96 protein-coding genes and 1 pseudogene (1 of these 97 cut by a window edge) are annotated in these 115,343 nt (G+C 71.2%); 48 read left to right on the top strand and 49 right to left on the bottom strand.

Annotated elements, in window-relative coordinates; translation table 11 throughout:
• A protein-coding gene (locus tag SOM19_RS03155) for an HAD family hydrolase (protein WP_320485098.1) crosses the window boundary here: on the bottom strand, positions 1–700 show its 5' portion. Its footprint begins 209 nt before the window's first position; 700 of the gene's 909 nt are visible here — the first part of the coding sequence; it begins with the start codon at positions 698–700; the stop codon falls past the left edge of the window.
• On the bottom strand, positions 697–1,980 hold the full coding sequence (serS, locus tag SOM19_RS03150; protein ID WP_320485097.1) for a serine--tRNA ligase: 1,284 nt from the start codon (positions 1,978–1,980) through the stop codon (positions 697–699). The genes SOM19_RS03155 and serS overlap by 4 nt, the downstream gene beginning before the upstream one ends.
• Before the next feature lie 64 nt (positions 1,981–2,044).
• Here serS and SOM19_RS03145 point away from each other — a divergent pair, with 64 nt between their 5' ends.
• Entirely contained in the window at positions 2,045–3,388 is a 1,344-nt protein-coding gene (locus SOM19_RS03145; protein WP_320485096.1) for a diacylglycerol/lipid kinase family protein, read from the top strand.
• A gap of 158 nt (positions 3,389–3,546) precedes the next feature.
• Here SOM19_RS03145 and SOM19_RS03140 read toward each other — a convergent pair whose 3' ends face one another.
• From SOM19_RS03140 to SOM19_RS03120, 5 genes are all read right to left on the bottom strand, one after another.
• The gene (locus SOM19_RS03140; RefSeq protein ID WP_320485095.1) at positions 3,547–4,530 is read right to left on the bottom strand and encodes a carbohydrate ABC transporter permease; all 984 of its coding nucleotides are present in this window, start codon (positions 4,528–4,530) and stop codon (positions 3,547–3,549) included.
• Positions 4,527–5,495 carry a carbohydrate ABC transporter permease gene (locus SOM19_RS03135; RefSeq protein WP_320485094.1) on the bottom strand — a complete coding sequence of 323 codons (969 nt, stop codon included), beginning with the start codon at positions 5,493–5,495 and terminating at the stop codon, positions 4,527–4,529. Before SOM19_RS03135 ends, SOM19_RS03140 begins: the two co-directional genes overlap by 4 nt.
• Positions 5,496–5,609: 114 nt before the next feature.
• Positions 5,610–6,977 (bottom strand): ABC transporter substrate-binding protein, encoded by a 1,368-nt coding sequence (locus tag SOM19_RS03130; RefSeq protein ID WP_320485093.1) that lies wholly within the window; start codon positions 6,975–6,977, stop codon positions 5,610–5,612.
• A gap of 31 nt (positions 6,978–7,008) precedes the next feature.
• Positions 7,009–8,748, bottom strand: a complete 1,740-nt coding sequence (locus SOM19_RS03125; RefSeq protein ID WP_414683621.1) for a glycoside hydrolase family 13 protein — start codon at positions 8,746–8,748, stop codon at positions 7,009–7,011.
• Between the two features lie 314 nt (positions 8,749–9,062).
• Positions 9,063–10,067, bottom strand: coding sequence for a LacI family DNA-binding transcriptional regulator (locus SOM19_RS03120; RefSeq protein ID WP_320485092.1), 1,005 nt, complete (start codon positions 10,065–10,067; stop codon positions 9,063–9,065).
• Positions 10,068–10,458: 391 nt separating this feature from the next.
• Here SOM19_RS03120 and SOM19_RS03115 point away from each other — a divergent pair, with 391 nt between their 5' ends.
• Positions 10,459–11,814, top strand: a complete 1,356-nt coding sequence (locus SOM19_RS03115) for a cryptochrome/photolyase family protein (protein WP_320485091.1) — start codon at positions 10,459–10,461, stop codon at positions 11,812–11,814.
• A 385-nt stretch (positions 11,815–12,199) separates the two neighbouring features.
• On the opposite strand, the gene SOM19_RS03110 is transcribed toward SOM19_RS03115, so the two are convergent.
• The 5 genes from SOM19_RS03110 to SOM19_RS03090 all read right to left on the bottom strand — a co-directional run bounded on the left by SOM19_RS03110 (position 12,200) and on the right by SOM19_RS03090 (position 19,523).
• Positions 12,200–14,266, bottom strand: coding sequence for an alpha-galactosidase (locus tag SOM19_RS03110; protein WP_320485090.1), 2,067 nt, complete (start codon positions 14,264–14,266; stop codon positions 12,200–12,202).
• Positions 14,267–14,273: 7 nt separating this feature from the next.
• Positions 14,274–15,608, bottom strand: coding sequence for an ABC transporter substrate-binding protein (locus SOM19_RS03105; RefSeq protein WP_320485089.1), 1,335 nt, complete (start codon positions 15,606–15,608; stop codon positions 14,274–14,276).
• Between the two features lie 71 nt (positions 15,609–15,679).
• Positions 15,680–16,579, bottom strand: coding sequence for a carbohydrate ABC transporter permease (locus SOM19_RS03100; protein WP_320485088.1), 900 nt, complete (start codon positions 16,577–16,579; stop codon positions 15,680–15,682).
• A complete protein-coding gene (locus SOM19_RS03095; protein WP_320485087.1) occupies positions 16,576–17,511 on the bottom strand; it encodes a carbohydrate ABC transporter permease in 936 nt (311 codons plus the stop codon). The genes SOM19_RS03100 and SOM19_RS03095 overlap by 4 nt, the downstream gene beginning before the upstream one ends.
• Positions 17,508–19,523 carry a beta-galactosidase gene (locus SOM19_RS03090; protein WP_320485086.1) on the bottom strand — a complete coding sequence of 672 codons (2,016 nt, stop codon included), beginning with the start codon at positions 19,521–19,523 and terminating at the stop codon, positions 17,508–17,510. Before SOM19_RS03090 ends, SOM19_RS03095 begins: the two co-directional genes overlap by 4 nt.
• A gap of 144 nt (positions 19,524–19,667) precedes the next feature.
• Between SOM19_RS03090 and SOM19_RS03085 the strand changes: the two genes are divergently transcribed.
• The 3 genes from SOM19_RS03085 (at position 19,668) to SOM19_RS03075 (ending at position 23,979) form a co-directional block, all read left to right on the top strand.
• The gene (locus tag SOM19_RS03085) at positions 19,668–20,687 is read left to right on the top strand and encodes a LacI family DNA-binding transcriptional regulator (protein WP_320485085.1); all 1,020 of its coding nucleotides are present in this window, start codon (positions 19,668–19,670) and stop codon (positions 20,685–20,687) included.
• A 165-nt stretch (positions 20,688–20,852) separates the two neighbouring features.
• On the top strand, positions 20,853–22,790 hold the full coding sequence (locus SOM19_RS03080; RefSeq protein WP_320485084.1) for an alpha/beta hydrolase-fold protein: 1,938 nt from the start codon (positions 20,853–20,855) through the stop codon (positions 22,788–22,790).
• A 127-nt stretch (positions 22,791–22,917) separates the two neighbouring features.
• A complete protein-coding gene (locus tag SOM19_RS03075) occupies positions 22,918–23,979 on the top strand; it encodes an LLM class flavin-dependent oxidoreductase (RefSeq protein WP_320485083.1) in 1,062 nt (353 codons plus the stop codon).
• Between the two features lie 41 nt (positions 23,980–24,020).
• Here the strand turns inward: SOM19_RS03075 and SOM19_RS03070 are convergent, their stop codons facing one another.
• A complete protein-coding gene (locus SOM19_RS03070; RefSeq protein ID WP_320485082.1) occupies positions 24,021–24,470 on the bottom strand; it encodes a pyridoxamine 5'-phosphate oxidase family protein in 450 nt (149 codons plus the stop codon).
• Positions 24,467–25,444: a prephenate dehydratase gene (gene pheA / locus SOM19_RS03065; protein ID WP_320485081.1), complete on the bottom strand. Its 978-nt coding sequence runs from the start codon at positions 25,442–25,444 to the stop codon at positions 24,467–24,469. The genes SOM19_RS03070 and pheA overlap by 4 nt, the downstream gene beginning before the upstream one ends.
• A gap of 182 nt (positions 25,445–25,626) precedes the next feature.
• Between pheA and pgm the strand changes: the two genes are divergently transcribed.
• The gene (gene pgm / locus SOM19_RS03060; RefSeq protein ID WP_320485080.1) at positions 25,627–27,273 is read left to right on the top strand and encodes a phosphoglucomutase (alpha-D-glucose-1,6-bisphosphate-dependent); all 1,647 of its coding nucleotides are present in this window, start codon (positions 25,627–25,629) and stop codon (positions 27,271–27,273) included.
• A gap of 198 nt (positions 27,274–27,471) precedes the next feature.
• Here the strand turns inward: pgm and SOM19_RS03055 are convergent, their stop codons facing one another.
• Positions 27,472–29,529: a hypothetical protein gene (locus SOM19_RS03055; RefSeq protein WP_320485079.1), complete on the bottom strand. Its 2,058-nt coding sequence runs from the start codon at positions 29,527–29,529 to the stop codon at positions 27,472–27,474.
• A 234-nt stretch (positions 29,530–29,763) separates the two neighbouring features.
• Between SOM19_RS03055 and SOM19_RS03050 the strand changes: the two genes are divergently transcribed.
• The 20 genes and pseudogenes from SOM19_RS03050 to SOM19_RS02955 all read left to right on the top strand — a co-directional run.
• A complete protein-coding gene (locus SOM19_RS03050) occupies positions 29,764–30,777 on the top strand; it encodes a LacI family DNA-binding transcriptional regulator (protein ID WP_320485078.1) in 1,014 nt (337 codons plus the stop codon).
• A 614-nt stretch (positions 30,778–31,391) separates the two neighbouring features.
• Entirely contained in the window at positions 31,392–33,167 is a 1,776-nt protein-coding gene (locus SOM19_RS03045) for an ABC transporter ATP-binding protein (protein ID WP_320485077.1), read from the top strand.
• A 144-nt stretch (positions 33,168–33,311) separates the two neighbouring features.
• The gene (locus SOM19_RS03040; protein ID WP_320485076.1) at positions 33,312–34,424 is read left to right on the top strand and encodes a Gfo/Idh/MocA family protein; all 1,113 of its coding nucleotides are present in this window, start codon (positions 33,312–33,314) and stop codon (positions 34,422–34,424) included.
• Positions 34,421–35,395: a glycoside hydrolase family protein gene (locus SOM19_RS03035; protein ID WP_320485075.1), complete on the top strand. Its 975-nt coding sequence runs from the start codon at positions 34,421–34,423 to the stop codon at positions 35,393–35,395. The genes SOM19_RS03040 and SOM19_RS03035 overlap by 4 nt, the downstream gene beginning before the upstream one ends.
• A gap of 213 nt (positions 35,396–35,608) precedes the next feature.
• Positions 35,609–36,901: an ABC transporter substrate-binding protein gene (locus SOM19_RS03030; protein WP_320485074.1), complete on the top strand. Its 1,293-nt coding sequence runs from the start codon at positions 35,609–35,611 to the stop codon at positions 36,899–36,901.
• A 75-nt stretch (positions 36,902–36,976) separates the two neighbouring features.
• Positions 36,977–37,972, top strand: coding sequence for a carbohydrate ABC transporter permease (locus SOM19_RS03025; RefSeq protein ID WP_320485073.1), 996 nt, complete (start codon positions 36,977–36,979; stop codon positions 37,970–37,972).
• Positions 37,969–38,892, top strand: a complete 924-nt coding sequence (locus SOM19_RS03020; RefSeq protein ID WP_320485072.1) for a carbohydrate ABC transporter permease — start codon at positions 37,969–37,971, stop codon at positions 38,890–38,892. The genes SOM19_RS03025 and SOM19_RS03020 overlap by 4 nt, the downstream gene beginning before the upstream one ends.
• A 4-nt stretch (positions 38,893–38,896) precedes the next feature.
• On the top strand, positions 38,897–39,556 hold the full coding sequence (locus SOM19_RS03015; RefSeq protein ID WP_320485071.1) for a hypothetical protein: 660 nt from the start codon (positions 38,897–38,899) through the stop codon (positions 39,554–39,556).
• 38 nt (positions 39,557–39,594) lie between these two features.
• Positions 39,595–41,670, top strand: a complete 2,076-nt coding sequence (locus SOM19_RS03010; protein ID WP_320485070.1) for a beta-galactosidase — start codon at positions 39,595–39,597, stop codon at positions 41,668–41,670.
• Positions 41,671–41,678: 8 nt separating this feature from the next.
• Positions 41,679–43,199, top strand: a complete 1,521-nt coding sequence (gene arfA / locus SOM19_RS03005; RefSeq protein WP_320485069.1) for an arabinosylfuranosidase ArfA — start codon at positions 41,679–41,681, stop codon at positions 43,197–43,199.
• 237 nt (positions 43,200–43,436) lie between these two features.
• The gene (locus tag SOM19_RS03000) at positions 43,437–44,642 is read left to right on the top strand and encodes a Gfo/Idh/MocA family protein (RefSeq protein WP_320485068.1); all 1,206 of its coding nucleotides are present in this window, start codon (positions 43,437–43,439) and stop codon (positions 44,640–44,642) included.
• 5 nt (positions 44,643–44,647) lie between these two features.
• Entirely contained in the window at positions 44,648–45,850 is a 1,203-nt protein-coding gene (locus SOM19_RS02995; RefSeq protein ID WP_320485067.1) for a dihydrodipicolinate synthase family protein, read from the top strand.
• A complete protein-coding gene (locus tag SOM19_RS02990) occupies positions 45,847–46,743 on the top strand; it encodes a sugar phosphate isomerase/epimerase family protein (RefSeq protein WP_320485066.1) in 897 nt (298 codons plus the stop codon). The genes SOM19_RS02995 and SOM19_RS02990 overlap by 4 nt, the downstream gene beginning before the upstream one ends.
• Positions 46,744–46,922: 179 nt before the next feature.
• Positions 46,923–47,960: a LacI family DNA-binding transcriptional regulator gene (locus SOM19_RS02985; protein WP_320485065.1), complete on the top strand. Its 1,038-nt coding sequence runs from the start codon at positions 46,923–46,925 to the stop codon at positions 47,958–47,960.
• Between the two features lie 208 nt (positions 47,961–48,168).
• Positions 48,169–49,170 (top strand): LacI family DNA-binding transcriptional regulator, encoded by a 1,002-nt coding sequence (locus SOM19_RS02980; protein ID WP_320485064.1) that lies wholly within the window; start codon positions 48,169–48,171, stop codon positions 49,168–49,170.
• 89 nt (positions 49,171–49,259) lie between these two features.
• The gene (locus tag SOM19_RS02975) at positions 49,260–50,609 is read left to right on the top strand and encodes a Gfo/Idh/MocA family protein (protein ID WP_320485063.1); all 1,350 of its coding nucleotides are present in this window, start codon (positions 49,260–49,262) and stop codon (positions 50,607–50,609) included.
• Entirely contained in the window at positions 50,606–51,547 is a 942-nt protein-coding gene (locus tag SOM19_RS02970; protein ID WP_320485062.1) for an NAD-dependent epimerase/dehydratase family protein, read from the top strand. Before SOM19_RS02975 ends, SOM19_RS02970 begins: the two co-directional genes overlap by 4 nt.
• On the top strand, positions 51,544–52,443 hold the full coding sequence (locus SOM19_RS02965) for a 5-dehydro-4-deoxyglucarate dehydratase (RefSeq protein ID WP_320485061.1): 900 nt from the start codon (positions 51,544–51,546) through the stop codon (positions 52,441–52,443). Before SOM19_RS02970 ends, SOM19_RS02965 begins: the two co-directional genes overlap by 4 nt.
• Positions 52,440–53,516, top strand: a complete 1,077-nt coding sequence (locus SOM19_RS02960; RefSeq protein WP_320485060.1) for a mandelate racemase/muconate lactonizing enzyme family protein — start codon at positions 52,440–52,442, stop codon at positions 53,514–53,516. The genes SOM19_RS02965 and SOM19_RS02960 overlap by 4 nt, the downstream gene beginning before the upstream one ends.
• A 16-nt stretch (positions 53,517–53,532) precedes the next feature.
• Positions 53,533–54,987: pseudogene (locus SOM19_RS02955) on the top strand (aldehyde dehydrogenase (NADP(+))); the annotation flags it as partial.
• A 32-nt stretch (positions 54,988–55,019) separates the two neighbouring features.
• Here SOM19_RS02955 and SOM19_RS02950 read toward each other — a convergent pair.
• Both SOM19_RS02950 and SOM19_RS02945 read right to left on the bottom strand, forming a co-directional pair.
• A complete protein-coding gene (locus SOM19_RS02950) occupies positions 55,020–56,141 on the bottom strand; it encodes a glycerate kinase (protein WP_320485059.1) in 1,122 nt (373 codons plus the stop codon).
• Positions 56,142–56,429: 288 nt separating this feature from the next.
• The gene (locus tag SOM19_RS02945; protein ID WP_320485058.1) at positions 56,430–57,431 is read right to left on the bottom strand and encodes a LacI family DNA-binding transcriptional regulator; all 1,002 of its coding nucleotides are present in this window, start codon (positions 57,429–57,431) and stop codon (positions 56,430–56,432) included.
• Positions 57,432–57,493: 62 nt separating this feature from the next.
• Between SOM19_RS02945 and galT the strand changes: the two genes are divergently transcribed.
• The 4 genes from galT (at position 57,494) to SOM19_RS02925 (ending at position 61,196) form a co-directional block, all read left to right on the top strand.
• Entirely contained in the window at positions 57,494–58,669 is a 1,176-nt protein-coding gene (galT, locus tag SOM19_RS02940; RefSeq protein WP_320485057.1) for a galactose-1-phosphate uridylyltransferase, read from the top strand.
• Positions 58,666–59,859 (top strand): galactokinase, encoded by a 1,194-nt coding sequence (gene galK, locus SOM19_RS02935; RefSeq protein ID WP_320485056.1) that lies wholly within the window; start codon positions 58,666–58,668, stop codon positions 59,857–59,859. Before galT ends, galK begins: the two co-directional genes overlap by 4 nt.
• A gap of 114 nt (positions 59,860–59,973) precedes the next feature.
• Positions 59,974–60,810 carry an alpha/beta fold hydrolase gene (locus SOM19_RS02930; protein WP_320485055.1) on the top strand — a complete coding sequence of 279 codons (837 nt, stop codon included), beginning with the start codon at positions 59,974–59,976 and terminating at the stop codon, positions 60,808–60,810.
• A gap of 113 nt (positions 60,811–60,923) precedes the next feature.
• Complete coding sequence (locus SOM19_RS02925) at positions 60,924–61,196, top strand: DUF1905 domain-containing protein (protein ID WP_320485054.1); 273 nt, start codon at positions 60,924–60,926, stop codon at positions 61,194–61,196.
• A 12-nt stretch (positions 61,197–61,208) separates the two neighbouring features.
• Here SOM19_RS02925 and SOM19_RS02920 read toward each other — a convergent pair whose 3' ends face one another.
• Both SOM19_RS02920 and SOM19_RS02915 read right to left on the bottom strand, forming a co-directional pair.
• Positions 61,209–61,598, bottom strand: coding sequence for an MmcQ/YjbR family DNA-binding protein (locus SOM19_RS02920; protein ID WP_320485053.1), 390 nt, complete (start codon positions 61,596–61,598; stop codon positions 61,209–61,211).
• Between the two features lie 36 nt (positions 61,599–61,634).
• Positions 61,635–62,504 carry an AraC family transcriptional regulator gene (locus tag SOM19_RS02915; protein ID WP_320485052.1) on the bottom strand — a complete coding sequence of 290 codons (870 nt, stop codon included), beginning with the start codon at positions 62,502–62,504 and terminating at the stop codon, positions 61,635–61,637.
• Between the two features lie 140 nt (positions 62,505–62,644).
• Here SOM19_RS02915 and SOM19_RS02910 point away from each other — a divergent pair, with 140 nt between their 5' ends.
• Both SOM19_RS02910 and SOM19_RS02905 read left to right on the top strand, forming a co-directional pair.
• On the top strand, positions 62,645–62,998 hold the full coding sequence (locus SOM19_RS02910; protein WP_320485051.1) for a PadR family transcriptional regulator: 354 nt from the start codon (positions 62,645–62,647) through the stop codon (positions 62,996–62,998).
• The gene (locus tag SOM19_RS02905) at positions 62,995–64,362 is read left to right on the top strand and encodes a hypothetical protein (protein ID WP_320485050.1); all 1,368 of its coding nucleotides are present in this window, start codon (positions 62,995–62,997) and stop codon (positions 64,360–64,362) included. The genes SOM19_RS02910 and SOM19_RS02905 overlap by 4 nt, the downstream gene beginning before the upstream one ends.
• A gap of 66 nt (positions 64,363–64,428) precedes the next feature.
• Here SOM19_RS02905 and SOM19_RS02900 read toward each other — a convergent pair whose 3' ends face one another.
• From SOM19_RS02900 to SOM19_RS02890, 3 genes are all read right to left on the bottom strand, one after another.
• Positions 64,429–67,530, bottom strand: coding sequence for a lamin tail domain-containing protein (locus tag SOM19_RS02900; protein WP_320485049.1), 3,102 nt, complete (start codon positions 67,528–67,530; stop codon positions 64,429–64,431).
• Between the two features lie 186 nt (positions 67,531–67,716).
• Positions 67,717–70,011, bottom strand: a complete 2,295-nt coding sequence (locus tag SOM19_RS02895) for a glycoside hydrolase family 3 C-terminal domain-containing protein (protein WP_320485048.1) — start codon at positions 70,009–70,011, stop codon at positions 67,717–67,719.
• A gap of 63 nt (positions 70,012–70,074) precedes the next feature.
• A complete protein-coding gene (locus SOM19_RS02890; protein ID WP_320485047.1) occupies positions 70,075–71,397 on the bottom strand; it encodes an MFS transporter in 1,323 nt (440 codons plus the stop codon).
• A 101-nt stretch (positions 71,398–71,498) separates the two neighbouring features.
• On the opposite strand from SOM19_RS02890, the gene SOM19_RS02885 reads away from it, so the two are divergent.
• Together SOM19_RS02885 and SOM19_RS02880 are read left to right on the top strand one after the other, a co-directional pair.
• Positions 71,499–72,200, top strand: coding sequence for a TetR/AcrR family transcriptional regulator (locus tag SOM19_RS02885; protein ID WP_320485046.1), 702 nt, complete (start codon positions 71,499–71,501; stop codon positions 72,198–72,200).
• The gene (locus SOM19_RS02880; protein ID WP_320485045.1) at positions 72,184–73,695 is read left to right on the top strand and encodes a carboxylesterase/lipase family protein; all 1,512 of its coding nucleotides are present in this window, start codon (positions 72,184–72,186) and stop codon (positions 73,693–73,695) included. Before SOM19_RS02885 ends, SOM19_RS02880 begins: the two co-directional genes overlap by 17 nt.
• 88 nt (positions 73,696–73,783) lie before the next feature.
• Here SOM19_RS02880 and SOM19_RS02875 read toward each other — a convergent pair whose 3' ends face one another.
• The 7 genes from SOM19_RS02875 to SOM19_RS02845 form a co-directional block, all read right to left on the bottom strand.
• On the bottom strand, positions 73,784–74,671 hold the full coding sequence (locus SOM19_RS02875; protein ID WP_320485044.1) for a hypothetical protein: 888 nt from the start codon (positions 74,669–74,671) through the stop codon (positions 73,784–73,786).
• Positions 74,672–75,004: 333 nt separating this feature from the next.
• A complete protein-coding gene (locus SOM19_RS02870; RefSeq protein ID WP_320485043.1) occupies positions 75,005–75,991 on the bottom strand; it encodes an LLM class F420-dependent oxidoreductase in 987 nt (328 codons plus the stop codon).
• Between the two features lie 65 nt (positions 75,992–76,056).
• The gene (locus SOM19_RS02865; protein WP_320485042.1) at positions 76,057–76,914 is read right to left on the bottom strand and encodes a DNA-methyltransferase; all 858 of its coding nucleotides are present in this window, start codon (positions 76,912–76,914) and stop codon (positions 76,057–76,059) included.
• 3 nt (positions 76,915–76,917) lie between these two features.
• The gene (gene lplAB, locus SOM19_RS02860) at positions 76,918–77,967 is read right to left on the bottom strand and encodes a lipoate-protein ligase LplAB (protein WP_320485041.1); all 1,050 of its coding nucleotides are present in this window, start codon (positions 77,965–77,967) and stop codon (positions 76,918–76,920) included.
• Positions 77,968–78,069: 102 nt separating this feature from the next.
• A complete protein-coding gene (locus SOM19_RS02855) occupies positions 78,070–78,396 on the bottom strand; it encodes a hypothetical protein (RefSeq protein ID WP_320485040.1) in 327 nt (108 codons plus the stop codon).
• Positions 78,397–78,591: 195 nt separating this feature from the next.
• Entirely contained in the window at positions 78,592–80,199 is a 1,608-nt protein-coding gene (locus SOM19_RS02850; protein ID WP_320485039.1) for a glycoside hydrolase family 6 protein, read from the bottom strand.
• Positions 80,200–80,379: 180 nt separating this feature from the next.
• Positions 80,380–81,231 (bottom strand): alpha/beta hydrolase, encoded by an 852-nt coding sequence (locus tag SOM19_RS02845; RefSeq protein ID WP_320485038.1) that lies wholly within the window; start codon positions 81,229–81,231, stop codon positions 80,380–80,382.
• A gap of 86 nt (positions 81,232–81,317) precedes the next feature.
• Here SOM19_RS02845 and SOM19_RS02840 point away from each other — a divergent pair, with 86 nt between their 5' ends.
• Together SOM19_RS02840 and SOM19_RS02835 are read left to right on the top strand one after the other, a co-directional pair.
• Entirely contained in the window at positions 81,318–81,782 is a 465-nt protein-coding gene (locus SOM19_RS02840; protein ID WP_320485037.1) for a MarR family winged helix-turn-helix transcriptional regulator, read from the top strand.
• Positions 81,779–83,158: an MFS transporter gene (locus tag SOM19_RS02835; RefSeq protein ID WP_320485036.1), complete on the top strand. Its 1,380-nt coding sequence runs from the start codon at positions 81,779–81,781 to the stop codon at positions 83,156–83,158. The genes SOM19_RS02840 and SOM19_RS02835 overlap by 4 nt, the downstream gene beginning before the upstream one ends.
• Before the next feature lie 12 nt (positions 83,159–83,170).
• On the opposite strand, the gene SOM19_RS02830 is transcribed toward SOM19_RS02835, so the two are convergent.
• Together SOM19_RS02830 and SOM19_RS02825 are read right to left on the bottom strand one after the other, a co-directional pair.
• Entirely contained in the window at positions 83,171–84,412 is a 1,242-nt protein-coding gene (locus SOM19_RS02830; RefSeq protein WP_320485035.1) for a D-arabinono-1,4-lactone oxidase, read from the bottom strand.
• A complete protein-coding gene (locus SOM19_RS02825) occupies positions 84,409–85,416 on the bottom strand; it encodes a LacI family DNA-binding transcriptional regulator (RefSeq protein WP_320485034.1) in 1,008 nt (335 codons plus the stop codon). Before SOM19_RS02825 ends, SOM19_RS02830 begins: the two co-directional genes overlap by 4 nt.
• Positions 85,417–85,613: 197 nt before the next feature.
• Here SOM19_RS02825 and SOM19_RS02820 point away from each other — a divergent pair, with 197 nt between their 5' ends.
• The 7 genes from SOM19_RS02820 to SOM19_RS02790 all read left to right on the top strand — a co-directional run bounded on the left by SOM19_RS02820 (position 85,614) and on the right by SOM19_RS02790 (position 93,020).
• Complete coding sequence (locus tag SOM19_RS02820; RefSeq protein WP_320485033.1) at positions 85,614–85,982, top strand: L-rhamnose mutarotase; 369 nt, start codon at positions 85,614–85,616, stop codon at positions 85,980–85,982.
• The gene (gene rhaI / locus SOM19_RS02815; RefSeq protein WP_320485032.1) at positions 85,979–87,145 is read left to right on the top strand and encodes an L-rhamnose isomerase; all 1,167 of its coding nucleotides are present in this window, start codon (positions 85,979–85,981) and stop codon (positions 87,143–87,145) included. Before SOM19_RS02820 ends, rhaI begins: the two co-directional genes overlap by 4 nt.
• A gap of 82 nt (positions 87,146–87,227) precedes the next feature.
• Positions 87,228–88,064: an alpha/beta hydrolase fold domain-containing protein gene (locus SOM19_RS02810; RefSeq protein WP_320485031.1), complete on the top strand. Its 837-nt coding sequence runs from the start codon at positions 87,228–87,230 to the stop codon at positions 88,062–88,064.
• A 58-nt stretch (positions 88,065–88,122) separates the two neighbouring features.
• A complete protein-coding gene (locus SOM19_RS02805) occupies positions 88,123–90,159 on the top strand; it encodes a bifunctional aldolase/short-chain dehydrogenase (protein WP_320485030.1) in 2,037 nt (678 codons plus the stop codon).
• Positions 90,160–90,298: 139 nt separating this feature from the next.
• Positions 90,299–91,807, top strand: coding sequence for a rhamnulokinase (locus SOM19_RS02800; RefSeq protein ID WP_320485029.1), 1,509 nt, complete (start codon positions 90,299–90,301; stop codon positions 91,805–91,807).
• Positions 91,804–92,778, top strand: a complete 975-nt coding sequence (locus SOM19_RS02795) for a serine hydrolase domain-containing protein (RefSeq protein WP_320485028.1) — start codon at positions 91,804–91,806, stop codon at positions 92,776–92,778. Before SOM19_RS02800 ends, SOM19_RS02795 begins: the two co-directional genes overlap by 4 nt.
• A gap of 92 nt (positions 92,779–92,870) precedes the next feature.
• A complete protein-coding gene (locus SOM19_RS02790; protein ID WP_320485027.1) occupies positions 92,871–93,020 on the top strand; it encodes a hypothetical protein in 150 nt (49 codons plus the stop codon).
• Between the two features lie 156 nt (positions 93,021–93,176).
• Here the strand turns inward: SOM19_RS02790 and SOM19_RS02785 are convergent, their stop codons facing one another.
• The 5 genes from SOM19_RS02785 to SOM19_RS02765 all read right to left on the bottom strand — a co-directional run bounded on the left by SOM19_RS02785 (position 93,177) and on the right by SOM19_RS02765 (position 98,749).
• Positions 93,177–94,022 carry a transglutaminase family protein gene (locus tag SOM19_RS02785; protein WP_320485026.1) on the bottom strand — a complete coding sequence of 282 codons (846 nt, stop codon included), beginning with the start codon at positions 94,020–94,022 and terminating at the stop codon, positions 93,177–93,179.
• On the bottom strand, positions 94,019–94,951 hold the full coding sequence (locus SOM19_RS02780; protein WP_320485025.1) for an alpha-E domain-containing protein: 933 nt from the start codon (positions 94,949–94,951) through the stop codon (positions 94,019–94,021). The genes SOM19_RS02785 and SOM19_RS02780 overlap by 4 nt, the downstream gene beginning before the upstream one ends.
• The gene (locus tag SOM19_RS02775) at positions 94,945–96,726 is read right to left on the bottom strand and encodes a circularly permuted type 2 ATP-grasp protein (protein ID WP_320485024.1); all 1,782 of its coding nucleotides are present in this window, start codon (positions 96,724–96,726) and stop codon (positions 94,945–94,947) included. Before SOM19_RS02775 ends, SOM19_RS02780 begins: the two co-directional genes overlap by 7 nt.
• A 74-nt stretch (positions 96,727–96,800) precedes the next feature.
• Positions 96,801–97,712: a C2 domain-containing protein gene (locus SOM19_RS02770; protein ID WP_320485023.1), complete on the bottom strand. Its 912-nt coding sequence runs from the start codon at positions 97,710–97,712 to the stop codon at positions 96,801–96,803.
• A 182-nt stretch (positions 97,713–97,894) separates the two neighbouring features.
• Positions 97,895–98,749, bottom strand: a complete 855-nt coding sequence (locus SOM19_RS02765; RefSeq protein ID WP_320485022.1) for a hypothetical protein — start codon at positions 98,747–98,749, stop codon at positions 97,895–97,897.
• A gap of 167 nt (positions 98,750–98,916) precedes the next feature.
• On the opposite strand from SOM19_RS02765, the gene SOM19_RS02760 reads away from it, so the two are divergent.
• Complete coding sequence (locus SOM19_RS02760) at positions 98,917–100,512, top strand: molybdopterin-dependent oxidoreductase (RefSeq protein ID WP_320485021.1); 1,596 nt, start codon at positions 98,917–98,919, stop codon at positions 100,510–100,512.
• Between the two features lie 67 nt (positions 100,513–100,579).
• A complete protein-coding gene (locus SOM19_RS02755; RefSeq protein ID WP_320485020.1) occupies positions 100,580–101,278 on the top strand; it encodes a FadR/GntR family transcriptional regulator in 699 nt (232 codons plus the stop codon).
• A 43-nt stretch (positions 101,279–101,321) separates the two neighbouring features.
• On the opposite strand, the gene rocD is transcribed toward SOM19_RS02755, so the two are convergent.
• The 6 genes from rocD to SOM19_RS02725 form a co-directional block, all read right to left on the bottom strand.
• Positions 101,322–102,548, bottom strand: a complete 1,227-nt coding sequence (rocD, locus tag SOM19_RS02750; protein ID WP_320485019.1) for an ornithine--oxo-acid transaminase — start codon at positions 102,546–102,548, stop codon at positions 101,322–101,324.
• An 11-nt stretch (positions 102,549–102,559) separates the two neighbouring features.
• Positions 102,560–103,453: a dimethylargininase gene (gene ddaH / locus SOM19_RS02745; RefSeq protein ID WP_341850252.1), complete on the bottom strand. Its 894-nt coding sequence runs from the start codon at positions 103,451–103,453 to the stop codon at positions 102,560–102,562.
• Between the two features lie 167 nt (positions 103,454–103,620).
• Complete coding sequence (locus SOM19_RS02740; RefSeq protein ID WP_320485018.1) at positions 103,621–103,836, bottom strand: helix-turn-helix transcriptional regulator; 216 nt, start codon at positions 103,834–103,836, stop codon at positions 103,621–103,623.
• Positions 103,836–104,270: a hypothetical protein gene (locus tag SOM19_RS02735; RefSeq protein WP_320485017.1), complete on the bottom strand. Its 435-nt coding sequence runs from the start codon at positions 104,268–104,270 to the stop codon at positions 103,836–103,838. The genes SOM19_RS02740 and SOM19_RS02735 overlap by 1 nt, the downstream gene beginning before the upstream one ends.
• A 146-nt stretch (positions 104,271–104,416) precedes the next feature.
• Positions 104,417–105,091: a hypothetical protein gene (locus SOM19_RS02730; protein ID WP_320485016.1), complete on the bottom strand. Its 675-nt coding sequence runs from the start codon at positions 105,089–105,091 to the stop codon at positions 104,417–104,419.
• Between the two features lie 204 nt (positions 105,092–105,295).
• On the bottom strand, positions 105,296–105,856 hold the full coding sequence (locus SOM19_RS02725) for a thioesterase family protein (RefSeq protein WP_320485015.1): 561 nt from the start codon (positions 105,854–105,856) through the stop codon (positions 105,296–105,298).
• A gap of 121 nt (positions 105,857–105,977) precedes the next feature.
• Here SOM19_RS02725 and SOM19_RS02720 point away from each other — a divergent pair, with 121 nt between their 5' ends.
• Both SOM19_RS02720 and SOM19_RS02715 read left to right on the top strand, forming a co-directional pair.
• On the top strand, positions 105,978–106,484 hold the full coding sequence (locus SOM19_RS02720; protein WP_320485014.1) for a GNAT family N-acetyltransferase: 507 nt from the start codon (positions 105,978–105,980) through the stop codon (positions 106,482–106,484).
• 11 nt (positions 106,485–106,495) lie between these two features.
• Positions 106,496–107,263 (top strand): coenzyme F420-0:L-glutamate ligase, encoded by a 768-nt coding sequence (locus tag SOM19_RS02715; RefSeq protein WP_320485013.1) that lies wholly within the window; start codon positions 106,496–106,498, stop codon positions 107,261–107,263.
• A 7-nt stretch (positions 107,264–107,270) separates the two neighbouring features.
• On the opposite strand, the gene SOM19_RS02710 is transcribed toward SOM19_RS02715, so the two are convergent.
• The 6 genes from SOM19_RS02710 to SOM19_RS02685 all read right to left on the bottom strand — a co-directional run bounded on the left by SOM19_RS02710 (position 107,271) and on the right by SOM19_RS02685 (position 113,608).
• Complete coding sequence (locus SOM19_RS02710) at positions 107,271–108,125, bottom strand: hypothetical protein (RefSeq protein ID WP_320485012.1); 855 nt, start codon at positions 108,123–108,125, stop codon at positions 107,271–107,273.
• Positions 108,122–108,826, bottom strand: a complete 705-nt coding sequence (locus SOM19_RS02705; protein WP_320485011.1) for a response regulator transcription factor — start codon at positions 108,824–108,826, stop codon at positions 108,122–108,124. The genes SOM19_RS02710 and SOM19_RS02705 overlap by 4 nt, the downstream gene beginning before the upstream one ends.
• A complete protein-coding gene (locus SOM19_RS02700; protein WP_320485010.1) occupies positions 108,814–110,079 on the bottom strand; it encodes a sensor histidine kinase in 1,266 nt (421 codons plus the stop codon). The genes SOM19_RS02705 and SOM19_RS02700 overlap by 13 nt, the downstream gene beginning before the upstream one ends.
• Positions 110,080–110,171: 92 nt before the next feature.
• Positions 110,172–111,446 carry a cytochrome b/b6 domain-containing protein gene (locus SOM19_RS02695; protein WP_320485009.1) on the bottom strand — a complete coding sequence of 425 codons (1,275 nt, stop codon included), beginning with the start codon at positions 111,444–111,446 and terminating at the stop codon, positions 110,172–110,174.
• Positions 111,447–111,854: 408 nt separating this feature from the next.
• Positions 111,855–112,820 (bottom strand): electron transfer flavoprotein subunit alpha/FixB family protein, encoded by a 966-nt coding sequence (locus SOM19_RS02690; RefSeq protein WP_320485008.1) that lies wholly within the window; start codon positions 112,818–112,820, stop codon positions 111,855–111,857.
• An 11-nt stretch (positions 112,821–112,831) separates the two neighbouring features.
• Positions 112,832–113,608 (bottom strand): electron transfer flavoprotein subunit beta/FixA family protein, encoded by a 777-nt coding sequence (locus SOM19_RS02685; protein WP_320485007.1) that lies wholly within the window; start codon positions 113,606–113,608, stop codon positions 112,832–112,834.
• 148 nt (positions 113,609–113,756) lie between these two features.
• Here SOM19_RS02685 and SOM19_RS02680 point away from each other — a divergent pair, with 148 nt between their 5' ends.
• Entirely contained in the window at positions 113,757–114,293 is a 537-nt protein-coding gene (locus SOM19_RS02680; RefSeq protein WP_320485006.1) for a MarR family winged helix-turn-helix transcriptional regulator, read from the top strand.
• Positions 114,294–114,314: 21 nt separating this feature from the next.
• Here the strand turns inward: SOM19_RS02680 and SOM19_RS02675 are convergent, their stop codons facing one another.
• Positions 114,315–115,091, bottom strand: coding sequence for an enoyl-CoA hydratase (locus SOM19_RS02675; protein WP_320485005.1), 777 nt, complete (start codon positions 115,089–115,091; stop codon positions 114,315–114,317).
• Between the last annotated feature and the right edge of the window lie 252 nt (positions 115,092–115,343).

Genomic DNA, 115,343 nt, shown 5'->3' with positions numbered 1-115,343 from the left:
GCTCGAGGCCGGTGCTCTTGTCGACCCCTTCCGGCGCGATGTCGAGCCAGGCCGTCCAGCCGACCGCGTAGGAGACCTGGTTGAGCCCGATCCGGGCGACGAGATCGACGAAGTCCTGCTCCCCCTGCTCCGGCGCGACGACGACGATGCGGCACACCGGCTGCGCCCCGAGGTCTTCGAACGACACGCGGAGGGCCTGCGCGAGGTTCCAGTCGTCGAGGTACTCGGTGTAGAGGCGCTGACCGTCGGGCAGCTCGACGAGGTAGCGGGCGTCGGGCAGGTGCTCCCGCAGCAGGGTCAGAACCTCGGAGGGATCGAACGTCTCGACGTGCGCCCGCTCGTACTGCAGGTCGTCGGCCTCGATCCGCTTGAGCACGACGGCGCCGTTCGAGCACACGACGTACTCCGGGGCGATGCCGAGCACCCGCAGGATGCCGCGTGTGCCCTCCCAGCTGCGCCCGGTCGCGATCATGACCTCGTGGCCGGAGCGCTGGGCGTGCTCGACGGCGTCCACCACGCCGGGGCTGAGCGACTCGTCCTCGAGGATCACCGTGCCGTCGATGTCGAGCACGATGAGGAGTCGCTCGGTGACGACCGTGGCGTCTTCGGTGTCGCGGACGACCTGCTCGACCAGGTCGGTCGCCTGCTGCTCGCCGACGACCTCGATGCTGCCGGTGCGGGGCAGGTGGGCGTCGCTCATGCGACCGGCTCCATGACCTCGAGGCCGCCGAGGAAGGAGCGGAGGACCTCGGGCACGGTCACCGAGCCGTCCTCGCGCTGGTGGGTCTCGAGGATCGCCACGATCCAGCGGGTCGTCGCAAGGGTGCCGTTGAGGGTGGCGACGTGCTCGGTCTTGCCGCTGCTCTTGCCGGGCTCGGCGGGGAGCCGGTGCCGGATGTCGAGCCGTCGCGCCTGGTAGGTCGTGCAGTTGGACGTCGACGTGAGCTCGCGGTAGGCGTTCTGCGTCGGCACCCAGGCCTCGACGTCGTACTTGCGGGCGGCGCTGGACCCCAGGTCACCGGCCGCGACGTCGATCACGCGGTAGCTGAGTCCGAGGTCCTGGAGCATGGCCTCCTGCAGCTCCACCAGACGGAGGTGCTCGTCCTCGGCGTCCTCCGGGGTGGTGTGCACGAACATCTCGAGCTTGTTGAACTGGTGCACCCGGATGATGCCACGGGTGTCTTTGCCGTACGACCCCGCCTCGCGGCGGTAGCAGGTCGACCAGCCGGCATAGCGCTTGGGGCCCTTGCCGAGGTCGATGATCTCGTCCATGTGGAACCCGGCGAGAGGCACTTCGCTCGTGCCGACGAGATACATGTCGTCCTCTTCGAGGTGGTAGACCTCGGCGGCGTGCTGCCCCAGGAAGCCCGTGCCGCGCATGATCTCCGGCCGCACCAGCGTCGGTGGGATCAGGGGAGTGAACCCGGCCTGCAGCGCGCGGTCGAGGGCGAGGTTCATGAGGGCGATCTCGAGGCGGGCACCGATGCCCGTGAGGAAGTAGAAGCGGCTGCCCGAGACCTTTGTGCCGCGCTCCATGTCGATCGCGCCGAGCAGCTCGCCGAGTTCGAGGTGGTCGCGCGGCTCGAAGCCGAACGCCGGTGCCTCGCCGTGCGTGCGCAAGGTGATGAAGTCGTCTTCGCCACCGGCCGGCACACCGTCGATCACGATGTTCTCGATCCGGCCGAGGGCGATGGCGGATGCCTCCTCCGCCGCGGTGACCGCGTGCTGGGCCTCCTTGACCCGGGCGCTCAGCTCCTTCGCCTCGCCGACGAGAGCCGCCTTCTCCTCCTTGGGAGCCTGGGCGACCCGCTTGCCGTGCGCGTTCTGCGCGGCGCGGAGCTCCTCGAAAGCGGTGATCGCGGCGCGACGCTCGCGATCGGCGGCGAGCGCCTCATCGACGGTGTCGGGCGACACCCCGCGCGCCTCCTGCGAGCGCTTGACCAGCACGGGATTCTCGCGAAGAAGGACGGGATCGATCACCGTCCCAGCTTAGTCGGCGGCAAAGACGGGGCATCCTGCCCCCACCTGGCCATAATGTGTACCCATGGCCACCCCTTCGGACCCCGAGCGCGAAGGCGGCTCCCCGGACCCCGACGCGACCGACCCCGCGCACCCCGCCGACGCGATCTACGCCGACGGTCCCAGCACGGAGGAGCTGGCGGTCGCCGCCGAGACGGCGCCGCCGCCCACGGATGCCCCAGCCGCCGCCGCGCCGGATACGGAGGGTGACGGCACGGACGAGTCCGGTGGCACGGACGCACCGGACCCCGTCGAGGCCGCGCAGCCCGACGAGGTGATCCGCGAGCCCGAGGACGTGGCGCCCGACACCGCCGACGACGAAGGGGGCGAGGCGCGTCGCGTCAGCCCTGGGGGAGAGACTAAGCCGCTCGGTGGAGGAGAAGAGCGCCCGAGCCCCAAAGCCGCGCTCGTCTACAACCCCATCAAGGCGGACGGCGACGCGCTGCGGGCGACCGTCACACGGCTGTCGGCCCAGGCCGGCTGGTCCGAGCCGCTCTTCTACGAGACCACCGTGGACGACCTCGGAGACGACGTGACCCGGCAGGCGCTCGAGGCGGGCGCGGACGCCGTGCTCGTCGCCGGCGGCGACGGTACGGTGCGCGCGGTCTCCGAGGCCATGAGCGGCTCCGGCGTGCCGCTGTCCATCGTGCCGAGCGGCACCGGCAACCTCCTCGCACGCAACCTCAAGCTGCCGCTGACCGAGCCCGAGGCGATGGTGCGCGCGGTCTTCGACGGCGACTCCGTGCCGATGGATGTCGGATGGTCGAAACTGAAGCGTGCCGACGGCAAGACCGAGGAGCGGGCGTTCGTCGTGATGGGCGGTATGGGCCTGGACGCCGCGATGATCGCGAACACGAACGCGCAGCTGAAGAAGACCGTCGGCTGGGTGGCCTACGTCGACGGCGCCGCCCGGTCGCTGCCCAACGCCAAGCCGTTCCGCGTGATGTACCAGCTCGCGGGGGCGCGCCTGCACTCCTCACGGGTGCAGAGCATCCTCTTCGCCAACTGCGGATCCCTGCCGGCCGGACTCGAGCTCATTCCCGAGGCATCCGTGACCGACGGCGCGCTCGACATCGTGATCTTCCAGCCCAAGGGTCTCTTCGGCTGGATCTTCGTCTGGCGCCGGGTGGCCTGGGACAACAGCTTCCTCCGGAAGTTCCGCGCCGGTCGCCGCGTGCTTGCGCTGCGCACGAAGGACAACTCGGTCCGCTACTCGCGCGGCACGGCGATCGAGATCGCGGCGCAGAGCGCCCAGCCTGTGCAGCTCGACGGCGACGAGTTCGGCGAGGCCGTGTCGGTGAAGACCCGTGTCGACGCCGGGGCGCTGCTCGTGGTGGTCCCGAAGGACCACGCGACCGACGGACTCTGAGGTCACCCGCCCCTCGGGACTCCGGCCTCGGTCGCGCACCAGATTCAGGAGACACGCCGAGCCGACTCGGCCGTGGCGCGCCGGCTGCGGCGCGTCTCCTGAATCCGCGAAGCGCGCCTGCCGGAACCACCCGCTCCTGCAGAAAGTCGCCGGAAGGGTCAGCCCTTCACGGCGCCGCCGAGCCCTGCGGAGCGCAGGAACACGGACTGGAACAGCAGGAACATCGCGATCGGAATGAGAGTCGCGATCGCGAGCGCCGCGAGGAAGACGTCGAGCTCCGTCTGGGACTGCACGGCGGGGAGCCTGACCGAGAGCGGCTGCACGGCCGGGTCGGGGAGCACGAGCATCGGCCAGAGGTAGTCCTTCCATGCCGCGATGATCGCGAACACCGAGACCACGCCGAGGATGGGCTTCGACATCGGAAGCACGATCGACCAGAACAGCCGGAAGGGTCCTGCACCGTCGGTGCGCGCGGCCTCGAACACTTCGCGCGGCAGATTGTCGAAGAAGCGCTTGACGAGCAGGATGTTGAACGCGTTCGCCCCCATCGGCAGCCACACCGCGAGGTAGTTGTTGAGCAGGCTGACGTCGCCGAGGAGCGGCGGGTTGACGATGGTCAGGTACAGCGGCACCAGCAGCACGATCCCGGGGATGAACAGCGTCGCCAGCACGAGCGCACTGAGCACCGGCGCGTACTTCGGCCGCAGCACCGACAGCGCGTACCCCGCGGTGGTGGCGATGAACAGCTGGGTGAACCAGGCGCCGAGTGCGATGACGATCGTGTTCCAGAAGTACTGGTCGATGTGGATGTCGTTCCACGCCGTCGACAGGTTCGCCCAGTCGATCCCGTTGGGCCACAGCGCGAAGGGCTGCTGCAGCGTGTCCTGCGTCGGCGTCACAGCGGACTTCGCGAGCCACAGGATCGGGCCGAGACCCGCGATCACCAGGGTCACCGCGAGGAAGATGTGCGTGAGCGACATCCCGATCCGCGTACCGGGCCGACGCCGCTCGGAGTCCGAGACGATCGTGCGCTCGGCGAGATCGTCCAGCGATTCGCGCTTGCGGCCGCCGCCGGCGCCGCGCCGCGAGAGCCACCCGCGCAGTCCCTCGCGACCATCGGTCGCGCTGATCGAGGTCGTCATGAGGTGCTCCAGCGGTTCGTGAGCCGGAAGTAGACCCAGGACAGGAGGGCGAGCACGATCGCGAGCAGCACCGAGACCGCGGTGGCCTCGCCGTAGTCGCCGCCCAGGCTGTTGCGGAACGCCTTGTCGTAGATGTACAGCAGGATCGTCTTGGTCGCCCCGGCCGGTCCGCCGCCCGTGAAGAGGAACGGCTCGAGGAACACCTGCGCGGTGGCGAGCACTTGCAGGATCAGCATGATGAACAGGATGCCGCGCAGCTGCGGGATGGTGACGTGCCAGATCTTGCGCCAGATGCCGGCGCCGTCGACCTCGGCCGCGTCATAGAGCTCGGGCGGCACCGAGAGCAGGGCGGCCAGGTAGATGATGATCGACCCGCCGGCGGCGGCCCAGGTCGCCTCGATCACGAGCGAGGGCATCGCCTGCACTGCCGACTGGATCCAGGGCTGCGGCGGGATGCCGAACCAGCCGAGCACGGTGTTGAAGACGCCGGACGGGTCGGCGCTGTAGAAGAACTTCCACAGCAGCACCGCGACGACCGGCGGGATGACCACGGGCAGGTACGCGAGCGCGGAGTAGAGGCCCTTGCCGCGGCGCACCTCGCTCATGAGCACCGCCACGAAGAGCGGCAGCGGGAACCCGAGCACCAGCGCGAGCACGGCGAAGTAGACGGTGTTGATCACCGCGCGGCCGAGCGCGGGATCGGTCATCACCGCGACGTAGTTGTCGAAGCCCACCCAGTCCGAGACGATCATGTTCGTCTTCTGCAGGCTCATCACCACCGACTGGACGATGGGCGACCACGAGAAGAAGAAGAACACGAACACCATCGGCAGGACGAACAGGAGGTTCGCCAGTCCGCCGCCGCGGTACCAGGTGAGCGGTGAGCGGCGGGGCCGCCGACGGGCGGCCACCGCGGCGGGCGTGGCGGCGGCTGCTGCCGGGCGCTCCGGGAGGGTCGCTGTCATGGTCGGCCTCTGAGGTGTTCGGGTACGCCCTGTCTTCCGAGACGGGGCGGGCGGAGCGCGGGAAGAAGGGGACGGATGCCGCGTCCGGCGAGGGGCGCGGCATCCGTCACCGGCTTATGAGTCGAGCAGCGCCTGCGCGTCGGTCTGCGCCTGGGCGAGCAGCGCGTCGATGTCGGCGTTCTCATCGGTGAGCACCGTCTGGACGACGGAGTCGAGGAGAGCGTAGACCTCCTGCGTCTTGACCTTGGCCTCGCCCACGGGGGTCTGGTCCCAGATCGCGTCGGTGAACGGCGTCATCTGCTCGCGCGGCACGTTGATGTACGGCTCGATCCAGGTGAGCGACTCCTCGTAGAGCTCGCGGCTCAGAACCGGCAGCAGCGGGGTGCCGACGGCCTGACCCGACTCGTTGAGCGTCTTGGCGTCCAGCACGGCGGCGTCCTCGTCGAGGAGCTTCTGCATGTAGTACCAGTCGATCCACTCGACGCCGGCGGCCTTGGTCTCGTCGTCGATGGTCGGGCTCATGACGGCGATGTCGCCGCCGCCGAGCGGTCCGCCCTCTTCACCCTCGACGGGGATGACCGTGATGCCGTACACGTCGGAGTCGAGGCCGAAGTCGCGCACCAGTGCCGTGTAGATGTCGGAGCCGGTGGTGTACATGCCGATGTTGCCGGCGGCGAACTCCTGGTTGATGGTGCCCCAGTCGAGGTCGACCTTCGAGCCGAACGAGCCGTCCTCCCACTTCAGGGCGTGGAGGAACTCCAGCGCGCTCCTCGTGGCGTCGTTGTCGATCGTCGACTCGGCGGTTCCGTCCTGGTTGTCGACCTGCGTGCGGCCGCCGCGCGCCGCGGTGCCCACCGTCAGCTGCCAGCCGCCGGTGTTGTTGATCGCCATCTGGGAGTAGCCGGCCTTGCCGGTCTCGTCGGTGATCTTCTTCGCGTACTCGCGCACCTCGCCCCACGTGGTCGGCGGGCTGTCGGGGTCGAGCCCGGCCGCCTCGAACAGCTCGCGGTTGTAGGAGAGCGCGTTGGCGTACGCCTGGCGGGGGAAGCCGTAGATCTGGCCGTCGGCGCCGGTGACGGCATCCAGGATGATCGGGTTGAAGCTGTCGGTGTAGCCGAGCTCGTCCATCTCCTCGGTGACGTCCATGAGCTGGTCGTTCTCGAGCAGCGTCTTGGCGTCGGTGAACGGCACGGTGAACACGTCGGGCAGGCTGCCGCCGGCGAGCTGGACGGCGAAGGTCGGGCCCTCCCACTCGTACTCGACACCGATGATGTCGATATCGGGGTTCTCGTCCTCGAACTGCTTCTCCTGGGCGGCGAACGCCTCGTAGGCAGCGGCGTCGGCGCCCGGGGGGAACGTCGCGACGCGCAGCTCGGTCTTGCCGCTGGACTCCTCGCCTCCGCCGGCCGAGCAGCCGACGAGTGCGCCGACGGTCGCCAACGTGGCGACACCGGCGAGCAGGACCCTTGCTGGTGACTTCATCGTCATTTCCTTTCGTGGTGGTGCCGCCGCGTCAGCCTCTCGGCGCGCCGGCCTCCGTGGTGTGCGTGATGGTGGGGGTGGGATCCGTCGCTGCGTCGGTGCGCAGCCAGGCGGTGGCGTTGCCCGGAAGGGCGCCGCGCTCGAGCGGCGTGCTCGAGAGGAGAAGGGTCGTGCCGGCCGGGAGGGGCACGGGGTCGTCCCCGGCGTTGACGACGCACGCGAAGCCGGGTCCGCGGGTGAAGGCGAGCACGTCCGCGTCGCCGGCCACGGCATCGTCCCACCACTCCAGCGGGCCGTCGCCGAGCTCGGGCAGCTCGCGGCGCAGCCGGAGCGCTTCGCGGTACAGGTTCAGGGTCGAGCCCGGATCGCTGTGCTGCGCGGCCACGGTGAGCGCGCTCCAGTCCGCAGGCTGCGGCAGCCACGGGTCGGACTGCTCCGGGCCGAAGCCGAACGGGCTCGCATCGCCCGACCAGGGCAGCGGGACGCGGCATCCGTCACGTCCGGGGTCGGTGCCGCCGGACCGGAAGTGCATCGGATCCTCGATGAGCTCGAGCGGGAGGTCCTCGACCTCGGGCAGGCCGAGCTCGTCGCCCTGATAGATGTAGAGGCTCCCGGGCAGGGCGGCGACGAGCAGCGCCGCCGCGCGGGCGCGGTGCAGGCCGAGCTGCGGATCGGTCGGGACGCCGAAGCGCTTCTTGAGGAACGCGAACGCGGTGTCCTCGCGCCCGTAGCGCGTGACGGGGCGCGTGACGTCGTGGTTCGACAGCACCCAGGTGCTCGGCGCGCCGACCGGCGCGTGGGCCGCGAGGGTCGCCGAGATCGATTCGCGGAAGGCCGAGGCCCCCCACGGACGGGCGAGGAAGTCGAAGTTGAACGCGGTGTGCATCTCGTCCGGGCGCAGGTAGGCCGTGAACCGGTCGATGTCGGGCACCCAGATCTCGCCGACGAGCACGCGCGTGCCCGGGTACGAGTCGGCGATCGCGCGCCAGGAGCGGTAGACGTCGTGCAGCTCGTCGCGGTCCTCGGTGGGATGGTCGGGCTTCTCGCCGACCTCCGGCAGGTCGGCGTCCTTGATGAGGAGAGCCGCCGAGTCGATGCGCACGCCGGCGACGCCGCGGTCGAACCAGAACTTCAGGATCTCCTCGTGCTCGCGGCGCACGTCGGGGTGGTTCCAGTTGAGGTCGGGCTGCTCGGGCGTGAACATGTGGAGGTACCACTCGCCCGGTGTGCCGTCGGGGTCGGTCGTGCGCGTCCACGTCTCGCCCTGGAAGCTCGACACCCAGTGCGTCGGGATCTCCGACCCGTCGGCTCCCTTGCCGGGGTGGAACCAGAACCGCTCGCGCTCGGGGCTGCCGGGGCCTGCGGCCAGGGCCTCCTGGAACCAGGGGTGCTGATCCGAGATGTGGTTCGGCACGACGTCGATGATGGTCCGGATGCCGAGGGCCAGCGCCTCCTCGATGAGCGCCTCCGCCTCGGCCAGCGTGCCGAACTGCGGGTGGATGTCGCGGTAGTCCTGCACGTCGTAGCCGCCGTCCGCGAGCGGGCTCGGGTACCAGGGGTTGAACCAGATCGCGTCGACGCCCAGGTCTTTGAGGTAGCCGAGCCGGGCTCGGACCCCGGCGAGATCGCCCGTGCCGTCGCCGTTCCCGTCGGCGAAGCTGCGCACGTAGACCTGATAGATCACCGCGGAGCGCCACCACAGCGGGTCGGAGGCCGAAGGCGACGGAGCGGCATCCGCCTGGCCTGCTCGGGTGAGGACGTCACTGTCCACGGAACTCCTCGTCGATGGGAAGGATGCGATGCAGTGAATGTATGCCGGATCACGGTGTCACGCAAGTCTTTAACTTATTCACGCAATATCACGATTATGCAACGAGCCGTCGATCCATCGCCCGTGGATCTTCGCGGGATGCCTGTTCGCCGAGACATTCCCCGGCGGGCTTCGCTCCCCTCCGGCCGAACCCCATGCCAGCTCGGCGAACAGGGCATCCCGCTCCGCTGGGGGCAGCGGCCTGGCATCGACCAGCTTCCCGGCGCATCACCGCGGGAACGAGCAGAGCGGGTGGCCCGCAGCGAGTGGTCAGCTCAGGCGGCGGGACCGGTCGAGGAGCGCAGCACGAGCTCGGGCTCGAAGAGCAGCTCGTCGCCGGGCTCCGTCGTGCCGGCGATCTGCGAGAGGAGAAGCTCGATGACCGTGCGCCCCATCGACTCGATCGGCTGCCGGACCGTGGTCAGCGGCGGGTCGGTGCAGCTCATCAGCGCCGAGTCGTCGAAACCGACGACACTGACGTCCTGCGGCACCCGCAGCCCGCCGCGGCGCGCCGCGCGAACGGCGCCGAGCGCGAGGGGGTCGCTCGCGCACACGATCGCGGTGGCACCGGCGGCGAAGAGCCGCGTAGCTCCGGCCTGCCCGGACTCGAGGGAGTACAGGCCGCGCACCACGAGCGCGTCGTCGAGCGGTGTGCCGAGGCGCTCGAGCAGCGGACGCGCGGCGGCGAGCTTTCGCTGCGAGGGGATGTGATCGAGCGGCCCGAGGAGCATGCCGATCCGCCGATGGCCCAGCTGATGCAGGTGCTGGATGGCCTGCTCGGCGGCGGCCGCGTCATCCGTGGACACCGTCGCGAAGTCGAGCGAGGCGATGCGGGCGTTCACGAGGACCGTCGGCAGGTTGACCTGGCGCAGCCGCGCGTAGTGCTCGTGCGCGGAATCGGCCTGGCTGTAGTTGCCGCCGAGGAAGATGACGCCCGAGACCTGCTGCTGCAGGAGCAGGTCGATGTAGTCGGACTCGGTGATGCCGCCCGAGTTCTGGGTGCACAGCAGCGGGGTGTACCCGTTCTGGGTGAGGCCGCCGCCGATGATCTCGGCGAGCGCGGGGAAGATCGGGTTCTGCAGTTCAGGCAGGACCAGGCCGACGAGGCGGGCTCGTTCGCCGCGGAGCTTGGTCGGACGCTCGTAGCCCAGTACGTCGAGCGCGGTGAGCACGGCCTGGCGGGTGGCATCCGACACCCCGGGCTTCTCGTTCAGCACCCGACTGACAGTCGCCTCACTGACTCCGACTTTGCGTGCCACTTCGGCGAGACGCTTCGACATGGCGCTCAGTGTACGCAAGAAGTTGCAGGATCGCGCAAGTATGGCGCAAGGCGTCTCGCCGGCGTTGCGCGTGGAGAGTCGCGGCAGGCCCGCTCGGGCGGCCTTCGGCGGACGGGAATCAGGAAACACGCCGCGGTCGGCCGTTGTGAAGGCCGCGAGCTCGGCGTGTCTCCTGAATCTATGACAAGCCCGAGGCCGGCGGGGCAACGGGCGAGGAACGCCTCGTCCGGCGGCCGCCACACGCGCGGGACGTCGGTTCCGAACCGGATTCAGGAGACACGCCGATCCGGACACCCTGCCGCCCGGCCTGGCCCGGGGTGTCTCCTGAATCTGCGACGCGGGCCCCTGTCAACCCCGACCGGTCGGCCGGGCGGCACGACAGGATGGAACCATGCCCAGCCCGTCGATCGTCTGGTTCCGCGACGACCTGCGCCTGGCCGACAATCCCGCGCTCCGTGCCGCGCTCGACCGGGGCGAGCCCGTCATCGGCCTCTACGTGCTCGACGAGGTGTCCCCCGGCATCCGACCTCTCGGCGGAGCGGCCCGCTGGTGGCTGCATCACTCGCTGTCCTCTCTCGCCGAGCGCCTGGCCGAGCGCGGCGGCACCCTCGTGCTGCGCCGGGGCCCGGCCGACCGGATCATTCGGGAGACGGTGGCGGATGCCTCGGCCGCCGCCGTGTTCTGGAACCGTCGCTACGGCGGCCCCGAGCGTGAGGTCGATGCCGCGCTGAAGGCCTCTCTTCGGGAGGACGGTGTCGAGGTCGCGTCGTTCGCCGGGTCGCTGCTGTTCGAGCCGTGGACGGTGAAGACCGGCGCCGGGACGCACTTCTCGGTGTACACGCCGTTCTGGCGGGCATGCCTCGCGCTTCCGACGCCGCGCGCGCCGCTGCCCGAGCCGAGGGAGGTCGCCGGGGTGCGGCATCCGCTCGCGTCGGACGACCTGAATGAGTGGGACCTGCTCCCCCGCGATCCGGATTGGGCGGGCGGACTCCGGGAGACGTGGGAGCCCGGCGAACCCGCTGCGCGGCGCCGGCTGCGGGAGTTCCTGACGCACGACATCGGCGCCTACGACCGCGCCCGGGACGAGCCCTCGGCGGGCGCGACGTCGCTGATGTCGCCGAGGCTGCGGTGGGGTGAGGTGAGTCCGCACACCGTGTGGCACGAAACGATCGCGGCGGGGGCCGGTGGGCGGTATTTGTCGGAGCTGGGCTGGCGCGAGTTCGCGTGGCACACGCTCTTCCACTTCCCCGAACTCGCAACCCGCAACCTGCGCGCGGAGTTCGACGGGTTCCCCTGGCCGCGGCTCGCACCGACGCGCCTCGCGGCCTGGCAGCACGGACGCACCGGCGTCGCCCTGGTCGACGCGGGAATGAAGGAGCTGTGGCACACCGGCTACATGCACAACCGGGTGCGGATGGTGGCGGCATCGTTCCTCGTGAAGAACCTGATCATCGACTGGCGCCGGGGCGAGGAGTGGTTCTGGGACACGCTCGTCGACGCGGATGCCGCGAACAACCCCTTCAACTGGCAGTGGGTGGCGGGATCCGGCGCCGATGCCGCGCCGTACTTCCGGGTGTTCAACCCCGAGCTGCAGGCGAAGAAGTTCGACGCGGACGGACACTACGTGCGGCAGTGGGCGCCCGAGCACCTGTCGGAGGATCCGCCCGAGCCGATCGTCGACCTCCGCGAGACGCGCCAGGCCGCGCTGGCCGCGTACGACGCGATGAAGCGCGCGCCGCGGGACTGACGCCCCGGCTCCTGCCCGCGTGGCTCGAGTCGAGCGCGCCGACGCCACTCGCGACCTCGCCGAGAGCGCATGGTTTACACGAGAGCACACCGTTTGCACGGGGAAACCATGTGCGTTCGTGCAAACTATGCGCTTTCGGCAAAGAGGGCTGCCCGGCGAGACCGAACTCAAGGCACCGAAGCCGCGCGAGCACGCCGGCGCCCCACGCCCTCGCCGAGCGCACACACTTTGCACGAGCGCACACTGTTTGCCCGGGGAAACCATGTGCGCTCGTGCAAAGTGTGTGCATTCGGCGAGGGAGACCGGGGCAAGGGAGACCGGGGCAAGGGAGACCCGGGCGAGGGAGGCCGGGGCGAGGGAGGCAGGGCAGGGCCAGCGCGACGGGTCAGTCGGCGAGCGCCTCCAGGTGCAGGACCAGCGCCGAGCCCGGGGTCAGCAGGGGCATCGGGAGCCCGACCTCGACGAGCACCGTGCCCGGGAGCGCGACGCCGTCCGCGAGCCACGGGGGCGCGGCATCCTGAACCGCCGTCGTGGGGGCACCGAGGTCGAGGGTCCGCACGCGATAGGTGCGAGCGGCGTCGAGGCCGGCGAAGCGCACCGGTGCCGGCAGCGCGGCGTCGGTCGCGTCGAGCACGGCGTAGGAGAACAGCGCCTGCGACCCATCGTGCGCGACCACGCCGTGGATGAGCACCGCGTCGTCCGCGACGTCGACGTTCACGACCCGGCCGCCGTGGAGCAGCGCACGGTGCTCGCGATGCACGCGCGTCCAGGTGCGCAGCGCTTCGAGGTCGTCGGGCCCCACCCGGGTGAGGTCGGACTCGATGCCCGCGTGCCCGAACAGCGCCGTGGCGAGCCGGAAGCCGAGCCCGGCGACCCGGCCCGTGGTGTGCGCCCGGGCGTCGCCCACGTGCGAGCCGAGGTACTCCGGCGGCACGACGATCCCCGTCCACCGCTGGATCCCCTGCCGCACGAGCGGGTCGTTCGTGTCGCTCGTCCACACGCGATCGACCCGGCGCAGGATCTCGAGGTCGATCCGCCCGCCGCCCGAGGCGCACGACTCGATCTCGACCGACGGGTGGGCCGCGCGCAGCTGGTCGAGCAGCCGGTAGAGCCCGAGCACCTGCGGGCGTGAGGCCTCCACCAGCAGATCGCGGTTGTGGTCCCACTTGAGGTAGGCGATCGGATACTCGGCGAGCAGCGCGTCGATCCGCTCGAACAGGTGCTGCTCCACCTCGGGCAGCGACAGGTCGAGCACATGCTGCCAGCGCCACGTCACCGATCCCGGATCGGTGAGGAGCCACTCCGGATGCCGCCGCGCGAGGTCGGAGTCGAGGCTCACCATCTCCGGCTCGACCCAGAGCCCGAACTCCATGCCCGCGGCGTTCACGCGCGCGGCGAGCGGGCCCAGCCCGTCGGGCCAGCGCTCGGGGTCGACGGTCCAGTCGCCGAGCGCCCGCCGGTCGTCGGTGCGCCCGAGGAACCAGCCGTCGTCGAGCACGAAGCGCTCGACCCCGACCTCCGCGGCACGGGCGACGAGGGGCTCGAGCCGCGCCAGCGAGTGGTCGAAGTAGACCGCCTCCCACGTGTTGAGGGTCACGGGCCGGGGCCGATCGATCGTCGACCAGGAGCGGATCCAGGGGTGCAGGCGATCGGATAGGCCGTCGAGCCCGGTTCCGGACCAGGTCGCGACCACGGTCGGGGCGGCGTACGACTCTCCCGGCCCCAGCGTCACGAGCTCGGCGCGCTCACCCGCGCCGAGCACGGCGGGGCCGAGGTCGGACCGCTCGAACCACTGGCGGGTGTCGCCGCTCCAGGCGACGTGGCTCGACCAGACCTCGCCCGACCCGAAGCCGAAGCCTTCGGTGCCGGCGACCATGAGGAACGGGTCGTCGTGGCCGCCGCGACCGTGCCGCGACTCGCGCAGCCACACGCCGTGGCCGGACCGCACGCGCTGCGGGTGCCGCTCTCCCGCCCAGCGTCCGGAGAAGTCGAGCACCTCACGGGCCCGATCCGGGATCGGCAGCGCCACTCCGGCCGAGGTCAGCAGGAGCGGTGCCGAGCCCGCATTGCGCACCGTGTGCGAGACGAGCAGCACGCCCTCCGGAGTGAGCTCGAGGCGGGCCGTGATGACGGCATCCGCCATCGCATTCTCCGAGACGACGACGTCGCCGTCGCGCGAGGTCTCGAGCTGCCGGGGCGCTGCGCGCACACCGTCGAACGCGACGGCTGGATGCCCCGTCCAGCCGTCGGCGAGCGTCGGAAGGAGCGAGAAGCGCAGCGGGACGTCGACGGAGCTGGGTGCGACGGCGGGGACGACGGCGTCCGCGAGAGCAGTGAGGTCGGTGGAGGCGAGGGCGCCCAGGTCGCGACCCCAGTGGACCACGACCGGAACGCCCGCGCCGCGGGAGTCGAGCACGAGGCTGACTCCCGCGGCGCGGAGGTGATGGATCACTCGGTGCTTACTCCGCGACCGGGATCGACTGCGCCTCGAGTGTCGCGATGGTCGACTCCTGCGCGGCCTCGAGGGCCTCGAGGAGCGTTCCCTGACCCGTGACGGCCTTCTGGAAGCCGTCCGACACGTCGGCGTACGTCTGCGTCATGGTCGGTCCCCACACGAAGTCGGGGTTGACCTGGGCCGCAGCCTCGGCGAACACGTCGTAGATCTTCTGACCGCCGTAGAACTCGACGCCCTCCTGCAGCGACGGCAGGTCGAGGCCCGCGGTCGTGGCGGGGTAGATGTTCGCCGACTCGTTCAGCGCGGTCAGCGCCTCGTCGGAGGTGTTCAGCCACAGCGCGAACTTCGTGGCCTCGTAGAGGTGATCGGTGCCCTTGAAGACCGCGATCGACGAGCCGCCCCAGTTGCCCGAGCTCTCGCCGCCGGCCTCCCACTGCGGGGACGGTGCGACCGACCAGTTGCCGGCGGTGTCGGGAGCACCCGACGAGATGGAGTTGGCGCCCCAGACGGCGGAGTTCCAAGTCCAGACCTCACCGGAGTTGTAGGCGTTGTTCCACTCCTCGGTCCATGCCGGGTACGTGGCGACGAGGTCCTCGTCGAGGAGCTCCTGCCAGTAGTCGGCCACCGTGGTCGACTCCTCGCCGGTCAGGTCGACCGTCCACTCCTCGCCGTCGTTGGTGAACCAGTCGCCGTTGCCCTGCCACACGAAGCCCGCGAACTGGTTGATGTCGGCGGTGGAGAAGTTGGTGATGTAGCCACCGGCCTCCCGCACCTTGACGGCGGCGGCCTTGTACTCCTCCCACGTGGTGGGAACCTCGATGCCGTTCTCCTCGAACAGGTCGGAGCGGTAGAACAGCGCCATGGGACCGGAGTCCTGCGGCACGCCGTAGACGCCGTCCTCGGTGCCGAGGGTGACCTGGCCCCAGGTCCACGGGATGAACTCGTCCTCGGCGGCGACGACGTCCTCGCACGCCGCGAGGTTCTCGAGGCCGTCCTGCACGCGGAAGCTCGCGAGGGCGTCGTACTCGATCTGTCCGAGGTCGGGGGCGTTGCCCGCCTCGAGCTGGCTGAAGAAGCTCTGGTACGTGCCGCCGTTGCCGTTCGGACCGGTCTGGACCTCGACCTGGATGTCGGGGTTCGCCTCGTTCCAGGTGGCCACGACGTCTTCGATGCCCGGGATCCACGACGTGAACTCGAGGGTGACGTCTCCGTCGGAGGGGGCGCACGCGGCGGCGTCGACGCCTCCGTCGGTGCTGCCGCCGCCGGCGGCGCATCCGGCGAGCGTGAGCGCGCTGAGCAGTGCGACGCCTGTGACGACTGCTCTCTTGGTGTGCTGCATGATCTTCCTAACTTGATCGGGTGATGCGGGATTTACAGGGATGCCGGCGGGCAGGCCCGCCGGGCGGGGACTCACTTCACGGACCCGGTGCCGAGGCCGTTGCGCCAGAAGCGCTGAAGGAGGAGGAAGGCGACGATGAGGGGCACGATCGAGAGGAACGAGCCGACGAGGACGTAGGTGCGCAGCTCCGGGATCTGGTTGAGCTGGGTGTTCCAGGAGTAGAGGCCGTACGTCACCGGGAACAGCTCCTGGCTGCGCAGCATGATCAGCGGCAGGAAGAAGTTGTTCCAGATGGACACGAACTGGAACAGGAACACCGTGATGAGGGCGGGCGTCATCAGGCGCACCGAGACGGTGAAGAACGTGCGCACCTCGCCCGCCCCGTCGATGCGGCCGGCTTCGATGAGCTCGTCCGGCACGCTCGCCGAGGCGTAGATGCGGCTGAGGTACACCCCGAACGGGCTCACGATGCTCGGGAGGAGCACCGCCCAGAACGTGTTGGTCAGGTTGACCTGGCTGAACAGCAGGAACAGCGGGAGCGCGAGCGCGGTCGCCGGCACGAGCACGCCGCCGAGCACGACGTTGAAGAACGCCTCACGGCCGCGGAACCGGTACTTCGCCAGCGCGTAGCCGCACATGCCGGCGACGATCGTGGCAAGCAGCGCCCCGATCCCCGCGTATCCCAGGCTGTTGACCAGCCAGCGGACGTAGATGCCGTCGTTGTAGGCGAGGAGGTCGCCGACGTTCGTGAAGAAGTTCCAGTCGGAGAACCACAGGGCGTTCGTGGTGAGGAGATCGCCGCGGTCCTTCGTCGATGCGATGAACAGCCACCAGATGGGCACCAGGAAGTAGAGCGTGAACACGCCCATGACGATGAGGGCTGCGCCGCGCGAGAGGATGCTCTCCCGCGGGCCGCGAGAGGGCCTCAGGTCGTCGGCGGTCGCGCCGCGCGTGCGGGTGAGCATGCTCATGACTCGGCCGCCTTCCGCTGGGTGAGCTTGAGGAACGTGAACGACAGGACGAAGGTGGCGAGCGCCAGCACCACCGAGAACGCCGCCGCGAGGTGGGTGTTGGGGATCGCGCTCGTCGCGTAGATCGTCATGTTCGGGGTGTACGTGCTCGACACCGCCGCGCTGAACGACCGGAACACCTGCGGCTCGGCGAGCAGCTGGAGCGTGCCGATGATCGAGAACACCGCGGTCAGGATGATCGCCGGGGCGACCATCGGGATCTTGATCGACCAGGCGATGCGCACCTGCCCGGCGCCGTCGAGCCGCGCGGCCTCGTAGACCTCCGACGGGATGGCCAGCAGCGCCGAGTAGATGATGAGCATGTTGTACCCGACGAACACCCACGTCACCACGTTGGCGATCGACCACAGCACGAGCTGCGGCGACAGGAAGTCGATGGTCTGGGTCACGTCGGTGAACGGCGACAGGTTGGGCGAGTAGAGGAAGCCCCACATGATGGCGGCGATGACGCCGGGCACCGCGTACGGCGCGAAGAAGGCGAGCCGGAAGAACTTCTTGCCCTTGAGCGCGGGCGAGTCGAGGAGCAGTGCGAACAGCAGCGCGAGTCCGAGCATCACCGGCACCTGCACGGCGCCGAAGAGCAGCACGCGCCCGACGGACTCCCAGAACGGCGCGTTCTGGAACACCAGGAGGTACTGCGTGAGGCCGCCGAAGACCTCGGTCGGCGCGCCGTAGGTGCCGTCGCGCTGCACGACGAGCAGCGACTGCCACACGGCGTACCCGATCGGGATCAGGTAGAAGAACAGGAACAGGACGCCGAACGGACCCGTGAAGATCGCGATCGCACCCTTGTGCGGGGTGTGGCGCCGGACGGCGCCGCGTGGTCGGGAGGCCCGCGAGCCTCGCGTCACGAGGACTTCTGTGGCGGTCATGCGGCCGCCTCCTCTCTGATGATGCGCACGGCGCCGCCGGGCACTTCGAGTTCTCGTGACACCGCGAGTCCGGTGACGAGCTCGACGCCCTCGGCGGTCACGAACGCGGCGGCGTCTGCGTGATTGACGACGAACAGGTACGAGGCATCCGCTCGCCTGCGACGCACGATCTCGAGGGCGCCGTCCCCTCCTCGGACGACCGCGGCCGGACGAACGCCGGCTTCGGCGGCGAGGCGTCCGAGCAGCTCTCGGTAGTGCGCGTGCTCGGGCAGCGTGGCGAGGTACCAGGCGGTGCCGTCGCCCCACGCGTTGCGGGTGATCGCGGGGTGTCCCGCCGAGGGTCCGTCGGTGAAGGATGCCTCGACCTCGGCCGTCGTGATACGCGCGCGCTCCGACCAGAGGCCGGCCGTCGCTCCGGAGCTCAGGGTCAGGGGCGTGCCCGCTGCGACCGGGGCGAACTCCTCGATGCGGATGCCGAGGGCATCGCGGAACGGACCGGTGTAGCCGCCGGTCCACACGCGATCGTCCTGGTCGACCGTGCCGCTGTAGAACGTGACCAGGGCGGTGCCTCCCGCCGCGACCCAGTCGGTGATGACGGCGGCCTCGCCGGCCCGCACGAGGTGGAGGCCCGGCACGACCACCAGGCGGTACCCCGAGAGATCCGCGCCCGGGGCGACGATGTCGGCCGTGAGTCCGAGGTCGTGCAGCGCCCGGTAGGCGGCGTGGACCTGATCGAGGTAGCCGAGCGACTGGCTGGGACGCGACTCGGTCTGGGTGGCCCACCACGACTCCCACGAGAAGACGAGGGCGACCTGCGCGTCGACGCGGGAGCCGGCGACCTCGCCGATGCGGTCGACGATGCCGCCGAGCTCGACGACCTCGCGCCAGACGGCGCTGTCGGTGCCGGCGTGCGGGAGCATCGCGGAGTGGAACTTCTCGCTGCCCTGCACCGAGGCGCGCCACTGAAAGAAGCAGACCCCGTCCGCGCCGCGGGCGACGTGGGTCAGTGAGTTGCGGATGATCTCGCCCGGCGCCTTCGGCTTGTTCAGCGGCTGCCAGTTGACCGCGCCGGTGGAGTGCTCCATGAGGATCCAGGGCGCGCCGCCGCCGAGGCCGCGGGACAGGTCGGCGGCGAACGCGAGCTCGGCACCCGGCGCGGCCAGGCGGTGATCGAGGTAGTGGTCGTTCGCGATGACGTCCATATCGTCCGCCCACGACCAGTAGTCGAGGTTCTCGATGTGCGCGGTGACCATGAAGTTCGTCGTGATCGGAAGATCGCTGACGGGACGGATGGCGGCGGCCTCGGCCCGATAGTGCGCGAGGAGCTCGTCCGAGCTGAAGCGGTGGAAGTCGAGGAACTGCCCGGGGTTGCGGGTCGAGAGGGTCAGCCGCGGGGGGAGGATCTCGTCCCAGTCGCCGTACGTCTGACTCCAGAAGGCCGTGCCCCACGCCGCGTTGACGGCGTCGAGCGTCTCGTACCGCTCACGCAGCCACCGACGGAAGGCGGCGGCGCTCTCGTCGCAGTAGCAGAGGGCGTTGTGGCAGCCGAGCTCGTTCGACACGTGCCAGAGCGACACGGCCGGGTGACTGCCGTAGCGCCGGGCGACGGCATCCACGAGCCGCAGCGCCGCCTCGCGGAACACCGGTGAGCTGGGGCACCAGGCCTGGCGACCGCCCTGGTAGCGACGCGTGCCGTCCTCGGCCATGGGGAGGATCTCGGGGTGCGCACGGGTCAGCCAGGCGGGCGGCGAGGACGTGCCGGTGCCGAGGTTCACCCGGATCCCCGCGGTGTGCAGCCGCCCGATGATGTCGTCCAGCCCGCGGAAGTCGAACTCCCCTTGGCGGGGCTCGAGGTGCGACCAGCCGAAGATGTTGATGGCCACGAGATCGACTCCGGCCACCGTCATCAGCGCGATGTCCTCGTCCCACACGTCGGGCGTCCACTGCTCGGGGTTGTAGTCGCAGCCGAACGCGATGCCGTCGTGCTCGAAGGGGCGGGCGGGGGCCGTCATGTTCTCCTCGGATCTGTGAACGTGCACAGATCCGAACGCTATTCCTCTGCGTTGAGGTTCTGTGAACGTGTACAGACTAGGCACGGTCCCGATTCCTGTCAACACGTCACCGTCGCGGTGTGCTCGCGCACATACGATGGGGCCGTGGAGACCAACACCCGCCGTCGTCGCGCGACCGTCAAGGATGTCGCCACCGAGGCGGGCGTCTCGCGCGGCACGGTCAGCCGCGTGCTCAACGGTCAGCCCTACGTCTCCGACGAGGCGCGCGCCGCCATCGACGCGGCGATCGCGAAGGTCGGCTTCATCCCCAACCGCGCCGCGCGCAGCCTCGTGATGCAGAGCTCGCAGGCGATCGGCCTCATCGTGCACGAGCCGCACTCGCTGTTCGTCGAGGATCCCAACATCGGCTCGATCCTGCTCGGGGCGAACGCCGCGCTGTCCGATGCCGACTACCAGCTGTCCTTCCTGATCGCCGACTCGTCGCGCGACATCGACCGCCTCGCGCGGTACCTCAGCGGCGGCCTGATCGACGGCGTCATCATCGTCTCGGCGCGCGTCGGCGACCCCATCACCCGCGCGGTCGCGAAGCTCGATCTGCCCGCGGCGTTCGTGGGGCACCCCCGCGACATCGGCGATGCGGCGTACGTCGCCATCGACAACCGCGGCGCGGCACGGGAGATCACCACGCGCCTCGCCGCCACGGGTCGCCAGCGGATCGGCATGGTCGCCGCGGCCCTGGACCGCGACTCGGGCTCGGACCGCCTCGCCGGCTTCGTCGATGCCCTCGGCAACCGCTTCGACCCGCAGCTCGTCGAACGCGTGCCGCTGTACTCCTACTCCGACGGCCAGGCCGGCATGCGCGCGCTCCTCCAGCGGGCTCCCGACATCGACGGCGTCTTCGCCTCGAGCGACGCGGTCGCCGCCGGCGCCATGGACGTGCTCCAGGCCGCCGGCCGGGTCATCCCGCGAGACGTGGGCATCGTCGGGTTCGACGACAGCTCCTGGGCGCTGCGGTGCGATCCCCCGCTGTCGACCGTGCACCAGCCCGCCAACGAGCTCGGCCGCGCCGCCGCCGAATCGGTGCTGCGGCAGCTGCGCGGCGAGGACCCCGACTCGGGCGGCAGGCTGCTCGAGTGCCCCGTCGTCTGGCGCGGATCGGCCTGATCCCGCGGTCGCACTGGCGCCCGGCACCCGGTGTTTGACAGCGGCGACGGATGCTGACAGCCTCTGTGTACGTTCACAGGGATCTCTGCCCGTCGCTGTGAACGTGCACACACCGCGAACGACGACGACCGTCGCCCGCACAGCCCGACAACGAAGTAGGAGCTCGTGAAGACCACCACACCCAGACGGCGTCTCAGCGCCGTCGCCGCCGGCGCGATCACGCTGATCGCGGCATCCGTTCTCACCTCACCCCCGGCCGTCGCGGCCGAGGCTCCCCCGGCCACCGTGTCGATCGACCTCGAGGGCACGTGGAAGTTCGTGAAGGGCGACAGCCCCGCGTACGCCGACCCCGGGTTCGACGACTCCGCGTGGGCCGACATCCAGGTTCCCGGCGACGGGACGCCGTTCGCGAGCTACGACGGCTTCGGCTGGTACCGGCTCGACTTCACGCTGCCCGCAGAGGCGCAGGGCACCAACCTGGTGGCCTCGCTCGGGTTCCTCGACGACGTCGACGAGGCGTTCCTCAACGGGGTGCGCATCGGCGGATCGGGCACGATGCCGCCGGCCGCCAGCAGCCAGTGGTTCGAGAAGCGGCTCTACCCCGTACCGGCCGACGCCCCGAACTTCGGCGGTGAGAACACCCTCGCGGTGCGCCTCTACGACATGAACGGCGGCGGCGGCTGGTACGGCGGCCCGGTCGGGATCTTCTCCAAGGACGCCGTGCGCGAGAACGTCTACGGCATCACCGGACCGCTCGCCTCGGAGTCGCAGACCTCGGCGGTCGAAGCGGTGCTGGCCACGCAGAAGGCCGCGCTGGCCGCCGGCGACATCGACGCCTACCTGGCGACGCTCGACGCGTCCTACTTCCACGACGGCCGCTCGAAGGAGCGCCGCGAGCGCGAGCTGCGCGACTGGATCGCGGAATCGAGCACCCTGTCGCTCAGCGACGGCGAGGTCGAGGTCGTGGTCGGCGAGGACGGCGACCTCATCGTCGACACGAACCGCTCGATCGTCGGCACGCGCGACGGTGAGAGCCACGTGTTCCAGCCGGCAGCCCAGGAGTTCCTGCGCTTCTCGCCGACGACCCTGCGCGAGACGGGCAATCGCTCGCGCTTCTTCCGGGAGACGGTGGACTCCGAGCTCGAGGGCCAGCCGCGCGAGTTCGTCACCTACCTCCCGCCGTCGTACCTGAACGAGCCGAACCGGGAGTACCCCGTCGTCTACCTGCTGCACGGCATCAACGGCGGCAGCCGCGAGTGGGAGCCGCGCGACATCGACGACGTGCTCGACGGGCTCTGGGCAGAAGGCCTCGCGGAGTCGATCGTGATCATGCCCGACGGGGAGTCGCTCTGGTATGCCGACCAGCTCAATGGCGGCACGCCGTGGCGCAGCATGTTCCTCACCGAGATGGTCCCGCTCGTCGACGCCGAGTACCGCACGCTCCCGCAGCGGGAGTTCCGCGGGCTCACCGGGGTGTCGATGGGCGGCTTCGGCGCGTTCTCGATGGGACTGTCCAACCCCGACACGTTCTCGTCGCTCGCCTCGCACATCGGCGCGCTGAGCTTCTCGAACTCGGGTCTGCCGACTCCGCTGACGCAGGTCGCCGGGATGACGACAGAGCAGCTGAACCGGTTCGATTTCTACTTCGACGCCTGCGAGTTCGACGAGTACCGCTTCGACAACGCCGCCCGCACGATGAGCGCCACGCTCACCGCGAAGGGCGTCGCCCACACGTGGGAGGTCTACCCGGAAGGACGCCACAACGATGCCTGCTGGATGCCGCATCTCGTCGACTCCTTCACGGTGCACTCCGACCACTTCCGCGCGGCCGGGCTCATTGAGGACGCGGTCGCCCCGACCGTGACGGCCTCGATCGACCAGCGGCAGCGCATCGTGCTCGAGGCGACGGACATCCGCTCCGAGGTCACGAGCGTGGAGTACTCGGTCAGCAAGAACGGGCGGGTGACCGTCGAGTGGACGGAGTACACCGGCCCGATCCGGACGGATGCGGCATCCGTCGTGTCGTTCCGCGCAACCGACGCCGTCGGCAACGTGAGCGACATCGGCACGACGACGCTCGCGGACCTGCGCGCCGCCGGGTAGTCCCGCGTCGCTGTACAGGATTCAGGAAGATGCGCACGGCGCGCCGAGCCAGGACGGCTCGGCACGGCGTGTCTCCTGAATCCGGTACGGCGGAATGCCCGGGACGGGGCGGAGGTTGGCATCAGCGATGAGCACTGCCACCTCCGCCCTGTCCCTGTCCGTCCTCGACCTCGTGCCGGTGCGCACCGGCCAGACGAGCGCACAGGCGGTCGCGGCATCCCTCGCGGTCGTCGCCCGGGCCGACGAGCTGGGCTACCGCCGCTATTGGTTCGCCGAGCACCACAACATGCCCTCCGTGGCGTCGACGACGCCTCCGGTGCTCGTCGCCGCTGCGGCCGCCCGCACGTCGCGCATCCGCCTCGGCTCGGGCGGCGTGATGCTCCCCAACCACTCGCCGCTCATCGTCGCCGAGCAGTTCGCGGCGCTCGAGGCCCTCGCGCCCGGCCGGATCGACCTCGGCCTCGGGCGGGCGCCCGGGTCCGACCCGGTGATCACGCAGCTCCTCCGCCAGAGCGGCACGACGAGCGACGTCGAGCGCTTCCCCGACCACGTGCGTGACATCCTCTCGCTCGTGTCGGCCGACGGGGCGAGCGTCCGCTTCACCTCGGGCGGCACCTACGACGTGCGCGCGACGCCCGCGGCGACCACCGTTCCCGAGGTGTGGCTCCTCGGTTCGAGCGACTATTCGGCGCAGCTCGCCGCGTCGATGGGGCTGCCTTACGTGTTCGCGAACCACTTCTCCGGTCAGGGCCTCGAGCGCGCGCTCGACCTGTACCGCACCGGCTTCCGGCCGTCGGAGACCCTGGCGGAGCCCCGCACCTTCCTCACCGCGAACGTGCTCGCCGCGCCGACTGAGGAGGAGGCCGACGCCCGGGCGCTCCCCTACCTTCGGATGACCGCACGCCTGCGCGCCAACAAGCCGCTCCTCGCTCTCGAGACGATCGAGCAGTCGATCGCCGGCGCCGCCGACTTCGACGCCCTGGCCGAGTCGCTCATGGCGTCGGCCCGGGCGGGATGGTTCGTCGGGACCGCCGAGTCCGTGCGCGCCGGCCTGAACGCCTTCGCCGCCCAGCACGGCGTGGACGAGATCATGATCTCGCCGATCGCCGGCTCCTACGAGAACGAGCCGATGGATGCCTCCCCCGGCCGGGTGCAGACCCTCGAGCTGCTCGTCTCCGGCTCGGCCTGAGGTCGGCGCGGGCCGGCGCCGGCGGGCACCCGGGCTGCGCGCTACCAGGCGATGAGCTTGTGGGGAGTGACCTCGATGAGCGCCGAGTAGCGGTCGGCCATCGTCTTCGTCGTCAGGTTCAGACGCTGCAGCCACGCGTCGTACTTCGCGGTGTAGGCCTCCTCGATGCGGTCGACCCAGGCGGACGACGGCTCGGACGAGATCGCGGCCGTGCCCCGAAGGACGGTGAGCTGCTCGCCGTCGGCGCCTGCTTCGAGGTGCAGGAGCACGCGCTCGTTCGCGCGGAGGTTGCGCACCTTCGCGGTGGCGGGCTCGCTCATGATGAGCGCCTTGCCGTCGCGCCACAGGAACCAGACCGGCACCGCGTGCGGGAATCCGTCCCGGCCGATCGTCCCGAACCAGCCGACCTGCTCGCTGTCGAGGCGCGCGAGCGTGCGCGCGTGCACCTCGTTGCCGGGGTCGAAGGAGAACGGCTCGGCGGCGGCGCTCATCCCTCGTCCGGCTCTCCGCTGAGGAGGCCGCGCAGCCAGTCGCGCGCCTCGACGAAGACGTCGTCGGAGTAGCGGTCGGGGTAGCGCACCACGGCACGGTCGGCGCGGGGGTAGGAGCCGAGGAACACGACCTTCGGGCTGAAGCGGCGCAGTCCCAGGAGCGCGTCCGCCATCCGCTCGTCCTCGATGTGGCCGTCGGCGTCGATGACGAACCGGTACCGCCCGAGGGCGTCGCCGATCGGTCGCGAGGCGAGGAGCGAGAGGTTGATGCCGCGGGTCGCGAACTGCTCGAGCATCTCGAGCAGGGCGCCGGGGTGGTCGTCGGGCAGCTCGGCGATGAGCGAGGTCTTGTCGGCACCGGTCGGGGGGGGCGACGACACCGTCCTGCTGACGAGCACGAACCTGGTCACGGCGTTCTGGTTGTCGCCGATCGCCGAGGCGAGGAGTTCCAGCTCGTGGTGCTCGAGGATCCCTGGCGGGGCGATCGCGGCATCCGCGTCGCTCGATCCGTCGAGCAGGCTCATCGCACTCGCGACATTGCTCGCCGCGGGGATGTGCGCGTGCGCGGGAAGGGTGCGCGTGAGCCACTGCAGGCACTGGGCGTAGGCGACGGGGTGCGCCGCAACGAGCGAGACGTCCTCCAGCTTCGCGCCGGGGCGTCCCACGAGAACGAACTCCACCGGCACCAGGTACTCGCCCACGATGCGGAGCCCCGGAACGGTGGCCAAGGCATCCTGAGCCGTCGACACACCGCCGTCGACGGAGTTCTCGATCGCGATCATCGCCGCGTCGGAGCGGCCTTCGACGACGTCCGCCAGCGCCTCGCCGACGTTGCGGACGGGCCGCCACTCCTGCCCCCAGGCCTCGGGCACCTGCGCGAGCGCGGCCTCGGTGAAGGTGCCGGCCGGGCCCAGGTAGCTGTACGTCCGGCGGGTGGGGGCGGATGTCGCACTCTCGAGTGCCTCGGATGTCACGCGTGCCAGCCTATCCACGTGCACATCTCCGGCAGGCCGTGAGTCGGCGCGCGGCGCCGGTGCGGAAACGCGCCGTTCGGCACCCGCCGGCCAGGCCGAATCGACGGAGTTGAGGCACGGCAACGGCGACTTCCGAGGGCTCAGGCGGGACAGATGCGCGCCGTACGGGGCAGACTGGAAGCATGAGCAGCCGCGCAGGACAGCCCGCCGAGGCCTCCGACCTGATCGACGTCGACGAACTGATCGCCGCCTACTACGACACCAAGCCGGATCCCGCTGTGCCCGAGCAGCGCGTCGCCTTCGGCACGAGCGGTCACCGCGGCTCGTCGCTCTCGGCCAGCTTCAACGAGACCCACATCCTGGCCACCACCCAGGCGATCGTCGACTACCGCGCGTCGCAGGGGATCCGGGGTCCGCTGTTCCTCGGCCGCGACACCCACGGCCTGTCGCTCCCCGCGGAGCGGAGCGCCATCGAGGTGCTGGTCGCCAACGGCGTCGATGTGCGCGTGGACTCGCGCGACTCGTGGGTTCCGACCCCGGCGCTGAGCCACGCGATCCTGACCTACAACCGTGGCCGGGCGCTCGATGACGAGGGCCGGTCCGACGGCATCGTCGTGACGCCGAGCCACAACCCGCCCCGCGACGGCGGCTTCAAGTACAACCCGCCGAACGGCGGCCCCGCCGACACCGACGCCACAGGCTGGATCGCAGACCGCGCGAACGCGCTCATCGCCGCAGGCCTCGAGGGCGTCGCGCGCACACCGTTCAAGGACCTCGACGGCGACGCGATCGGCGACTACGACTTCCGCGACGCCTACGTGCGCGACCTCGCGAACATCATCGACATGGACGCCATCCGCTCGGCCGGGGTGCGCATCGGCGCCGATCCGCTGGGCGGCGCATCGGTGGAGTACTGGGCGCTCATCGCCGAGGTGCACGGCCTCGACCTCACGGTCGTGAACCCCGACGTCGACCCGACCTGGAAGTTCATGACGCTCGACTGGGACGAGAAGATCCGCATGGATCCTTCCTCACCGTCGGCGATGGCCTCGCTCGTCGCCAAGCGCGCCGACTACGACATCCTCACGGGCAACGACGCCGACGCCGACCGGCACGGCATCGTCACGCCCGACGCAGGGCTGATGAACCCCAACCATTACCTGGCCGTCGCGATCGACTACCTGTTCTCGCACCGAGACGGATGGCCGACGGATGCCGCGATCGGCAAGACCCTGGTCTCGTCGATGATCATCGACCGCGTGGCGGAGTCGCTGGGCCGCCCGCTGCTCGAGGTTCCCGTCGGGTTCAAGTGGTTCGTCCCCGGGCTCCTCGACGGGTCGGTCGCATTCGGCGGCGAGGAGTCGGCCGGTGCGTCGTTCCTGCGCACGGACGGCACCGTGTGGACGACCGACAAGGACGGGCTGCTGCTCTGCCTGCTCGCCGCCGAGATCCTCGCGGTCACGGGCAAGACGCCGTCGCAGCGCTACGCCGAGCTGGAGGCCTCGTTCGGGGCATCCGCGTACCAGCGGGTGGACGCCCCGGCGACGCCTGCGCAGAAGGCCGCGCTCGGCCGGCTCGCCCCCGAGGCCGTCAGCGCCACCGAGCTCGCCGGCGAGCCGATCACCGCGAAGCTCTCGCACGCGCCGGGCAACGGCGCCGCGATCGGCGGGCTCAAGGTGCAGACCGAGCACGCGTGGTTCGCCGCGCGCCCGTCGGGCACCGAGGACGTCTACAAGCTCTACGCCGAGAGCCTCCGCGGCCCCGAGCATCTCGCCGAAGTGCAGGAGCAGGCGCGGGCCGTCGTGACCGAGGCGCTGGGCGGCGCCTGACCCGGGTCGCTGCGCGGTCGTCGGGCGCGCCCTGTCGCCGTCGGGCGCGCCCTGTCGCCGTCGGGCGCATGGTTTGCACGAGAGAACATGCTTTGCACGGGCAAACCATGTGCGCTCGTGCAAAGTGTGTGCGCTCGCGGGTGGTCGGACGGGGCCAGCGCCGGAGACGGGCAGGGGCAGGGGCAGCGGGGCCCGGGCTCACCGGGCGATCGAGGCCTCCCACATCCGCGTGTAGTCCTCGGCGCCGCTCATCAGCTGCTGCTTCAGGAGTGGGCCGTCGGCTCCGGCCTGAGCGACGACATCCGCGGTCCAATCGGCCAGCAGCCCGTACGTCGCCATGCCGTCGAGGTTGAGGTCGAAGGTGCGCTGGCCCATCGTGAAGCGGTCCACGGTGGTGCCGTTGAGGGCAGTGAAGGGATAGACCAGCGGATGCTGCGCCGCATCGTCGCGCGCGTACGCCTGGTCGCCGAGCCCGTTGACGTCGGTGCCGAAGCCGTAGGCGGAGATCGCGCCGGGGGCCGCGGCATCCCGATTCGCCTGCCACTCGTCGAGGAAGCCCGGACGGCCGCCCTGCGTGTGAGCCGCGTTCGCATAGGAGGCCACGAAGCCTCCGACGTCGGCGATGCGCGCGATCATGGTGCGGTCGGCCCACGTGTGGGTGGTGACGACTCCGGGATACCCGGCCGCTTCGGCGCGGTCGAGCACGGCGTCCGCGGTCTTGAGGCTCATGTGGTCGACGTTGATGACCATGCCGCGCTCCATGAGCTCGCCCACGAGGTAGCCGCCGAGCTCGGTGAGTCCGCGGATGTTGCAGACCCCGCCCTGCGGGTAGATGGGCGCGACGGTCCCGTGCGGCAGCCCGGTGACGGTCTTCAGCAGGGCGGCGATCTCGTCACTGCGGAGCGGCTGCTCGTTGTCTGTGGCGCCCTCGCATTCCTCAACCTCCCAGAAGTGGCCGGTCGAGACCTTGTTGCCGATGTTGACGGCGGCGCCCTGCGTGCCGGAGTCGAACCGGGTGCCGCCGAACGCGTTGTCGAACTTGTGCACCGGGTACACCCCGCTCACTCCCCATGACTGCAGCAGGTCGAGGCCGGCGTCGATGTCGGCGGTGTCGCATTGCGGCACGTCCAGCACCTCGCGGCAGCCGAACAGCTCGGAGTTCTCGACACCGACGATGACCGCGAGCTTGCCCTGGGCGGCGATCGCGCGCACCTCGGCCGGGGTCGTCGCGATGCGGAACCAGCCCTTGCCCTCACCGCCGGACTGCGCGTCGACGTAGTCCTGCAGATCGCGCAGGTACAGCGCCTGCAGCCTGAGCTGGTCCATCTCGTCGCAGCTCGTGACCCGATCCGGGTACACCTCGCAGATCACGCGATTGGCGACGAGGAGGGCGTTGTGCACGCGCTCCCCCGCCTCCCATGCACGCTGGATGCCGCGGAAATATGCCTGCTCGTGCAGCAGCGTGGTGGGCGTCGGCCAATCGTCGAAGGTAGGCCATCCCTGGGGATCCATGAACGGATCGGTGCCGGCGACCAGTGCCCCGGCGTATCCGCCGAGTCCGAGAGCCGAGTGCGACAGGCAGCCCCTCAGTGCGACCTCGACTCCGCCCGGCGAGAAGGGGGCGCCGCACCGCAGCTTGCCGCCGAACCCGACCGCCGCAGTGATGTGCGCATGTGCGTCGATGAACCCGTTGAGCGTGCCGTCGGGATTGACGCCGGGTGCGGGGATGCCCGACACCGAGGTCGCGACATCCGCCACCGCGGCGCAGCCGGCCGACGGCTGCAGCGTGAAGGAACCGCTCGTGGCGACGAGGGACCCGAGGAAGCCGCCGATCGCTTTGCCGTTGAGCGTGGCCGCGATGCGGTAGGCGGCGCCGTCGCGCGTGACGGTCCAGTCGGCGCGGTCGCCGTAGCTCGAACCGGGCATCACGGTGCCGAGGACGCTGAGATACAGCTGCGATCCCTTCGCGTCGATGAGCCGGTAGCGCCCGAGGTCGGTGGCCTCGAACCTGATCGGCACCGCGGTGGAGGATGAACCCCTCGTGCCGTAGCCGACCGAGCCTCTCGTGACATAGTTCGCCGTGCCGCTTCCCACTCGGAGCACGGCGCAGGTGCCGTCGAGGTCCGTCGCCGGGGCCGGTGCGGCGTGCGCCGCGGACAGCGGCGCCGCTATGAGTGCCACCGCGGCGGCGACCGCGACGGCGGCTCGGCGGAGGCGCGCCCGAACAAGCGGGTGGGTACGGGCGGCAAGGGGCACGGCATCCTCCTCGAACGGCACTGTGCGAGACGGGGGGATGCTATTGGCGAGCGGTGGCCGGCGGGGGCTTTCTGTCGGGATCGCACAACGATCCGGTCGCGTGACGCCCCAGCGTGAGAGGACCGGCACGGATCTGCGCCGGCTGGGGCGCACGCCCCGGCCGCTCGGGGGCCCGCGCGCGTGCGACACTGGTCCGGCAATCGCTTTCTCGGGAAGGCGTCACACGGAGGATCCATGAAACGGGCCGGGATACGCGACGTCGCGCAGCGCGCGGGCGTGTCGATCAGCACGGTCTCCAATGCGCTCAACCGTCCCGGCCTGGTGAGCGAGCAGCTCGCCGAGCGCGTGCGCACGGCCGCCGCGGACCTCGGCTATGTCCCCCTCCAGGCCGCGCGCCAGCTGCGGGTCGGCCGCAGCGGGCTGCTGGGCATGACGGTCATCAACATCGCCAACCCGTTCTTCGCCGAACTGGTCAGCGGCGCCGAGGAGGCGGCCACCGCCGGCGGCTACCGCGTCCTGGTCGGCAACAGCGACGACGACGTGGCGAAGGAGGCCGGCCACCTGGAGCTCTTCGAGCGCGTGCAGGTCGAAGGCGTGCTGGTCTCCCCGTTCGGCGACGCCACGGCGCCCATCGAGCGGCTCCGGGCGCGCGGCATCCCCGTCGTGCTCGTCGATGCGGTCGACGATGCCGGCGCGCTCCCCTCGGTCTCGTTCGACGACGTCGCCGGCGGACGCCTCGCGGCCGACCATCTGCTGCAGATCGGCCGTCGCCGCATCGCCTTCCTCGGCGCACGCGAAGAGGTGCGGCAGGTGCGCGAACGGCTGCAGGGCGCTCGGCTCGCCGTCGCCGCGTACCCGGATGCCCGGCTCGACGTGGTCTGGTCGACTCGCACCACCCCCGAGCTCGGTCGGAACCTCGGCGCCGAGATCGCCGCGGCGCCGCCCGCGTCCCGGCCGGACGGGATCGTCACGACGAACGACCACCTCGCGTGCGGGGTCGTCTACGGGCTCGTCAGCAACGGGGTCCGCGTGCCCGAGGACATCGCCGTGATCGGCTACGACGACATCGAGTTCGCCTCGGTCGCCGCCGTGCCGCTCACCTCGGTGCGCCAGCCCGCTCGCGCGATGGGCCGTCACGCCGGCGAACTGCTGCTGCACCAGCTCGACGGCGGATCGACCGAGCCGCTGGGCTCCGTGATGTTCGAGCCGGAGCTCATCGTCCGGGCGTCGAGCGTCGTCGGGGCCTGAGGGCGGGCCCGGGGCGGGGCGGCTGTGTCGAGCGGCCGAGGTCAGGAGACGGCCGGGCGGCCTTGGAGCGTGGCCGAGCGGCCGAGGTCAGGAGAACGGCCGCAGTCAGGACGCTCAGCCCTCAATCGGTCCTGATACCGGCAGATCTCCTGACTGCGGGCGGGGCGGGCGGGCGCTGCGGGGCGGGACGGATGCTGCGACTCGGGGGCGCCGGCGGGCTCGGGCTCGAGCGGCCGAGGTCAGGAGAACGGCCGCCGTCAGGACGCTCAGCCCTCGATCCGTCCTGATACCGGCAGATCTCCTGACTGCGGGCGGCGGGCGCTGCGGTGCAGGACGGATGCTGCGACTCGGGGACGCCGGCGGCCCTCGAGCGTCGTCGGGGCGTGAGGTCGGGCAGGCCCGGGGCCGAGCTGTGTCGAGCGGCCGAGGTCAGGCGAACGGCCGCAGTCAGGACGCTCAGCCCTCAATCGGTCCTGATACCGGCAGATCTCCTGACTGCGGGCGGCGGGCGATCGGGCGGCGATCGCGCGGCGGGCGAGCGCACGGCGGGCGAACAGACCCGGGACTCGGAGGCGACGACCCGCGGTTGCGGCATCCGTCGGTACCATGGGGACATGACTCAGAAAGCGTTTACCCGCGTTCCCGAGCTCATCGACGGCGCCCACCCCGGACGCTCGGTGCTGCGCCTCCTCGCCCGCCGCCCCGGACGCCTGTCGCTCGCCCTCCTCGGGTTCTCGCTGAAGGAGATCCCGCTGTGGTTCCTGCCGGTGGTCACGGCGGCCATCATCGACATCGTCGCAGACGGCGGCGAGGTGAGTACCGTGCTCGGCTGGTTCGCACTGGCCGTGGTGCTGCTGCTGCAGAACTACCCGAACCACATCCTCTACACGCGCCAGTTCATGACCGTCGTGCGCGACACCGGCGCCGACCTGCGCAACGCCCTCGCCGCCCACCTGCAGAGCCTGTCGATCGGGTACCACACGCGCGTGAGCTCGTCGATCGTGCAGACCAAGGTCGTGCGCGACGTCGAGAACGTCGAGCTGATGCTGCAGCAGGTCACCCACCCGCTGCTGTCGTCCGTCATGGTGCTGATCGGCGCCGTCGTGATGACCGCCATCATGGTGCCGCAGTTCCTCCCGGTCTACGCGCTCACCGTTCCCATCGCGCTCATCCTGCGCTGGGCGCTCAGCCGTCGATCGCGTGCGCGCAACGAGACGTTCCGCCGGGAGATGGAGGGCTTCGCCGCCCGCGTCGGCGAGATGGCCTCGCTCATCCCGGTCACGCGTGCGCACGGTCTCGAGCAGACCGCGGTGACGCGCGTCGCCCACGGCGCCGAGGGCGTGCGCCGCGCCGGGCTCCACCTCGACATGCTCAACGGCCACGTCGCCTCGATCTCGTGGGTCGCGATGCAGCTGCTGGGAGTCGGATGCCTCGTCCTCGCCGCGATCTTCTCCCTCACCGGCATCCTCCCCATCACGCCGGGCGAGGTCGTGCTGCTGTCGACGTACTTCGCCCTCCTCACCCAGGGCCTGACGCAGCTGCTCATGCTGATCCCGGTCGGAGCCCGCGGGCTCGAGTCGGTGCGCTCCATCGCCGAGGTCGTGCAGGAGCCCGACCTCGAGCAGAACGAGGGCAAGCGCACGGTCGGCGAGGTCGCCGGCCGGATCACGCTCGAACGCGTGAGCCACCGTTACCCGGGAGCCGACGAAGACGCCGTCCACGACGTCGATCTCGACATCTCCGCCGGCGAGACCGTGGCCTTCGTCGGATCGTCGGGCTCGGGCAAGTCGACACTGCTCAACCTCGTGCTCGGATTCGTGCGCCCCACGTCGGGTCGCATCCTGCTCGACGGCGCCGACATGCAGGAGCTCGATCTGCGCGACATGCGCCGCCATGTGTCCGTGGTGCCCCAGGAATCCGTGCTGTTCGAGGGGACGATCCGAGAGAACGTCTCGTACGGGATGCCGCACCTCGACGACGAGCGGATCCTCCGGGCGCTGCGAGACGCCAACGCCCTCGAGTTCGTCTCGGCACAGCCGCAGGGGTGGAACACCGTCGTCGGCGAGCGCGGCGCCCGGCTGTCGGGCGGCCAGCGGCAGCGGCTCGCGATCGCCCGGGCGCTCGTGCGCGATCCCCGGATCCTGCTGCTCGACGAGGCGACCTCGGCGCTCGACCCCGAGTCCGAGGAGCTCGTGAAGGAGGCCCTCGGACGCCTCATGCAGGGACGGACCACGCTCGTGGTCGCGCACCGCCTGTCGACCATCCGCCAGGCCGATCGGATCGTCGTGCTCGAGCAGGGACGCGTCGTCGAGCAGGGCGGACACGATGAGCTGCTCGAGCGCTCGGGCCGCTACGCCACGCTCCACGCCACCCAAGCCGGCAGGCCCTGAGCCGAGGCATCCGTGACGTGTGATCCCCGACGGGATAGCGCTTTCCATCGAAACGTTTTAGAGTTGCCGCATGCGCTTCGACGACGCGACGCCCCTCCGACTCACTCCTGAGCCGACATCCGCTCCCGAGCGCGAGGCGTCCGCGTGAGCGCCACAGCCACCCTGCGCTGCGTCCTCGTCGGCACGGGCGCCGTCGCCAACCTGCACGCCCGTGCCGTCGCCGCGCACCCGCGAGCCGACCTCGTCGCCGTGACCGACCTGTCGCGCGACGCGGCGGACGCCTTCGCGGCGAGATACGGCATCCCCGCCGTGTACGACGATCTCGATGCCCTGCTCGCTGCGGAGCAGCCCGACGTCGTCCTCATCTGCACCCCGCCCGGCGCGCATCGCGCGCAGACACTCGCCGCCTTCGCCGCGGGCGCCCACGTGGTGGTCGAGAAGCCCCCGGCGCCGTCGCTCGTCGAGCTCGACGACATGCGGGCCGCCGCCCGGGACGCCGGCCGGCAGCTCGCCGTCGTCTTCCAGCAGCGCACCGGCACGGCCGCGGCACACGTCCGGCGCCTCCTCGACGCGGGGGCGTTCGGACGGCCGCTGCTCGCGCAGTGCCAGACCCTGTGGTTCCGCGATGCCGCGTACTTCGCCGTACCCTGGCGCGGCCGGTGGGAGACCGAGGGCGGTGGCACGACGCTGGGGCACGGCATCCATCAGCTCGATCTGCTGGCGTTCCTGCTCGGCGACTGGACCCGTGTCGAAGGCCGGCTGTGGCGGCTCGATCGCGAGACCGAGACCGAGGACGTGTCGACGGCGACGGTCGTGTTCGAGGGGGGCGTGGTCGCCCAGGTCGTCTCGAGCACCGTGTCGCCGCGGGAGACGAGCTCCATTCGCATCGACACGCAGAAGGCGACCATCACCGTCGACCACCTGTACGGTCACGGCCATGAGAACTGGGCGATCACCCCGGCGCCCCATGTGAGCGAAGCCGAGGCGGCGACGTGGGCGCTCCCCGACCTCGAGGAGCGCAGCGATCACGCTCCGCTGCTCCGCGATGTATTCGACGCGCTCCTGGACGGCACCCCCCTTCCCCCGACGGCCGACGCCCCGGCGCGCACGCTCGAGCTCGTCGCCGCGATCTACGCCTCGGCGGCGGCGGACGGCGCCGTGATCACCCCCGGCGACCTCGCGGCGCACCCGACCCACCGGCGCGGGTTCGAGAGCCCGGTCGCCGATCTGCGGCCCGCCGCGGACGAGGAACGATGACGGCGGGTCCGTCCGCCATCGATCCCGGCGCGCCAGCCCCGGGAGAGCTTTACCGCGATCCGGTCTACGACGGTGCGACGGATCCGACCGTCGTGCAGGACTCCGACGGCGGCTGGTGGATGTTCTACACGCAGCGACGCGCGACCCATTCCGACCCGGGCCCCGGCGTGGCCTGGGTCCACGGCAGCCGGATCGGCGTCGCGCGGAGCGATGACGGGCTGGCCTGGTCGTACGCCGGCACCCTCGAGCCCGACAGCGATGGGCTGGGCCTTCGCAACGACGGTCCGCCAGCTGTGGTCGACGTCACCCACTGGGCGCCCGAGGTCATCCACGACGGCACGCAGTGGCGGATGTACCTGACCGAGATCGCGGGCATCCCGTCGGAGTGGCCCGGGCACGCGCGGCAGATCGTCGAGTACCGCTCGGACGGTCTGCGCACCTGGAGCCGTCGCCGGCCCCTGGCGCTCGCGAGCGACCGGGTGATCGACGCGGCCGTCGCGCGCGGTCCCGACGGGCGGTGGCGCCTGTGGTGCAAGGACGAAGCGGCGGACTCGGTGACGGCCATGGCGGTCTCGGACGACCTGGAGTCGTGGCGGACGGACGGCGTGGCGATCGGCGGCCGCCCCCACGAGGGCCCGTTCGCCTTCGAGCTCGGCGGCTGGTGGTGGATGCTCACCGACGAGTGGCGCGGCATGGCCGTGCACCGTTCGGCCGACGCCGTCTCGTGGGAGCGGCAGGGTGGGGCGGATGCCGTCATCCTCGGCGAGAGCGGACCTGCGGCGGCCGGCGTGCAGATCGGCCGGCACGGCTCGGTCCTGATGCGCGGCGAGCGGGCACTGCTGTACTACTTCACACACCCGTGGTGGGACGGAAGCGAGCTGGCCGACGCCGACGAGCGCGTCCATCGCCGGAGTGCGGTGCACGTGGCGACGCTGCGCGTCGTGGCCGACCTGCTGATCTGCGAGCGCTGAGAAAGCTCACCCGGCGGCGGCCGGAGGGCGCGGCATCCGTTACTGAATCGTTTAAATTTCTCCGACGGGACCCTTGCGAAACGTTTTTCTCTGAGGTACCGTAGCGGGCAAGCGCTTTCCGCCACCCGGTGATCGGAAGCCGCCCACACCGCACCAACGGACAACGAACGTCTCGGCGGCACTGAGAACGCAGACGTTCAAGAGAGGACAACGATGTTCAGCACCAAGCGGACATTCGCCGGAGTCGCCCTCGCGACCGGCGCCGCCCTGGCCCTGGCAGGATGCGCCGGCGGCGGATCCGAGCCCGGCTCGACCTACGACCCCGACGAGAAGGTCACCCTCGACTTCGCCTTCTGGGGCAACGACGTTCGCGCTGAGCTCTACGACGAGGCCATCGCCGCGTTCAACGAGGAGTATCCGAACATCACGGTCAACTCCACCTTCCTCGGGTTCCCCGAGTTCTGGGAGAAGCGCCAGACCGAGGCGGCCGGCGGCAATCTGCCCGACGTCATGCAGTTCGACTACTCGTACCTGCGCCAGTACTCGCAGAACGGGCTCCTGCTCGACCTCGAGCCCTTCCTCGGCGGCATCATCGAGACCGAGCCGCTGCCGCAGAACATCCTCGACATCGGTGTCGTCGACGACGTCACCACCGGCATCGCCACGTCCACGAACGCGTGGGGTCTGTTCACGAACCCGGTGCTCCTCGAGCAGGCCGGCGTCGAGGACTTCCCGGGCGGTACGTGGGAGGACTACAGCGCGTGGATGGGCGAGGTCACCGAGGCCGCGGGCGGCGAGTTCTGGGGCGGCAGTGACTTCACCGGCCGCATCCAGAACTTCGAGCTCCAGCTGCGGGCCGAGGGCGGCAACCTGTTCAACGAGGACGGCACGCCGGGCTTCGACGAGGCGCGGCTCACCGAGTTCTGGGAGTCCGGCCAGGAGGTCCGCGACGGCATCGGCGTGCCTCAGCAGCGCGTCGAGGAGGTCGTCCCGCTCGGACCCTTCGACACCGCGAACACCGCGAGCGAGCTCACGTGGGACAACTTCGGCTCGGGCTACCTCGGCAACCTCGGTGAGGACTACACCGAGCTGAGCCTCCTCGCCCCGCCGATCACGGAGGAGGGCGCGAAGGACCTCTACCTGAAGCCCTCGATGCTGCACACGATCTCGTCGCAGACCGAGCACCCCGAGGCGGCCGCGACCCTGGTCAACTTCCTGGTGAACTCGCCGGAGTCGGGCGAGATCTTCGGCACCAACCGCGGCCTCCCCGCGTCGGAGACGGCTCTCGCCGCCGCCGAGCTCGACCCGCTCAGCCAGCAGGTCAAGGACCACGAGGAGGCGATCGCCGACCGCCTGGGCGACGCCCCGCCCGTGCCGATCGTCGGCTACGGCACCCTCGAGGAGAAGTTCCGCCAGATCGGCGCCGAGCTGAACTTCGGCACCATGACGGTCGACGAGGCCGTGAGCCAGTTCTTCACCGAGATGGACGTCGTCCTCAACCAGTAGCAGCTCCCGGGGGCCGGGCATCCCGCCCGGCCCCCGGAGCACCACCTTCGAACACCACCACCGGAAGAGGTCGACGTGAGCACCACAGCGACGAGAGTGATCGTGACCGGACGCAAGTCCTCACGCCGGTCCCTGTTCCGAAAGAGCAGCCCGGAGCACCTGGATCGGTCCGGCGCGAAAGCCCGCGCCCGCCGGGAGACCCTCGCCGGGTACGGGTTCCTCATCCCCTGGCTGATCGGGTTCTTCGGACTCACCCTGATCCCGATGGGCTACTCGCTCTACCTGTCGTTCACGCGGTACAACATCTTCACCGCGCCGCAGTGGATCGGGCTCGACAACTACATCCGCATGTTCACGGACGACCCGGCGTTCATGCAGTCCGCGCAGATCACGCTGATCTACGTCCTCGTGGGAACCCCGATCACCCTCGCCGCGGCGCTGGGCGTGGCGATGCTGCTGAACTACCGCGACGCCGGCGCCGGCTTCTTCCGCTCCTCCTTCTACGCCCCGTCGCTCATCGGCGGCTCGGTGTCGGTCGCCATCGTGTGGCGGGCGATGTTCTCCGAGGAGGGCCCGGTCAACGGCATCCTCAGCTCCATCGGCATCGACCTCGGCGGCTGGGTGGGAAACCCGTCGCTGGTGCTGCCGATGATGATCCTGCTGTCGATCTGGCAGTTCGGCGCGACCATGGTGATCTTCCTCGCCGGGCTCAAGCAGATCCCCAAGGAGCTCTACGAGGCCGCCGAGGTCGACGGAGCGGGCGCCTACCGGCGATTCCGTGCCGTCACCATCCCGATGCTGTCGCCCGTCATCTTCTTCAACCTGCTGCTGGGGCTGATCGGCGCCTTCCAGGTCTTCACCTCGGCGTACATCATCTCCAACGGCTCCGGCGGTCCCGCCGGCATGACGAACTTCATCACGCTCTACCTCTACAAGCGAGGCTTCAGCGACGGGCAGATGGGCTACGCCGCCGCCATCGCGTGGGTGCTGCTGATCGTCGTCGCCGTGATCGCCTTCATCCTGTTCCGCACCCAGCGCTCCTGGGTGCACTACTCGGGAGACAACCGATGAGCACCACAAGCTTCGGCGAACCCGCCATCGCCACCCTCGAGAACCAGGTCGACGCCACCCCGCAGCGGCCCCGCCGCAAGGTCAAGCGCAAGACCTGGCAGACCGTCATCTGGCTGGTCGTGCTGCTGGCCATCACCGCGGTGGTGCTGTACCCGCTGGTGTGGCTCTTCCTCTCCACCTTCAAGACCAACGCCGAGTTCGGGCAGAACCCGGGCCTGCTGCCGCAGAACCCCACCCTCGAGAACTACGCCAAGGTCGGCGAAGGGATCGCCGGAGTGCCGATGTGGCGGTTCTTCGCGAACTCGCTGATCATCGCCGTCGGCTCCGTGATCGGCACCGTGCTCTCCTCGGCGCTGGCCGCCTACGCGTTCGCGCGCATCCAGTTCAAGGGCCTCGGCGTGCTGTTCGCCGCGATGATCGGCACGCTGCTGCTGCCGTTCCACGTGCTGATCATCCCGCAGTACATCCTGTTCCAGCGGCTCGACCTGATCGACACGTTCATCCCGCTGCTGCTGCCGAAGTTCCTCGCCACCGAGGCGTTCTTCGTGTTCCTGCTCGTGCAGTTCATCCGCCAGATGCCCCGCGACATGGATGAGGCCGCCCGCATCGACGGCGCCGGGCACTTCCGCATCTTCTGGTCGATCATCCTGCCGCTGATCAAGCCCGCACTCATCACCTGCGCGATCTTCGCGTTCATCTGGGCCTGGAACGACTTCCTCGGGCCGCTGCTCTACCTCACCAGCCCCGAGAACTACCCGCTCCCCATCGCGCTGCGGCTCTACAACGACCAGTCGTCCACGAGCGACTACGGCGCCACGGTCACGGCCTCGTTCATCGCCCTGCTGCCCGTGCTGCTGTTCTTCCTCGTGTTCCAGCGCTTCCTCGTCGACGGCGTGGCGACCCAGGGCTTGAAGGGCTGACGTCATGGCCGCCATCACGAGCAGGCGCGAATACCGCGCCGCACGCCGAGCGGATGCCTCGGGCAGCGGTCCGACCGTCGAGGAGCGCCCGCCGGCCCGATACCCCGGCGCCGCCGGGGCGTTCGCGCTCTTCGGCGAGGTGCTGCTGGTCGGGCTTCTGGTCACCGTCGCCGGGCTCGCGATCATCACGCTCCCCGCTGCCCTGGCGGCCGGCATCCGTCATCTCCGCCGCTATCTCGACGCCGAGGCTTCTCCGGCCCGGCTGTTCTGGCGCGACGCGCGCACGGCGCTCCCGGGCGGGCTCGTCGTCGGACTCGCCGCCGTCGTCGCCGCAGGGGTGCTCGCCCTCGACATCCACCTCGCCAGCTCCGGCGCCCTTCCGGGCGGTCCCGCCGTCGCGGTCGTGGGCTGGGCCGGACTCGTCGTCGGCGCCGTCGTGCTGCTGGCCGCCGCCGGTGCGTGGACACCCGAGACGGGCTGGCGCTCCGCCGTCCGCGGCGTCCCCGCCGCGATCGCCGCCGATCCCCGCGGCGGGCTCTACCTCGCCGCCACCGCCGTCTTCGTCGGGGTCGCCACCTGGACCCTCGCTCCGCTCCTCATCCCCGCGCTCGGCTGCGCCGTCCTCGCCGTCGTGGCCATCCCGACGCGCCGGCGCACCCGCTGACCGCGCTTCCGCGTTCGACCACTCCCAGGAGGGACCCCGTGCTGTACGGCGCCGACTACAACCCCGACCAGTGGCCCGAAGAGGTCTGGGACGACGACGTGCGCCTCATGCGCGAGGCGGGCGTGAACGTCGTCAGTCTGGGGATCTTCGCGTGGTCGCGCATCCAGCCCGCCGAGGGCGTGTGGGACTTCGCGTGGCTCGACACCGTGATCGACAAGCTCCACGCCGGCGGCATCCAGGTGAACCTCGCCACCGCCACCGCCTCGCCTCCGCCGTGGGTGAGCGCGACCTACCCCGAGACCCTGCCCGCCGACCAGAGCGGCGCCTCCTACTGGCCGGGCAGCCGCCAGCACTTCGCCCCGTCCTCGCCGACGTACCGGCGCCTGGCGGGCGAGCTCGTGCGCCGCCTGGCCGAGCGCTATGCCGACCACCCCGCGGTCACGATGTGGCACGTGGGCAACGAGTTCGGGTGCCACCTCTGGATGGACTTCTCCGACGCCGCGCGCGACGCGTACCGCGTGTGGCTGCGCGCCCGGTACGGAACCGTCGGCGCGCTCAACGCCGCGTGGGGCACGAGCTTCTGGTCGCAGACGTACGGCGACTTCGACGAGATCTTCCCGCCGCGCCTGGCGCCCTACAGCCACAACCCGTCGTCGATGCTCGACTGGCGCCGCTTCACGTCCGACATGCTGCTCGAGTGCTACCTCATGGAGCGCGAGATCCTGCTGCAGGCCGGTGCCACGCAGCCGATCACCACGAACTTCATGGGCCCGTTCAAGCCCGCCGACTACGTCAAGTGGGCTCCGTTCATGGACGTCATCGCCGACGACTGCTACCCCGACCCGTCGAACCCGCACCGCATCCGCGACGCGGCGTTCCAGCGCGACCTGGTGCGCTCGCTGAAGCCCGGGGTGCCGTGGATCCTGATGGAGCAGGCGACGGATGCCGTCAACTGGCGCCCGTCCAACCCGGGCAAGCGCCCGGGGGTCCTGGCCGCCGAGACCGCGCAGTCGATCGCCCGCGGCGCCGACGGCATCATGTTCTTCCAGTGGCGGCAGTCCCGCGCGGGCAGCGAGAAGTTCCACTCCGCGATGCTCCCCCACGCCGGCACCGACACCACGACCTGGCGGAGCGTCACCGATCTCGGTGCGCGACTCGCCGCGCTTCCCGCCCTGCCCGCTCCCGGCCGCGACGCCCGCGTCGCGCTGGTCTTCGACTGGGAGAACTGGTGGGCGGTCGAAGAGCGCGACCACCCCGTCGAGATCGACTACCTCGCCCTCGTGCTCGACTGGTACGGCGCGCTCCACTCGCGCGGGCTCATGGTCGACATCGTTCCCCCCGAGAAGGTCGACGACGGCTACGATCTCGTGCTCGCACCGGCGCTCTACCTGCTGCGCGACGAGGGCGCGGCATCCCTCACCCGCTTCGTGGAGCAGGGCGGCACGCTCCTCACCGGCCCGTTCTCCGACATCGTCGACAGCCACGACCAGTTCCGGTCCGGCGGCTTCCTCACGCAGCTCGGACCGGTGCTGGGCGTGCGGTTCGAGAGCTTCGGCGCGCTCGGCGGCGCGACGACCGGCGGCAGCGGCGTGGGCGCGCAGTCGGCGCGGTCCGCCGCCGCGCAGGGCGCTCGCGCCCGATTCCGCCTGGACGGCCCCGAGGCCGAGGGCGCGGGCTCGCTCGTGGCCGAGGTCGTGCACCCGGTCGGAGCCGAGATCGTCGGCACCTTCATCGACGGCCCGGCGAGCGGAGGCGCCGCCCTCACGCGTCACACGTTCGGCGCCGGCGAGGCCTGGTACATCGCCACCGTGCCCGACACCGCCGGCCTCGATGCCGTCGTCGGCGCCGTGGTCGCGGCATCCGGTGTCCGCCCTGTCGTCGCGGACCTCCCTGCCGGAGTCGAGGCGGCCCGCCGAGGAGACCTGGTCACGCTCGTCAACCACGGCGACGCCGAGGTCGAGGTGACGATCGAGGGCACGCATGCCGAGACCGGCGCCCGGCTCGGCCGCACCGCGATCTCTCCCCAGGGCGTGGTGTTCGCGTGGTCCCCCGCCGACCCGGATCGGGCAGACTCGCTCTCGCCCGTCGACGACGCCGTCGCGACGCCCGTGTGAGGAGCACCATGACCGACGCCGCCGCCCAGCTCGACCCCGCCCGCCTGATCGCCGACATCGACCGCCGGCTGTTCGGTGGCTTCGTCGAGCACCTCGGACGCCACATCTACGACGGCATCTTCGAGCCGGGGCATCCGTCCGCCGACGCCGAAGGCTTCCGCACCGACGTCGTCGACCTGGTGAAGGAGCTGGGCGTCACGACCATCCGCTACCCCGGCGGCAACTTCGTGTCGGGCTACCGGTGGGAGGACGGCATCGGGCCGGCCGACCGGCGTCCGCGCCGCCTCGACCTCGCCTGGCACGCCACGGAGACGAACCAGGTCGGCCTGCACGAGTTCCAGGACTGGCTCGACAAGGTCGGCTCCGACCTCATGCTCGCCGTCAACCTCGGCACCCGGCGCACCGAGGAGGCCCTCGACCTGCTCGAGTACGCGAACACGTCCGTGCCGACCGCTCGCACCGCCGAGCGCGCTGCCAACGGACGCCCCCAGCCGTTCGGGGTGAAGATGTGGTGCCTCGGCAACGAGATGGACGGACCCTGGCAGCTCGGCCACCGCAGCGCCGACGATTACGGCCGGCTCGCATCGCGCACCGCCAAGGGCATGCGGCAGCTCGACCCCTCGATCGAGCTCGTCGTCTGCGGGTCGTCGGGCCGCTCGATGCCCACGTTCGGCGCCTGGGAGCGCGAGGTGCTCGAGCACACGTTCGACGACGTCGACTTCATCTCGTGCCACGCCTACTACCAGGAGCGCGAGGGCGACGCCCAGGAGTTCCTGGCCTCGGGCGTCGACATGCGGCTGTTCATCGAGTCGGTCGTCGCGACCGCCGATCACGTCGCCGCGGTCAAGGCGAGCGACAAGCGCATCATGATCTCGTTCGACGAGTGGAACGTCTGGTACATGTCCCGGTGGGAGGAGCAGGCGGTCGCCTACGGCCCGGACGACTGGCCGGTCGCGCCGCGCCAGCTCGAGGACCGGTACCACGCACTCGATGCGGTCGTCTTCGGCGACCTGCTCATCACCCTCTTGCAGCACGCCGACCGCGTCCGGTCGGCGTCGCTCGCGCAGCTTGTGAACGTCATCGCGCCGATCATGACCGAACCGGGGGGCCCTGCTTGGCGGCAGACGACGTTCCACCCCTTCTCGATCACCTCCCGCCTCGCGCAGGGCCGCGCGGTGCGGGTGCCCGTGGACGCGGGCACGTTCGAGAGCACGAGGTTCGGAGCGGTGTCCTCGGTGAACGCCGTGGCGACCGTCGACGACGACGGCGCGAGCCTGTTCGTCGTGAATCGTTCGACGACAGATGCCGCGTCTCTCCGCGTCGACCTCGCTCCGCTGGCCGCCACCCTGGGCCGCGACCTCGCCGTCGTTGAGTCGCACCTGCTGCACGAGGACGACCCCTACGCGGCGAACACGCTCGACGACCCGGAGCGCGTGGGCGTCCGGCCGCTCGAAGGCGCGCGGGTCGAGGCATCCGTCCTCACCGCCGACCTGGCCCCGGTGTCATGGACCGCGATTCGACTCGGCTGAGACGTACGGGGAGCGCGGTCCTCGCCGACGCTGTTCGGGGCGGGGTGCGCGGTTCGGGGCGCGTTCCGCAGCGCCCCGAACGACGCACCCTGCCCCAAAATCCGCGTCTACCAGCCGGCCGACCAGCGAGTACATCCGGAAAGCGCTTGCGCGGCATCCAATCGCGTGGCAGACTATTGGAAAGCGTTTACCCGCACGCCGGGCCGACCCGAGAAGCTCTCAAGGAAAGCAGCACCCATGACTGACACGACACTCGCCCCGGCCAGCGCCGAGGCGCCCTCCGCCCGCCCCGCCGTGCGCGAGATCGGCATCATCATGAACGGCGTCTCGGGTCGCATGGGCTACCGCCAGCACCTGGTGCGCTCCATCCTCGCGATCCGCGACCAGGGCGGCATCGAGCTCGCCGACGGCACGCGCGTGACGGTGAAGCCCCTGCTCGTCGGGCGCAGCGAGGCCAAGCTCGCCGACCTCGCCGCCACGCACGGGATCGAGGACTACACGACCGACCTCGACGCCGCGCTCGCCGACCCCCGCTGGGAGATCTACGCCGACTTCCTCGTTACCAAGGCCCGCGCATCCGCGCTCCGCAAGGCCATCGCCGCGGGCAAGACGATCTACACCGAGAAGCCCACGGCGGAGACCGTCGACGAGGCGCTCGAACTCGCGAAGCTCGCGCAGGCCGCTGGAGTCAAGACGGGTGTCGTCCACGACAAGCTCTACCTCCCCGGCCTGCAGAAGCTCAAGCGCCTGATCGACTCCGGCTTCTTCGGACGCATCCTGTCGGTGCGCGGCGAGTTCGGCTACTGGGTCTTCGAGGGGGACTGGCAGCCGGCGCAGCGCCCGAGCTGGAACTACCGGGCCGAGGACGGCGGCGGCATCATCGTCGACATGTTCCCGCACTGGAACTACGTGCTCGAGAACCTGTTCGGCGAGGTCAAGTCGGTCTACGCCCAGGCGTCGATCCACATCGCCGACCGCTGGGACGAGGACGGCGAGCACTACACCGCGACCGCCGAGGACGCGGCGTACGGCATCTTCGAGCTCGACGGCGACATCGTCGCGCAGATCAACTCCTCCTGGACCGTCCGGGTCAACCGCGACGAGCTCGTGGAGTTCCACGTCGACGGCACGCACGGCTCAGCCGTGGTCGGCCTGTTCGGCGCCAAGATCCAGCACCGCAACGCCACGCCGAAGCCGGTGTGGAACCCCGACCTCGCCGACGACCACGACTACGACGCCGACTGGGCCGACGTGCCCACCAACGACGTGTTCCAGAACGGCTTCCGCCAGCAGTGGGAGGAGTTCCTCGAGTCCTACGTGCTGGGCACGGAGTACGAGTTCGACCTGCTCTCGGGCGCTCGCGGCGTGCTCCTCGCCGAAGCCGGCCTGCAGTCGAGCCGCGAAGGCCGCAAGGTCGAGCTGCCCACGCTCTCGCTGGACTGATCCGGATGCCGCGCCTCACGCTCCTCGATCCGTCCGGCGTCGTGTCGGCGGCCGAGCTCAACGACTCCCCCGGCTTCGCCAAGCCGGAGGGCCCGCTGCGCAGCCGCGTCGCCTACGCCGCCGCCCACGTGGTGCCGAAGACCTGGGCCGACAACACCCCGGGGCAGCCGGCCGACGTCGACTGGGACGCCACCCTCGACTTCCGGCGCTCGGTCTACTCGTGGGGGCTCGGTGTCGCCGACGCCATGGACACCGCGCAGCGCAACATGGGCCTCGACGCCGCGGCGACGCGTGAGCTGATCGCGCGCTCCGCCGAGGTCGCCCGCGAGGAGGGCGGCTCCGTCGTCGTCGGCGTCAACACCGACCACGTCGAGGAGGCGTCGATCTCGGTCGACGAGGTCATCGACGCCTACAAGGAGCAGCTGCACTTCACCGAGGAGCAGGGCGCCGGTCCGGTGCTCATGGCGTCCCGTCATCTCGCCCGGGCCGCGGCATCCGCCGACGATTACCGGCGGGTGTATCGCGAGGTGCTGTCGTCCGCGACGGGGCCGGTCGTGCTGCACTGGCTCGGCACCGCGTTCGATCCTTCGCTCGAGGGCTACTTCGGCTCGGCCGACTGGCGCGAGGCGTCGGGCGTGCTGCTCGAGGTCATCGCCGAGAACGTCGACAAGGTCGCGGGCGTCAAGATGAGCCTGCTCGATGCCGCCTCGGAGGTTTCGGTGCGCGAGCGCCTGCCCGAGGGGGTGCGCATGTTCACCGGCGACGACTTCGCCTACGTCGGGCTCATCGGCGGGGAGGACGTGCCCGCGGCGACGCAGCCGCAGCGCGATCCGGCGAGCGCGCGCCAACACTCCGACGCACTGCTCGGCGCCTTCGCCGCGATCACCCCGGTGGCCTCGGCCGCGATCCAGGCGCTCGACGCCGGCGACCCGGCCCGGTACCTCGAGATCCTCGGGCCGACCGAGGAGCTCAGCCGCCAGGTCTTCGCCGCGCCGACGTTCTACTACAAGACCGGCGTCGCGTTCCTGTCGTGGCTGAACGGACACCAGTCCGCGTTCCAGATGGTGGGCGGCCTGCACTCCGCGCGCAGCCTCCCGCATCTGTCGCGCATCGTCGAGCTCGCCAACGCGTCCCTCGCGCTCGAGCAGCCCGACCTCGCCGCCGAGCGGTGGCACGGGATGCTGCGCCTGAACGGAGTCGACGCATGACCACCCAGCTCGGGGCCGACGTCGACCCCCGCCTGTCCATCAACCAGGCGACCATCAAGCACGCCGACCTGGCGACCGCACTGCGCGTGACCGCCGAGGCGGGCGTGCAGGCGATCGGCCTGTGGCGCGAGCCGGTGCAGGAGGTCGGCCTCGCGACCGCCGCCGCGATGCTCGCCGACTCGGGCCTGCGCTTCACGACGCACTGCCGCGCCGGCTTCTTCACGATGCCGGAGGGTCCGGCCCGGCGCGCGTCGATCGACGACAACCGCGTCGCGATCGTCGAGGCCGCGACGCTCGCCGCCGCGGCCGCGCCCGGTTCGACGGCGATCCTCGTGCTGGTCGCGGGCGGGCTGCCCGAGGGCTCGCGCGACCTGGTGGGCGCGCGCGAGCGCGTGCGCGACGCGATCGGCGAGCTTGCTCCGGATGCCGCGGCCGCCGGCGTGACGCTCGCGATCGAGCCGCTGCATCCGATGTACGCCTCCGACCGCTGCGTCGTCTCGACACTGGGCCAGGCGCTCGACATCGCGGCCGATTTCGACCCGGCCGTGGTCGGTGCCACGGTCGACACGTTCCACATCTGGTGGGATCCCGACGTGCTGGACCAGATCGAGCGCGCCGGACGCGAAGGCCGCATCGCGACGTACCAGGTGTGCGACTGGAAGACGCCGCTGCCCGCCGATGTACTGCTGAGCCGCCACTACCCGGGCGACGGCGTGATCGACTTCTCGTCGCTCACCCGCGCTGTGGAGGCGACCGGCTACGACCGCGACATCGAGGTCGAGATCTTCAACGAGGAGATCTGGGCGACCGATCCCCTCGTGGCGGTGCAGCGCACGGCCGCGGGGTTCGCGGCATCCGTCTCGCCCCACCTCCGCGCTGCCGTCTCCGGCTGACCCGGACGGAGCCGCCCGATGGATGACGGACCGCCGGCCGCACCGGACGGGGATCGGATGCCTCGTCCCGATGCCCGCATCTCCCTCGCGCCGCAACCGGACAACGCCGGGCGGAACGCGGCCGAGGAAACGCTTGCTCCACCGACCGGCCGCACGGCCCAGGGCTTAGACTCGCGCTTGTGAGCGAGACGCACGCGCCGACCCGAGGCGCAGCAACACTGCACGACGTCGCGCGCGAGGCAGGCGTGTCACTGGCGACCGCATCCCGCGTGCTCAACGGATCGACGCGCAAGGTGGCCGAGAGCTACCGCGAGCGCGTCGAGACCGCAGCCGAGAAGCTCGGCTACACCGCCAACCTGTCGGCGCAGGCCACTGCCCGCGGCACCTCCGCGATCGTCGCCCTGCTCGTCGCCGACATCGCCGACCCGTACTTCGGCCAGCTCGCATCCGGGGTGGCCCGCGGCGCCGACGAGGCCGGCCTCGTCGTGACGATCGCGATCACCGAGCGCGATCCGCAGCGCGAAGTGCGACTCGTGCGGGCGCTGCGAGGTCAGCGGCCCCGCGGACTGATCCTCGCGGCATCCCGCACCGACGGCCCCGACGCGGTCGGGCTCCAGGCCGAGCTCGACGCCTTCGCGGGCATGGGCGGTCGCGTCGTCGTGCTCGGGCAGGGCGGCGACGGCGCGCGGTCGGTGGGCCTCGACAACCGCGGCGGCGCGAAGTCGCTCGGCGCCGAGCTCGCAGGCCTCGGATACCGCGACGCCGTCATCGTGGCCGCGGCCGAAGGCATCCGCACGTCGGACGACCGCATCGCCGGGTTCACCGAGGGCTTCACGGCGGGCGGGGGCACGATCGACGCCGTGCGGCGCGGCGGCTTCACGCGGGACGCCGGCTACACCACCGCTCAGGAGCTGCTCGAGGCGGGGCTCCCCGCCGGGACCCTGGTGTTCGGCGTCAGCGACGTCGTGGCGATCGGCATCATGTCAGCGGTGCGGGACGCGGGGCGCCAAGTCGGCACCGACATCGCGGTCGCCGGCTTCGACGACATCGCGACGGGCCGCGACATCCGCCCCGGCCTGACCACGGTGCGCGTGCCGCTCGAGGATCTCGGCTACCGGGCGCTGCACGCCGCCGTCGAGGCCGACTGGGATCCGGAGGCCGACCCGCCGCTCCCGCTCGAGGTCATCGTGCGCGGAAGCACCCCTCCGCGCTCCTGACGCGTCACCCGGCCCTCTCCGCCCTCCGCACACCGCGCCGCGCCCTGACTCGCCAAGACACGCCGGACTCCCGGCCCGACCATCGGCGTGTCTTGGCGACTCGCGGCCTGAACAAGGCACGCCGGGGCAGGCGACGCCGCACCGGCCCGGGTCGGGAAACGTTTCCTCTCCACTAGGCTGACGGCGTCGTCACCGAAGGGAGAAGCGGATGCCGCGACCGCCAAAGGGCGTCACCATCGCTGATGTCGCGGCCCAGGCCGGGGTGTCGCTCTCCACGGTCTCGCGGGCGCTGAACGGCAACCCGACCGTCGACCCCGCACTGGCGGAGCGCGTGCGGGAAGCGGCGGCATCCCTCGACTACCGCGCGAGCCCGCTCGCGCGCAGCCTCGTGCTCGGACGCACGCAGACGATCTCGGTCGTCGTGCCGGACCTCGGCAACCCGACGTTCCAGGAGGTGCTGCGCGGCCTCAGCCGGGCGGCCGCCGCCGACCAGTACCACGTGCTCATCGCCGACTCGGCGGAGTCCGTCGACGAGGAGCGCCTGCTCGCGGTCGAGACGCGACGGCGCACGGACGGCATCATCCTGTGCGCCCCGCGGCTTCCGCAGGACGAGCTCGAGCGGCTCGCGGCCGGCATCGGGCCCATCGTGCTCATCAATCGCTCGGCGGGCGACGGCGTCCCGACCGTGCGCGCCGACTACGGGGCCGCCCTCGGCGACGAGCTCACGCACCTCTACGGCCTCGGCCATCGGCGCATCGTCTTCCTCGCGGGCATCGCGCGCAGTGTCGCCAATGCGGCCCGCCTCGAGGCGATCGCCGACTTCCGCGCCTCGCACGACGACGTCGAGATCACCGAGCTGCCGGGCGGAGTCGACTTCGACGCCGGCGCCGCGGCCGCGCCCGCAGTGCTCGCCTCCGGTGCCACGGCCGTGCTCGCCTTCAACGATCTGGTCGCGATGGGGCTGCAGAGCGCGGTGCAGGCGAGCGGATGCCGCGTCCCGGCCGACCTCTCGATCGTGGGCTTCGACGACATCCCGTTCGCGCGCCATACGACCCCGCCGCTGACGACCGCCGCGGTCCCGGCGGCCGAACTCGGCGCCCGCGCCTGGGCGCAGCTGCGACTGCTCCTGGACGGGGAAGAGCCAGGACCCCCGCTGTCGCTGCGCCCTCAGCTCACGGTCCGCGGAAGCACCGGCCCCGTCCCTCGCTGAATCGGCCGGCCCACCACTCAACTCCACACGGCGAGCGCTTTCCCAAACATCGCGTGGTACCCTGAGAAAACGTTTCCTGAAGGAGTGAGATGAGCCACCGCCGGTACGCCGTCGTCGGAGCGGGCCACCGTTCGCAGATGTACGTGGATGCGATCACGGGACCGTACGCCGACGACGCCCTTCTGGTCGCGATCTGCGAGCCCAACCCCGTCCGCGCGCAGTACTACGTCGACCGCGTCGTCACCGCCGGCAAGCCCGCGCCCGTGGTCTACGGGCCCGACGACCTCGAGCGGATGATCCGCGACGAGAAGGTCGACCGCATCGTCGTCGCCGCACGCGACGACCTGCACGCCGAGCTGATCGTGCGGTCGCTCGATGCCGGTGCCGATGTCGTCGTGGAGAAGCCGCTGACGATCGACGGCCCGTCGGCCGCGGCGATCGAGGATGCGATCGACCGCACCGGCCGCGAGGTCGTGATCACCTTCAACTACCGCTACTCCCCGCGAAACAGCGCCCTGCGCCAGGTCATCCAGGACGGCACGATCGGCGAGGTGACCTCGGTCGACTTCTCATGGGTGCTCGACACGAAGCACGGCGCGGACTACTTCCGCCGCTGGCACCGCGAGAAGGAGCACTCCGGCGGCCTGCTGGTGCACAAGGCCAGCCACCACTTCGACCTCGTCAACTGGTGGATCCGCTCCAGCCCGAGGCGCGTGTTCGCGTCGGGCGGCCTGCGCTTCTACGGCGACGAGAACGCGGCGGCCCGCGGCATCCGCAACCGTCCCGCCCGGGGCACGCACGACGGCGCCGATGCCTTCGAGCTCGACCTGCGCGAAGACGAGCGGCTCGCGGCCCTCTACCTCGAGGCGGAGCAGCACGACGGCTACCAGCGCGATCGCGACGTCTTCAGCGCGGGCATCACCATCGAGGACAACCTCGCGCTCGTGGTCGACTACGCCTCGGGTGCCACGCTGAGCTACTCACTCAACGCCCACTCGCCGTGGGAGGGCTATCGCGTCGCGGTCAACGGCACGCTGGGCCGTGCCGAGCTCGAGGTGGTCGAGCGCGGCGCCGTGCTCGCCGACGAGGGCCTGCATCCGGTGCTGGATCCGAGCGCCGTGCACGCCGGAGCGTCGGGCTCGCTGCGTCCGGAGGGCGAGCGCCTGATCGTGCAACGTCACTGGGAAGCGGCTTACGAGGTTCCGATCGTGAACGGCGACGGCGGTCACGGCGGGGGCGACGCGCTCCTGCTGTCCGACGTGTTCGAGGGCCCCGGCGACGACCCGCTCGCGCGGCCCGCGGACTGGCGCGACGGTGTCCGCTCGATCGCGGTGGGCATCGCCGGCAACCGGTCGCTCGAGACCGGACTGCCCGTCGACGTCGCCGAGCTCGGCATCCGATTCCTGCAGGGCGACGCGGCCGCCGCGGCCCGGCCATGAGCCGCATCGTCGTCACCGGCGGCGCCGGCCGCCTCGGTCGCAGCCTCGTCGCGGGGCTCGCCGCCGCCGGGCACGAGCTCGTTTCGCTCGACCGTGACCTCAGCGACGCCGTGGAGCTCGCAGGCGTCGAGCAGCTCGCTGTGGATCTGACGGATCCGGATGCCGCGGCCCCCGCGATCGCCACCGCCCGAGCCGACGCGCTCGTGCACCTCGCCGCGATCGCCGTGCCCTTCAGCGCCCCCGAGGACGTCATCCTCCGCACCAATGCGGGGCTCGCGCTCAACGTGCTCTCGGCGGGCGTGGCGGCCGGCATCCCGAAGATCGTGACGGCATCGAGCCCGACGGTCCTGGGCTACGGGGCACCCGCCGGATGGCTGCCCGATCGCTTCCCCCTCGACGAGGAGACGACTCCGAAGCCGTGGCACGCCTACGGGCTGTCGAAGCTGCTCGCCGAGCAGACGATCTCGATGCTCGCCCGCCAGACCGGTGACGCCACGCGATTCGCCGCCTTCCGCCCCTGCTACGTCATCGCTCCCGAGGAGTGGTCGGGCGCCCCGACGCAGCAGGGGCACACTGTGCGCGAGCGCCTCGACGATCCGGCCCTCGCGGCACCGGCGCTGTTCAACTACGTCGACGCCCGGGATGTCGCGTCCTTCGTCGACGCCCTGCTCGGGGCGCTGCCCGAGATCCCGAACGCCGAGGTCTTCTTCGTCGGCGCCGACGACGCCCTCGCCCGGGAACCCCTCGCCGAGCTGCTCCCCCGCTTCGTGCCCGGAGCCGACGAGCTCGCCGCCGTGCTGACCGGCACCGCGCCCGCGTTCTCCAACGCCAAGGCGCGACGAGTCCTCGGCTGGCGGCCCGCGCATCACTGGCGCGATGAGCTGGCCGAAGGCGCCTCCGACTCTCCCCTCGACCCGCGAAAGGACGTGCTCGCGTGAACTTCGACGGCATCCTCTTCTTCCCCGTCACCCCGTTCGACGCCCATGGCCGCATCGACGACGACCTGCTGCGCCGGCACGTGTCCACGACGCTCGACCACACCCCAGGGGGCGTCTTCCCCGCGTGCGGCACGGGCGAGTTCCACGCGCTGTCCGAGGCCGAGGCGGCGCACGTCGTGCGCCTCGCGACCGAGACCGTCGCCGGACGCGTGCCGGTGGTCGCGGGCACCGGCGGTCCGCTCGGGCACGCGACCGCGCTCGCGCGGGCGGCGGCGGATGCCGGAGCCGACGCGCTTCTCGTGCTGCCGCCGTACCTCGTGGGCGGACCGCAGGCCGGGCTCGTCGCGTACGTCGAGGCGGTGGCCGCGGCATCCGATCTGCCCGTCGTCGTCTACCACCGCGGAACCGCGCAGTACTCGGTCGACTCGGTGCGGCGCCTCGCCGGCAACCCCCAGGTCGTGGGCTTCAAGGACGGCGTCGGCGACGTCGGCCTGGCGCAGCAGATCGTGCGCGCCGTCGCCGAGACAGGCCGCGATGACTTCGCGTTCTTCAACGGCCTGCTGACGGCGGAGCTCACCCAGGGCGCGTACCGGGGCATCGGCATCCCGCTCTACTCGTCGGCCGCGTTCGCCATGATCCCCGAGGTCGCGAACGCGTACTACCGCGCGTACATCGACGGCGACGAGGTGCGCCGCGCCGCCCTCCTCGACGGCTTCTACTCGCCGCTGGTGCGGCTGCGCGACGAGACGCCCGGCTTCGGGGTCTCGCTCATCAAGGCCGGTCTGCGACTGGGCGGGCTGCCGGTGGGCGGCGTGCGGGCGCCGCTGGTCGACCCGACGCCCGCGCAGGAGCAGCGGCTCGCCGAGATCCTCGAGGCAGGACGCGCGCTGCTGTGACCACGATCGCCTCGCTCGACGCCCGGCTCGTGCGCGTGCCGCTCACCCGCCCGTGGGCGGCAGACGTCACGTCGGTCGGCGTGATCGCGACGCATGTGGTGCGCGCGGACGGCGCGGAGGGCTGGGGCTTCTCGTGGACGCCGCAGATCGGAGCCGAGGCCGTGCTCGCCCTGCTCCAGCACGACATCGCGCCCGCCGCGATCGGGCGCGACGCCGACGCAGCGACGACGTGGCAGCCGCTGTGGCAGCACCTGCACGAGGCCGGGGGCGGCGGGATCACCACGATCGCGCTCGCGGGGCTCGATCTGGCGCTGTGGGATGCCGCGGCCCGCGCTCGCGACCTGCCCGTGTCGGAGCTCATCGGGCGGCGACGCGCGTCGGTGCGGGCCTACGGCAGCGGGGTGAACCTGCACTATCCGATCGAGGACCTCGTCGCCCAGGTGGAGCGCTGGGCCGCCGCGGGCTTCGGCGCCGTGAAGATCAAGGTGGGCAAGCCCGACGTCCGCGAGGACGCCGAGCGCCTCGCCGCCGTCCGCGACGTGCTCGGGCCCGACCGTGCGCTCATGATCGATGCGAACCAGCGGTGGGACCTCGACCGGGCGACCGCGGCCATGGAGGTGCTCGAGGCGTTCGGTCCGGCCTGGATCGAGGAACCCCTGCGCGCGGACGACCTCACCGGCCACACCGAGCTCGCCCGCCGCATCGCGACGCCGATCGCGGTCGGCGAGAACCTCCACACCGCGTATCGCTTCGCCGAGTTCCTGCGCGCCGGCGCCGCGCACATCGTGCAGCCCAACATCGTGCGGGTCGGCGGCATCACGCCGTTCCTGCGCATCGCCGAGGTCGCCGCGGAGCACGGGGCCACGCTCCACCCGCACCTGCTGCCCGAGCTCTCGGGCCAGCTGGCCCTGACCCTCCCCGTCGCTCCGGGCGCCGCCGCCCCGATGGCGGAGGATGTCGAGGACGCCGGCTTCGGCGCACTCGGCGCCCTGGCCGACCCGTCGCCCGTCACCATCGCCGACGGCACCCTGACCGAAGCGCCGCACGTCGGCCTCGGCATCCGCTTCTCATGACCGCCGACGAACCTCCGGAGATCTCATGACCACCACGAACGCCGAACTCGATGACCTCGCCCGCGCTGCGGCGGCGGCCGCCCCGGTCTGGCGCGTCTCGTCGGCCGCGGAGCGCGCCGCGTGGCTGCGCGCCGCCGCCGACGCCCTCGATGCGCACAGCGATGAGCTCGTCGCCATCGCCGACGAGGAGACCCGACTCGGTGAGACGCGGCTGCGCGGCGAGGTGGGCCGCACCACCGGACAGCTGCGGCTGTTCGCGTCGGTGGTCGAGGAGGGCTCGTACCTCGAGCTCACCGTCGACGACGCCGACCCCTCGGCCACCCCGCCGCGACCCGAACTGCGCCGCACGCTCACCGGCGTCGGACCTGTCGCGGTGTTCTCCGCCTCGAACTTCCCGTTCGCCTTCTCCGTCGCCGGGGGCGACACCGCCTCCGCCCTCGCCGCGGGCAACCCCGTCATCGTCAAGGCGCACTCCGGCCACCCGCGCCTGTCGGAGCGCACCGCCGCGATCGTCGCCGAGGCGCTCGTCTCAGCCGGCGCACCGGCGGGCTCACTCGCGCTGGTCGAGGGCCGTCAGGCCGGCAACTCCCTGGTGCAGCACCCCGTCGTGCAGGCCGCCGGATTCACCGGCTCGATCGGCGGCGGCCGTGCGCTGTTCGACCTCGCAGCGGGACGCCCCGACCCCATCCCGTTCTACGGCGAGCTCGGATCGGTCAACCCGGTCGTCGTCACCCCGGCGGCCGTCGCAGCCCGGGGCGAGGCCCTCGCGCAGGGACTCGTGGGGTCGTTCACCCTCGGCGTCGGGCAGTTCTGCACCAAGCCCGGCGTCGTGTTCGTGCCGGCCGGCGCCGGCTTCGAAGACCTCGTCGCCGGCTTCGCCACCGGTGTCGCCGGCGGGCCGCTGCTCACCGACCGCATCACCGACGCCTTCCCGCAGGGCATCGCACACCTCGAAGCCGATCCGTCGGTGTCGGTCGTGGCACAGGGCCTCGCCGGCGCCGAGGGCTCGGCGCAGCCGGTCGTGCTGTCGACGGATGCCGCAGCCGTCGCCGCCCGCCCCGAAGCGCTCCTCGAGGAGTGCTTCGGGCCCGTGACACTCCTCGTGCGGTACGCGTCGGAGGACGAGCTCCTGGCCGCACTCGACGCCGTGCCGGGCTCGCTGACGGCGACGCTGCACAGCGAGGCCGGAGACGACGTCGCCGCAGTGGTCGAGATTCTGCAGCGCAAGGCCGGACGAGTGCTCTTCGCGGGCTGGCCGACCGGGGTCGCGGTCACCTGGTCGCAGCACCACGGCGGGCCCTGGCCGGCCACGACGTCGCTGCACACCTCGGTGGGCGCCACGGCGATCCGGAGGTTTCTCCGGCCCCTGGTGTTCCAGGACGCCCCGCAGCACCTGCTGCCGTCGCAGCTGCGGGACGACGAGCTCGCGACTCTGCCCCACCGCCGCAACGGCGTGCTGCGCGTTCCCTGACCCGGCCGCGCAGGGCGTGCGCGCGGCACGGTTCAGCCGAGAGCGCGCGCGAGCGTCGCCCCGGCTTCGGCGAGCCAGCGGGCGGGCTCGCCCATCGCCGCCGCGCCGGAGCCCGCGAGCTCCGTGAGCGATGCCGTCGCGGCGAACCCGCTGACATCGGCGTCGCCGGTGATGCGGCCCGCCACGAGTGCCACGCCGACTCCGGCCGATGCGGCCACCGCACCGACGTGCGCGGGCACCTTGCCCGCCGCCGACTGGCCGTCGTAGGAGCCTTCGCCGGTGACGACGACGGATGCCTCCGCCACCGCGGCGCCCAGTCCTACGAGCTCGGCGACGGCCGCCGACCCGGGCACGAGGGTGGCTCCCCATGCGAGCAGCCCGAACCCGGTGCCCCCCGCCGCGCCGGCACCGGGTACGTCGGGGTCGGCGGGCAGCAGGGCGGCGAGGCGCGACAGCCCGCCGTCGAGGGCGAGCACGTCCCCGGGCGCGGCGCCCTTCTGCGGCCCGAAGACCGCGGCCGCGCCCCAGGCACCGAGGAGCGGATTGGTCACGTCGCTGAGCACCGTCACTCCGCGGGGCGGAAGCGGCGGTAGGCCGGAGAGGTCTGCCGCGGCCACGACGGTGACGCCCCGGCCGCCGTGCGCGATCGGGTGGCCCGCGGCATCCGTGAATCGCGCGCCCAGGGCCGTCAGCATGCCGGTGCCGCCGTCGGTGGAGGCGCTCGACCCGATGCCGAGGACGAGCCGCGAGACCCCGTGCGCGAGCGCAGCCGCGATGGCCTCGCCGAACCCGCGGGTGCCGGCGTCGAGCGGACGCAGCCGCGGCGGAGTCCCGAGCAGCTCGATGCCGCTCGTGCTCGCGAGCTCGACGACGCCGATCCCGCCGGGGTCCGTCGCGGTGGGTGGCAGGAGGAGCCAGGATGCCTCGACCGGCGTCCCTGCGGGCCCCGTGACCGTGATCGGCATGCGTCGCGCGCCGGGCAGGGCGGTCGCGAACGCGTCGAGGGTGCCCTCGCCGCCGTCCGCCATCGGGAGCAGGCGCACGATGTCGTGCGGTCGAACGCGATGCCACCCGTCGCCGAGCGCCGCGGCCGCGTGCGCTGCGCCGATCGTGCCCTTGAAGGAGTCCGGAGCGATCACGACGGTGTGGACCATGGCGTCATTCTCCTCTGCCGCGGGCTCGGCGTTGCGGAAAGCGTTCTCCGATTCAGTCGATGATACCGACGCGCCGCGATCTGGGCTCGTGTCAGGTCGCGGCATCCGCACAGAAACAACGATCCGGCCGGGAAACGGTGCGCCGCCGCGTTTCCCAGGCGGTACGCCCTGTCGCAGCACAACAAGAACCGCGGCATCCGCTCAGAAACGACAATCCGGCCGGGAAACGGTGCGCCGCCGCCTTTCCCAGGCGGTACGCCGTGTCTCAGCAGGACGAGAGCCCCGGCGTCACGCCGGGGGGCGGGCCGTGCTCTCGCGCACCACGAGCGCGGTCGGCACGATCTCGAACCCGGCCTCGCCGTCCTCGATCCCCGCGACGAGCGCGGCGACCGCGAGCTCGCCGAGGCGATCGAAGTCCTGGCGCACGGTCGTGAGCGGAGGGCGGTAGTCAGCGGCATCGGCGATGTCGTCGAACCCGACGATGCTGATGTCGTCGGGCACCCGGCGTCCGGCCTCCTCGAAGGCCCGGATCGCCCCGAGTGCCGTCTGGTCGTTCGCCGCGAAGACGGCGGTCACCTCGGGGTCGGCGGCGAGCCCGGCGCCGACCGCGTATCCGGATGCCGCGGTCCAATCCCCTCGCGCGATCGGAGGCGGCTCGACCCGCGCGGCGGCGAGCGCCTCTCGCCAGCCGCGTTCGCGCTCGGCGGCCGCGAACGACCCTGCCGGGCCCGCCAGGTGGTGCACCGTCCGATGCCCGAGGCCGAGAAGGTGCGCGGTCGCCGTCCGCGCCCCGGCGGCGTGGTCGGACTGCACGATGCCCGCGCGACCACGGGCATCGCGGTCGGGCGGAGCATCCACGACCACGAGTCGGAGACCAGCGGGGGCCGGGGTCTCGCCGGCGGCCGCGGTGGCCTCGTTGAGCACGACGACCCCGTCGACGCCCTGCTCGCTCAGGCGCTCGAAAGCGGCGGACACCTCGGCGACGGCGCCGAGCGTCACCACGGTGAGGGCGTACCCGCGGGAGGCCGCGGCATCCGCCACCGCCTGCAGCATGCGGGAGTTGCCCACCGTGGCGAGCGTCGAGACCAGGAGCCCGATCGTCTGGGTGCGACCGGTGCGGAGCGCCCGAGCCGCGCGGTGCGGGCGATACCCCAGCTGGGCCATGGCGGCCTCGACCCGGGCGCGGGTGTCGGGGTCGACGCGAGGACTTGCGTTGACGACGCGGGAAACGGTCTGCCCGGAGACGTGCGCGACCGCGGCGACGTCGGCCATCGACACTCGTCGCTCCATGAATCCCTCTCGTTCACCTGGTGATGTTGACGTTACCACGGCCCTGTTGCTACCGTGTTGACGTGAACACAGCGAAGTTGCGCACGGAAGAGCTCGGCGCCGGAGTGGTCAAGCGGTCGACGCGTCTGTCCGACGGCCGCGAGCTCATCTACTACGACGATCCCGGCACGACGCTCGGAGCCGAGCGGGCGATCGATGCCCGCGAGACCACGACCCGGCCCGACACCGCGACCATGCGCCGCGACGTGCTGACGGGCGACTGGGTCTCCATCGCGGCCGCGCGCCAGAACCGCGCCTTCCTGCCGCCGGCCGAGCTCGACCCGCTCGCCCCGCAGACCGCGACCAATCCGTCCGAGATCCCGTCGCGGTACGACGTCGCGGTGTTCGAGAACAAGTCGCCGTCCTTCGGGCCGGCCCTCGCCTCCGCCCACGACGACGCCCCGGCCGGCGTCGACGCCCCGCAGAGCCTTGACGATCTCGACGCGCCGGGCCTCGGCCGCACCCGCACGTCGGTCGGACGCTGCGAGGTCGTCTGCTTCAGTCCCGACCACTCCGGCTCGTTCGGCACCCAGACCGCCACGCGCGCTCGTACGGTGATCGAGGCGTGGGCGGACCGCACCGCGGCGCTGTCCGCGCTTCCCGGCGTCGAGCAGGTGTTCCCGTTCGAGAACCGCGGCGAGGCGATCGGCGTGACCCTCGCGCACCCGCACGGCCAGATCTACGCGTACCCGTACATCACGCCCCGCACCGCCACCCTGCTCGCGTCGATCGACCGTGAGGGTCCCGACCTCTTCGAGCGGATCCTCGAGTTCGAGCGCGGCTCCGAGCGCGTCATCCTCCAGGGCGAGCACTGGACCGCTTTCGTGCCGTTCGCGGCACGGTGGCCGCTCGAAGTGCATGTGCTCCCGCACCGCCATGTCGCCGATCTGTCGGAGACGACGGATGCCGAGCGCGACGAGCTGGCACCCCTCTATCTGCGCTTGCTCCGCGGGGTCGATGCGCTGTACGCCTCCCCCACCCCGTACATCGCCGCCTGGCATCAGGCTCCTGTGAACCGTGGCCGTGACAGGGTGCGGCTGCAGCTGCAGCTGACCTCGCCTCGCCGCGCGGCCGACAAGCTCAAGTTCCTGGCGGGCTCCGAGGCCGCGATGGGCGCCTGGATCGGCGACGTCGCCCCGGAGTCGGCCGCCGCCCGTCTGCGCGACGCCGTCACCACCATTGCCGAGGAGACCCTGTGACCGTCCACGCCATCGACACCGCCGCCCGGGCCCGCGGGCTGTTCGCCGAGCGGTTCGGCGCCGAGCCGGCCGGCACCTGGTCCGCCCCCGGGCGCGCGAACCTCATCGGCGAGCACACCGACTACAACGACGGATTCGTGCTGCCGTTCGCCATCCAGCACCGCACGCACGTCGCGCTGGGCACGCGCGACGACGGCGTCATCCGCGTCGTCTCGACGTTCGACGACAGCGCCGTCGAGGTGTCCCTCGCCGAGCTCGACGCGCTCTTCCCCGCACGCCGGGACGAGGTCGTCGAGTGGGCGCGCTATCCCCTCGGTGTGGCCTGGGCCCTCCTGGCCGCGTCGGGGCAGGGCGCCGGTTCCGTGGTCGGCGTCGACCTGGCGTTCGCCTCCGATGTGCCGGTCGGCGCGGGCCTTTCGTCGTCGGCGGCGATCGAGGGTGCGACCTCCTCCGCGCTGGCCGAGACGTGGGGACTCGGGCTGGACCGGATCGCCCTCGCCCAGGCAGGGCGCACCGCCGAGAACGAGGCGGTCGGCGCCCCCACCGGGATCATGGACCAGATGGCCTCGATGCTCGGCCGCGCCGACGCCGCGATCTTCCTGGACTGCCGCACGCTCGACGCGGTCGTGGTCGACCTCGGATTCGACGCGGCCGGACTCGAGCTCCTCGTGATGGACACCGGCGTCAGCCACTCGCACGCCACCGGCGGCTACGGCGATCGCCGGGCCTCCTGCGAGCTCGGCGCCGAGCTCCTGGGCGTCCGGGCCCTCCGCGACGTCACGGTCGCCGACCTGCCACGAGCCGCCGAACTCATGGACGACGTGACCTTCCGCCGCGTCCGCCATGTCGTGACCGAGAACCAGCGCGTCCTCGACACCGTTCGGACGCTGCGCGAGCAGGGTCCTGCCGCCATCGGCGACCTCCTCGTGGCCTCGCACGCGTCGATGCGGGACGATTTCGAGATCTCGGTTCCAGAGCTCGACACCGCTGTCGACGCGGCACTTCGTGCCGGAGCTGTCGGCGCCCGTATGACCGGCGGCGGCTTCGGCGGTGCGGCGATCGCGCTGGTCGCCCACGCCGACGTGCAGGCGGTGACGGATGCCGTGACCGCCGCGTTCGCAGCATCCGGTTTCGCCGCCCCGACGATCTTCCCCGTGACACCGTCCGCGGGCGCCGGACGCGACGGCTGACGACCCGGAATTCACCGCGCCCTCATCGTCAACCCCTGGCGGGGACGGATGCCGCGGCCTACCGTCGAAGGTGGGCCGAGGCATCCGTTCCCCTCCGTCCAGAAGGAGCGACACGTGGCGTACATCACCGTCGGAACCGAGAACTCGGCCGATATCGACCTCTACTACACCGATCAGGGCGTCGGCCAGCCGGTCGTGCTGATCCACGGGTTCCCGCTGAACGGCGAATCCTGGGGCAAGCAGCAGGCGGCGCTCCTCGAGGCCGGCTACCGCGTGATCGCGTACGACCGCCGCGGGTTCGGCGCGTCGTCGAAGGCGGGCTCGGGATACGACTACGACACGTTCGCCGCCGACCTGCACGCCCTCATGGAAGACCTCGACCTCCAGGACGCCGTGCTCGTCGGATTCTCGATGGGCACCGGCGAGGTCGCGCGCTATCTGTCCCGCTACGGCAGCGCGCGCGTGGCGAAGGTCGCGTTCCTCGGCTCGCTCGAGCCGTACCTGCTCAAGACCGACGACAACCCCGACGGCGCCGGGCCGCAGGACTTCTTCGACGGCATCGCGGCATCGGTGCGCGAGGACCGCTATGCCTTCGTCACCGGGTTCTTCAAGGACTTCTACAACCTCGACGACAACCTCGGCTCGCGCATCTCGCAGGAGGCCGTCGACGCGAGCATCGCGGTGGCGAACCAGGCGAGCAACGCCGGCCTCTCGGCCGCGCCGCTGACGTGGCCGACGGACTTCCGCTCGGACATCGGCTCGATCGATGTGCCGGCGCTCATCGTCCACGGCACCGCTGACAACATCCTGCCGATCGACGCCACCGCACGCCGGTTCCGCACGCTCCTTCCCGACGCGACGTACATCGAGCTCGAGGGCGCTCCGCACGGGATGCTCTGGACGCACGGCGCCGAGGTCAACGAGGCGCTCCTGGGCTTCCTCCACTCCTGACCCGACGGACGACGGATGCCGCAGCCCCCAGGGGTTGCGGCATCCGTCCTGTGTGCACGAGGTCGGCGCCGACCCCGGCTCAGCCGCGCCGGAGCGCTGGCTAGCATGTGCACATGGCAGAGAACGAGTTGCGCTTCGACGCTCCGATCGGCGTCGAAGTGAAGGGCGAGACGTGGGCGTGCGTCGAGATCCCCGGGTCTGCGGACTTCTTCGGCACCGGAAAGACGGTGCGTGTCGATGCGCTCGTGGACCAGGTCCGGCTGGATGACGTCGGCGCGATGGTCACCGGAACCGGCGGTCACATGATCTCCCTCAGCGCCAAGGTGCGCACCCGGCTCGGCAAAGGCATCGGCGACTCGGTGCACGTGGTCGTCTCCCCGCGGTGAGCGGCGGCGGTGTCAGCCGCCCGCTTCATCGAGCCGGAGCCGCAGGTACTTCGGAGCCTGCACGCGCCACGCCTCGGTCACCAGCTCGCCCAGATGATCCTCGTCGATGGCCGCCATGCGGAACGCCACCTTCGGCTCGCCCCAGCCCGTCGTGCTGCGCAGGAACACGTCGGGCGCCATCTCGACGAGGGCCAGTGCGTCCATCCGGTCGGCGACCTTGACGCCGACGACGAGCTCGGCCGCGATGATCTCGCGCATGTCGGCGGGAATGCTCGGCCACGGGTGGCACTCCCACGCGTACAGCTTGCCGCGGACGAACCAGGCGGCGCCCCCGGTGGTCGAGCGCTCCTCGCTCCCGGGAAGCCCCGCCGCCACGTGCCGCACATCGTCAAGCGTTGCCACAGCGCGAGCCTATGCGCCGCCGCGGACAGCCGCCGGTCACCCCCGCTCCACCGGGAGCCACAGCTCGCAGGTCGCCGTGCTGAAGTCGTCGGCGCGGTCGAGGACCGCGACGATCGATGGGCCCGGCCGGAGCCGCCAGGGATTCGACGGGAACCATTCTGTGGCGGTGGCCGCCCACGTGGACTGCAGCGCCGCCGGATAGGGGCCGGTCGTCAGGAACACCGCCCATGCGCCGGCTGGGACCTCGATCGCGTCGAGGCCCTCAGGCACCGGCGTCCCCTCGGCGACGGCGACACCGTGGAGGTACGTGAGCTCGCTGCCCTCGGCGTAGTCCGGGTCGACGTCTGCGCTCACCTGCAGGAGCCCCGCGGGCTCGGTCTCGCTGAGCTCCTTCAGCCGCTGGTGCTCGGCGACCGGCAGTGAGGCGATGTGCTCCTGGATGTGGGGGTTCGGCCCCTCATGGATGAGCGGAACGCGGGCGGCGTAGCCGATGAGGCGGAATGCCGGGCGATCGGCGATACGGGTGTCCATGGTGGTCTTCCCTTCTACGGTCAGGCGGAACCTGAGCTGCGGTTGAATGCGAAGGGGGCCGCCGTTGCGACGCACGTCGCCCGCCCCGACGCCGTGCACGGAACGGAATGCGCGGCCGAATGCCTCGGTCGAGCCGTAGCCGTACCGCACGGCGATGGTCAGCAGGTCCTCGTCGCCGCCGAGCACGTCGGCAGCGGCCACCGACATGCGGCGTCGACGGACGTACTCGGACAGCGGCATTCCCGCCAGCGCGGAGAACATCCGCCGGAGGTGGTACTCCGTGGTGCCGAGGCTGCTCGCCAGGCCGGAGACGTCGATCTCGTCGACGAGTTGCTCCTCGACGACCTCGACCAGTCGGTTGAGTTCTGCGATCATGGCCTCCCCTTTCGCATCAAGCCTGCCCGTCGGCTCTCGACCGCACCCGATATCTGCGGTTGGATCCGGTCGGCGATCGTCGGCGACCACCGCCGTCGAACGAGCACACCATACTCTTCGCCATGGAGTATGTTCGGTGCATGACCGCGCAGTTGACGCCACCGGTGTTCTGGATCCTGACATGCCTCGCGAGTGAGCGACGCCACGGCTACGACATCCTCCGCGCGACGGAGGAGGCATCCGGGGGCGAAGTCTCTTTGCGTGTCACCTCGCTGTACGCCGCGCTCGAGCGGATGGAGCGCGACGGGCTGATCGTCGTCGACGGCGAGGAGACGGTCAACGGGCGGGCGCGCCGCTACTTCCGCATCTCCCCGGCCGGCTCGGAGCGACTGGACCAAGAGGTCACGCGGATGGAGCAGGCCGCGCGCGCCGCCCGGGCGAGCATGGCACGCCGTGCGCCGGTGTTCGGAGCGCCGATGGCGGTGCGCCCGTGACCCGGCCGACCGAGGACCGATACCGCCGGCTGCTGCGCTGGTACCCACGCCCATGGCGTCGGGCGAACGAGGATGTCGTCCTCGGGACCATGCTCGACGTCGCCGAGCACGAAGGACGGACGAGTCCGTCTGCCCGCGAGCGGGGCTCGGCCATCGCCCACGGGCTGGGGTTCCGCATGGACGCCGCCTCGGCTCTCGGCGCGTCGCTGATCGGCTTGCTGCTCGCTGCGGTGGCGGGCGCGCTCTCGATGTGGGGCTCGGCGTCGCTGGCCGCCGCCGGGCTGTGGTGGGTGCTTCCTCTCCTCACGGTCGCCGTCGTGCCGGCTCTGGCATCGTTCGGGCTGATCGCGATCGGGCGGCAGCGCGGATTCGTCTCGGCGCCGCGCGCACTGGCGGCTGCCGTGCTGGCGCTTGTCGCGCTGGGGCTGGCATTCCTGGCGCAATGCTCGTGGAGCCTCGGGTTCGACCTCGCCGACGAAGGACTCCCCTCCACCGGTCTCGCCGCCGCCTTCGTGCCACTGTTCCTGGCCGCATGGCTCACGGGAGCCGCCGCGGTCGCCGTGCTGATCGACGGTGCGTTCGCGGGAACCGGCCTGCCGAGGGCTGCGGCGAGCCTCATCGCGGCGCTGTGCGGCGCCATCGCCGCACCCGTCATCGGCATCAGCTTGATCTCGCCGTTCGTGTCCATGATCGCCGTTGCCGGCGTCGCGATCCTGTCGCTCACGCTGCTCCGCCCACGGGCCGCGGCGGAGCGAGCCGCTCCCGCCCCGATCCGCCTCTCCCGCGCCATCCCGGCCCGAACACGCAGGCTCGCGCGGCAGCTCGCCTGGATCAGCGTCGCGGGCGGCGTGACCGGGGTCGTCTACGCGCTGACCGGCACGGCTTGGTCGGCGGGCGCTTCGGACGGGACCATGGCGGTGGCCCAGGGGATCAGCCTGGCCGCCCTGTCCGGACTGCCGTTCCTCGGCGCGGTCGCGCTCATCGCGGGAGGTCGCCGGCCCCGGTCCCTCGCCACCTGGGGGCCGCTCGCGCTCGTCGCGCTGTCGCTGGCCGCCATCGGCGTCGCCTACCTCTGGGCCCCGTCGTGGGACGCGATGGCGCCCGCCCTCTCGGTCTCGGCGGCTCTGACCGGGGCGGCGATCGCGTGGTGGCTCGCTGCCCGCCTCCCCGGTCCGGCGGCGGTGCGGATCCTCACCGCCGCGCTCCTGGGGCTGGGTTACGCGGCGTTTCTCGGAACCATGCTCGCGCCCGGGCTCGTGCTCCTCCTCCCCCTCGCCGCGGTGGCCTTCGCGATCTGGGGGACGCGGGACCCTCGCCCGGCGACGGCGGGGCCGCAGCCGGTCGAGGGCATCGTGATCGGCTGACCACCCGATTCGACGGACGACGGATGCCCCGGCACCACTCGTGCCGGGGCATCCGCTCTGCTGTTCCTAGACCCGGGCTCGGCGGCGCCGCAGCACGAGCGCGGCCGTCCCCGCGAGGAGAAGTGCGAGCGCCGCGCCGACGGTGCCTGCCAGCGCGCCCGAGTCGGAGCCGGTGACCGCGAGCGCGCCGGTGACGGTGACCTCGGTCCAGCCGATCACGTTCCCGTCGGCATCGAGCACCACGAGGCGGTGCACCCCCGGCTCGACGCCTGCGGGAAGGGTCACCGTGACGGTGCCGTCCGCCGCCACCACGTGGGCGCCGAGCGAGACCGGCGTCGAGTGGAGCCACACCCAGACGGTCTGACCGGCGTACTGCGTGCCGACGTAGATCGTCACGGTCTGACCCGCGGCGGCGGAGTCCGGCGCCTGGACAGGCCCCCGCGTGGCGTCGGTCAGCTCATCGTCGCCGGCTGGACCAGGGGCACCCGTCGACGGAAGCGTCGGGTTCGGGGTCGGGGTCGGGGTCGGAGTCGGAGTCGGCGTGGGCTCGCCCGGACCGCCGGTCAGCTCGCAGGGCAGCGTCCCCGATCGCAGCGAGAAGCCGTCGGTGTCGGCATCGTCGGCATAGAACGTGGGCTTCACGCCGTCGGTGCAGACAGCGTCATCGGCGAGCGCGAAGCCCTCGTTCGCGATGTTGGCCATGCCCGCCGGACGCTCGAAGACGCGGCTCGCCGCGAAGATCCCGGCGTCGGCATCGAGCTCGTAGAAGGCAGTGCGTCCGTCGCACGCCTCGTCGCACACGACCCACAGCCCGCCGCGGTCGGCGTCGAACTGCACGTCCGCCACCAGCGAGAAGGTCGTGGCGACCGTCGCGATGCGGGCGAACGAGCCGTCCGCCATCAGGGCGTAGGCGTAGACGGATGCCGTGCCCTCGACTCCGACGAAGAACAGGCCGCCGCCGTGGCCCGGGTAGTCCGCCGGGTCGTAGGCGCCGCCGGTGACCGCGTCGACGAAGCCTCCGCTGGTGAGGAACGCGTCCGGCACCCACGTGATGCCCTCGAGCCCTGCGTTGGCGCCGAGTCCGGGGAAGTCGGCCGCGAGGTTCCACTCGCGCGTCGCGGCGAGCTCGACGCCCGAGCCGCTCGCGTCGAAGCGCAGCACCGCCGGCCGGCTGATCGAACTCGCGTCGTTGTTGCGCTCGGTCGAGACGTAGATGCCTTCGGCCGAATCATCGCCGGCGACCGTCACGCCCTCGGCGTCGACCGCACCCGTGCCGTCGGGGTAGCGCAACGTCTTGCCGAGGCCCCAGCCGCCGGTGGTCGCCGGCGCCCAGTCGCCCGCAGCGTCGGCGACGAGCTTGTACAGCAGGCCGTCGCCGTTCTGCACGGCCCACAGCGTGCCGAGGGCTGCGGAGCCCGACGGCTCGTAGTCGAGCCCGCTGAGGTCACCGGCGAAGGTGTCCTCGGCGTCGAGCACGCGCACGTCGCTTCCGCCCGGCCATGCCTCGTCGATGACAACGCCGGCGCACAGGTTCTGCGTTCCCTTGGTCGCGCCGGTGGTCGCGGCGAAGTCCCCTCGGGGATCGGGGCAGCGCCCGTACGTGTGTGCGGCGTGCGCCGTCCACGAGTAGGAGTCGAGGAGCGACGTGCCGTCGGCGGCGAACAGCCGCACAGCGTCCGCGCCGCCGAGTCCGTAGCCCAGCGCGTCGACAGCCAGGTAGGCGCCCGGAGCGAGAGTGGTGCCCGCCGGCAGGACGTAGGAGTGGTCGTCCTCGCTGTCGCGAATCATCAGGCCCGAGGCATCCACGTCGGTGCTGCCCACGTTGACGAGCTCCACCCAATCGTCACCGTCGACCGGCTGGCTCTCGACCTCGTTGATGACGACCGGCAGCGCGCAGTTGTTGGCGGCGCCCTTGGTCGAGACGGTGGTGGTCGCGAACTCGCCGGTGCCGTCGGGGCAGCGTCCGTACGACATCGCCGAGTGCACCGTCCAGCTGTGAGTCGCGACCTCGGTCACGCCGTCGGGCAGGAACAGGTGCACCTCGTCGGCGTTGCCGAGCCCGAAGTCGAAGCCGGCCGGGTTCGAGCCGCTCGCCTGGTCGATCACGAAGAAGCCGCCCGCCGCCACGATCGAGCCGGCCGGCAGAGCCCACGGCACGCGCGTGGCGTCGTTGTCGCGGAACAGGGCGCCGGAGAGGTCGACGGGCGCAGCGCCGACGTTGTAGACCTCGACCCAGTCGGTGTCGTCGCCGTTGCTCTCGACCTCGTTGATCACGATCGAGGCGGAGGCCACGGGAGGTGTGCAGTCGTTCGCGCCCCCCTTCGTCGAGGAGGCGGTGACGTCGAACGCGCCGACACCGTCGGGGCATCGTCCGTAGGTGGTGCCGGCGTGGGAGGTCCACGAGTGCGCGTCGATGGAGATCCCGGCCCCGTCGGTGAGGCGCACGGAGTCGTCACCGCCGAGTCCGAAGCCGAGCTGCGCGCCATCGACCACGAGGTGAGCGCCGCCCGCGAGCGTCGTGCCGGCCGGGATCGCGTAGACGTGCGTATCGTCGTTGTCGAGGATTCGGACCCCCGACAGGTCGACAGCGACGTTCGCGGTGTTGACGAGCTCCACCCAGTCGCCCGGCGTGCCGCCGTCGGACTCGATCTCGTTGATCACGACCGCATCGGCCGGGTCGAGCGTGCAGACGTTCGCCTCGCCCTTCGACGCTGCGACCGTCGTGATGAATGCGCCGGTGCCGTCGGGGCAGCGACCGTAGCTCGGGGACGGGTGCTCAGTCCAGGAATACGAGTCGAGGAGCGTCGCGCCGTCGGCGGCGTAGACGCGCGCGGAGTCGGCGCGGCCGAGCCCGAAGCCGGCGTCGCCCACATTGGTGTCGACGGCGTAGTGGGCGCCCGCCGCGAGCGTCGTGCCCGCGGGGATCGCGGCGATGTGCGTGTCGTCGTTGTCCTTGATCTGGAACCCCGAGATGTCGGCAGGCTCGGCGCCGGCGTTGGTCAGCTCGATCCAGTCGGCGGCGGTCTCGACCTCATTGACGACGATCGAAGAGACTTCCGCGGCGGCCGCGGGCGCTGCGACCAGCGCAGGGCCGACCACGACCGCGAGCGCGGCCAGGACGGCGGGGAGAGCGCGCAGGCGCGCGCGGGCAGGCAGGCGGGAAGGCATCGGGTGTGCACCTTGCTGTGGAGGGGGAACGTTGTCCGCCAGCGTTCCCGGCCCGGGCGGCGAACAGGTGAACGATACGTGACCGGTCACCTGTTCGCCGGTTACCGGCAGTCGCGCGGGCCCGGCCGCAGACGCGCGGATGCCCCAGCACACGCTCGCGCCGGGGCATCCGATCTGCTGTGGAACTCAGCCCTGCTGCGGAGCGTTGGCCATCGCGATGAGACCGTCGATCATCTCGGGGTTGATCGCGCCGTTCGAGTCACCCGCGGCGAACATGCCGGCGCGGCCGATCGGGAACGACTCCATCATCTTGGACGCGTCGACGCCCTCGGGCATGATGTCGGCGACGCCGTCCATGCCGCTCATCATCTCGGCGATCGCGGCCTGCACCATCTCGCCCACGACGGGGTGCGCCATGACCTCCCCGATCGACGAGGTGCGGGACAGCGGCAGCTGCACCGGGTCGCCGTCGACGGCCACGGTGACGGACGAGCGGATGTCGCGGCTCGACGCAGCGACGTCGACGACGTACTCGCCGCCTTCGACGACCCAGGCGTCGAGCCGGATGTCCCAGTATGCGAGATCCTTGCGGCGGACCGTCAGTACGACCTCGCGGCTCTCGCCGGCGGCGAGCGCGACCGACGCGAACGCCTTGAGCTCGCGGATAGGGCGCTGGATCTTCCCGCCCGGCAGCGAGGTGTAGATCTGCACGACCTCGCGGCCGTCGCGGTCTCCCGTGTTGGTCACCGTGACGCTCACCTCGATGTCGCCGTCGGCGTTCACCGAGGCCGCGGCATCCCCGTACGAGAAGGTCGTGTACGACAGGCCGTGGCCGAACGGGAACGCCACGTCCATCCGGCGGGCGTCGTACCAGCGGTAGCCCACGAAGAGTCCCTCGCCGTAGCGGACGTGCGAGAACTCGCCGGGGAAGTCGAGGAACGCCGGGGTGTCCTCGAGGCGATGCGGGATGGTCTCGGTCAGCTTGCCTGACGGGTTCACCACGCCGTAGAGCACGTCGGCGATCGCCCCGCCGGCGGCCTGGCCGAGCAGCCAGCCCTCGAGGATCGCCGGCACGCGGTCGGCGAAGGGCAGCGTCACGACGCCGCCGTTCGAGAGCACCACCACGGTGTTCGGGTTGACCTCGAGCACGGCGTCGAGCAGCTCGAGCTGCACGGCCGGCAGATCGATGTGCTCGCGGTCGTACCCCTCGGACTCGGCGGCCGCGGGGAGCCCGAGGAACACCACGGCGACGTCGTTCTTCGCCGCGAGCTCGACGGCATCGGCGCGCAGCTGCGCGGCGTCGCCCGAGCCGTTGAGCGTGAAGCCCTGTGCCTGGAAGACGTAGTCCTCGGTCGCCTGCGCGACGATCTCGAGGGCGACGTCGTCCACGCGCGTCGGGTTGATCATCGACGAGCCGGCGCCCTGGAAGCGCGGCTTGTCGATGAAACCGCCGATGAGGGCGACCGAGCGCCGCGGCTGCAGCGGCAGCAGGTCGCCGTCGTTCTTCAGCAGCACGATGGAGCGACCGGCCGCCTCACGGGCGAGCGCGTGATGGGCGTCGACATCGAGCGGGCCCTGGGCCGCACCCGCCCCGCTGTGCACCTTGCCCACGAGGTCGAGCACGCGTCCGGCCGCGACATCCACCACCGACTCGTCGAGCGAGCCGTCCTGCACGGCCGTGACGATCTGCGCGTCGGTGGCGCCGTTCGACGTGGGCATCTCGAGGTCCATGCCGGCGGCGAGACCGGGGACGCGCTCGTTCACGGCGCCCCAGTCGGAGACGACCAGACCCTCGAAGCCCCACTCGTCGCGCAGCACCCGGGTCAGCAGCCACGGGTCCTCCGACGCGTAGACGCCGTTGATGCGGTTGTACGAGCACATGACCGTCCACGGCTGCGCATCCTCGACCACGCGCTGGAACCCGCGCAGATAGATCTCGCGCAGCGGGCGCGGGTCGACGTCGCTGGAGGACCGCATGCGGTCGTCCTCCTGGTTGTTCGCCGCGAAGTGCTTGAGCGACGTGCCGACGCCCTTCGACTGGATGCCCCGGACCATCGCCGCGCCGAGCACACCCGACACGATGGGGTCCTCCGAGAGGTACTCGAAGTTGCGGCCGCACAGCGGCGAGCGCTTGATGTTGATGCCGGGGCCGAGCAGCACGCCGACGTTCTCGATTGATGTCTCTGTGCCGAGCGCCTCACCGACGCGGTGGACCAGGTCGACGTCCCAGGACGAGCCGAGGCCGACCGCGGGCGGGAAGCAGGTGGCGGGCACACTGTCGCCGATCCCGAGGTGGTCGCCGCCTTCGCGCTGCTTGCGCAGCCCGTGGGGGCCGTCGGTCACCATGATGCTCGGGATGCCGAGGCGCTCCACGGGCTTGGTGTACCAGAAGCTCGCCCCGCTGGTGAGCGAGGCCTTCTCCTCGAGGGTGAGGTCGGCGACGGATGCCGTGGGGGCGGCTGCGGTCGTGGTGTGGGTCATGGGGACCATCCTTTCGTGGATGACGGGTGGGCTGTCAGGGGTTGTCGGGAGATCGCCGGGGAGTCAGCGGCTCGCCTTGATCGGCCAGACGGCGAACGCTCCCAGCACGCTCAGCACGATGCCCACGGGGAAGAGGCCGACGAAGCCGAACGACAGCACGATGACGCCCGCGACCGCGGGGGCGAGGGTCTGCGGCAGCGTGGCGGCGATGTTGACGACGCCGAGGTCCTTGGCGAATGACTTCGCGGAGGGAAGCACCTCGCTCATCAGCGCCGTGTCGACGGCCTGGAACATGCCGAAGCCGAAGCCCGAGATGAACGTCATGAGCATCCAGCCCTCGAGGGTGGGCGCGAAGATGGGGATGAGCATCGCCAGGCCCACGAACACCGACGAGCCGAACACGAAGGGCTTGCGGCGTCCGACCCTGTCGGACAGCGGCCCGGAGACCACGGTGGAGATCAGGATGCCGACGAGGCTGAGCAGGCCGAGGATCGGGATGACGGACTGGGGCTTCTCGATGCCGATGTAGTCCGTGAGGATGAACAGCTGATAGCCGGTCACAGCGAAGTACCCGGTGTACAGGAGCAGACGGCCGGTGAAGGCCCAGAAGAAATCGGGGTGCTCGACCGGGTTGACCCAGAACGTGCGCAGGAAGTCGCGGACGTGGAAGGGCTCCGGCTGCAGACGCGTGCTCGGGTAGTCGGGATTGAACACGACGAACAGCGTCAGGACGCCGAGTGAGATCACCGCGAAGGTCACGTAGCCGACGGCGATGCTGTCGAAGAAGAGCGACCCGACGATCTGGCCGCCGAGCGCCCCCACCATCAGGCCGATCCCCGACAGCGCGGCGAACGTTCCGCGCCGCTTCAGGAGCACGCGGTCGGGCATCACCGCCGACAGCGGACCCTGGGCGAAGTTGTACGAGATCTGCACGAGGGTCCACGCGATGGCGATGCCGAGCAGGCTGTCCGCGAACGCGAGGCCGACGAGCGCGAGTCCGCCGGCGAGCGCGCCGATCATGATCCACGGGGCGCGGCGGCCGAAGCGGGACCGGGTGCGGTCGGAGATCTGCCCGGCGATCGGCTGCGCGATCATGGCCGCGAACGCGCCGATGGTCGCGATGATCGCCAGGTTGGCGACCTTGTTCTCCTCGCCGAGGGCCACCGTGACCTGCTGGGGCAGGAGGATGCCCGGCACGGCGCCCCAGATCAGGAAGATGCCGAGGTTGGCGGGAATGATCCAGCCGAGGAGGCGGCGGAGGCCCTTGACGGGCGCGGGCGGGTCGTCGTTGCCCGCGGCGGTCGCGACGAAGGTGTTCTCGGTCATCGGAGCGCGCGCGGCCGCTTCGGGTTCGGGGGCGAGGGCGGAGTCTGACGGCATCGTCATAGTGCGGTCCTGTTCGGTGGAGAGGCGCTCCTCATCGAGCGCAGCAAAACCATATGTCATTTGGTTTTGAGAAATCAAGCGTCGTTCGGTTTACTGGACCCATGGCAGACAGCCGGAAGGAACGCAGGGGTTCCTACGCCAAGGGCGTGGCCAAGCGCGAGGAGATCCTCGAGCGCGCGCTCGAGGTGATCGCCCGCGAGGGGTACGGCGGCGCATCGGTCAGACAGCTGGCCGATGCCGTCGGTCTCAGCCAGGCGGGACTGCTCCACTACTTCGACAGCAAGGAGGAGCTCTTCACCGCCATCCTCCGCAAGCGCGACGAGGTCGACTCCGCCGGTTTCGCACCACCCATGCCGGACGTGACGGTCGACCCCCGTGACCTCCGTGAGGGTTACCTCCGGGTCATCCGCCACAACGCCGACGTGCCGGGGCTCGTGCAGCTGTTCGCGCGCCTGTCCGTCGACGCGAGCGACCCCGAGCACGCCGCCCACGACTACTTCGTCGAGCGCGGCCGCAGCCTGCGGAGCGTGTTCGCCGCCGCGCTGGCCGAGCGGCAGGCCGCCGGCGCGATCAGCGAGCACATCGACCCGACGACACTCGCACGCATCTTCCAGGCGGTCGCGGACGGCCTCCAGGTGCAGTGGATGCTGGAGCCCGAGGTCGACATGGCCGGCACGATCGACGCCCTGTTCGAGGCGCTCGACCCGCGCGCGGGAGAAGCGCCGGGGCCGGGCGCGGGCTCCGAGCCCGACCCCGATTCCGATTCCCCCCGAGAGGCGGCCACGCGTGGCGCAGCATCCTGACGGCCCCATCGTCACCATCGCACCCGGCGACGTGCGCGGGTTCTGGCGCGGCGAGCCCGGCGAGCGCGAGGCCTCGGCCGCGTTCCTCGGCATCCCGTTCGCTCAGGCGCCGGTCGGCGAGCTGCGCTTCGCGGCGCCCCTGCCGCCCGAGCCGTGGAACGGAGTGCGCGATGCCCACGAATACGGCGCTACGGCTCACCGCACCGATCCCGGCGACACGCTGATCCCCGAGCCCGCCATCCCGGGGGACTCCACGCTGAACGTCAATGTGTTCACGCCCGTACCCGGCGACACGGAGGCACGACTTCCGGTCATGGTCTACATCCACGGCGGCGGCTACACGGCCGGTTCACCGGCCAGCCCCTGGTACGACGGCCGCGCCTTCAATCGCGACGGCGTCGTGACCGTCACGCTCTCGTACCGCCTCGGCTTCGACGGCTTCGGCCACATCCCCGGCGCCCCGTCGAACCGCGGCGTCCGCGACTGGCTCGCCGCGCTGGAATGGGTCCGCGACAACATCGCCGCGTTCGGGGGCGACCCCGCTCGGGTGACGATCGCGGGACAGTCTGCGGGTGGCGGCGCCGTGCTGACGCTGCTCGGGATGCCGCAGGCGCAGCACCTCTTCCACTCGGCCTGGGCGATGTCGGCCGCACTGGCGGACGTCAGCGCGGAGCGCGCCCGCACCCTGTCCGCCAAACTCGCGCACCTCGCGGGGGTCGAGCCGAACCGCGACGGGTTCGCGTCCGTTGCCGAGGACACCCTCCACGGACTTCAGGAGAAGGCCGCCACAGCGGACTCCTCGAACCCTCTCGCGGGGATCCTCGTCCTGCTGCAGGACGGCCTGTCGTGGGGACCCATGGTCGACGGCGACCTGATCGGACAGCCCACGCTGGTGTCGCTGCGCGCGGGCGTCGGCGCCGACAAGCCCCTCGTGCTCGGCTCGAACGACGACGAGTTCACGATGGTCACCGACTCCGCCAAGGGGAAGCTGCGGCTCATCCCCGCCTCACTGGCCCTCGGGCGGCTGGAGGTCGGGAAGGAGACCCGCACGGCGTATCTCGCAGCCAACTTCGCCCAGCGCCGCAAGGGAACCGCCGCCGTGCTCGGGCGGTATGTGACGGATGTGGTGTTCCGCTCGACGGTCGTGAAGGTCGCCGAGGCGCGGGCCGCTGCGGCTTCGCCCCTCGCTGCTGCCACCTGGGTGTATCGGTTCTCGTGGGTGTCTCCTGCCCGGGGTTGGGCACTGCACTGCCTGGACGTGCCGTTCTGGTTCGACTGCCTGGACGCCCCCGGTGTGACGGCGATCGCGGGCGACGCTCCGCCCCGTCGACTGGCGGGCGCCGTGCACGGCTCAGCCGTCGGCCTGATCCGCGACGGCGACCCCGGCTGGCCCGCCTGGTCGGATCGTCCGGGCGCCACGAGGATGTTCGGCGGCGAGGCATCCCGTCCGGATGTCGACCTCGAGGGCTACGCGAGCGTGCGCGCCCTGGTCTGACCTGGGTGCGCCGACCGCGACGGCGTCGCTCGTCTGACCCCGCCGCCGCCGTCGCGGATTCAGGAGACACGCCGGCCACCGAGCCTGGTCAGCCCAGCGCGACGGCGTGTTTCCTGAATCCGGTGCGGTCACCGGCGGCGCGTCGAGAGCGGACCAGGCAGGCGAGAGCGGCCCGGACTTCGTCGGGATGCCACAGGATGTCCTCCGCGATCACGCGGAACGTCACGAGGCCAGAACGGGCGGCCGCCAGGTCGCGGCGCCGGTCCCGTCGCTGCGACTCCCAGTCGGCGTGATGCTCACGACTGTCGCACTCGATGATCAGCCACCCGGCGACCAGGAAGTCGACGCGGCCCACCCCCGGCACGCGAACCTGAACCTCGAACGGCACGCCGAGCGCCCGCAGGATCAGCCGCATCAGCGACTCCGGACCCGACTCGCTTCGAGAGTCCAGCAGCGGCCGCAGCCGACTGTAGCGACGCGGGAGCGCGTCGAAGAGCTCCTCCAGTTCGTCGCGCCGCAGCAATCCCAGGTGCAGCGCCGAGTCGATGGTCGCGACCGACGCTCGAGGCGACTGACACCGCACCCCTTGAACGAGCGCATCGAACACCTCGATCGCTACGGCCTGAGGGTGCGGCGACCGAAGCAGTCGCTCCCAATGCAAGCGGAGCGGACGGGCGACCTCCCGGAGCCGCGACGCATTCGGCGGCAGCTGCACGTGAAGCGCGGTCGCTGTCATGACGAAGATGCCGTGGTGCGCGAGCGCTGAGACGCAGCCGAGCCTTCCGCCGACCCGGCACGCGTCGACGACATCCCCCGGCGCGTCAGACGGCAGGTACACGCCCTCCCGCGGGCGGAGCAGAAGGTCCCCGGCGACGGCTTTGCGGATTCGACCGGGGGTCCACCCCTCTTCGAGCAGATCGCCCCGGCGAAGCCAGCGGGACTGATCGGCGGGCGTCCGGGCCGTCGTCTTGAACACAGGTCGAGCCTGCGACTCCCGTGGTGGCGCTCCCACCGTTGCGCGGCTTCCGTGCACGGATGAGCGCGAACCCACGTTTGGGAGGAGGCGTGCGGCGACGCCTCTTCGTCACACAGTCAGGCGGCACGCCGCGCTTCAGCACTCAACAGCCCCATCTCTCGGCGTGTCTCCTGAGTCTCGTGCGGGGAGGTGGCGGCATGTGCGCCACGGGCCGAATCAGCTCCGCTTGCGGCCGCCAGCACAAGGTCAGGAGACACGCCGCGCGTCGGCGCCTCAACAGCCCCGCGCCGCGGCGTGTCTCCTGAATCTGGTGCGCAGAGGCCGGCCCGGCGACTAGCCGAGGCTGCCGATGACCTCGCGCTCGAAGAGCTGCACGCCCGAACGGTCGTACGCCGCCTCGGGGAAGTAGTGGATCGCGTACCCGAGCCCGTGGCGTTCACGTTCGGCGAGGCGCTCCGCGACCTGCTCGACGGTTCCGAACGCCGGCGACGCGAGGTAGTCGCGCTCGATGGCGTCGGCGCGCTCCTGGCCGAGGTGCGGCAGCAGGCGCGCCTTCACGGCGGCGAGTCGATCGGCAGCCTCCGCCTCGGTCTCGCCGACGATCGTGTTGAAGTTCGACGACCGGGTGATCGCCCCGAAGTCGCGACCGAGGGTGTCGCAGTGTCCGCGGAGGATCTCGCTCTTGCGGTCCCACTCCTCGATCGACCCGGCGAAGTTGGTGTACGAGGCGTACTTCGCCGCGATCTTGAGCGTGACCTTCTCACCGCCCCCGGCGATCCACAGCGGGATGCCGCCCTCCTGCAACGGCAGCGGCCGCACGATCGCGCCGTCGACCTGGTAGTGCTTCCCGTCGAGCGTGGCCTCGCCGGTCGTCCATGCCTGGTGCATGATCTCGACGCCCTCGCGCAGCATCCCGAGCCGATCGGGGATGCCGGGGAAACCGTAGCCGTACGCCTTCCACTCGTGCTCGTACCAGCCGCCGCCGATGCCCATCTCCGCTCGTCCGCCGGAGACGGCGTCGACCGTCGCGGCGACCTTCGCGAGATAGGCGGGGTTGCGGTAGCCCATGCAGGTGCACATCTGGCCGAGGCGGATGCGGCTCGTCGACGCGGCGAAGGCCGCCATCAGCGTCCAGGCCTCGTGCGTGGCCTCTTCGCTCGGGACCGGCGTGGTGTGGAAGTGGTCGTAGACCCACAGCGATTCCCACGGGCCGTCGTCGGCCTGCTGTGCGAGCGTCGCCATGACGCGCCAGTGGTCGGCGGGCTCGATGCCGACGAGGTCGAATCGCCAGCCCTGGGGGATGAAGGTTCCGAAGCGCATGGGGTCCAGCCTAGGAGGCCTGCCTCGCGTCGCGGCGACGGCGTGCGGTCGGCGGCCGCGTGCCGCTACGAAACCAGGGTGGCGTGCGGCATCCGCTCTCTCATCACGGCGATGGCCTCGGGGTTCTCGTCGACGAGCACCGCGTTGCGGCCGAGCGCCGACGCCACCGCGCCGGTCGTGCCGCTTCCCGCGAAGAAGTCGAGCACCCGGTCTCCCGGGCGACTCGAGGCCTGCACGATGCGGCGCAGCACGCCCTCCGGCTTCTGGGTGGGATAGCCGGTCTTCTCGCGCCCGGTCGTCGGCACGATCGTGTGCCACCACACGTCGGTCGGCAGCTTTCCGCGCGCCGCCTTCTCGGGCGTCACGAGTCCCGGGGCCATGTAGGGCTCGCGGTCCACGGCCTCGGAGTCGAACCAGTAGCGGTCGGGATCCTTGACGTAGACCAGGATCGTGTCGTGCTTCGTGGGCCACCGCTTGCGGGTCTTGGCGCCGTAGTCGTACGCCCAGATGAGCTCGTTGAGGAACCGGTCGCGGCCCACGAGCGCGTCGAGCAGCACCTTGGCGTAGTGCGCCTCGCGGTAGTCGAGATGGAGGTACAGCGTGCCGTCGTCGGCGAGCAGCCGCCATGCCTCGATCAGCCGGGGCTCGAGGAAGCCCCAGTAGTCGTCGAACCGGTCCCCGTACGCGCGCAGGTCACCGCGAAGCCGCTCGTACTCGCGGCCGTGGAAGCCCTTCTGCACCAGGACCGAGGACTCCCCCGGCGCTCGGGCCGTCTCGAGCGACCGCTCCTGCCGGCGGCCGGTGTTGAAGGGAGGGTCGAGGTACACGAGAGTGAACGAGCCGTCGGCGAAGCCGCGGATCACCTCGAGGTTGTCGCCGGCGTGGATCTCGACCGATCCGGCGGGCTCCGGGTCAGCGGGCACGGGTCACGGCACCCGCCGCAGCCAGGCGTCGGTGGCGAACTTTGACTCGACCAGCGCCTCTGCTTCGGCGTATTCCTCTTCGGTGATATTCCCGGGAACGGCGCCGTAGAGCTTCGCGAATGTGTCCTTGAAACGCTCGATGATCTCGGCCCGAGGCAGCCCGGTCTGCCGCCGCAGCGGATCGACGCGCTTCGCGGCCGAGACCGTGCCCTTGTCGCTGAGCTTCTCGCGGCCGATGCGCAGCACCTCGGTCATCATCTCGCCGTCCATGTCGTAGCTCAGCGTGGCGTGGTGCAGCACCCCGCCGTTCGCGAGCCGCTTCTGGGCGGCGCCGCCGATCTTGCCCTGGGGCGAGGCGATGTCGTTGAGCGGCTGATAGGTGGCCTCGATGCCGAGCGAGCGCAGCGCCTGCAGCACCCAGTCGTCGAGGAACGCGTAGGAGTCGGCGAAGGTCAGGCCGGCGACGAGGGATGCCGGGACATAGAGCGAGTACGTCACGATCGAGTTTGCGGCCATGAGCATCGCGCCACCGCCGGAGATGCGACGGACCACGTCGAAGCCGTGGCGTGCGGCGCCCTCCGGATCGACTTCGTTGCGCAGGGACTGGAAGGAGCCGATCACGACGGCGGATTCGTCCCACTCCCACAGGCGAAGGGTGGGACGGCGCCGGCCGTCACCGACCCGGCCGGTGAGAATCTCGTCGAGGGCGAGGTTCATCCGTGGAGACACCGGCTTCTCGTGCACGATCTCCCAGTCGAAGTCGCGCCACCCCGGCGCCGTGACGAGGGCTCGGCGCACGGCCGTGCCCACGGCTTCGGGGGTGAACCCGAGCAGCTGCGCCCCGTCGGGAAGGGCCGAGCGCACCGCGGCGGCGATGGCCGAGGCATCCGCTTCGATCGGCAGGCCGTTCACCGCGGCGTCGATGTCGTCGAGGGCGGAGTCGGGTTCGAGGAAGAAGTCGCCCGCGAGGTGGAAGTCCGCGATGCGTCCGTCGCGCTCCTCGAGATCGACCACGACCAGCTTGCCGCCGGGCACCTTGTATTCGCCGTGCATGGGTTCAGCCTATTGCCGCACGGCGATGCCGGCCCGGCCAGCCCGGCAGAGAGGACGCGGACCGGACGCCCGCCGGCGAGAGCGGGCGCCCGGGGTTGCGCGTCAGCTGATGCCGGGGATGATGAGCCAGCGGTTGACGAGCACGATCCACAGGAGAATCAGCACGAGACCGACGATCGGCAGCGCGAATCCGCGGCGGCGGCCGACGATCAGGGCGATGATCAGCACGATGAGCGTCGCGACGCCCAGCACGAGAGCACCGAACGGGATGCCGGGCACGAACAGCGACAGCAGGAAGAGCGCGGCGACGATGATCTCGATGACGCCGAGAACGGTGCCGCCCTTGCCGCGGAGGCGCAGGACGCCGTCCACGAGGGCGACGACGCCACCGGCGAGGGCGATGAGGAGGAGCCAGCTGAGAGTGATCAAGGTGGGGGGACCTTTCGGGAGGGATGCCGCGGCAGTCGCCGGCGACGCGTCAGCCTATCGACGACTCCGCGCGATGGGCGCAACGGGGCCGAGGGTGGACAAGACGGCCTGCACCCTGATATCCGCCGTCGCCCGTTCGGCCCGCGCGCGGAGCGGCGGCGACGGGAGGAAGCATCCCGTCGCCGCCGCGATCCGTCAGGTGGTGCAGGCCTTGCCGTTGAGGTGGAACTGCCAGGGCTCGACCGCTGCGCCGGTGCCCGTCACGACGAGCGCCGTCGTCTTCCCGGGCCGCAGCGCCTTGTGCACGCGCGGTGCGGTCACGGTGACGTCGGCCCCGTCCTGGACGGCGGTTCCGCCCACGACCTTGACGACCTTCTGCGTGGAGTCGAAGCTCCACGACAGCGTCCACGGGTCGAGCGTCGTGGTGCCGTTGTTGCGCACGGTGAGAGCGGCGACGAACCCCTTGCCGATCTTCTTGCCGACGACCTTGACGTGGCAGTCGAGCGCCGCGATCGGCGGGTTGGCGAGCGCGATGAGCTCCCGCGCCTGCTCGACGAACCACTGCCCGGCGGCGGGGTCCTCCATGCCGCGCTCGGGATCGAGCGGGCCGGCGGTGCCGCGGAAGCACTTGCCGTCGGACTCACCGGGGACCTTGATCCACAGGTAGGCGTCGACGAGGGGCGTACCCGTCTCGGTCGACGGGCGCAGGCCCAATCCGCGGTCCGGCGGGTTGCACCAGTCCTCGTGCGCCGAGTAGACCCCGGCGGGGTACTGCCACGGACCGAGCCCGTTGCGGCTCGTGTCGATGACGAACCTGGTGGTCGGTTCGACGTCGCCGAGGATCGAGTCGTACCGCGAATCGACCCCGGCCGTGTTGAGCGTCAGCACGGGGTTGCCCGAGCTCCACTCGCCGTACTGCGACATCGCGTCGCCCTGCCAGTCCGTGGCCGGGCCGCCGTTCCAGTACTGGTTGCCGCAGGCCCCGAAGTCGCCCGCGTTGACCTTCGTCACGTACGCGATGCACGACGACACCCAGGTGCCGAAGGCCGTGGAGTTCGCGGTGAACTGGTAGTTCGAGGCGTTGAGGAAGAAGCCGTCCGCGCGTTCGACGCCGCCCTTGATCAGACGGTCGGAGATCTCGCCGACGTTGAGCCAGCTCGCGCCGGTGCCGTCGAGGTAGACCGACGTGTCCGCCAGCCCGCCGAGCTTGTCCACGGCGTAGTTGAGCTGCGTGTAGCGGTCGCTGGTCGCGGTGGCGGCGGGCACCTCGGCCGGCTGGCACCACTCGGTCTCGCCCGTCAGGGTCTTGTAGTGGGGGATGATCCCGAGGCCGTCCGGCTCGAGGATCACGGTGGCGGCGCGGTCGCCGATCCCGGCCGCGAAGCCGTCGATCCACGCCGTGTAGGCCGCGGTGTTCAAGGCGCCTCCGGCCGAGTACTGCGCGCAGTCGCGGAACGGCAGGTTGTAGGCCACCAGGACGGGCATGTCTCCGCGTGCGTCGGCGGCGTCGACCACGGCGTCCACGGCCGCCTTGACCTCGGCAGGCGTTCCGGTGGTGAACCAGTCGGCGGATGGAATGGAGCCGAGCAACTGGGCGTCGGCACGGGCCTGGCCGCTCAGACTCTGCGCGGCCTCGAGCGTCGTGCTCCAGGGATTCAGAAAGAGGTCCGAGCCGGCGAGACCGCCGTCGGCGGCGCCGGCGGAGGACGCCGCGACGGGAATCGCAAGTCCGGCCGCGAGGGCCGCGACCGCGCCGAGCGCCACGACCCTTCGGCGTGACGAGCGGGGGGATGAGTGGGACATGGGGTGGTTCTCCTCGGGTCTTCGTCGACCGTGGCCCGCGGCATCCTTACCGGGGCCGGCACCTATGGGAGCGCTCCCATGGATGTCATTGGTCACAGGATGACGCACCGACCGGTCGCGCGTCAACGGGAACGCGGCATCCGACCTTCCGCCCACCCGGAAGAGTTCGCACCGCGTGCGTCAGTCTCGGACCGGGAACCGCTTGTCGAGCCAGGCCAGCAGGTCCGCGCGCACGTCGGCCTGCGAGAGGTCGTTGAAGATCTCGTGACGTGTGTCGGGGTACACCAGCGTGGTCACATCAGTGAGGCCCGACCGAGTGCGATATGCGGCGGCGAGCTTGTGCACGCTGCGCGGGCCGCCGACCGTGTCCTCGCGTCCCACCATGAGGAGGACCGGGATGTCGCGGCCGAGGTTCTTGCGGGGCAGACCGTACATCCGAAGCGAGTCCAGCACGCCGATCAGCTTGATCGGCTCTTCGCTGGTCGTGAGCGAGTCATCCAGGAAGGCCCGCCCCACCGACAGATCGCTCGAGAGCCACTCGGTGCCCATCGCCTCAGGACCGTCCCAGGGCTTGTTCAGCCCACTCGCGCGGATCGAACCCGGCATGCGCAACGCCGAGCCGGTCAGGATCAGTCCGTCGTACGCCTCGGGGTGCATGTTCACGAGCATCTGAGCGAGCACGGAGCCGCCGGAGTGCCCCAGCAGCATGAGCGGCAGCCCGGCGTTCTCGGCGCGGATCTGCTCGGAGAACTGCCACATCGCGGCCAGCGCTGCCCGCAGGCCGCCGGGACCGAGGTGGCCGAGACGGGCGATGTCGCCGCCGTGCTGGGTCATGCCGGTACGGCCGTGACCACGATGGTCGGCCGCCCACACGGCGTAGCCCTGCGCGGTGAGCGCTTCGATCAGCCGCGCGTAGCGGCCGGCGTGCTCACCCACCCCGTGGAGCAGCTGCACCACGGCCCGAGGCTCGCCCTTCGCGGGATGGACGTCGTAGACGATCGCGATGCCGTGCGCATCGATGAACTCGGGCATGCGCAGAAGTCTAGGCCGCGCGCCGGGGCGGGCCGGGGCATCCGGATTTTCCTTAGCAAGGCTAATGAGCTATGCTAAGGAATCGCATGAGCACCGATACGACGCCCGCCACGACACCGGCAGACCACCACGACGACCATTCCGCGGCGGCCTCCGAGCTGCGGATCGCGACGTTCCGCCTTGCCCGCCGCATGCGCACGCAGCGCGCGGTCGACTCGATGAGCGACGGCCAGTTCGCGGTCCTCGCCGCGCTCTGGGCGCACGGTTCGCACACGCTCGGCGAACTCGCCGACCGGGAGCGCGTCTCCGCTCCGTCGATGAACCGCACCGTCAACTGCCTGCAGGAGTCCGGCTACGTCGCCCGCGCGGCCGACGAGAACGACGGCCGCAAAGTCGTCATCTCCCTGACCGACGAAGGCCGCGCGGTCGTCGATGAGACAGCCCGCCGGCGCGATGCGTGGGTCGAGGCCGCCCTCGCCGAACTGTCGCCCGAGGACCGTGCCGCGCTCGCGCATGCCGCCGAGATCATGGGACGGATGGTGGCCCGATGAGCAGCTCTCCAGACCGCGGCACTCCGGCCATGTTCCGCTCGTTCTCCGTCTTCAACTACCGCGTCTGGTTCATCGGCGCCCTCGTCTCGAACACCGGTGCGTGGATGCAGGCCACCGCGCTCAGCTGGGTCGTGCTGACCGAGCTGACCGACAACGACGCCGCGGCGATGGGCATCACGATGGCCCTGCAGTTCGCGCCGCCCCTGCTCCTCGTCGGCGTCACCGGCTGGGTGGCCGATCGCTTCGACCGGCGCAAGCTGCTCGTCCTGACGCAGAGCCTGCTGCTGCTCGTCGGCGTCGCCATCGGCGTCCTTCTGCTCGCCGGCATGATGACGCTTCCGCTCATGTACGCGTTCGCGCTCGGGCTCGGCGTCATCGCCGCGTTCGACAATCCGGCCCGGCAGGCCTTCGTGTCCGACCTCGTCTCCCGAGAGGTCGCCTCGAACGCCGTCGCCCTGAACGCCGCGTCGTTCAACGGCGCGCGCATGATCGGCCCGGCGGTCGCCGGCATCGTGATCGTCGCGGTCGGCACCGGATGGGTCTTCCTCGTCAACGCCGTCACGTTCCTCGCGATGATCGTGGCGCTCATGCTGATCCGCACCGACGAGCTGATCCCCCGCGTTCAGGCGACCGGGGCCTCGCGGCTCGCCGACGGGTTCCGGTATGTCGCGCGGCGCCCCGACCTCATGGTCACGTTCGCGATGGTGTTCATCGTCGGGGCGTTCGGCATGAACTTCCCGATCTTCGCCTCGACCATGGCGCTCGAGTTCGGCCAGGAGGCCGACGGGTACGGGCTCCTGAGCTCCATCCTCGCGATCGGCTCGCTCGCCGGCGCCCTGCTCGCCGCGCGGCGCGACCGTGCCCGCATCCGGGTGGTCATCGGCGGCACTCTTCTCTTCGCCGGCGCCGCTGCGGTGTCGGCCGCGATGCCCTCCTATTGGGCATATGCCGTCACGCTCATGTTCACCGGGTTCGCCGTGGTGACGATGCTGACGACCGCCAACGGGTACGTCCAGACGACGACGGATCCGGCGCTCCGCGGTCGCGTCCTCGCGCTGTACATGGCCATCCTGATGGGTGGCACTCCGATCGGCGCCCCCATCGTGGGCTGGGTCGCAGCCGAGTACGGTCCGCGGGCGGCGATCCTCGTCGGCGCCGGCGCCGCGCTCGTCGCGTTCGCCATCGGCGCCACGTGGCTGATCGTCTCCGGCCGCCTGCACCGCGCCGAGGAGGCGCGGTTCCGGCTCACGATCGATGAGACGCGGCCCCTCTCGGTGGTGCCGGCGGCACCCGAGGAGTTCAGCGACGAGGTCGCCTCGACGACGCCGGTGCGCGTGCCGTCCGACGAGGCACTGCGCGAGCGCCGCGCCAGCTGACCACCGCCCGGGTCAGCGCTGCTCGCGCAGCCCCACGCGCTCGAGGTGGGCGTTGACGAAGCGTCCGCGCGGGTCGATCCGCTCGAAGACGGCGCGGGCGTCGCTCAGCCGCGGGTGCACGCGCTCGATCGCCGCACGGTCGAAGGCGTGCCGCTTGCCCCAGTGCGGCCTCGCGCCGAACGGCGCGAGCGCCTCCTCGATCCGCGGCAGCACCGCGGCGACGCCGACCGGGTCGTTGTGCCACGTGAAGTGGATCGCGAGCACGTCCTGCCCGAAGGCGGGGCTCAGCCACAGCTCGTCCGCCGACGCCGTGCGCAGCTCGCTCACGAAGAGCAGCGGCCGGATGACGTCACCCAGCGCGAGCATCGCGCGGAGCGCCGCCGGAGCCGCCGAGCGCGGCACGAAGTACTCGCTCTGGATCTCGTCACCGAACGACGGAGTGCCGTCGAGGCGGAAGTGGGGCAGCCGCAGCATCCACGGCCCGGGCTCGCCGCGCAGCCTCGTCACGTCGGCCAGACCGCCGAGGGGCTCGGCGTCGATGTCGAGCACGCCGTCGAGCAGCGCGTCCGGCACGGGATCGTCGTCGGCGTCCAGTCGGGACTTGACCCACACGAAGCCGACGGTGCGTGGTTCCCAGCGGGTGAACACCGACACGCTGTAGCCCGCGCCCGTGACGGTGTCGAGAGCGCCGAGCGCGGCATCCCACGAGACATCCCGGTAGACGTCCTGGCGCATCCGGTAGGACGGCCGCGTCTCGATGTCGAGCGACACCACGACGCCGTACGCCCCGACGCCCACCGCGAGTGCGGCGAAGTCGGGGTCGCCGCTGCGCACCTCGCGCACCTCCCCGTCGGCGTCGACGAACCGGATGCCGCGCACCGCCGTGGTCAGCACGCCGTTCGCGTCCCCCGAGCCGTGGGTGCCGGTCGCAGTGGCGCCCGCGACCGAGATGTGGGGCAGCGACCCGAGGTTGTGGAGCGCGAGACCGCGCTCGTCGAGCCAGGTCGCCAGCACTCCGTATCGCGTGCCCGCAGCCACGCGCACCTCTCCGTCGCGCAGCGCGAAGCCGCCCTCGAGCCCGGCGAGGTCGATGAGCGTGCCGGACGTGTCGGGCAGATCCGTGAACGAGTGGCGCGTGCCGAGCGCGTGCACCGGGCCGTCGCCCGCGACGGCACGAATCACATCGGCCTCGCTCCACGCCGCGACGATCCGCGGCGCCGTGTAGTCGTAGGTGCCCGCCCAGTTGCGCGTCATCGCCTCGGCCTCGTCGATTCCCGCACCACGAGCTCCGGCTGGAACACGACCTGCTCCCGCTCCGCCACGCCGTCGACCTCGTCCAGCAGCAGCTCGACCGCGCGGCGTCCGATGAGCTCACTGGGCTGGCGGATCGAGGAGAGCGGCACGACGGTGGCCGCCGAGAAGTCGATGTCGTCGTAGCCGATGATCGCGATGTCGTCCGGCACCGCGACCGATCCGAGCATCACGAGCGCCTGCAGCAGGCCGACGGCGAGCAGGTCGTTGGCCGCGAAGACCGCGTCCGGACGGTCGGCCGCGTCGCGGTCCCGCAGCCCCTCGCCCGCCGCACGGCCCTCGAGCACCGTCAGCGCCCCGGTCTCGATCACTTCGAGCGAGGCATCCGGATGCTGCGCCACTGCGCTGCGCGCACCCTCGAGGCGGTCGGCGACCTGGCGGACGGTGGACGGCCCGCCGACGAACGCGATCCGGCGGCGGCCGCTCTCGATCAGGTGCGCCACGGCGAGGCGGCCGCCGGCGACGTCGTCCACCGAGACGGAGGAGAAGTCCATGCCGTCGCTCGGGCGGTCGACGAGCACGGCCGGGATGCCGCGGGATCGCAATCCCTCGAGTCGCCGCGAGACGTCGTCGACCGGCGTGATGAGCACTCCGTGGACGCGCTGCTGCTCGAACAGGTCGAGGTAGCTCGACTCGCGGGCCGGGTCGTCGTCGCTGTTGCCGAGCAGGATCGAGAGGTCGTCGTCGGCGGCACGACGCTCGGCGCCGCGCGCCACATCGGTGAAGAAGGGGTTGCGCACGTCGAGCACGACGAGGCCGATGCTGCGGCTGCGGCCGGCGCGCAGCTGGCGAGCGGCGTCGTTGCGGACGAAGCCCAGTTCGTCGATCGCCGACTGCACCCGCTCCACGGTCGCCGGCGCGACCTTGTCGGGGCGGTTGAGCACGTTGGACACCGTGCCGACCGAGACTCGCGCGAGCGCAGCGACGTCCTTGACACTGATCGTCACCGCGAACCCCTTCCGGCGCCGCCCTCGGCGCAGGGCGGCGAATGGCACGACTGTACACCGGGCAGCGCGGGCGGCCGCGCCGGGAAAGCGTTTCGTCTTGACAAGGCCCGGTGCCGCCGCTTACCTTGGACTCAGCGAATGAAACGATTCATTCCTAGGCCCGCCTCGACGCCGAGGACACCGAAAACCAGAGAACCATGCCCCGCATCTGCTTCCAGCTCCAGGTCCGTCCCGAGCTGCTCGACGAGTACCTCGAGCGCCACTCCCCGGTGTGGCCTGAGATGCTCGCCGAGATCGCCGCCTCCGGGCGCCGCAACTACTCGCTCTTCCTCGCGGAGGGCGGTCGCCTGCTCGGCTACTACGAGACCGACGACGACGAGGCGGCGCAGGCGTACCTCGCGAGCTCCGCCGTCGCGGCGCGCTGGGAAGCCGAGATGGGCCGGTTCTTCCTCGGCCTCGAAGGGCGTCCCGACCAGGCCGCCACCCCCCTCACCGAGATCTTCCACCTCGAAGACCAGCTCGCGGATGCCGCAGCATCCGCCCGCGCAGAAAGCGACGAATCGTGACCACGCTCTCCCCCGACATCCTCACCGCCCTCGAAGGCCAGGGCATCGAGCTCCCCTCCTGGGCGTTCGGCAACTCCGGCACGCGCTTCCGCGTCTGGACGACCGAGGGCACGCCGCGCGACCCGTTCGAGAAGATCGCGGATGCCGCGGAGGTCAACCGGGTGACCGCCCTGGCCCCGAGCGTCGCCCTGCACATCCCGTGGGACAAGGTCGACGACTTCGGCGCCCTGCGCCGGCACGCCGAGGACCTCGGCGTCGAGCTGGGCACCATCAACTCGAACACGTTCCAGGACGAGGACTACAAGTTCGGCGCCCTGACGCACGAGGACGACCGCATCCGCTGCAAGGCGATCGACCACCACCTCGAGTGCATCGACGTCATGGACGCCACGGGCTCGCGCGACCTGAAGATCTGGCTCGCGGAGGGCTCGAACTACCCGGGTCAGACCGACATGCGCGCCCGCCAGGACCGCCTGAACGATTCGCTCCGCCAGATCTACGCGCGCCTCACCGGCGAGCAGCGCCTCGTGCTCGAGTACAAGTTCTTCGAGCCGTCGTTCTACCACACCGACGTTCCTGACTGGGGCACGTCCTACGCGCAGGTGGCGACGCTCGGCGACCGGGCGATGGTGTGCCTCGACACGGGCCACCACGCGCCGGGAACCAACATCGAGTTCATCGTCATGCAGCTCCTGCGGCTCGGCAAGCTGGGCTCGTTCGACTTCAACTCGCGCTTCTACGCCGACGACGACCTCATCGTGGGCGCGGCCGACCCCTTCCAGCTCTTCCGGATCCTGTTCGAGGTCGTCCGCGGCGGCGGGCTGAACAACCCCGACGTGGCCTTCATGCTCGACCAGTGCCACAACATCGAGGACAAGATCCCAGGCCAGATCCGCTCGGTGCTGAACGTCCAGGAGATGACTGCCCGCGCGCTCCTCGTCGACCGCGACGCCCTCGCCGCAGCGCAGTCGGCGAACGACGTGCTCGCGGCGAACGCCGTGTTCATGGACGCCTTCTACACCGACGTGCGCCCGGCGCTCGCACAGTGGCGCGAGTCGCGCGGGCTCCCGGCCGATCCCATGGCCGCGTACGCCTCCTCGGGCTACCAGCAGCGCATCGTGGCCGACCGCGTGGGCGGCACGCAGGCCGGCTGGGGCGCCTGACCGAGCCCATGACTCGCCACGACACGCCGTACGCCTGGACGACCAGGCGGCGTGTCCTGGCGACTCGACGTCAGGATCCGAGATGACCGACCCCTACGCGGCTGCCGACGGCCTCGTGCGCGTCTACCCGGCGCGCGCGCCCCACGGCGCAGGGCTCGTGTGGGCGCACGGCGGGGGGTTCGCGGGCGGCGACCTCGACATGCCCGAGGCCGACTCCGTCGCCCGGTCCCTGGCCTCGCGCGGGACGACCGTGGTCTCCGTCGACTACCGCCTGGCGGGCGACGGATGCCGCTACCCCGCGCCCTCCGACGACATCCTCGCCGCCTGGGCCTGGGCGGTCGACAACGCCGCACGCCTGCGCGTCGATCCGTCGCGCCTGGCGATCGGCGGCGCGAGCGCGGGCGGCAACCTCGTTGCCGGAGCCACGCTGCGGTTGATCGAACGCGGTGTCGCCGTGCTTCCCGCACTGGTCGTCCTGGCGTACCCCACGCTCCTCGCGGTGCAGCCCGAACCCGGTCCGGAGCTTCGGGCTGCACTGGACGCCGACCCCGACGCCGATCGCTTCGGACCGGATGCCGTCCGCGGCATGTACCAGAACTACCTCGGCCACCCGGTCGACCGAGCCCCGCTCCCGGCTGTCCCGGGCGCGGCGACGGCCGCCGACCTGGCGGAGTTCCCGCCGACGCTCATGATCAACGGCGACGTCGACGAACTCCGCGTCTCGGGCGAGGTCTTCGCCGCAACGCTCGCCTCGGCCGACCGGCCGATCGAGGTCGTGACCGAGCCCGGCACGACGCACGGTCATCTCAACCGACCTGATCTGCCCGCGGCATCCGTCTCTCTCGACCGCATCGCGACCCGTCTCGCGGCGTTGCGCTCCACCGTCCTCCCGAGTCGCCAGAACACGCCGACACCGTGACACCCGACCCGGCGTGTCTTGGCGACTCGCCCCGCACCCCCACCGAAGGAACACCCTCATGACGAACCAGGCAGCAGCCGACCTGATCGCCCGGTCCAACCGACTCGGCGCCGACCCGAAGAACACGAACTACGCCGGCGGCAACACGTCGGCGAAGGGCACCGACACCGATCCGGTCACGGGTCAGCCCGTCGAGCTGCTGTGGGTCAAGGGCTCCGGCGGCGACCTCGGCACGCTGACCGAGTCGGGGCTCGCGGTGCTGCGCCTCGACCGCATGCGCGCCCTGGTCGACGTGTACCCCGGCCTCGATCGCGAAGACGAGATGGTCGCCGCGTTCGACTACTGCCTGCACGGCAAGGGCGGCGCGGCGCCGTCGATCGACACCGCGATGCACGGGCTCGTGGACGCCGCCCACGTCGACCACCTGCACCCCGACTCCGGCATCGCGATCGCGACGGCCGCCGACGGCGAGGCGCTCACCCCGACGATCTTCGGCGAGAAGGTGGTGTGGGTGCCGTGGCGGCGCCCGGGCTTCCAGCTCGGCCTCGACATCGCCGAGATCAAGGCGGCGAACCCGCAGGCGATCGGCTGCATCCTCGGCGGACACGGCATCACGGCGTGGGGCGACACCTCGGAGGAGGCGGAGGCCAACTCGCTCTGGATCATCGAGACCGCTCAGGCCTACCTCGACGCGAACGGATCGGCCGAGCCCTTCGGCGGAGTCCGGGCCGGGTTCGAGGCGCTCCCCGAGGCGGAGCGGCGCGCCAAGGCCGCCGCACTCGCGCCGACGATCCGCGGCCTCGCGTCGACCGACAAGCCCATGGTCGGGCACTTCACCGACTCCGACGTCGTGCTCGACTTCCTCGCCGCGGAGCGGGCGCCCGAGCTCGCCGAGCTCGGCACCAGCTGCCCCGACCACTTCCTGCGCACCAAGGTCAAGCCGATGCTGCTCGACCTGCCCGCCGACGCGCCGGTCGAGGCATCCGTCGCCCGCCTCGTCGAGCTGCACGACACCTACCGCGCCGACTACCAGGCGTACTACGACGCCCACGCCACGGCCGAGTCGCCCGCGATCCGCGGCGCCGACCCGCTCATCGTGCTCGTACCTGGGGTGGGCATGTTCTCGTTCGGCGCGAACAAGCAGACCGCCCGCGTCGCCGGCGAGTTCTACGTCAACGCGATCAACGTGATGCGCGGCGCCGAGTCGATCTCGACCTACAGCCCCATCAGCGATGCCGAGAAGTTCCGCATCGAGTACTGGGCGCTCGAAGAGGCGAAGCTGCAGCGGATGCCGAAGCCCAAGACCCACCAGGGGCGCATCGCGTTCGTCACCGGCGCGGCATCCGGAATCGGGAAGGCCATCGCCACCCGCCTCGCCGCCGAGGGCGCCTGCGTGGTCGTCGCCGACCTCGATCTCGAGAAGGCGCAGGCCGCGGCCGCCGAGCTCGGCGGAACGGATGTCGCGATCGGCGTCGCCGCGAACGTCGCCGACGCCGCCGGTGTGCAGGCCGCGATCGACGCCACGGTGCTGGCGTTCGGCGGCATCGACCTCGTTGTGAACAACGCCGGCCTGTCGCTGTCGAAGCCGCTGCTGGAGACCACCGAGAAGGACTGGGACCTGCAGCACGACGTCATGGCCAAGGGCTCGTTCCTCGTGGCGAAGGCGGCCGCGAAGGCGCTCATCGAGCAGAAGATGGGCGGCGACGTCATCTACATCTCGTCGAAGAACTCCGTCTTCGCGGGCCCGAACAACATCGCGTACTCCGCGACCAAGGCCGACCAGGCCCACCAGGTGCGCCTCCTCGCGGTCGAGCTCGGCGAGCACGGCGTGCGGGTCAACGGAATCAACCCCGACGGCGTCGTGCGCGGCTCGGGCATCTTCGCCGCCGGGTGGGGCGCCAACCGCGCCGCGACCTACGGCGTCAAGGAAGAGGACCTCGGCCAGTACTACGCCAACCGCACGATCCTCAAGCGCGAGGTCGTGCCCGAGAACGTCGCGGACGCGGTCTACGTGCTGACCGGCCCCGAGCTCTCGCGCACGACGGGCCTGCACATCCCCGTGGACTCCGGCGTCGCCGCGGCGTTCCTGCGATGAGCGGCCGCGGCGGCGCGCTCCGCCGAACGCACAGGGTTTTGCCGAGCGCACGGGGTTTGGGCGCCGAAACCATGTGCGCTCGGGCACATCATGTGCGCTCGGCGCCGAACGTGTCGGCAGCCGGCACGGGGGCACGGGCATGAGCGGCGGCGCGGTCGCGGCCGTCGACCTCGGTGCCACCAGCGGCCGCGTGATGATCGGCCGGGTGAGCGACGGGATGCTGCAGCTCGAGGCCGTCTCACGGTTCCCGAACGGACCCGTGCCCGGCCCCGACGGCCTGCACTGGGACTTCTCGGCGCTGTACCGGCACATCGTCGACGGGCTCCGCGAGGCCGTCGAGCGCGAGCCCGGCCTGGCGAGCGTCGGCATCGACTCCTGGGCGGTGGACTACGGCCTGGTGCAGAGCGGCGAACTCCTCGCCGAGCCGTTCCACTATCGCGACGAGCGCACCCTGCGCGGCGTCGACCGGGTGCACGGGCTCATCCCGTTCGCCGAGCTCTACCGACGCAACGGCCTGCAGTTCCTCCCGTTCAACACCCTGTATCAGTACGCGACGGAGCAGCGCCTCGACGATGCCGACGTCGCGCTCCTCGTCCCCGACCTCGTCGCGTTCCTGCTCACGGGAGCCCGCATCGCGGAGCGCACCAACGCCTCGACCACCGGGCTCGTCGACGTGCACAGCGCGCAGTGGGACCTCGAGCTCGCCGAGCGGCTCGGGATCCCGGCATCCGTCCTGCCCGATCTCGTCGATCCGGGCGAGCGTCTCGGTGCGCTGCACGGCGCGGCGCGCGAACGCGTCGGCCGGGCGCTCGAGGTGATCGCAGTCGGATCGCACGACACCGCGTCGGCGATCGTCGCGGTGCCCCTGAGCTCGCCGAACGCGGCGTACATCTCGTGCGGCACGTGGGGGCTCGTCGGCGTCGAGCTCGACGCTCCGGTTGTCACCGACGACGCGCGCGAGGCGAACTTCACGAACGAGGGCGGTGTGGACGGACGGGTGCGGTTCCTCCACAACGTCACCGGCCTGTGGCTGCTGAGCGAGTCGGTGCGGGCGTGGGAGTCCGAAGATGGCGAGCGGATCGACCTCCCGGCGCTGCTGGAGGCCGCGGCCGGGCCCACGCGCCCGGAGGCTTCGGGTGACGCGTCAGCGGCGGCAGAAGGGGGCGTGGGGAACGCGGACGGCGAGATCCCGATCTTCGACGCCAACGATCCGCGGCTGTCGGCGCCGGGCGACATGCCCGCCCGTATCGCCGCGGTGCTCGAGGAGGCGGGGGCGACCGTACCGGCATCCCGGGCGGCGTTCGCCCGCACGATCGTGGAGAGCATCGCCGCGGCGTTCGCCCGGACGGTCCACACCGCGGGCCGCCTGACGGACCGCGAGATCGACGTCGTGCACATCGTCGGGGGCGGGGCGCTGAACCGCCTGCTGTGCCAGGCGACCGCCGACCGGTCGGGACTGCCGGTGCTCGCCGGACCGGTCGAGGCGACGGCGATCGGCAACGTGCTCGTGCAGGCGCGCGCCCACGGCTGGTTCGGAGCGGATGCCTCGCTCGAGACCCTGCGAGAGGCCGTCGTCGCCGCTTTCCCGCCGGAGCGGTTCGAGCCTCGCGCAGGCAGCCGCGACCCTCGCTCGGGAAGAACGGCATGACCACGTACGGCGCCGCCTTCGACTGGGCACGCCGGCACGTCGAGGCCGGGCGCCTGCCGACCGCCGTGCTCGGCATCGCGACCGCCGACGGCACCGTGGCCCTCGACGCCTTCGGCGCGACGGGCACCCGCTCCACCCGGTCGGACGACCACTACCGCCTGTTCTCGATCACGAAGCCGCTCGTCGGACTGGTCGCCGCACGGGCGATCGAGCGCGGGCTGCTCACGCCCGAGACGCCGCTCTCGGCCGCGCTCCCCGCGTTCGGAGCCGGCCGCGACGACATCGTGCGTCTGCGGCACCTCGCGAGCCACACCTCCGGCATCGCCGAGCCCGCGCTGGACGCCCCAGGCCTCCGCTCCGCGCTCGTCAGCCTGGGCCGCGACTTCCGTGCCGGCACGGTGTCGCGCTACTCCACGATCGCATTCGAGGGGATCGCCGCGCTGACCGAGCACGCGACCGGCGTCGCCTGGGATGCCGAGCTCGCCGCCTGGGCCGCCCGGAGCGGCGCCGACGGTCTCACCCTGGATGAGGCATCCGACCCGATTGAGATTCCGGATGCCGCAGCCAACGGCCTCGACATCGAGGCGTTCGCCCGCCTGCGGCACCCCGGCGCCGGCCTCCTCGGCCGCGCGACGGACCTGCTCGCGATCGGCTCGGCCCTGCTGCGCGACGCCGGGGAAATCGTGCAGCCGGCGACCCTCGGGATGATGCTGCGCCCACTCACGGACGACATCCCCCGCCTCGAGCCGTACCCCGCCGAGCGCGGTCAGGACTGGGGCTTCACCTGGAACCTCCGCAGCCGCGCGCCGGGCCTCATCGACCGCGACGTGTACGGCCACGGCGGCTGGTCCGGCGGCGAGTTCTGGGTGCATCCGACGGCCGGCGTGGCCTGGGTGCTGCTGACCAACCGCGCCGATCGGCCGGGCGTCGACGCCGATGAGCTCGACAACGCGGTGATCTCGGCGCTCTGAGGGCCCCCTTGCGGATGCCGCGGCACCCGCCCCCTCCCGCGTCCGCACGTCAACCCCCTGCCGGGGCGCGGGCGGGGGCCTAGCGTGGAGTCATGGACCAGCAGCACGGCACCGAGGACCAGCCCGTCGAGCAGGATGCCCCCGTCGGCGGCGACGAGACCACCGAGGAGCAGCTCGAGGCCGACAACCCGGCCGAGGAGGACACGCTCAAGACGCTCGACCCGGACGCCCCGCCCGCCTGACCTCGCAAGCCCGGGAGCCTGGGCCCGGAGCCCGCAACGGCGCTCCCCGCGAGCGCACACGGTCTGCGCGAAAGCACACGTTGTGCGCGGCGAAACCATGTGCATTCGCGCACAACATGTGCGTTCGGCACCGGCGCTGAGCCAGAAGGGCGCGGGTCAGGCCTCGCGGGTGATGGTGACCTTCACGTGCAGGTGGCTCTTGAACGGGCCGGCGTACACCCCGCGCAGCGGAGGCACGTCGCCGTAATCGCGGCCCCGGCCGACCAGCACGTGCCGGTCGCCGATCTCGATGTTGTTCGTGGGGTCGAAGCCCTGCCACTCGCCCGCGAACCACTCGATCCACGCGTGCGACTCGCCGGTGACCGCGACCCCCACGTCGGCCGTGGGGCGGGGGTGCAGGTAGCCCGAGACGTACCGGGCCGGGATGCCGACCTCGCGCAGCGCCCCGAGCGTCACGTGGGCGATGTCCTGGCACACGCCCTTGCGGGCCTCCCAGGCCTCGTGCGCGGTCGAGTGCACCCCGGTGATGCCGTGCATGTACTCCACGGCGTCGCCGATCCCCGTCGCGATCGCGTGGGCCGCGCGCCCCGGGTGATCGTGCTTGGCCGCGATGGACCGGGCGAGGTCGGCGACCTCGGGGTGGGGTCGCGTGCGGTTGGTCTGCCCCAGCTGCTCGACGGTCTCGATGGAGCGGCCGGACTCCCGTCCGAGAGCGTGCCACGAGACGTCGACGTGCTCGAGCGGGCGCGGGCGCACTTCGACCAGCGAGCGAGCGGTGATCGTGAGCGCTGCGTGCGGAGACAGCACGTCGAAGGCGGCGACGCGGGTGCCGAAGTAGTCGACGTACTGGTTCACCGACGTCGACGGCTCGATGTCGAGCGACGAGTTCAGCACGAACTGGCTGTCGGTCGATCCCGGCAGCATGCGCGCCTCGTTGTACGACGCCGACACGTCGCCCTGATAGCTGAAACCGGTCTGGTGCTCGATGCGCAGGCGCTTCATGAGATCTCCCCGATCCAGCTGGGCTCGGCCTGCGTCGGGAAGAACCGCCCGCGGATCGCCTCGGATGCCTCGCGCGTCACCGTCTGCACGCGCTGCATGTGCTGCGGCAGCTCGCCGAGGATCTCGCCGATCGGCCGGTACTCGAGGTCGTTGCGGATCTGGCCGAGAGCGCGCAGCACCGTGTTCGAGTGGCCGACGCGGTCGGCACGGGGATCGATGGCGCTCATGCACTCCTCGGCGCGCTGGATCGAGTAGATGATCGAGCGCGGGAACAGCCGGTCGAGCAGCAGGAACTCCGCCGCGTTGCGCGCGCTCGGCATGCCGCGATAGGTGCGCAGGTACGCCTCGTAGGCGCCGCACGACCGCAGGATGGTGGTCCACGACGGGCCGGATGCCTGGGTCAGCGACCGAGTCGCCAGCAGGCGTGCGGTCATGTCGGTGCGCTCGATGCTGCGACCCAGCGTGAAGAACTGCCAGGCCTCGTCACGGCTCGTGGAGGAGTCCACGATGCCCACGGCGAGCGCCGCACGCTCACGCACCCATTGGAAGAACTCGTGCACCTTGTCGGTCTGCAGGCGCCGCGGCATCCGCGCGTTCGTCGTGTTGAGGGTCTCCCACAGCTCGGTGGAGACGATCTCGCGGGCCCGGCGGGCGTTCTCGCGGGCGCCGGTGAGGGCGTAGGCGATGCTGGACGGATTCATGCGGTCGACCGCCAGGCGTGCCAGCACGTCCTCGCGCCGGACGACCTCGAGGCCTTCCGGCGAGGGCGAGCCCATGACGCTGAGCAGCGAGCGGCAGGCCGTGTCCTCGTTGATCCACGGGTCTTCCAGCAGGAGCTGGAGGTGGACGTCGAGGATGCGCGCCGTGCCGTCGCTGCGCTCGATGTAGCGCCCGATCCAGAAGAGCGACTCGGCGATGCGGCTCAGCATGGCGCACCTTCTTCGGGCGTTTCGACTCGCGTAGACCCGCGCTGAGCGAGCGTCAGCGAGTCGAAGCGTCGCTCGACGAGCGGTGGTGTGCCGGACGAAGCGTCTCCCGCCTCACCCTGCGCCTGCTGCTGCTGCTCCTGCTGCTCGACGCGGGTGCGAGGGCGGTCCTGCGGGGAGTGCGTCGGCTCGGGCTGCCCGTCGTAGATGATCGGGATCGCCGCCGTGATGGTCGCGGCCTGGTCGGCCACGAGGCCCGCGAGTCCGCTGCCCTGTCCGTACTCGACATGCGACGGCGCGGAGCCGCCGATGACCCAGGTGTCCTTCGACCCGCCGCCCTGGCTGGAGTTGACGACCAGCTGGCCCTCGGGGAGCGCGACGCGCGTGAGACCGCCGGGCAGCACCCAGACGTCCTCGCCGTCGTTCACCGCGAACGGGCGGAGGTCGGCGTGGCGCGGGCGCATGCCGTCCTCGACCATCGTCGGGATGGTCGAGAGCATCACCACGGGCTGCGCGATCCAGCCCCGCGGATCGGCGAGCAGGCGCTGCCGGAGCGTGTCGAGCTCGGCGGGCGAGGCATCCGGGCCCACCACCAGGCCCTTGCCGCCCGACCCGTCCACCGGCTTGACCACGAGCTCGGGGAGGCGGTCGAGCACCTCCTCGAGAGCACCGGGATCTTCGAGCCGCCACGTGTCGACGTTCTTCAGGATCGGCTCCTCGGCGAGGTAGTAGCGGATCAGGTCGGGCACGTAGGTGTAGAGGAGCTTGTCGTCGGCGACGCCGTTGCCCACGGCGTTGGCGATCGTGACATTGCCGAGCCGCGCGGCGAGCATCAGGCCGGGGGCGCCGAGCATCGAGTCGGCACGGAACTGCAGCGGATCGAGGAACTCGTCGTCGACGCGGCGATAGATCACGTCGACGCGCTTGGGGCCGCGGGTCGTGCGCATGAAGACCTTGCCGCCGATCGACAGCAGATCGCGCCCCTCGACGAGCTCGACGCCCATGAGGCGGGCGAGCAGCGTGTGCTCGAAGTAGGCGGAGTTGTAGACGCCGGGCGTGAGCACCACGACGTTGGGATCGTCGATGCCGGCGGGCGCCGACGCCCGCAGGGCGGCCAGGAGCTTGTTCGGGTAATCGCCGACCGGGCGCACGCGCATCGAGACGAACAGCTCGGGGAGCGTCTGGGCCATGACGCGGCGGTTCGAGATCACGTAGCTGACACCCGAGGGCACGCGCACGTTGTCTTCGAGCACGCGCATCTCGCCGTGCTCGTCGCGGATGAGGTCGATCCCCGACACGTGGATGCGCACGCCGTTGGCGGAGTGGATGCCGGCGGCCTGGCGGTAGAAGTACTGCGACGAGGCGATGAGCCCGGCGGGAAGCACCTCGTCGCGGACGCAGTGCTGGCGTCCGTAGGCGTCGTCGAGGAACGCCTCCAACGCGCGCACCCGCTGCTTGACCCCGGCCTCGATGCGCGACCACTCGTCGTAGGTGATGACGCGGGGCACGGCATCCAGCGGGAACGGGCGCTCCTCACCGGCGAAGTCGAACGTGACGCCCTGTGCGAGGTACGAGCTCGCGAGGGAGGCGGTGCGTCCGCGCAGCTCCTCCTGGGTCATCTGAGCGAGGGCCTGGTAGAGCTCCCGGTAGGCCTCCCGCGACTCCGCCAGAGCCCCGGGATGAGCCGGGCTCCCGAACATCTCGTCGTACGCCGGGATCCCTGTGGCCGTCTTGCGCGGCGCCAGAACGGAGCCGTAGCCGTCGAAGAGATCTCCCATGCGATGAGCCTAGTCGCGGCCGTGTTGCCGGAGTGTTTCGACGGGATGCCGCGGCCCGCGGCCGCTCGTCCCGGTCAGCAGTGCACCACCACGTTGAACCAGCCGTCGACAGGGTTGCCCGCGCTGTCCCACACGTCGACACTCACCGCATCCCAGTCCGGCCACGCGTAGGCGGTCACGATGTTCGCGGCGTAGGGGCTGCTCGCCACCGCGACGCACGCGGTGAGATCCACATCGAACCAGACCGTATAGGCGCCGATGGCGTCGTGGCTGTACCCGGTCTGGCGACTCCACGACTCCGGGGCACCGGTGGGATCGCCGATGGAGTACATCTGGCCGATGTAGTAGCCGGTGACGTCGATGACGAGGTGGGTGGAGTAGTCGTAGTTGCGCACCCGGAGGTGAGGCGTTCCCTGCCCCGGAAGGGCGACCGTGGGGTTCGACGTCACCTTGTTCGCGCTCGTGTAGGAGAGAACCGTCGACGTCGGCTCGCTCAGCCCGACCGGCCACGCGTTCAGTCGGCCCTTGCCGCTGGACTCGACCGTCGTGAACGAGAACGTCGCCGACGACGCCCATTCCGGGATGCCGCATCCGCCGCTCTTGCCACCCTGTGCGATGAAGCCGTCCGCCCCCGTGACCAGGAAGGAGCGCGACACACCCGCTGCGAGCTTGCCGCCCGCCTTGCGGGTGTCCACGGCGCGGCACGGAACGATGGGGACGTAGAGGAGCTCTCTTTCGAACTCCGAGATCGCCGCCAGGGATGCCAACCCGTCCGCCACGCCACGCTCGGATCCCGAGCCCAACGGCGAGACGTTCATCGGGCTGGACTGCGGCTCTCTGTCCGGCCCGGGCAGGCCGTCCGGCGCCGTCCGGGCGAAGGAGGCCGGTTCGGCATCGCCCGAGTGGGTCATGATCGCGACGGTGGACGCGCTCGCGAGCACGGCGACGACCGCGAGCGCGACGGTGGAACGGAACCTTCTGGGCATGGCGAACTCCCTCGTTCTTGCGCAATGCCGGAGGCCCCGAACCCCGAGTGATGAACAGCACGGTACACCTGCGTCCTGCCGAGCACGAGGGGCCTCGCACACCAGTGCCCCGCGACGCCGTGGGGCGTCGCGGGGCACGTGGGAGCTGTCAGCCACCGGCCAGAGCCGGTGCGGCTACCCGACTAGCAGTGGACCGCGAGATTGAAGTAGTAGTCCGCCGCGACGCCCGCGTGGTTGTAGACGACCACCGTGACGGTGGGACTTGACGTCGTATAGAGCGCATTGGCGATGTACCCGCCCCAGTCGGCGTTCGCCACAGCGACGCACCCCGTGAGCGGGGTGTCGAAGGTCACGTTGTACATACCCGTGCCGATCTTCGCTGCGCTGACCACCCGCGAACTCCCGCCGAGCGTGCCGCCCGAGTTGACGTACGCGTACATCTGGCCGATGTAGTAGCCGGTGACGTCGACGACCAGGTGCGTCGAGTAGTCGTAGTTGCGAACGCGAAGGTGCGGCGAGCCGGTCTGCTGCAGGGCGACCGTCGGATTCGACGTCACCTTGTTGGCGTTCGTGTACGACAGGACGGTGGACCCGGGCTCGCTGACCCCGTTCGGCCACGCGTTGAGCCGGCCCTTGCCGGTCGCCTCGGTGGTCGTGAACGAGAACGTCGCCGAGGTCGCGCCTGCCGGGATGCCGCAGCCGCCGCTCGTTCCGCCCTGCGGAACGAAGGCGGTGGTGCCCTTCACGACGAACGCCCGCTGCTCGTTCACTGCCAGCTTGCCCCCCGCCTTGCGGGTGTCGACGATGCGACAGGGCTTGATCGGCACGTACAGGTACTCCTTCTCGGTCGGAGTGAGCCCCGCGAGGTCTGCCCCGTCGAGAGAGCTGTCGGATTGCGAGTCGGGTGCCGGGCGGTCCGGGGCCGTCTGCGCGATCGACGTGGGCGCCGCCGTGGGATTGAGCACCGCCACGGTCGAGGCGCTCGCGAGCACGGCGATCGCCGCGAACGCGAGGGTGGAGCGAAGTCTGCTGGTCATTGCGTACTCCTCATCGTCGCCGGCCCTCATCGGCCGGGCGGGTGGATTCCCCGGGGGCCCGAGTGGTCCCACCATGCAGAGCCCGTCGAGCGCATCGCTGATACGAACGCCAGCGGATTCGCGCCACGTCGGCCTCGCGGCCCGCGGGCGGACGTAGGCTCCCTTCCATGGCAGGACCGACGAAGGTCGACGCTGCGGCGGCGGGCGCGGGCGCGGCATCCGTCGTCCTCGGCGTGGGTCTCGGTGAGCTGAGCGCCGGGATCCTCGGCGTCGCCGGACCGATCACGGCCATGGGCGGCTGGCTCATCGATCTCGCTCCGGCGTGGGCGAAGGACACCGCGATCGCCCTGTTCGGCACCGCCGACAAGATCGCGCTCGTCGTCGGCATCGGCATCGTGCTCCTGCTCGCGGGAGCGGCCTGCGGCGTGCTCGAGGCGCGCCGTCCGCCGTGGGGGCGCGTGATCGTGCTCGTGGTCGGCGCCGTCGGCGCGGTGGTGTCGATGACGAGGGCGGAGGCCGGGCCGGTGTCGTGGCTGCCCTCCGCCATCGCGGGGATCACCGCCGCGCTCACGCTGTGGCTGCTGATCCGGATGCTGCGCCCCGCACTCGCCGCCGCGCCCCGGTCGAACGGAACCCGGTCGGCCGAACCGCCCCCCGCCCCCGCCGCCGCGCCCCCGGCGCCCGACGCCGGGCCCTCACCCAGCCGGCGCACCTTCCTGGTCTGGACAGGCGTAGCTGCGGCCGCCGGCATCCTCACCGCTGCTGCGGGCACCGCGATGCGGGCCGGGAGCACGGCGCTGGCGGCGATCAAGGCGGTGGTGCTCCCGACGCCGGCGGTGGCGGCCACGGCCGTCCCGGCGTCGGCCGAGCTCGGCATCCCGGGGCTCGCCACCGTCGTGACGCCCAACGAGAGCTTCTACCGCATCGACACCGCGCTCATCGTGCCGAGGATCGATCCCGCCGACTGGAGCCTGCGCATCCACGGGCTCGTCGAGAACGAGGTGACCGTCACGTGGGACGAGTTGCTCGCCCTGCCGCTCGAAGAGAGCCACACCACGCTCGCGTGCGTGTCGAACGAGGTGGGCGGCACGCTCATCGGCAACGCGCTGTGGCTCGGGTACCCGGTGCGGGAGCTGCTCGCCCGGGCGAAGCCCAGCGCGGAGGCCGACATGGTGCTCTCGCGGTCGATCGACGGGTTCACGGCATCCACCCCTCTCGAAGCCCTCACCGATGACCGCGCCGCCATCCTCGCCGTCGGGATGAACGGCGAGCCGCTGCCGCTCGAGCACGGGTTCCCGGCGCGCCTGGTCGTGCCCGGGCTGTACGGCTACGTCTCGGCCACGAAGTGGGTGACCGCGCTCGAGGTCACCCGGTTCGATCGGGCGAAGGGATACTGGACCGACCGGGGCTGGTCGGAACGCGGTCCGATCAAGCTGCAGTCGCGCATCGACGTGCCGCGCAAGGCGCAGGGGCTGAAGGCGGGCGAGACCGTGATCGCCGGGGTCGCGTGGCAGCAGCACGTGGGCGTGGCGCGGGTCGAGGTGCAGATCGATGAGGGCACCTGGGAGGACGCGACGCTGGCCACCGCGATCTCGGACGACACCTGGGTGCAGTGGAGCCTGCCGTGGACGGCGACCGCCGGAGATCACCTCATCCGCTGCCGGGCCACGAGCAGCAGCGGCGAAGTGCAGACCCCGGATCGCGCCTCCACTGCACCCGACGGCGCCACCGGGTGGCACGAACGGTTCGTGACCGTCTTCTGACCTCTCGCACACTGCCGGACACCTCTGACCGGTAGCATCCCGGGAGACTCACCCGACGGAGGCCTCTGTGGCGGATTCGCTGGAAGCGCTGGTCGCGCGCCTGCTGGCGCTCGCCACTGTCGACGAATCGGGCGCACGCCGGCTTCCTCCCGAACGGGTGCTCTGCGACGAGCTGGGCATGAGCCGGGGCGCACTGCGCGAGCAGTTCTCGGTGCTCGAGCGCCTCGGCTTCCTCCATCGCACGCAGGGTCGGGGCACCTACCTCGACACGCCCTCGTACGACTTCGTGCGCAGCTTCTTCGCGATCTCTCGATCGCTCGGGTACATCACCGACCAGCACGTCGCGGACTCCCGCGTCCTCGTCGAGGAGGCCGTCGCCGAGTCGGCTGCGCGCCGGGCGACCCCCGACCAGATCGCTGACCTGCGCGAGGCGCTCGAGCGAATGGCCGCCGGCGAAGAGGCTGGGGACGACAGCCTCATCCACCAGGCGGACGTCGACTTCCACCGGCGGCTGCTCGACATCGTCGACAACCCCGTGCTGCAGTTCCTGCGCGAAGGCCTGAGCCGCGCGCTGGACGACGACATGCGCGCTCGCCGTGACTTCGTCGAGCGCGGGCACTCGAGCCTCGATTTCGACCGCTCCCACGAGAACATCGTCGAAGCCATCGAGGCCCGCGATCCCGAGGCCGCGCGCCTCGGGATGCGGCGGCACTTCGGGATCACGGCGACGGATGCCACGGCCCCGGGGTTCGCCGGACACCCCTGAGACTGCTCGGCGAACGACCGTCCCGGCGGGCCCGATCGCCTGCTCAGCCGGCCAGCACGACCCGGAGCTGCTCCACGGCCCAGTCGAGCTCGGTGGCCCGGATGACGAGCGGCGGGGCGATGCGGATGGTCTGACCGTGGGTGTCCTTGACGAGCACCCCGCGGGCGATGAGCCGCTCGGCGATCTCACGGCCGGTGCCGTGCGCCGGGTCGATGTCGACGCCGGCCCAGAGACCGGCGATGCGCACAGAGGTGACCCCGTGTCCGACGAGCGAGTCCAGCCGCGCCTCGAGGTGTTCGCCGAGCGCTTTCGCCCGGGTCTGGAACTCTCCGCTCTGGAGCATCTCGACCACGCGCAGCCCGACGGCGGCCGCGAGCGGGTTGCCGCCGAACGTCGAGCCGTGCTCGCCGGGACGGATGACTCCGAGCACGTCGCGGTCGGCGACGACGGCGGAGAGGGGCAGGATGCCGCCGCCCAGCGCCTTGCCGAGCAGGTACATGTCGGGGACGACGCCCTCGCGGTCGCACGCGAACGTCTCGCCCACGCGGCCGAGCCCGGACTGGATCTCGTCGGCGATGAAGAGCACGTTGTGGCGAGTGCAGATCTCGCGCACCGCGCGGAGGTATCCCTCCGGCGGCAGCACGACGCCGGCCTCGCCCTGGATGGGCTCGATCAGCACCGCGGCGGTGGATGGCGTGATCGCGGCCTCGATCGCCGCGGCATCGCCGAACGGCACGTGCACGAACCCGGGGGCGAACGGGCCGAAGTCATTGCGCGCATCGGGGTCGTCGCTGAAGCCCACGATCGTGGTGGTGCGGCCGTGGAAGTTGCCGTGGGCGACGACGACGGTCGCGGCATCCGGTGCGATGCCCTTCACGCGGTAGCCCCAGGCACGTGCCACCTTGATGCCGGTCTCGACGGCCTCGGCGCCCGTGTTCATGGGCAGCACCAGCTCCTTGCCGCAGAGCTCGGCGAGCGCGGCCGCGAAGGGGCCGAGCCGGTCGTTGTGGTACGCGCGGCTGGTGAGCGTCAGACGGTTCAGCTGCTCCTGCGCGGCGGCGAGGATGGCGGGATGCCCGTGCCCGAAGTTGAGCGCCGAGTACGCCGACAGGAGGTCGAGGTAGCGCTTGCCCTCGACGTCGGTCACCCACGCGCCCTCGCCGCGGGAGATCACCACGGGCAGCGGGTGATAGTTGTGCGCGACGTGCTCGTCCTCGTCTGCGATGATGCGCGCCATCGCGGTGTCGACGGATGCCTGGATCGAAGTCATCTCCGTGCCTTTCAGCGCCGCAGCTCGAGGGTGCAGCACTTGATGCCGCCGCCGCCGAGCAGCAGCTCGGAGAGGTCCACGAGGACCGGGTTGTAGCCGCGCTCGCGCAGCTGGGCCTCGAAGCCCTTCGCGCGCGGGGAGATGATGACGTTCAGGCCGTCGCTCGCCGAGTTGAGGCCGAAGACGGCTCCGTCCTCGTCAGACACGAGGATCGCGTCGGGGTAGCGCTCGGCCAGGATCCGCCGGCTCTGCTCGTCGAACGCGCCCGGGAGGTAGGCGATGTTCGCCTTCTCGACGCCGCCCGGGCCCTCGACCGGGTCGAGCACCGAGATCGCGGTGTCGAGGTGGTAGAAGCGCGGGTCGACGAGGTTGAGGCTCACGACCTCCTTGCCGAACACTTCGTTGAGCTCACGGTGGCTGTCGCCGGTGGAGCGGAAGCCGGTGCCCGCGAGGATCGTGTCGCCGACGAGCAGGAAGTCGCCCTCGCCCTCGTTGACCTCGACGGGCCTGGCGACCTCGAAGCCGTTGTCGCCGAACCAGTCCATGAACGCCGGACCCTCGGGCACGCGCTGCTCGAAGCGGAACTTCGCGCCGTACGCCACGTTCCCGATCACGAAGCCGCCGTTGGCGGTGTAGACCATGTCGGGCAGGCCGTCGATGGGATCGATCAGCTGCACGTCGTGGCCGAGCGCGATGTAAGTGTCGTAGAGCGTCTGCCACTGCGCGACGGCTTTGGCCGTGTCGGTCGGGTTGGCGGGCTCCATCCACGGGTTGATCGTGTAGCTCACCGTGAAGTGCTCGGGCCGGCACATCAGGTAGCTGCGGTGCTGCTGGATCCGGGATCCGGATGCCGCGACCTCGGTCGTGGAGCCGGTCGAAGCGGGCGCGGTGTTCTGCGTGGACATCTTGCTCCTTGCGAAGGGGCGGCGGACGCTGTCCAGGGGCCCGGCGGAGCTGCGGAAGCCGACGACTCGGGCACGCCGCATCCATTGTCTCATGAGACCTGGGAGCCGCCTGGGATCAGGACCACGAGCTTTCCCACGACGTGGCGTCGCGCGGGCGCTTGGTCATGTCATGCCTCCGGGTAGTGGAAGAGGTCGTCGAGGCCCATGCGGAACACGCGGGAGATCTGGAAGGCGAGTTCGAGAGAGGGCGAGTACCGGCCCTGCTCGATCGCGATGAGCGTCTGACGGGTGACGCCGACCTGCTTCGCGAGCTCGGCCTGGGTGAGCCCGGCGGCTTCGCGCTGCGTGCGGATCGAGTTCGTGACCCTGGTGGGCTTGACCATCAGACCAGCCCACGCCGGTACGCGATGACGCTCGCGACGCCGCCCACCAGCGCCGAGGCGGCGAAGCCGTAGAACATCGTGTTGGCGATCCAGAACCAGTCCAGCTCGAAGGCGCACTCGACGATGACGCCGAGCCCTGCGATCACGAGGAACGCCTGCCCGACCCGGTCTCCCATGCGGCTGATGTCGCGGTCGCGCTGGTCGGACGTGCCGACGCCGTCGGGGTCTCGCATCCCCGCGAGTATGCCCCACACGATGCTGAGCACGATCGCGCCGACGATGCTCGCGCCGATCGTCCAGAGCATGATCGGCACCCAGTCCACGTCGGCCACCGATCCGCCCGCCGCCTGCTGCAGCACGATCACCGTGTACACCGACATGCCGATCCCGCTCGCGATGAGGCTCGCCCAGATGTTGCGCTCTTGGTAGGCCACGTCGTCCTCCGGTGTCTAGAATGTTTGACATACCGAGCGTACGCAGGTCGCGGCATCCGTGTCAACTATTCTTTACATCGGCTCGCGAGCGCCCGCGGGCGCGACGATGCCCCGGGCGCGGAATCCGCCCGGGGCGCCGTCGGCTCTCAGACGCGGTCGGTGCGGGGGCGGAGCTGGGGCGCCGTGTCGTCGACGCCGTCGCCGTTCTGGTCGGGCGCCGGGTCGCGGTACACCCGCTCCTCGGCGGAGGTCGTCTGCGGCACGTCGCCGTCAGCCGGGTCGCGGCGCACGCCGGCGTCCGTCTTGCTCCACGCGTCGCCATCCGAGGTGCTGCGGACGTCGGCGTCCGCGGCGCTCCGGCGCAGGCCGGGGTCGCCGGTGTCGCGTCGGCCGTCGGCGTCTGCCGCAGCAGCGGGGACGGCATCCGCTCGCTCGTTCCCGACGAAGGGATCGACCTCGTCGGCCTTGCGCAGCTTCTCGGCCTGCTCGGCGCGGTATCGGCTGGCGTCGGCCTCGTGCTCGTCGATCGCGCCGACGTGCCGGTCGGCGTCGATCGACGCCTGCGCGGCGCGGGCCTTGGCCTGCTCGGCGGCAGCGGCGGCCGATGCCGCATCCGCGCGGGACTGGGCGACCTGCGCCTCGTGCTCGCGCGCCGCCATCTCCGACTCCCGGGCGTTCGCGCGAAGTTCCTCGGCCTTGTCGTGCTGCGCCGCAGCCCGCTTCTCGCGACGCCCTCGGGCGGTCACCAGCAGCACGACGACGACGATGAGCGCGACCGCGATGACGCCCACGATGATCCAGATCAGCACAGCGGTATCCATGTGATCACTCCCTCCTCCGTGCGCCGGCGGGGGGTGCCGGGCCGCACACACTGCAGGAAACCGCATCGGATGCCGCGCGGCCAAGCCCTTGCGCGCGGCCCGAGTGTCGAGTAGTCGCCTCCGCAGCCGCGGAATTCTGCGGCTCGCAGGTTGACGCACCGCCGAAGCCGCTGCCTCTCGAGGGGCTCCGGGCGGGCGGCTGCCCTAGTTCCAGACGCTCGGCGCCTCCGCGCGTGTGGGCGGCAGAGCGGATGCCGCGGCCCAGTCGTGCACCCAGGCGTCGACCTCGGGAATGCCCTCCGGGTATCCCACGGCGCCGAACAGCTCCTCGTGCGACAGGGTGCCGCCGCTGCGCTTCATCATGCGCGCCCGCACGATGACGCGGGCGTACATCTCGCCGTCGACGACGGCACGGTGCTCGAGGTAGACGGCCTTGTCGTCATGGCCGATCATGCGCGACTCGACGTCGAATCGCTGCCAGAGCTCGAGGGACTTGCGGAACGTGACAGTCTCGCTCGAGACGACGGCGTACCAGCCCCGAGTCCGCATGACGTCCCACAGCCCGGTCCGAACCAGCAGATCCCAGCGGCCGAGGTCGAACAGCGACAGATACCGGCCGTTGTTCATGTGCATCAGGATGTCGATGTCGGTGGGCAGCGTGGTCAGCCGGATGCGTCCGACCCCGGTCGGACCGAGACGCCCTTCGCGCCGAACGCGACGCCGCGCGCCGAGCATGACCAGCAGGGTCCGCCAAATCACGTTCACGACGGCGATGGTAGCTATCGTCAGCGCCCCCGGCGAATCCGTTGTGACATGCCCATAACCGGGGCGACGGCATCCGTCCGGTCGATTTCGCGTCGCGGAAGGGCGAGCGTAGAGTCTGGCCATGGAAGCCGAACTCCAGACCGACATCGTCGTCCGTCCGGTGCGGGACGTGGATGCAGAGGCCCTGGGCCGTGTGCACGCGACCGCCTGGCATGAGACGTACGACCACCTCATCAGCAAGGCCGCTCTCGAGGCCGTGTCGCCACGTCGCCTCGCCGAGCTCTGGACCCACTGGGCCGCCCAGGGTCCCGACTTCAAGATGTACGCCGCCCTGGTGAACGGCGAGATCGTCGGTTTCGCGGGTTCCGGCCCGGCACGAGACAAGGACGCACCTCGCTTCCGGGAGCTCTACTTCATCTACCTGCTCGACGCGCAGCACGGCACGGGGATCGGCCAGCGGCTGTTCGACGCCGTCGTCGAGGCCGATGAGCCGCTGTATCTCTGGGTCGCCGACGACAACCCCCGAGCACACCGCTTCTACACGCGCAACGGGTTCACGCTCGACGGCGCCTCGCACACCGAGCCGTTCCTGGGTGAGACGCTCACCGAGGTCCGCTTCGTCCGCTGACCCCTCCCGACGTGCTGCAGGTCTGGCCCCTCGACGGGATCCCCGAGATCACGCCGGGGGATGACCTCGTCGCGATGATCGCGGATGCCGCGGCAGTCGACCTCGCGGACGGCGACATCGTCGTGGTGACGTCGAAGATCGTCTCGAAGGCCGAAGGGCGCATCGTCGCGGCCGATGATCGCGAGGACGCCATCACGGCGGAGACCGTGCGGATCGTGGCATCCCGTCCCACGCCGAACGGCGGCACGACGCGCATCGTGCAGAACCGGCTCGGCATGGTGTCGGCCGCGGCCGGCGTCGACGCCTCGAACACCCCCGAGGGGACGATCCTCCTGCTGCCGGAAAACCCGGACCTGTCCGCGCGCCTCATCGCCGGCGGCCTGCGCGAGCGCCTGGGGGTCGACGTGGGCGTGATCGTCTCCGACACGCTCGGCCGTGCCTGGCGCGAGGGCCAGACCGATCATGCGATCGGAGCCGCAGGCGTGCACGTGTTCGAGGACTACCGCGGGGGGACGGATGCCGAGGGCCGCGCTCTCGTGGTCACCATGCCGTGCGTCGCGGACGAGCTCGCCGCCGCGGCCGATCTCGTGAAGGGCAAGACCTCCCGCCTCCCGGTCGCGGTCGTGCGCGGACGCGCCGACCTCGTGGGATCCCTGGATCTTCCCGGGGCCCGCTCGATCGTCCGCCCTCTCGAGCGGGACATGTTCCGCCTCGGCGCCGACGAGGCCTACGCCGAGGGATTCGCGGCGGGCGCCGCCTCCGCCTCCCCCGGCGACTAGCCTCTTCTCACTCGACGCGCAGCGTCGCCTGGCCGGCGGAGAGCTCCACCCGGATGGTGCTCCGCGCTCCGGGTGACGACGGCACGGTGCTCTCGAAGTCGCCGGCGGATACGTCCGACGTCACGTCGTAGGAGCCGTCCGGGACGGTGAGCTGCAGTCGGCCGGCACTGACATCGGCCACGATCGCACCCGGCTGCGAGCCCGAGAGCTGGGCGTCCAGCGATCCTGCGCTGACGCTGAGCGAGACGTCGTCGACGTCGGCGAGCTCCAGTTCGGCGCTCCCGGCGCTGACCTGCGCATCGAGGTCGGTCGCGGCCCCGATGACCACGGCTCGTCCGGCGCCGAGGTCGAGGCCGAGCTCGCCGAACTCGCCCTCGGCGCGCAGGTCGCCCGCGGCCAGGGTCAGGTCCGCATCGGCCCCTTCGACGGCACGCGGCAGGCGCAGCACGGCGTCTCCGCTTCCGCCGAAGAGCCAGCCGCCGGCGAAGAAGCCCTGCGGCGACGACACGACCAAGGTGTCGCCCTCTTGCGAGAGCACCCACCGGTCGGTGCCCCACGCGCTCGTGACCTCGAGCTCCGCCTCGGCCACGTCCGCGAACTGCAGGCGCAGCGATCCGGAGGCGACGTCGACATCGAGCTGCGTCACCCCGTCGACCGGCACCGAGCGCGAGGAGGTGTGGACGGATGCCGCGGCGATGGTGGCCACCACGGCGGAGGTGAGCGCGCCGAGCACGACGAGCGAGCCGAACACGATCACCAGGATCGCGATCACCCGGGATGCCCCCGTCGAGGGGCCCGCCCCCGACGGCGGCGGACCGGAGGGGGCCGGGGGTGCGGGAGGCGGCGTCACTGTGGAGGTCATCGGTTCGTTCCTGCCTGCGGCGAGATGCCGCCTGAGTCGGAGGGCGGCCGGGGAGTGCCGTGCTCGAGGTGGGCGAGCGCGGCCAGCACCCGGCGGTTGCCGGATTCGTCGGGCTCGAGCCCGAGCTTCTGGAAGACGGCGGTGATGTGCTTCTCGACGCTCCCCTCCGTCACGTGGAGGGTGCGGGCGATCGACTGGTTCGAGCGCCCTTCGGCGATGAGTGCGAGCACCGAGGACTCGCGGTCGGTGAGGCGCAGCATCCGCTCATCTCGCGTGCGGCGGCTGAGCAGCTGCGCGACGACCTCGGGGTCGAGGACGGTGGCGCCGTTGCCGATGCGCTCGATCGTCTCGAGGAACTCGGCGACGTCGGCGACCCGGTCCTTGAGGAGATAGCCGAGCGCTCCCCCCTTCGCCGTGACGAGGTCGGCGGCGTAGCGCTCCTCGACGTACTGCGACAGCACGAGCACGGCGAGCTGCGGCAGCCGGGCGCGCAGCGCGAGAGCGGCCCGGATCCCCTCGTCGGTCCAGGTCGGCGGGAGCCGGACGTCGATGATGCAGAGTTCGGGCGCGCGGGCATCGACCATTTCGTCGAGCCGGCCCGCGTCCGCGAGCCCCGCGACGACCTCGTGCCCCGCGTCCTCGAGGACGCGGACGAGCCCCTCGCGCAGCAGCGCCGAGTCCTCGCAGATCAGGATCCGCACGGCAGGGTCACCTCCACGGAGGTCGGTCCGCCGGCCGGGCTGTCGATGCGCGCTTCGCCGCCGGCGGCCAGGATGCGGTTGACGATCCCGTCGAGTCCGCCCCCGGCGATGATCCGGGCGCCGCCGACGCCGTCGTCCTCGACCCGTGCCCAGAGCACGCCGGCGTCGCGGCGGCGTACGACGACACGGACCTCGGTCGCGCGGGCGTGCTTCGCGGCGTTGGTGAGGGCCTCGGCGATCGCGAAGTACGCGGCGGCCTCGGCATCCCGGCTGCAGCGGCCGTCGAGACGCACGTCGAGGTGCACCGGCACGACCGAGCGCCCGGCGAGCGCCGAGAGCGCCGCGTCGAGCCCACGGTCGTCGAGCACCGACGTGTGGATGCCGCGCGCCAGCTGTCGCAGCTCGGTGATGGCCGCCTTCGTCGAGGTGTGCGCCTCGGAGATCAGCGCCTTGGCGGCCTCCGGGTCGGCGTCGATCTTCTGCTGGGCGAGGCCGAGCGTCATGCCGACGGACACCAGGCGCGGCTGCACGCCGTCGTGGAGGTCGCGCTCGATGCGGGTGCGCTCGACGTCTGCGGCGCGGACGGCACCGGCGTGCTGCGCGCTCGAGGTGCGCGCAGCCTCGGCGAGCTGCGCCTCCTGCGAGGGCACGAGGACGGCGCGGGTCAGCGTGCCGTGCAGGATGGCGAGGCCCACGATGGCCGCGAGTGCGACGAGCGCCGACACCACACCGACCGGAACCGCCCAGGCCAGCGGGACGTAGATGCCCGTGCGGGCCAGCGGGATCGCGTTGCCGTCGGCGAAGAGCGGGGCGAAGGACAGCACCACACCCGAGGCGAACACGCTCACCAGCAGCACGACGATCCATCCGAGGATGGTCGCGATGGCGAAGCTCGCGACGCCGCGCCAGCTCCACGGGTCGGTGAGCTGCATCCACAGGGTGCGCAGGAAGCCGCCGAAGCCGGGGCGGCCGCTCGTCCGCAGGCGGCGCAGGGGCAGGCCGAAGCCGTAGAGCCCGTCGACCCGGGCGGTCTCGAACCAGCCGACGCCGTAGATCATGTAGACGACCGCGAGCAGGAAGAGGATGCCGATGCCGAGCACCGGCAGGAGGCCCACGCCGAGTCCGAGGAAGGTGATGAGGAGCGTGAAGACGACGGGTCCGATGACTCCGAGCGCCGCGAGATGGGCGATCGCCGCAGTGACGCGCGCCGGAGCGACCACCGAAGGGACGGGCGCAGCAGGAGGAGAGCTCATATCCCCACGGTAGGGCGCAGGGCCGCCGAGCGCTCCCGAGCCAGCCAGAGGATCCGGTTCGGGTTATCCCCCGGTCCGCGGTCGACGCGCTCTCAGCGCCCGGAGACCTTGCCGAACAGGCGGGCGATCGGAGCGAGGATGAGCGGCCGGGCGGCCACCCACGCGCCGACGATGACCAGCATCGACACGGCGAAGATCCAGAACCCGGTCCAGTTCATCGCGTAGGCATCCGGGTCCACCGAGCCCTGTGCGGCGTACATGTGGTTGAGGTTGCGCAGCGCCCCGGTGGCGAACACGAGCACGACGTGCACGAAGATGAACGCGACGAAGTACAGCATCACCGGGAAGTGCACCGCCCGCGCCCACTCGACCGGGTACGCCCGGTTCAGCGCCTTGGCGTCCTTCGGCCAGATGCCGCTCATCCGGACGCCCGTGACGATGGCGAGCGGTGCGGCGACGAACACGGTGGCGAAGTACGCGAGCTGCTGCAGCGCGTTGTAGTTGACCCAGCCGTTCTCCGTCGGCCACTCCAGCGACACGTACTGCAGCGCCGCGCTGAGCGCGTTCGGGAACACCTCCCACGAGGTCGGCACGATTCGCATCCACTGCCCGCTGACGATGAGGAGCACGACGAAGATCACGCCGTTGACGATCCACAGGATGTCGAGCGACTGGTGGAACCACAGGTTCAGGCTGATCTTGCGGCGGCCGTTGGTGCGCGGCGACCAGAAGACGGTGGGCCGCTTCTCGGTGCGCACCTGAAGGCCCGACCGGATGATGAGCACCATCAGGAAGACGTTGAAGAAGTGCTGCCACCCGAGCCACGCCGGGAACCCCACGGGCGCACCCTCGGGCAGGTGGTACTCACCCGGATACATCGCCAGCCACTCCTGCATCGGCTCGAGGCTCAGCAGCCACCGCACGGCGAAGACGGCCATGAGGCCCGCATACAGCAGTGCGCCGCCACCGACGATGATCGCGCCGGCCCATTGCAGCCGCGTGAACGGCCCGATCCGCTTCGGCTCCGGACGGGGCACCGGGCGCGAACGGGCCGCGCCGGGCCACACCGTCCGGGTGAACGGCAGAGGCGTCGACACGTCGAAGGCGGGGGCGACGGATGCCGCGACCGCTGTCGTCGGCACCGCAGCGGCCGCCGGCGCCTCGGCCGGGGATGCCTCGGCCGGGCGAGCAATGACAGCGGCCTCGGGAGCAGGGATCGGCGTCGGTGCGGTGAGGAGTCCGGGCGGCGGCCAGGGCTCGCCCCCGGGCGTGCGGGGCAGCCCGCGCCGGATCGCGGGAGCGCCGTCGCCGGTCGCGGCCGGCGCCGCGGCTGCCGCTGCGGGCGCGGCCTGCTGCACCGCCGTCACAGCCGACGGTGCCTCGGGCGCGGATTCGACCGGAAGCGACTGCGGAACGGCGGCTGCCGCTGCCGGCGCGATCGCGGCAGCGGGTGCGGCCGCAGAAGCGGCGGGGGGCCACGGCTCGCCGCCGGGGGTGCGCGGCAGCCCGCGACGGAGCGGCTTCGTGGGTGCGGCGGGGGGCGTTGCGTCTGGCTCCGCTCGCTCAACGACCGGGGAAGTCGCCTCTTCGACCGGAGAGGCGGGCGCCGTGGGCGTTTCGTCTCGCTCCGCTCGCTCAACGACCGGGGAAGTCGCCTCTCCGACCGGGGAGGTCTCCTCTTCGACCGGCGCCTCTCCGGCGGCGGGCCAGGGCTCTCCACCGGGGCGCCGCGGCAGCCCGCGGCGGATCGTCGCTCCGAAGGTCGCCACGCCCGGTTACGCCTTCTTGGCCTCGAGCGCCGCGATGAGCTGCGGCACCACGGTGAACAGGTCTCCGACGACGCCGAAGTCCGCGATCTCGAAGATCGGGGCATCCGCGTCCTTGTTGATCGCGACGATCGTCTTGGCGGTCTGCATGCCCGCCTTGTGCTGGATCGCGCCCGAGATGCCGAGCGCGACGTACAGCTGCGGAGCGACCGAGACGCCGGTCTGGCCGACCTGATAGGACTGCGGCACGTAGCCGGCGTCGACCGCGGCCCGTGAGGCGCCCACCGCCGCGCCCAGGGCATCGGCGAGCTGGTCGACGAGCGCGAACTTCTCGCCGGATCCGAGGCCTCGCCCGCCCGAGACGACCTTCGCGGCGCCGCGCAGTTCAGGACGGGTCGACGACACGACGGCCTCATCGACGGAGGCGACGGTCGCGGCCTTGCGCCCGGAGGCGGTCACGGCGAGCACCTCGACCTCGGGTGAGGCGACGGCCTCGGCGCGGGCGTCGACGGCACCCTGGCGGATGGTGATCACGGGGGCGCCCCACGTGACCGCGGAGTCGACGTTGTACGCGCCGCCGTAGACCGAGTGATGGGCGACGACGCCTTCCGCGTCGCGCGAGACGCCGACGGCATCGACCTCGATGCCGGAGCGCGTGCGCGCGGCGAAGCGGCCCGCGGCCTCGCGGCCGTCGATGGAGTGCGACGCCAGCACGGCGTCGGGGCGGACGAGGTCGGCGGCGGCGGCGAGCGCGTCGACGACCGGCACGATCAGTCCGTCGCCGGGTGCGGCGATGAGGACGGATGCCGCACCGAGGGCCGCGGCATCCGCTGCCAGCTTCTCGTCTCCGACGATCAGCGCGATCGGCGTGCCGACCGAGGCGGCCGCGCCCAGCAGGCCTGCGGACGACTTGGCCAGTGCGCCGGACGGAGTCACATCGAGGAGGACCAGGATCGAGTCATCGGGGTACGTCATGTCAGCCATTCCTAGGCGAGCCGGTTCTGGATGAGGAACTCGGCGAGCTTCTCGCCGGCGTCGCCCTCGTCGACGATCTTCACGCCCGCCTCGCGCGGCGGCTTCTCGCTCAGCCCGATCACGATGGAGTGCGAGGACCGGGGGTCGTGGGCCTCGATGCCCAGGTCCTCGAGCGAGAGCGTCTCGAACGGCTTCTTCTTCGCCGCCATGATGCCCTTGAAGTTGGGGAAGCGCGCGTCGGGAAGGGCCTCGGTGATCGAGACCAGGGCGGGCAGCTCGGCCGACACCTGGGCGGTCGCGCCCTCGGTCGCACGCACGCCCGACACGGCCCCGTCGCCGATGTCGATCGAGGAGAGCGAGGTGGCGGCGGGCACGTCGAGCAGCTCCGCGACCATGGCGGGCACGACTCCGCCCGACCCGTCGGTGGACTGGTTCCCGGCGATCACCAGGTCGAACCCGGTGCGTGCGAGGGCGGCCGCGATCACCTGCGCCGTGAGGCCCATGTCGGCGCCGAGCAGCGAGTCGTCGATGACCTGCACCGCCGAGGCAGCGCCCATCGCGAGCCCCTTGCGCACGGTGGGCGACGCGGACTCCGGCCCGACCGACAGCACCACCACCTCGGTGCCGGCGTTCTTGTCGGCGTACGACAGTGCGACCTCGAGGGCGCGTTCGCCGATCTCGTCGAGCACCGACTCGCTCGCCGCGCGGTCGGCGAGACCGGTCTCGAGATTCAGCTTGCGATCCCCGTACGTATCCGGGACTTCCTTGACCAGGACGACGATCTTCATTGCCATCTCCTCACGCTGGCCACGAGTCTAGGCCGCGCCCGGGTCTCCGCCCAATCGGCGGAGGCCCGCCCAGGACCGGCCGAAAAGCGCCCGTCGGCACCCGGCGCGGGGCGGGGCAGCCGCTACGGTGAGAACCAGGAGGTTCACCGTGTCAGCGACCCGACGACTCCCCATCGATCCGATCGCCGAAGCCAAACGGCAGTGGATCGACCACGGGTGGGAGCCCGCCGCCGCCGGCATGACCGCGGTCACATCGGTCATCCGCGCGCAGCAGCTCATGTTCGCCCGCATCGATGCGACGCTCAAGCCGTTCGGCCTGTCGTTCGCCCGCTACGAGATGCTCCGGCTCCTCGCCTTCACGAGGGCGGGACGGATGCCGATGGCCAGCGCGATCGCGCGACTCCAGGTGCACCCGACGAGCGTCACGAACACCGTCGACCGTCTGGCCCGCGACGGCCTGGTCTCCCGCGAGCCCCACCCGATCGACGGCCGTGCGGCGATGCTCGTGCTGACGGATGCCGGTCGCGATCTGGTCGAGGACGCCACCGACGCGCTCAACGAAGGCGTGTTCGAGAGCGTGGGACTCACGGACGAGGACACCGCCGAGCTGGTGCGGATCATCGCGCGGTTCCGCAAGGACGCCGGCGACTTCACCGACCCGCGGCCGCAGCCCGACCCGCTCTGAACGATCCGGGGGACGAACCTCTCAGCGGTTCGTGAACCCCGGGGCACGCTTCTCCCGGAAGGCCGCCATGCCCTCCTTCTGGTCGGCCGTGTCGAACAGGCTGGCGAAGACGTGGCGCTCGAGCCGCAGGCCCTCGGCGAGCGGCACCTCCATCGCCGCGTCGAGCGTCGCTTTCGCGGCGTACAGCGAGGGCAGCGACTTGGACGCGATCGCCTCGGCCGTCCTGCCGGCCTCGGCCAGGAGGTCGGCGGTGGGCACGACGCGCGAGACGAGTCCCGACCGCTCGGCCTCCGCGGCATCCATCATCCGGCCCGACAGGATGAGGTCGGCGGCCTTGTAATACCCGACGGCGCGAATGAGCCGCTGCGATCCGCCCATGCCCGGGATGACGCCGAGGTTGATCTCGGGCTGCCCGAACTTGGCCGACTCGGCGGCGAGGATGATGTCGCACATCATCGCCAGCTCGCAGCCGCCCCCGAGTGCGTACCCCGACACCGCCGCGATCACGGGGGTGCGGACGCCGGCGAACTGCGCCCAGCCGCCGAAGTGGTCGCCCATCAGGATCTCGAGGCCGGACTTGGCCTCCATCTCCTTGATGTCCGCACCGGCCGCGAACGCCTTCTCCGAGCCGGTGAGCACGATGGCGCCAATCCCCTCGTCGGCGTCGAGAGCGGATGCCGCGGCCACCACGTCACGCATGACCTGGGTGTTCAGCGCGTTCAGCGCCTCGGGCCTGTTGAGCGTGATCCAGCCCACCCGGCCACGGGTCTCGACCAGGATCGTCTCGTACTCGGTCATCGGGAGCTCCCACCTTCGGCGTCGTCGCAGCACCTCGATCGTAGGCGCGACGGCACGTCGGTTCGGCACATGGGTGTTCCTCCCCATGGGAAGCGTGTGCCCGTTCGGTTAGCCTCGACTCGCCGGGCACGTTCCGGCCCCACCGACGAAGGGAATGATCATGGCGGATTTCAAGGCGTCTTACGGCGAGATGGAAGCGATGTCGGGCAAGCTCGACTCCGGTCGTGAGGAGATCGGCGATGTGCTGCGTCG

This window comes from Microbacterium sp. CFBP9034 (assembly GCF_034045255.1).
GTDB lineage: Bacteria > Actinomycetota > Actinomycetes > Actinomycetales > Microbacteriaceae > Microbacterium.
The sequence above is the reverse complement of the archived record's forward strand: the minus strand, read 5'-3'. Positions and strand labels throughout refer to the sequence as shown.

Excerpts from the sequence above, each read along its gene's own strand:
- SOM19_RS02780 (WP_320485025.1), bottom strand. The coding sequence starts at position 94,951 with ATGCTGAGCCGCATCGCCGAGTCGCTCTTCTGGATCGGGCGCTACATC.
- SOM19_RS02785 (WP_320485026.1), bottom strand. The coding sequence starts at position 94,022 with ATGAAGCGCCTGCGCATCGAGCACCAGACCGGTTTCAGCTATCAGGGC.
- SOM19_RS03100 (WP_320485088.1), bottom strand. The coding sequence starts at position 16,579 with ATGAGCATGCTCACCCGCACGCGCGGCGCGACCGCCGACGACCTGAGG.
- SOM19_RS03045 (WP_320485077.1), top strand. The coding sequence starts at position 31,392 with ATGACTCAGAAAGCGTTTACCCGCGTTCCCGAGCTCATCGACGGCGCC.
- SOM19_RS02800 (WP_320485029.1), top strand. The coding sequence starts at position 90,299 with ATGAGCGGCGGCGCGGTCGCGGCCGTCGACCTCGGTGCCACCAGCGGC.
- SOM19_RS02950 (WP_320485059.1), bottom strand. The coding sequence starts at position 56,141 with ATGGTCCACACCGTCGTGATCGCTCCGGACTCCTTCAAGGGCACGATC.
- SOM19_RS02970 (WP_320485062.1), top strand. The coding sequence starts at position 50,606 with ATGAGCCGCATCGTCGTCACCGGCGGCGCCGGCCGCCTCGGTCGCAGC.
- SOM19_RS02700 (WP_320485010.1), bottom strand. The coding sequence starts at position 110,079 with ATGAGCTCTCCTCCTGCTGCGCCCGTCCCTTCGGTGGTCGCTCCGGCG.
- SOM19_RS02720 (WP_320485014.1), top strand. The coding sequence starts at position 105,978 with ATGGAAGCCGAACTCCAGACCGACATCGTCGTCCGTCCGGTGCGGGAC.
- SOM19_RS02895 (WP_320485048.1), bottom strand. The coding sequence starts at position 70,011 with ATGACCCACACCACGACCGCAGCCGCCCCCACGGCATCCGTCGCCGAC.
- SOM19_RS02710 (WP_320485012.1), bottom strand. The coding sequence starts at position 108,125 with ATGACCTCCACAGTGACGCCGCCTCCCGCACCCCCGGCCCCCTCCGGT.
- SOM19_RS02925 (WP_320485054.1), top strand. The coding sequence starts at position 60,924 with ATGGCAGAGAACGAGTTGCGCTTCGACGCTCCGATCGGCGTCGAAGTG.
- SOM19_RS03075 (WP_320485083.1), top strand. The coding sequence starts at position 22,918 with ATGAGCACTGCCACCTCCGCCCTGTCCCTGTCCGTCCTCGACCTCGTG.
- SOM19_RS03090 (WP_320485086.1), bottom strand. The coding sequence starts at position 19,523 with ATGACGGCCCCCGCCCGCCCCTTCGAGCACGACGGCATCGCGTTCGGC.
- SOM19_RS02765 (WP_320485022.1), bottom strand. The coding sequence starts at position 98,749 with ATGACCAGCAGACTTCGCTCCACCCTCGCGTTCGCGGCGATCGCCGTG.
- SOM19_RS03120 (WP_320485092.1), bottom strand. The coding sequence starts at position 10,067 with ATGTCGAAGCGTCTCGCCGAAGTGGCACGCAAAGTCGGAGTCAGTGAG.
- SOM19_RS03030 (WP_320485074.1), top strand. The coding sequence starts at position 35,609 with ATGTTCAGCACCAAGCGGACATTCGCCGGAGTCGCCCTCGCGACCGGC.
- SOM19_RS02685 (WP_320485007.1), bottom strand. The coding sequence starts at position 113,608 with ATGAAGATCGTCGTCCTGGTCAAGGAAGTCCCGGATACGTACGGGGAT.
- SOM19_RS02850 (WP_320485039.1), bottom strand. The coding sequence starts at position 80,199 with ATGTCCCACTCATCCCCCCGCTCGTCACGCCGAAGGGTCGTGGCGCTC.
- SOM19_RS03035 (WP_320485075.1), top strand. The coding sequence starts at position 34,421 with ATGACGGCGGGTCCGTCCGCCATCGATCCCGGCGCGCCAGCCCCGGGA.
- SOM19_RS02840 (WP_320485037.1), top strand. The coding sequence starts at position 81,318 with ATGAGCACCGATACGACGCCCGCCACGACACCGGCAGACCACCACGAC.
- SOM19_RS02775 (WP_320485024.1), bottom strand. The coding sequence starts at position 96,726 with ATGGGAGATCTCTTCGACGGCTACGGCTCCGTTCTGGCGCCGCGCAAG.
- SOM19_RS02820 (WP_320485033.1), top strand. The coding sequence starts at position 85,614 with ATGCCCCGCATCTGCTTCCAGCTCCAGGTCCGTCCCGAGCTGCTCGAC.
- SOM19_RS03070 (WP_320485082.1), bottom strand. The coding sequence starts at position 24,470 with ATGAGCGCCGCCGCCGAGCCGTTCTCCTTCGACCCCGGCAACGAGGTG.
- SOM19_RS03135 (WP_320485094.1), bottom strand. The coding sequence starts at position 5,495 with ATGACAGCGACCCTCCCGGAGCGCCCGGCAGCAGCCGCCGCCACGCCC.
- SOM19_RS02830 (WP_320485035.1), bottom strand. The coding sequence starts at position 84,412 with ATGACGCGCAACTGGGCGGGCACCTACGACTACACGGCGCCGCGGATC.
- SOM19_RS03115 (WP_320485091.1), top strand. The coding sequence starts at position 10,459 with ATGCCCAGCCCGTCGATCGTCTGGTTCCGCGACGACCTGCGCCTGGCC.
- SOM19_RS03015 (WP_320485071.1), top strand. The coding sequence starts at position 38,897 with ATGGCCGCCATCACGAGCAGGCGCGAATACCGCGCCGCACGCCGAGCG.
- SOM19_RS02795 (WP_320485028.1), top strand. The coding sequence starts at position 91,804 with ATGACCACGTACGGCGCCGCCTTCGACTGGGCACGCCGGCACGTCGAG.
- SOM19_RS02845 (WP_320485038.1), bottom strand. The coding sequence starts at position 81,231 with ATGCCCGAGTTCATCGATGCGCACGGCATCGCGATCGTCTACGACGTC.
- SOM19_RS02790 (WP_320485027.1), top strand. The coding sequence starts at position 92,871 with ATGGACCAGCAGCACGGCACCGAGGACCAGCCCGTCGAGCAGGATGCC.
- SOM19_RS02760 (WP_320485021.1), top strand. The coding sequence starts at position 98,917 with ATGGCAGGACCGACGAAGGTCGACGCTGCGGCGGCGGGCGCGGGCGCG.
- SOM19_RS02675 (WP_320485005.1), bottom strand. The coding sequence starts at position 115,091 with ATGACCGAGTACGAGACGATCCTGGTCGAGACCCGTGGCCGGGTGGGC.
- SOM19_RS02980 (WP_320485064.1), top strand. The coding sequence starts at position 48,169 with ATGCCGCGACCGCCAAAGGGCGTCACCATCGCTGATGTCGCGGCCCAG.
- SOM19_RS02870 (WP_320485043.1), bottom strand. The coding sequence starts at position 75,991 with ATGCGCTTCGGAACCTTCATCCCCCAGGGCTGGCGATTCGACCTCGTC.
- lplAB (WP_320485041.1), bottom strand. The coding sequence starts at position 77,967 with ATGCACGGCGAATACAAGGTGCCCGGCGGCAAGCTGGTCGTGGTCGAT.
- SOM19_RS02900 (WP_320485049.1), bottom strand. The coding sequence starts at position 67,530 with ATGCCTTCCCGCCTGCCTGCCCGCGCGCGCCTGCGCGCTCTCCCCGCC.
- SOM19_RS02835 (WP_320485036.1), top strand. The coding sequence starts at position 81,779 with ATGAGCAGCTCTCCAGACCGCGGCACTCCGGCCATGTTCCGCTCGTTC.
- rocD (WP_320485019.1), bottom strand. The coding sequence starts at position 102,548 with ATGACTTCGATCCAGGCATCCGTCGACACCGCGATGGCGCGCATCATC.
- SOM19_RS03130 (WP_320485093.1), bottom strand. The coding sequence starts at position 6,977 with ATGAAGTCACCAGCAAGGGTCCTGCTCGCCGGTGTCGCCACGTTGGCG.
- SOM19_RS02995 (WP_320485067.1), top strand. The coding sequence starts at position 44,648 with ATGCCGCGCCTCACGCTCCTCGATCCGTCCGGCGTCGTGTCGGCGGCC.
- SOM19_RS03050 (WP_320485078.1), top strand. The coding sequence starts at position 29,764 with ATGAAACGGGCCGGGATACGCGACGTCGCGCAGCGCGCGGGCGTGTCG.
- SOM19_RS03145 (WP_320485096.1), top strand. The coding sequence starts at position 2,045 with ATGGCCACCCCTTCGGACCCCGAGCGCGAAGGCGGCTCCCCGGACCCC.
- SOM19_RS02990 (WP_320485066.1), top strand. The coding sequence starts at position 45,847 with ATGACCACCCAGCTCGGGGCCGACGTCGACCCCCGCCTGTCCATCAAC.
- SOM19_RS03095 (WP_320485087.1), bottom strand. The coding sequence starts at position 17,511 with ATGACCGCCACAGAAGTCCTCGTGACGCGAGGCTCGCGGGCCTCCCGA.
- SOM19_RS02810 (WP_320485031.1), top strand. The coding sequence starts at position 87,228 with ATGACCGACCCCTACGCGGCTGCCGACGGCCTCGTGCGCGTCTACCCG.
- SOM19_RS02910 (WP_320485051.1), top strand. The coding sequence starts at position 62,645 with ATGACCGCGCAGTTGACGCCACCGGTGTTCTGGATCCTGACATGCCTC.
- SOM19_RS03000 (WP_320485068.1), top strand. The coding sequence starts at position 43,437 with ATGACTGACACGACACTCGCCCCGGCCAGCGCCGAGGCGCCCTCCGCC.
- SOM19_RS02770 (WP_320485023.1), bottom strand. The coding sequence starts at position 97,712 with ATGCCCAGAAGGTTCCGTTCCACCGTCGCGCTCGCGGTCGTCGCCGTG.
- SOM19_RS03020 (WP_320485072.1), top strand. The coding sequence starts at position 37,969 with ATGAGCACCACAAGCTTCGGCGAACCCGCCATCGCCACCCTCGAGAAC.
- SOM19_RS02740 (WP_320485018.1), bottom strand. The coding sequence starts at position 103,836 with ATGGTCAAGCCCACCAGGGTCACGAACTCGATCCGCACGCAGCGCGAA.
- SOM19_RS02945 (WP_320485058.1), bottom strand. The coding sequence starts at position 57,431 with ATGGAGCGACGAGTGTCGATGGCCGACGTCGCCGCGGTCGCGCACGTC.
- SOM19_RS02890 (WP_320485047.1), bottom strand. The coding sequence starts at position 71,397 with ATGACGATGCCGTCAGACTCCGCCCTCGCCCCCGAACCCGAAGCGGCC.
- SOM19_RS03105 (WP_320485089.1), bottom strand. The coding sequence starts at position 15,608 with ATGCAGCACACCAAGAGAGCAGTCGTCACAGGCGTCGCACTGCTCAGC.
- SOM19_RS02975 (WP_320485063.1), top strand. The coding sequence starts at position 49,260 with ATGAGCCACCGCCGGTACGCCGTCGTCGGAGCGGGCCACCGTTCGCAG.
- SOM19_RS02885 (WP_320485046.1), top strand. The coding sequence starts at position 71,499 with ATGGCAGACAGCCGGAAGGAACGCAGGGGTTCCTACGCCAAGGGCGTG.
- ddaH (WP_341850252.1), bottom strand. The coding sequence starts at position 103,453 with ATGTCCACGCAGAACACCGCGCCCGCTTCGACCGGCTCCACGACCGAG.
- SOM19_RS02915 (WP_320485052.1), bottom strand. The coding sequence starts at position 62,504 with ATGATCGCAGAACTCAACCGACTGGTCGAGGTCGTCGAGGAGCAACTC.
- arfA (WP_320485069.1), top strand. The coding sequence starts at position 41,679 with ATGACCGACGCCGCCGCCCAGCTCGACCCCGCCCGCCTGATCGCCGAC.
- SOM19_RS02690 (WP_320485008.1), bottom strand. The coding sequence starts at position 112,820 with ATGACGTACCCCGATGACTCGATCCTGGTCCTCCTCGATGTGACTCCG.
- SOM19_RS03140 (WP_320485095.1), bottom strand. The coding sequence starts at position 4,530 with ATGACGACCTCGATCAGCGCGACCGATGGTCGCGAGGGACTGCGCGGG.
- SOM19_RS02805 (WP_320485030.1), top strand. The coding sequence starts at position 88,123 with ATGACGAACCAGGCAGCAGCCGACCTGATCGCCCGGTCCAACCGACTC.
- pgm (WP_320485080.1), top strand. The coding sequence starts at position 25,627 with ATGAGCAGCCGCGCAGGACAGCCCGCCGAGGCCTCCGACCTGATCGAC.
- SOM19_RS02730 (WP_320485016.1), bottom strand. The coding sequence starts at position 105,091 with ATGGATACCGCTGTGCTGATCTGGATCATCGTGGGCGTCATCGCGGTC.